This window comes from Methyloterricola oryzae, from assembly GCF_000934725.1.
Taxonomy (GTDB): domain Bacteria; phylum Pseudomonadota; class Gammaproteobacteria; order Methylococcales; family Methylococcaceae; genus Methyloterricola; species Methyloterricola oryzae.
This window is the reverse complement of sequence record NZ_JYNS01000004.1, coordinates 112,879-228,221: the sequence shown is the minus strand read 5'-3', so window position 1 is coordinate 228,221 and position 115,343 is coordinate 112,879. Positions and strand designations below refer to the sequence as shown.

General features: G+C 62.4%; 91 protein-coding genes (2 of these 91 only partly in view). 56 read left to right on the top strand and 35 right to left on the bottom strand.

Going from position 1 to position 115,343, the window contains the following annotated elements; genetic code table 11:
• From EK23_RS08365 to EK23_RS08355, 3 genes are all read right to left on the bottom strand, one after another.
• A protein-coding gene (locus EK23_RS08365) for an efflux RND transporter permease subunit (protein ID WP_045224876.1) crosses the window boundary here: on the bottom strand, window positions 1–2,489 show its 5' portion. The gene continues 646 nt to the left of window position 1, outside the view; the window shows 2,489 of its 3,135 coding nt (coding positions 1–2,489); it begins with the start codon at window positions 2,487–2,489; its stop codon lies off the left edge, out of view.
• The gene (locus tag EK23_RS08360) at window positions 2,489–3,520 is read right to left on the bottom strand and encodes an efflux RND transporter periplasmic adaptor subunit (protein ID WP_235281962.1); all 1,032 of its coding nucleotides are present in this window, start codon (window positions 3,518–3,520) and stop codon (window positions 2,489–2,491) included. Before EK23_RS08360 ends, EK23_RS08365 begins: the two co-directional genes overlap by 1 nt.
• Before the next feature lie 83 nt (window positions 3,521–3,603).
• Entirely contained in the window at window positions 3,604–3,975 is a 372-nt protein-coding gene (locus tag EK23_RS08355) for a cupin domain-containing protein (RefSeq protein ID WP_045224935.1), read from the bottom strand.
• A gap of 266 nt (window positions 3,976–4,241) precedes the next feature.
• Here EK23_RS08355 and rimP point away from each other — a divergent pair, with 266 nt between their 5' ends.
• The 7 genes from rimP (at window position 4,242) to pnp (ending at window position 12,701) form a co-directional block, all read left to right on the top strand.
• Window positions 4,242–4,709: a ribosome maturation factor RimP gene (gene rimP, locus EK23_RS08350; protein ID WP_045224875.1), complete on the top strand. Its 468-nt coding sequence runs from the start codon at window positions 4,242–4,244 to the stop codon at window positions 4,707–4,709.
• A 6-nt stretch (window positions 4,710–4,715) separates the two neighbouring features.
• Window positions 4,716–6,221: a transcription termination factor NusA gene (nusA, locus tag EK23_RS08345; RefSeq protein WP_045224874.1), complete on the top strand. Its 1,506-nt coding sequence runs from the start codon at window positions 4,716–4,718 to the stop codon at window positions 6,219–6,221.
• 28 nt (window positions 6,222–6,249) lie between these two features.
• The gene (gene infB / locus EK23_RS08340; RefSeq protein WP_045224873.1) at window positions 6,250–8,859 is read left to right on the top strand and encodes a translation initiation factor IF-2; all 2,610 of its coding nucleotides are present in this window, start codon (window positions 6,250–6,252) and stop codon (window positions 8,857–8,859) included.
• 28 nt (window positions 8,860–8,887) lie between these two features.
• The gene (rbfA, locus tag EK23_RS08335) at window positions 8,888–9,283 is read left to right on the top strand and encodes a 30S ribosome-binding factor RbfA (protein WP_045224872.1); all 396 of its coding nucleotides are present in this window, start codon (window positions 8,888–8,890) and stop codon (window positions 9,281–9,283) included.
• Window positions 9,280–10,215, top strand: a complete 936-nt coding sequence (truB, locus tag EK23_RS08330) for a tRNA pseudouridine(55) synthase TruB (protein ID WP_045224871.1) — start codon at window positions 9,280–9,282, stop codon at window positions 10,213–10,215. Before rbfA ends, truB begins: the two co-directional genes overlap by 4 nt.
• Before the next feature lie 83 nt (window positions 10,216–10,298).
• Window positions 10,299–10,568 (top strand): 30S ribosomal protein S15, encoded by a 270-nt coding sequence (rpsO, locus tag EK23_RS08325; protein ID WP_045224870.1) that lies wholly within the window; start codon window positions 10,299–10,301, stop codon window positions 10,566–10,568.
• Between the two features lie 45 nt (window positions 10,569–10,613).
• Entirely contained in the window at window positions 10,614–12,701 is a 2,088-nt protein-coding gene (gene pnp, locus EK23_RS08320) for a polyribonucleotide nucleotidyltransferase (RefSeq protein ID WP_045224869.1), read from the top strand.
• Between the two features lie 91 nt (window positions 12,702–12,792).
• Here the strand turns inward: pnp and EK23_RS08315 are convergent, their stop codons facing one another.
• Together EK23_RS08315 and EK23_RS08310 are read right to left on the bottom strand one after the other, a co-directional pair.
• Window positions 12,793–13,554, bottom strand: coding sequence for an MgtC/SapB family protein (locus tag EK23_RS08315; protein WP_045224868.1), 762 nt, complete (start codon window positions 13,552–13,554; stop codon window positions 12,793–12,795).
• Between the two features lie 201 nt (window positions 13,555–13,755).
• Complete coding sequence (locus EK23_RS08310) at window positions 13,756–14,427, bottom strand: Bax inhibitor-1/YccA family protein (protein ID WP_045224867.1); 672 nt, start codon at window positions 14,425–14,427, stop codon at window positions 13,756–13,758.
• A gap of 66 nt (window positions 14,428–14,493) precedes the next feature.
• Here EK23_RS08310 and EK23_RS08305 point away from each other — a divergent pair, with 66 nt between their 5' ends.
• From EK23_RS08305 to EK23_RS08280, 6 genes are all read left to right on the top strand, one after another.
• A complete protein-coding gene (locus EK23_RS08305) occupies window positions 14,494–15,561 on the top strand; it encodes a M42 family metallopeptidase (RefSeq protein ID WP_200892122.1) in 1,068 nt (355 codons plus the stop codon).
• Window positions 15,562–15,598: 37 nt separating this feature from the next.
• Window positions 15,599–16,063, top strand: coding sequence for a peptide-methionine (R)-S-oxide reductase MsrB (msrB, locus tag EK23_RS08300; RefSeq protein WP_045224866.1), 465 nt, complete (start codon window positions 15,599–15,601; stop codon window positions 16,061–16,063).
• A 64-nt stretch (window positions 16,064–16,127) separates the two neighbouring features.
• A complete protein-coding gene (ppk1, locus tag EK23_RS08295) occupies window positions 16,128–18,476 on the top strand; it encodes a polyphosphate kinase 1 (protein ID WP_158002469.1) in 2,349 nt (782 codons plus the stop codon).
• Between the two features lie 328 nt (window positions 18,477–18,804).
• Window positions 18,805–19,446 carry a hypothetical protein gene (locus tag EK23_RS08290; RefSeq protein WP_045224865.1) on the top strand — a complete coding sequence of 214 codons (642 nt, stop codon included), beginning with the start codon at window positions 18,805–18,807 and terminating at the stop codon, window positions 19,444–19,446.
• A gap of 15 nt (window positions 19,447–19,461) precedes the next feature.
• Window positions 19,462–20,136, top strand: a complete 675-nt coding sequence (locus EK23_RS08285) for a hypothetical protein (RefSeq protein ID WP_045224864.1) — start codon at window positions 19,462–19,464, stop codon at window positions 20,134–20,136.
• Window positions 20,137–20,386: 250 nt separating this feature from the next.
• Window positions 20,387–20,683: a DUF6316 family protein gene (locus EK23_RS08280; protein ID WP_145998605.1), complete on the top strand. Its 297-nt coding sequence runs from the start codon at window positions 20,387–20,389 to the stop codon at window positions 20,681–20,683.
• Window positions 20,684–20,695: 12 nt separating this feature from the next.
• Here EK23_RS08280 and EK23_RS08275 read toward each other — a convergent pair whose 3' ends face one another.
• The 10 genes from EK23_RS08275 to EK23_RS08230 form a co-directional block, all read right to left on the bottom strand.
• Window positions 20,696–23,602 carry a bifunctional diguanylate cyclase/phosphodiesterase gene (locus EK23_RS08275; RefSeq protein ID WP_045224862.1) on the bottom strand — a complete coding sequence of 969 codons (2,907 nt, stop codon included), beginning with the start codon at window positions 23,600–23,602 and terminating at the stop codon, window positions 20,696–20,698.
• Window positions 23,603–24,080: 478 nt separating this feature from the next.
• Complete coding sequence (locus EK23_RS08270) at window positions 24,081–24,833, bottom strand: PEP-CTERM/exosortase system-associated acyltransferase (RefSeq protein WP_158002468.1); 753 nt, start codon at window positions 24,831–24,833, stop codon at window positions 24,081–24,083.
• A 467-nt stretch (window positions 24,834–25,300) separates the two neighbouring features.
• Window positions 25,301–26,539 carry an MFS transporter gene (locus EK23_RS08265; RefSeq protein ID WP_045224860.1) on the bottom strand — a complete coding sequence of 413 codons (1,239 nt, stop codon included), beginning with the start codon at window positions 26,537–26,539 and terminating at the stop codon, window positions 25,301–25,303.
• A gap of 75 nt (window positions 26,540–26,614) precedes the next feature.
• The gene (locus EK23_RS08260) at window positions 26,615–27,853 is read right to left on the bottom strand and encodes a phenylacetate--CoA ligase family protein (RefSeq protein ID WP_045224859.1); all 1,239 of its coding nucleotides are present in this window, start codon (window positions 27,851–27,853) and stop codon (window positions 26,615–26,617) included.
• Between the two features lie 66 nt (window positions 27,854–27,919).
• Window positions 27,920–29,209, bottom strand: coding sequence for a hypothetical protein (locus EK23_RS08255; protein ID WP_052808042.1), 1,290 nt, complete (start codon window positions 29,207–29,209; stop codon window positions 27,920–27,922).
• Entirely contained in the window at window positions 29,206–29,691 is a 486-nt protein-coding gene (locus EK23_RS24155; protein ID WP_235281958.1) for a type 2 periplasmic-binding domain-containing protein, read from the bottom strand. The genes EK23_RS08255 and EK23_RS24155 overlap by 4 nt, the downstream gene beginning before the upstream one ends.
• Window positions 29,692–30,213: 522 nt before the next feature.
• Window positions 30,214–31,836, bottom strand: coding sequence for a bifunctional metallophosphatase/5'-nucleotidase (locus EK23_RS08245; protein ID WP_158002467.1), 1,623 nt, complete (start codon window positions 31,834–31,836; stop codon window positions 30,214–30,216).
• 96 nt (window positions 31,837–31,932) lie between these two features.
• Window positions 31,933–33,318, bottom strand: a complete 1,386-nt coding sequence (gene hemN / locus EK23_RS08240) for an oxygen-independent coproporphyrinogen III oxidase (RefSeq protein WP_045224856.1) — start codon at window positions 33,316–33,318, stop codon at window positions 31,933–31,935.
• A gap of 21 nt (window positions 33,319–33,339) precedes the next feature.
• Window positions 33,340–34,053, bottom strand: a complete 714-nt coding sequence (locus EK23_RS08235; protein ID WP_052808041.1) for a DUF2490 domain-containing protein — start codon at window positions 34,051–34,053, stop codon at window positions 33,340–33,342.
• Between the two features lie 91 nt (window positions 34,054–34,144).
• The gene (locus EK23_RS08230; RefSeq protein ID WP_045224855.1) at window positions 34,145–34,927 is read right to left on the bottom strand and encodes a ParA family protein; all 783 of its coding nucleotides are present in this window, start codon (window positions 34,925–34,927) and stop codon (window positions 34,145–34,147) included.
• Between the two features lie 225 nt (window positions 34,928–35,152).
• Between EK23_RS08230 and leuS the strand changes: the two genes are divergently transcribed.
• The 5 genes from leuS (at window position 35,153) to nadD (ending at window position 41,327) form a co-directional block, all read left to right on the top strand.
• Window positions 35,153–37,747 (top strand): leucine--tRNA ligase, encoded by a 2,595-nt coding sequence (leuS, locus tag EK23_RS08225; RefSeq protein WP_045224854.1) that lies wholly within the window; start codon window positions 35,153–35,155, stop codon window positions 37,745–37,747.
• 11 nt (window positions 37,748–37,758) lie between these two features.
• A complete protein-coding gene (locus tag EK23_RS08220; protein WP_158002466.1) occupies window positions 37,759–38,277 on the top strand; it encodes an LPS-assembly lipoprotein LptE in 519 nt (172 codons plus the stop codon).
• Window positions 38,274–39,314 carry a DNA polymerase III subunit delta gene (gene holA, locus EK23_RS08215; RefSeq protein WP_045224852.1) on the top strand — a complete coding sequence of 347 codons (1,041 nt, stop codon included), beginning with the start codon at window positions 38,274–38,276 and terminating at the stop codon, window positions 39,312–39,314. Before EK23_RS08220 ends, holA begins: the two co-directional genes overlap by 4 nt.
• A gap of 66 nt (window positions 39,315–39,380) precedes the next feature.
• Window positions 39,381–40,667, top strand: coding sequence for a glutamate-5-semialdehyde dehydrogenase (locus tag EK23_RS08210; protein ID WP_097990915.1), 1,287 nt, complete (start codon window positions 39,381–39,383; stop codon window positions 40,665–40,667).
• A gap of 18 nt (window positions 40,668–40,685) precedes the next feature.
• On the top strand, window positions 40,686–41,327 hold the full coding sequence (gene nadD / locus EK23_RS08205; protein WP_045224930.1) for a nicotinate-nucleotide adenylyltransferase: 642 nt from the start codon (window positions 40,686–40,688) through the stop codon (window positions 41,325–41,327).
• A 44-nt stretch (window positions 41,328–41,371) separates the two neighbouring features.
• Here nadD and EK23_RS08200 read toward each other — a convergent pair whose 3' ends face one another.
• A complete protein-coding gene (locus EK23_RS08200) occupies window positions 41,372–41,827 on the bottom strand; it encodes a hypothetical protein (RefSeq protein WP_045224850.1) in 456 nt (151 codons plus the stop codon).
• Window positions 41,828–43,024: 1,197 nt separating this feature from the next.
• Here EK23_RS08200 and EK23_RS08195 point away from each other — a divergent pair.
• Together EK23_RS08195 and EK23_RS08190 are read left to right on the top strand one after the other, a co-directional pair.
• On the top strand, window positions 43,025–44,371 hold the full coding sequence (locus EK23_RS08195) for a hypothetical protein (RefSeq protein ID WP_145998604.1): 1,347 nt from the start codon (window positions 43,025–43,027) through the stop codon (window positions 44,369–44,371).
• 113 nt (window positions 44,372–44,484) lie between these two features.
• A complete protein-coding gene (locus tag EK23_RS08190) occupies window positions 44,485–50,367 on the top strand; it encodes a cupredoxin domain-containing protein (RefSeq protein WP_235281956.1) in 5,883 nt (1,960 codons plus the stop codon).
• 703 nt (window positions 50,368–51,070) lie between these two features.
• On the opposite strand, the gene EK23_RS08185 is transcribed toward EK23_RS08190, so the two are convergent.
• Window positions 51,071–51,910, bottom strand: a complete 840-nt coding sequence (locus EK23_RS08185; RefSeq protein ID WP_145998603.1) for a hypothetical protein — start codon at window positions 51,908–51,910, stop codon at window positions 51,071–51,073.
• A 539-nt stretch (window positions 51,911–52,449) separates the two neighbouring features.
• Entirely contained in the window at window positions 52,450–53,259 is an 810-nt protein-coding gene (locus EK23_RS08180) for a hypothetical protein (protein WP_045224847.1), read from the bottom strand.
• 284 nt (window positions 53,260–53,543) lie between these two features.
• Here EK23_RS08180 and hldE point away from each other — a divergent pair, with 284 nt between their 5' ends.
• From hldE to EK23_RS08110, 14 genes are all read left to right on the top strand, one after another.
• Complete coding sequence (gene hldE, locus EK23_RS08175; protein WP_045224846.1) at window positions 53,544–54,965, top strand: bifunctional D-glycero-beta-D-manno-heptose-7-phosphate kinase/D-glycero-beta-D-manno-heptose 1-phosphate adenylyltransferase HldE; 1,422 nt, start codon at window positions 53,544–53,546, stop codon at window positions 54,963–54,965.
• A gap of 7 nt (window positions 54,966–54,972) precedes the next feature.
• On the top strand, window positions 54,973–56,361 hold the full coding sequence (dnaB, locus tag EK23_RS08170; RefSeq protein WP_045224845.1) for a replicative DNA helicase: 1,389 nt from the start codon (window positions 54,973–54,975) through the stop codon (window positions 56,359–56,361).
• A 453-nt stretch (window positions 56,362–56,814) separates the two neighbouring features.
• Window positions 56,815–57,642, top strand: coding sequence for a tRNA pseudouridine(38-40) synthase TruA (gene truA / locus EK23_RS08165; protein WP_045224844.1), 828 nt, complete (start codon window positions 56,815–56,817; stop codon window positions 57,640–57,642).
• Window positions 57,643–57,771: 129 nt separating this feature from the next.
• A complete protein-coding gene (locus tag EK23_RS08160; protein ID WP_082054038.1) occupies window positions 57,772–58,851 on the top strand; it encodes a BLUF domain-containing protein in 1,080 nt (359 codons plus the stop codon).
• Window positions 58,852–58,958: 107 nt separating this feature from the next.
• Window positions 58,959–59,591 carry a phosphoribosylanthranilate isomerase gene (locus EK23_RS08155; RefSeq protein WP_045224843.1) on the top strand — a complete coding sequence of 211 codons (633 nt, stop codon included), beginning with the start codon at window positions 58,959–58,961 and terminating at the stop codon, window positions 59,589–59,591.
• Window positions 59,578–60,795, top strand: coding sequence for a tryptophan synthase subunit beta (trpB, locus tag EK23_RS08150; protein ID WP_045224842.1), 1,218 nt, complete (start codon window positions 59,578–59,580; stop codon window positions 60,793–60,795). Before EK23_RS08155 ends, trpB begins: the two co-directional genes overlap by 14 nt.
• Window positions 60,792–61,595: a tryptophan synthase subunit alpha gene (gene trpA / locus EK23_RS08145; protein ID WP_045224841.1), complete on the top strand. Its 804-nt coding sequence runs from the start codon at window positions 60,792–60,794 to the stop codon at window positions 61,593–61,595. Before trpB ends, trpA begins: the two co-directional genes overlap by 4 nt.
• Before the next feature lie 12 nt (window positions 61,596–61,607).
• Window positions 61,608–62,528, top strand: coding sequence for an acetyl-CoA carboxylase, carboxyltransferase subunit beta (gene accD, locus EK23_RS08140; RefSeq protein ID WP_082054037.1), 921 nt, complete (start codon window positions 61,608–61,610; stop codon window positions 62,526–62,528).
• 4 nt (window positions 62,529–62,532) lie between these two features.
• A complete protein-coding gene (gene folC / locus EK23_RS08135) occupies window positions 62,533–63,792 on the top strand; it encodes a bifunctional tetrahydrofolate synthase/dihydrofolate synthase (RefSeq protein ID WP_045224840.1) in 1,260 nt (419 codons plus the stop codon).
• Between the two features lie 17 nt (window positions 63,793–63,809).
• Window positions 63,810–64,604, top strand: a complete 795-nt coding sequence (locus tag EK23_RS08130; protein ID WP_045224839.1) for an SPOR domain-containing protein — start codon at window positions 63,810–63,812, stop codon at window positions 64,602–64,604.
• A gap of 13 nt (window positions 64,605–64,617) precedes the next feature.
• Window positions 64,618–65,160, top strand: coding sequence for a CvpA family protein (locus EK23_RS08125; protein ID WP_052808039.1), 543 nt, complete (start codon window positions 64,618–64,620; stop codon window positions 65,158–65,160).
• A gap of 107 nt (window positions 65,161–65,267) precedes the next feature.
• The gene (gene purF / locus EK23_RS08120; protein ID WP_045224838.1) at window positions 65,268–66,776 is read left to right on the top strand and encodes an amidophosphoribosyltransferase; all 1,509 of its coding nucleotides are present in this window, start codon (window positions 65,268–65,270) and stop codon (window positions 66,774–66,776) included.
• 130 nt (window positions 66,777–66,906) lie between these two features.
• A complete protein-coding gene (locus EK23_RS08115; RefSeq protein ID WP_045224837.1) occupies window positions 66,907–68,091 on the top strand; it encodes an O-succinylhomoserine sulfhydrylase in 1,185 nt (394 codons plus the stop codon).
• Window positions 68,092–68,180: 89 nt separating this feature from the next.
• Window positions 68,181–69,506, top strand: a complete 1,326-nt coding sequence (locus EK23_RS08110; protein WP_045224836.1) for a UDP-glucose dehydrogenase family protein — start codon at window positions 68,181–68,183, stop codon at window positions 69,504–69,506.
• A gap of 57 nt (window positions 69,507–69,563) precedes the next feature.
• On the opposite strand, the gene EK23_RS08105 is transcribed toward EK23_RS08110, so the two are convergent.
• Genes EK23_RS08105 through EK23_RS08095 form a run of 3 tightly spaced genes read right to left on the bottom strand, consistent with a single transcriptional unit; the run spans window position 69,564 to window position 76,665 of the window.
• Entirely contained in the window at window positions 69,564–73,172 is a 3,609-nt protein-coding gene (locus EK23_RS08105; RefSeq protein ID WP_052808038.1) for a PAS domain-containing protein, read from the bottom strand.
• A 15-nt stretch (window positions 73,173–73,187) separates the two neighbouring features.
• Window positions 73,188–74,840: a GTPase gene (locus EK23_RS08100; RefSeq protein WP_052808037.1), complete on the bottom strand. Its 1,653-nt coding sequence runs from the start codon at window positions 74,838–74,840 to the stop codon at window positions 73,188–73,190.
• Entirely contained in the window at window positions 74,833–76,665 is a 1,833-nt protein-coding gene (locus tag EK23_RS08095; RefSeq protein ID WP_052808036.1) for a GTPase domain-containing protein, read from the bottom strand. The genes EK23_RS08100 and EK23_RS08095 overlap by 8 nt, the downstream gene beginning before the upstream one ends.
• A gap of 262 nt (window positions 76,666–76,927) precedes the next feature.
• On the opposite strand from EK23_RS08095, the gene rnr reads away from it, so the two are divergent.
• A complete protein-coding gene (rnr, locus tag EK23_RS08090) occupies window positions 76,928–79,180 on the top strand; it encodes a ribonuclease R (protein WP_045224835.1) in 2,253 nt (750 codons plus the stop codon).
• On the top strand, window positions 79,177–79,971 hold the full coding sequence (gene rlmB, locus EK23_RS08085) for a 23S rRNA (guanosine(2251)-2'-O)-methyltransferase RlmB (RefSeq protein ID WP_045224834.1): 795 nt from the start codon (window positions 79,177–79,179) through the stop codon (window positions 79,969–79,971). The genes rnr and rlmB overlap by 4 nt, the downstream gene beginning before the upstream one ends.
• Here the strand turns inward: rlmB and EK23_RS08080 are convergent.
• The gene (locus tag EK23_RS08080) at window positions 79,935–80,171 is read right to left on the bottom strand and encodes a hypothetical protein (RefSeq protein WP_045224833.1); all 237 of its coding nucleotides are present in this window, start codon (window positions 80,169–80,171) and stop codon (window positions 79,935–79,937) included. The genes rlmB and EK23_RS08080 overlap by 37 nt on opposite strands.
• 179 nt (window positions 80,172–80,350) lie before the next feature.
• Here EK23_RS08080 and mtnA point away from each other — a divergent pair, with 179 nt between their 5' ends.
• The 5 genes from mtnA to EK23_RS08055 all read left to right on the top strand — a co-directional run bounded on the left by mtnA (window position 80,351) and on the right by EK23_RS08055 (window position 85,080).
• Window positions 80,351–81,394: an S-methyl-5-thioribose-1-phosphate isomerase gene (mtnA, locus tag EK23_RS08075; protein WP_045224832.1), complete on the top strand. Its 1,044-nt coding sequence runs from the start codon at window positions 80,351–80,353 to the stop codon at window positions 81,392–81,394.
• A 46-nt stretch (window positions 81,395–81,440) separates the two neighbouring features.
• The gene (locus EK23_RS08070) at window positions 81,441–81,755 is read left to right on the top strand and encodes a DUF190 domain-containing protein (protein WP_045224831.1); all 315 of its coding nucleotides are present in this window, start codon (window positions 81,441–81,443) and stop codon (window positions 81,753–81,755) included.
• Window positions 81,756–81,832: 77 nt separating this feature from the next.
• Window positions 81,833–83,104, top strand: coding sequence for a serine--tRNA ligase (gene serS / locus EK23_RS08065; RefSeq protein ID WP_045224830.1), 1,272 nt, complete (start codon window positions 81,833–81,835; stop codon window positions 83,102–83,104).
• Window positions 83,105–83,111: 7 nt separating this feature from the next.
• A complete protein-coding gene (locus EK23_RS08060) occupies window positions 83,112–83,558 on the top strand; it encodes a YaiI/YqxD family protein (protein WP_045224829.1) in 447 nt (148 codons plus the stop codon).
• 436 nt (window positions 83,559–83,994) lie between these two features.
• The gene (locus EK23_RS08055) at window positions 83,995–85,080 is read left to right on the top strand and encodes a YeiH family protein (RefSeq protein WP_082054035.1); all 1,086 of its coding nucleotides are present in this window, start codon (window positions 83,995–83,997) and stop codon (window positions 85,078–85,080) included.
• 144 nt (window positions 85,081–85,224) lie between these two features.
• On the opposite strand, the gene EK23_RS24580 is transcribed toward EK23_RS08055, so the two are convergent.
• From EK23_RS24580 to EK23_RS08020, 7 genes are all read right to left on the bottom strand, one after another.
• The gene (locus EK23_RS24580; protein WP_045224828.1) at window positions 85,225–85,761 is read right to left on the bottom strand and encodes a type II secretion system protein; all 537 of its coding nucleotides are present in this window, start codon (window positions 85,759–85,761) and stop codon (window positions 85,225–85,227) included.
• Between the two features lie 51 nt (window positions 85,762–85,812).
• Complete coding sequence (locus EK23_RS23255) at window positions 85,813–86,226, bottom strand: hypothetical protein (protein ID WP_145998602.1); 414 nt, start codon at window positions 86,224–86,226, stop codon at window positions 85,813–85,815.
• Between the two features lie 287 nt (window positions 86,227–86,513).
• Window positions 86,514–87,149 carry a hypothetical protein gene (locus EK23_RS08040; RefSeq protein WP_045224826.1) on the bottom strand — a complete coding sequence of 212 codons (636 nt, stop codon included), beginning with the start codon at window positions 87,147–87,149 and terminating at the stop codon, window positions 86,514–86,516.
• Between the two features lie 82 nt (window positions 87,150–87,231).
• On the bottom strand, window positions 87,232–88,920 hold the full coding sequence (ilvD, locus tag EK23_RS08035) for a dihydroxy-acid dehydratase (RefSeq protein ID WP_045224825.1): 1,689 nt from the start codon (window positions 88,918–88,920) through the stop codon (window positions 87,232–87,234).
• A gap of 119 nt (window positions 88,921–89,039) precedes the next feature.
• Window positions 89,040–89,699: a TIGR04211 family SH3 domain-containing protein gene (locus EK23_RS08030; protein ID WP_045224824.1), complete on the bottom strand. Its 660-nt coding sequence runs from the start codon at window positions 89,697–89,699 to the stop codon at window positions 89,040–89,042.
• A 97-nt stretch (window positions 89,700–89,796) separates the two neighbouring features.
• Entirely contained in the window at window positions 89,797–90,693 is an 897-nt protein-coding gene (gene argF, locus EK23_RS08025) for an ornithine carbamoyltransferase (RefSeq protein ID WP_045224823.1), read from the bottom strand.
• Complete coding sequence (locus tag EK23_RS08020; RefSeq protein ID WP_045224822.1) at window positions 90,690–91,889, bottom strand: aspartate aminotransferase family protein; 1,200 nt, start codon at window positions 91,887–91,889, stop codon at window positions 90,690–90,692. The genes argF and EK23_RS08020 overlap by 4 nt, the downstream gene beginning before the upstream one ends.
• Window positions 91,890–92,092: 203 nt before the next feature.
• Between EK23_RS08020 and grxD the strand changes: the two genes are divergently transcribed.
• Window positions 92,093–92,419, top strand: a complete 327-nt coding sequence (gene grxD, locus EK23_RS08015) for a Grx4 family monothiol glutaredoxin (RefSeq protein WP_045224921.1) — start codon at window positions 92,093–92,095, stop codon at window positions 92,417–92,419.
• On the opposite strand, the gene rnt is transcribed toward grxD, so the two are convergent.
• A complete protein-coding gene (gene rnt / locus EK23_RS08010) occupies window positions 92,398–93,057 on the bottom strand; it encodes a ribonuclease T (RefSeq protein ID WP_045224821.1) in 660 nt (219 codons plus the stop codon). The genes grxD and rnt overlap by 22 nt on opposite strands.
• 164 nt (window positions 93,058–93,221) lie before the next feature.
• On the opposite strand from rnt, the gene EK23_RS08005 reads away from it, so the two are divergent.
• Entirely contained in the window at window positions 93,222–94,004 is a 783-nt protein-coding gene (locus EK23_RS08005) for an MlaA family lipoprotein (RefSeq protein ID WP_327037037.1), read from the top strand.
• Between the two features lie 83 nt (window positions 94,005–94,087).
• Here the strand turns inward: EK23_RS08005 and pyrC are convergent, their stop codons facing one another.
• Window positions 94,088–95,116, bottom strand: a complete 1,029-nt coding sequence (gene pyrC / locus EK23_RS08000) for a dihydroorotase (protein ID WP_045224820.1) — start codon at window positions 95,114–95,116, stop codon at window positions 94,088–94,090.
• Window positions 95,117–95,244: 128 nt separating this feature from the next.
• Between pyrC and EK23_RS07995 the strand changes: the two genes are divergently transcribed.
• The 10 genes from EK23_RS07995 to EK23_RS07950 all read left to right on the top strand — a co-directional run bounded on the left by EK23_RS07995 (window position 95,245) and on the right by EK23_RS07950 (window position 108,316).
• The gene (locus tag EK23_RS07995) at window positions 95,245–95,544 is read left to right on the top strand and encodes an FmdB family zinc ribbon protein (protein ID WP_045224819.1); all 300 of its coding nucleotides are present in this window, start codon (window positions 95,245–95,247) and stop codon (window positions 95,542–95,544) included.
• 82 nt (window positions 95,545–95,626) lie between these two features.
• Window positions 95,627–97,417, top strand: coding sequence for an aspartate--tRNA ligase (gene aspS / locus EK23_RS07990; RefSeq protein ID WP_045224818.1), 1,791 nt, complete (start codon window positions 95,627–95,629; stop codon window positions 97,415–97,417).
• Between the two features lie 132 nt (window positions 97,418–97,549).
• The gene (gene nadA, locus EK23_RS07985; protein WP_045224817.1) at window positions 97,550–98,647 is read left to right on the top strand and encodes a quinolinate synthase NadA; all 1,098 of its coding nucleotides are present in this window, start codon (window positions 97,550–97,552) and stop codon (window positions 98,645–98,647) included.
• Between the two features lie 19 nt (window positions 98,648–98,666).
• The gene (gene rlmH, locus EK23_RS07980) at window positions 98,667–99,134 is read left to right on the top strand and encodes a 23S rRNA (pseudouridine(1915)-N(3))-methyltransferase RlmH (protein ID WP_045224816.1); all 468 of its coding nucleotides are present in this window, start codon (window positions 98,667–98,669) and stop codon (window positions 99,132–99,134) included.
• Entirely contained in the window at window positions 99,131–99,742 is a 612-nt protein-coding gene (locus EK23_RS07975; protein ID WP_438941136.1) for a Maf family protein, read from the top strand. The genes rlmH and EK23_RS07975 overlap by 4 nt, the downstream gene beginning before the upstream one ends.
• A complete protein-coding gene (gene rng, locus EK23_RS07970; RefSeq protein WP_045224814.1) occupies window positions 99,732–101,186 on the top strand; it encodes a ribonuclease G in 1,455 nt (484 codons plus the stop codon). Before EK23_RS07975 ends, rng begins: the two co-directional genes overlap by 11 nt.
• Window positions 101,187–101,196: 10 nt before the next feature.
• Window positions 101,197–105,078 carry a YhdP family protein gene (locus tag EK23_RS07965; RefSeq protein ID WP_045224813.1) on the top strand — a complete coding sequence of 1,294 codons (3,882 nt, stop codon included), beginning with the start codon at window positions 101,197–101,199 and terminating at the stop codon, window positions 105,076–105,078.
• Window positions 105,071–105,892 carry a carbon-nitrogen hydrolase family protein gene (locus EK23_RS07960; RefSeq protein ID WP_045224812.1) on the top strand — a complete coding sequence of 274 codons (822 nt, stop codon included), beginning with the start codon at window positions 105,071–105,073 and terminating at the stop codon, window positions 105,890–105,892. Before EK23_RS07965 ends, EK23_RS07960 begins: the two co-directional genes overlap by 8 nt.
• A gap of 24 nt (window positions 105,893–105,916) precedes the next feature.
• On the top strand, window positions 105,917–107,362 hold the full coding sequence (gene tldD, locus EK23_RS07955; RefSeq protein ID WP_045224811.1) for a metalloprotease TldD: 1,446 nt from the start codon (window positions 105,917–105,919) through the stop codon (window positions 107,360–107,362).
• Between the two features lie 93 nt (window positions 107,363–107,455).
• Window positions 107,456–108,316 carry a GGDEF domain-containing protein gene (locus tag EK23_RS07950; protein WP_052808034.1) on the top strand — a complete coding sequence of 287 codons (861 nt, stop codon included), beginning with the start codon at window positions 107,456–107,458 and terminating at the stop codon, window positions 108,314–108,316.
• Window positions 108,317–108,351: 35 nt separating this feature from the next.
• On the opposite strand, the gene EK23_RS07945 is transcribed toward EK23_RS07950, so the two are convergent.
• On the bottom strand, window positions 108,352–108,600 hold the full coding sequence (locus EK23_RS07945) for a hypothetical protein (protein WP_045224810.1): 249 nt from the start codon (window positions 108,598–108,600) through the stop codon (window positions 108,352–108,354).
• Between the two features lie 202 nt (window positions 108,601–108,802).
• Here EK23_RS07945 and EK23_RS07940 point away from each other — a divergent pair, with 202 nt between their 5' ends.
• Window positions 108,803–109,462 carry a uracil-DNA glycosylase gene (locus EK23_RS07940; RefSeq protein ID WP_052808033.1) on the top strand — a complete coding sequence of 220 codons (660 nt, stop codon included), beginning with the start codon at window positions 108,803–108,805 and terminating at the stop codon, window positions 109,460–109,462.
• Here the strand turns inward: EK23_RS07940 and EK23_RS07935 are convergent.
• Window positions 109,459–111,141, bottom strand: coding sequence for a hypothetical protein (locus EK23_RS07935; protein WP_045224809.1), 1,683 nt, complete (start codon window positions 111,139–111,141; stop codon window positions 109,459–109,461). The two genes, EK23_RS07940 and EK23_RS07935, sit on opposite strands and share 4 nt — an antisense overlap.
• A 192-nt stretch (window positions 111,142–111,333) precedes the next feature.
• On the opposite strand from EK23_RS07935, the gene EK23_RS07930 reads away from it, so the two are divergent.
• A complete protein-coding gene (locus EK23_RS07930; RefSeq protein ID WP_045224808.1) occupies window positions 111,334–111,720 on the top strand; it encodes a hypothetical protein in 387 nt (128 codons plus the stop codon).
• Between the two features lie 153 nt (window positions 111,721–111,873).
• Window positions 111,874–112,710 carry an inositol monophosphatase family protein gene (locus tag EK23_RS07925; protein WP_045224807.1) on the top strand — a complete coding sequence of 279 codons (837 nt, stop codon included), beginning with the start codon at window positions 111,874–111,876 and terminating at the stop codon, window positions 112,708–112,710.
• Between the two features lie 9 nt (window positions 112,711–112,719).
• Here EK23_RS07925 and EK23_RS07920 read toward each other — a convergent pair whose 3' ends face one another.
• Together EK23_RS07920 and nifJ are read right to left on the bottom strand one after the other, a co-directional pair.
• Window positions 112,720–113,724: a dihydroorotate dehydrogenase-like protein gene (locus tag EK23_RS07920; RefSeq protein ID WP_045224806.1), complete on the bottom strand. Its 1,005-nt coding sequence runs from the start codon at window positions 113,722–113,724 to the stop codon at window positions 112,720–112,722.
• Window positions 113,725–113,743: 19 nt separating this feature from the next.
• Window positions 113,744–115,343 carry the end of a pyruvate:ferredoxin (flavodoxin) oxidoreductase gene (nifJ, locus tag EK23_RS07915; protein WP_045224805.1) on the bottom strand. The gene runs 1,991 nt beyond the window's last position, so the window shows 1,600 of its 3,591 coding nt (coding positions 1,992–3,591); the start codon falls outside the window, past its right edge; the stop codon is at window positions 113,744–113,746.

Sequence of the window (115,343 nt, the reverse complement as noted above, 5' to 3'; positions counted from 1 at the left end):
TCGCGGATGAAGCCGTCCATGTCACGCCCCTGCACCTGACAGGTGATGGTCTGCACCCGCTGAGCGCCCAGGTGCAGGATGTTGTAGCGGTCGCCGATCTGCTGAATGTCGGCTACATCGCCCAGGCTGAGCATGACGCCGTCGGGCGTTTTCAAGGGAAGCCGGGCGACGCTTTCCACTTGCTGGCGGTGAGTGGGCGCCAGGATCACGCTCACGTCGTGGGTGCGGCTATTCTCGAAGTACCGGCCCACGACGCGGCCGTCGTAGGCGATCTGGACGGCCTCGGCGGCTTCCAGGGGGCGGAGGCCGACCGCCGCCAGCCGTTCCGGACGCAGCCTCACCTGCAGCAAGGGCGCGCCGGTGGGTGAACGCAACTGGGCGTCCGCCGCGCCGCGCACGGCTTGCATGAGTTTGAGCACTTCACGTGCCTTGGCATCCAGTTCCCCCAAATCGTCGCCATAGAGGTTGATCACCACGGGCGAGGTGTATCCGGAGATGGTTTCGTCGATGCGTTCGGTCAGAAAGGTGTTGGCCTCGTACAGTAGGCCGGGGAAGCTATTCAAGAGGGCACGCAGCCGGTCCAGCACGGCCTGCTGCCCAGCTCCGGATAGGGGGGCGAGGCGCACCTCATATTCGCTGTAGTGACTGCCGTAGGTGTCGGCGCCACGCTCGGCGCGCCCTGCCCATTGCGAAACGGACTCGACGCCGGGAATCTTCAGGAACGTCTCGGTCAACCGGCCACCCGTGCGCAAGGACTCCGCGAGGGACGTGCCTGTGATGCTGCTGGTGTGGACGATGTAATGGCCCTCACGCAGCTCCGGCAGAAAGCTTCCGCCCAGGGTAGGAGCCAGGACCAGGCCGGCGCAGCAGACGATGGCTCCCAGGACCAGGGTTTCCTGCGGGCGCGCGGTGGCGGCGAGCAGAAGCCGCTGGTAGCCCGGTTGCATCCGGCGTATCAGCGGCGGCGCCTCCAGGGCGCCGGGATATTGGCCGAGGATCAGGTAACACAGGGCCGGGGTGACGCTGAGAGCCACGGCGAGTGAGGCCAGGATCGCCAGGATATAGGCTTCGCCCAAAGGCGCGAACAGGCGACCGGCCACGCCGTTCAGGCTCAACAAGGGCACGAAGGCCAGGGACACGATAAAGCTGGCGTAGACCACCGAGCCACGCACTTCCATGGAAGCCGCGTAGACCACGCGCATAACGCTCCTGGGATGGGAGGCGCTGCGGTTTTCGCGCAGCCTGCGGAAGATGTTCTCGGTATCGATGATGGCGTCGTCCACCACCTCGCCCAGGGCGATGGCTAATCCTCCGAGGACCATGATGTTCAGGTTCACGCCGAACTGCAGCAGCACCAGGGTTGCGCCGAGCAGGGAGAGGGGGATGGCCAGCGCCGAAATGAAGGCCGCGCGCCAGTCGAATAGAAACAGGTAGAGGATCACCAGCACTAGCACCCCGCCAATGAGCAGATGGCCTGCCAGGTTGCTCAGAGAGCGTTCGATGTAGTCGGCGGGGCGAAAAAGGTGAGGATGCAGGCGGATGCCCTGCTTCGCGAGCAAGGGCTCGTAGGTCTTGAGCACCGCCTCTACGTCGCGGGAGACGCGCAGGGTGTTGGCCTGGTACTGGCCGATGACCATCATCACGATGCCGGGCCGCCCGCCGATGGCGGCGGCGCTGATGGGAACCCGCGGCGCCGCCTTAACTTCGGCCACATCGCCCAGGGTCACGTTCACGCCGTCCTTGCGCGCCAGCACCACGTCCCGCAACGACTCCGCGGCATCGGGCAGGCCCGTCACCTGCAGGCTGATGCGCTGGTTGTCATTTTCCACGAACCCGGCGCCGCGCATGCCGGTGGCCTGCTGGGCCGCAAGCAGGACCTCATTCAGGCCCAGGCCCAGTCGTCGGAGGCGGTTGGGGTCGATCTGCACTTGCAACTGGCGGACGTCACCGCCGAAGACATTGACGTCGGCCACGCCCGGCACCGACAGCAGTCTCGGCACCAGGTTCCAGTCCACCAGACTGCGCAGGTCCATGAGGCTCAGGCTTTCCGATTCCAGGCCCAAGGTCAGCACCGTGGCCGATGAGGAAGACAGCGGCACCGTGACCGGCGGCCCGATGCCTGGCGGCAGCAGACCCTGCAACGGGGTCAGGCGCTCGTTGACCATCTGACGGTTGCGGTAGACGTCGGTGTCCTCGTCGAACACCAGCGTTACCACCGATAGACCTTGCAGCGATTCGGAGCGTATCGTCAAAAGGCCCAGCAGGCCAGCCAGGCTGCGCTCCAGCGGCAGGGTCACCAGTTTCTCCACCTGTTCCGGCGAGAGACCTGGCGCCTCCGTCTGAATCACTACCCGCTTGGCGGCGAATTCCGGGAAGATGTCCAGACTCGCTTCCTTGATGCGGTAGCCGCCGTAAGCCAGGAGCAATAGCGCCACGGCCATCACTACGCCGCTGCGGCGGATGGCGAGGCGCACGACGGTGGACAGCATCAGTCGTCGTCCCCGTCTTTGGCGTGTGTCTGCGGTCGGAGTTCCTCGGACAGCAAGGTCTGTCCGCCGACGACGACCACGGATTCGCCGGCCTCGAACCCCTGCTGGACAAACCAGGCGCCGCCGAGATCGCGGTGGGGCCCGATGGGGCGGCGTACGAACTGGGTAGCACCCGCCTGGATGTAAGCCCAGGGACGGCCTACATGCCATACGATGGCACTCAGGGCGATGAGCACGCCGCTTTGACGCGCGCCCGCGTCGGGAAGCCATATGTCCACGCGCATCCCTGAGCGCAGGCCGGCAGCAGGCGCGGCGTAGAACCAGGTTTCGCCTTGGGTGGTTTCGTCGGTACGGGGGGCCGGGGAAACCAGTTCGGCTTCCCGCGCCTGCTGGCGCTCTCCCGATAGCGCGACCTTGATTCGACGGTACGTCTCGGGCCTGGCATGGCCCGGAGGCAGGCTTACCAGCAGCAGCACGCGTGAGCGCTCCAGCAGGCTGTGAAACAGGGGCGATTCGCGCTCGACGGCCTGGCGGAAGAGTTCTCCACCCCAGGATTGCAGCGCCTCTTCGCGCACCTCCTGCAGATTGCGGCGAAAACCTTCGCAGCGCGCCTGTTCCGATGCCAGTTGCGCCTCGGCCTGGATCAGATCGCGGGTGGGTATGATGGACTCCCGATGCAGATGAGAAATCCGTTCGTAGCTGCTCCGCGCCACCTTGAACTGGGCCTCGGCGATGGTGAGTTCCGACAGGGCGGCGCGGTAGCGCGCGCGCAGGCTCAGCAATTCCTGCATGTCCAGCACCTTGCCGTAAGCACGGGACTCATCCTCCAGTTCCAGCGCCTGCAGGGGGGCGGTCTGTATGCCGGCCAGGGCCTGGCCGTCATCGCTCAGGCTTACGGTGGCCGCTCCGGCGCTCGACGCTGGTGCGGCCAAGGCGCTGGTGGCCGGCTCATCTGCGTCCCGTTCGGCGGCGGCTGTCCAGGCAGGGGCGAGTTGCAGCGCGATGAGCAGGGGCAGCAGAATCTGGATCATCCTCGAGGGCAGCAGGGTCGAAACCCGGGCACTATAGCGAAAAGCGCGAGGTCTCGCATGCGGGTGCACAGGCTGCGGGCCTTTCAGGCTAAATCCTGGACCAGGATTTCGGTATCGTCGTGGGCATAAGGCGGCGAGCAGGCACACAGTATGTGCAGGGGGTTATGTCCCGTATTCTCGATTCGGTGCGGCGTGCCTGGGAGAATGGCCACTGTATCGCCCGGCTTTACCTCGAAACGTGCATCGCCCAAGGTCATCAGTCCGTGCCCGTGGGTGATGTGATACAGTTCCTCGGTTTCGTGATGGCGATGCAGCAAGGTGGTGGCGCCCGGCGCGACGACGGCCTCCGCCAGGCTCTGCCGGCGGTTGCCATGCAGGGCAGGGTGCATGAGTTCGCGGATTTCTGAACCATCCTTGGTTTGATAAGGCTGCACTTTCTCATACTCTGTTTTCATGATCTGCATTGCTCCCGCCGTGAATTTCAATGCCACCGTCGATTGCAGGTTCCGCCCTGGCGCCGTAGCCGGCAACTTGGACTTTAATTCGTCCGGGCACTCTGGTATAGTAGGCCATCTTTAGCGTAAGCCGGGCTGCCCGCTGGCGTTGCTGGTGGAGTGCCGAGTCCGGAAGTGGCCCTTATGGGCTTTTTTCGTTTTTAACGGGAAAAATAACAACAATGGGCCTTGCGCCCATTTTTTGTGGCTGCAATTCAGGTGTCTTGATGAAAATGCCGGAACGTTTGACCCGGCTGGTGGAACCGGTGGTGACAGGCCTGGGCTATGAGCTGGTGGGCGTGGAATTCGATTCGCACCAGCGCATCCTCAGGGTCTACATCGACCGTGAAGCCGGGATCGGCGTGGATGATTGCTCACGTGTGAGCCACCAACTCAGCGGTGTGCTCGACGTGGAGGATCCGATCCCAGGCAACTATCAGCTGGAGATTTCCTCCCCGGGCATGGACCGGCCGCTGTTCACCCCGGAACACTTTGAGCGCTTCGTGGGTGCATTGGTGCGCATTCAGGTGCTGCGTCCCGTCGAGGGGCGGCGGCGCTTCAAGGGCCGGCTGCTGGCGATTGAAGGCGGGACCGTGCACCTGGAAGAGGATGGAGCCCGCTACGCGATACCGTTTGAATCCATAGAGAAGGCCCGGATAGTGCCCGAGTTTGAGCAGAAAACCAGGAAAGGATGAGAGTCGATGGCGAATAAAGAAATTTTGCTGGTGGTGGATGTCGTCTCCAACGAAAAAGACATCGAAAAGGACGTCATCTTCAGCGCCATAGAGGACGCCCTGCGTACCGCAACCATGAAGCGGCACGATAACCGAATCGACGTGCGTGTCGCCATCGACCGCAAGTCCGGCGACTATGAAACCTTCCGCCGCTGGCTGGTGGTCGAGCCCAACGATGATTATGACTATGGCATCGAGGACCCCGATACCCAGATGTTCCTCGAAGACGCGCGCAAGCTGGACGCGGCAGCGGAACTGGGTGGCTACGTGGAACAGCCCATCGAATCCATCGATTTCGGCCGCATTGCCGCGCAGACCGCCAAGCAGGTCATCGTGCAGAAAGTGCGGGAGGCCGAGCGCAAAAAGATCGTTGATGCCTACAAGGACCGCGTCGGCGAACTGGTGACCGGCGTGGTCAAGCGCGTGGAACGCGGCAACGTCTATCTGGACCTGGGCGGCAATGTCGAGGCGCTGATTCCAAAGGAAGAGATGATCCCGCGCGAAGCGGTGCGCAACGGCGACCGCATGCGCGGTTACCTCCGCGCGGTGCGCCCCGAGGCACGCGGGCCGCAGTTGTTCGTCACACGTACCGCCCCGGAGTTGCTGGTGGCGCTTTTCCGCCTGGAAGTACCGGAAGTCAGCGAGAACGTGATCGAGATCATGGGCGCCGCGCGTGACCCGGGCGTGCGCGCCAAGGTGGCGGTGAAGAGCAATGACCCGCGCCTGGACCCGGTAGGCGCTTGCGTGGGCATGCGAGGCTCGCGGGTACAGGCGGTTTCCAACGAACTGGCCGGCGAGCGCGTGGACATCATCCTGTGGAACGAAAACGAAGCCCAGTTTGTGATCAACGCCATGTCTCCCGCTGAAATCGTTTCCATCGTGGTGGATGAGGACAAGCACAGCATGGATGTGGCGGTGGCCGATGAGAATCTGTCCCAGGCCATAGGCCGCGGCGGTCAGAATGTGCGCCTGGCCTCGGAGCTCACCGGCTGGGAGCTGAACGTGATGAGCGCCACCCAGGCGGAAGAGAAGAACGAAGCCGAGGCCTTGAACCTGCTCAACGATTTCGTGGAGCAGTTGGGGGTGGATGAGGATGTCGCGGAAATACTGGTGCGGGAAGGTTTTTCCAGCGTCGAGGAACTGGCCTACGTGCCCGCAAAGGAATTGCTGGAAATCGAGGAATTCGATGAGGACATCGTCGAGGAGCTGCGCAACCGCGCTCGGGATGCCCTGCTGATTCGGGCCATCGCCAGCGAGGAGAAGCTCGAGTCCGTGGAGCCGACCCAGGAACTCCTGGAAATGGAGGGCATGGACCGCGAGTTGGCCTTTTTGCTCGCCAGTCACGGCGTGCGGACGGTGGATGACCTGGCCGAGCAGTCCGTTGATGAGTTGATGGAGGTGCCGGGCATGGACGAGGAGCGGGCCGGCAGTCTGATCATGAAGGCCCGGGCGTCTTGGTTTGCGGAAGGCTAGGGAATTGAATGAGAGCGGGGCGAGAAGTATGAGTGACGTGACGGTAAGGCAATTGGCGGAAGTGGTGGGCATCCCGCTGGAGCGGCTCCTGACGCAGCTCGGGGATGCGGGGCTGCAGGTGGCGAGCGCGGACGACATGCTCAGCGATGCGGAAAAGCTCAAACTGCTGAGCCATCTGCGGCAGAGCCATGGTAAGGAGCAGGGCGACGGCGCCGAGCCGCGCAAGGTGACCTTGCAGCGGCGCACGGTCAGTGAGCTGAAGCAGGGCAAGGTGCCTGGAAAAGGCGTCAAGACGGTGAGTGTGGAGGTGCGCAAGAAGCGAACCTACATCAAGCGCAGCGAACTGCCCGAGTCCAGCGAGCGCCGGCAGGAGGCGGAAAAGGCGCGCCAGGCTCTGGAAGACCAGCAGCGCGAGTTGGAGGCGCAGGAAACCTTGCGCCTGCAGCGCGAGGAGGCGCAACGTCAGCAGGCCCTGGAGGAAGAGCGCAAGGCCCGCGAGGCCAGCGAGCTTCTGGAGCGTCAGCGCGCTGAAGAAAAAGCGGCCAAAGAGGCGGAACCCATGCCCGTACCGCAGCCTCCCGTGGTCGAGAGGGCCGCGCCGGAGCCCGTGGCGCCCCCGCCTCCCCCGCCTGTCCCAATACCTGCCGTCGCGCCCCCGGTCCGGCCAGCCGCGCCGCCACCTGCCAAGGCGGCGGAGGATCTCAAGCGTGGTAAGAAGAAGGCTCCCTCATTTGGCGACAAGTCGGTCAGGCGGGAGGAAGGTCGCGAAGGACCGGATCTGGATGATCGCCGGGGCAAGCTCAAGAAGGGCAAGTCGCGGGGTCCTGTGGTCATGCCGGAGCAGCGGCATGGTTTCGAGAAGCCCACCGCTCCGGTGGTGCGTGACGTGCAAGTGCCGGAGTCCATCAGCGTTTCCGACCTGGCCCTGCGCATGTCGGTCAAGGCGACGGAAGTCATCAAGACCTTGATCACCAAGATGGGGGTCATGGCCACCATCAACCAGACCCTGGACCAGGACACCGCGATCCTGGTGGTTGAGGAGATGGGGCACAAGGCCATCGCCCAGGCGGAGGACAACCTGGAGGCTGAGATCATGGCCAGCATGGCGGACGAGGAAACCGCCGAGTTGTTGCCCCGGGCGCCTGTGGTCACCATCATGGGCCATGTGGACCACGGCAAGACCTCGCTGCTCGACCATATCCGCAAAAGCCGCGTGGCGGCCAGCGAGGCGGGCGGCATCACCCAGCACATCGGCGCCTATCAGGTGAAGACCGACCACGGCTCGGTCACCTTCCTGGACACGCCCGGTCATGCTGCGTTCACCGCCATGCGCGCCCGTGGCGCCCGCGTTACCGATATCGTGGTGCTGGTGGTGGCGGCCGATGACGGCGTGATGCCCCAGACCCGGGAGGCCGTGGAGCACTCCCGCGCCGCCGGAGTGCCCATCGTGGTGGCCATCAACAAGATCGACAAGCAGGATGCCGATCCGGATCGCGTCAAGCAGGAACTGGTGGGCCTTAACGTAGTGCCGGAGGAGTGGGGCGGCGACACCCAGTTCGTGGCGGTGTCCGCCAAGACCGGTGTGGGCATCGATGAGCTGCTGGACGCCATCCTGCTTCAGGCCGAAGTGCTGGAGCTGAAGTCGCCGCAGAAGGTGGCCGCCACCGGCGTGGTGATCGAGTCCAAGCTGGACAAGGGGCGGGGCCCCGTGGCCGACATCCTGGTGCAGAAGGGTGTCCTGCGCAAGGGCGACTTCATCCTCTGCGGGCAGGAATTCGGGCGTATCCGCGCCATGTTCAACGAGAACGGCAAGCCTTTGAAAGAGGCCGGGCCCTCCACGCCGGTGGAGATCCTGGGCCTGTCTGCCACGCCCAACGCCGGTGACGACTTCGTCGTCGTCGCGGACGAGCGCAAGGCCCGCGAGATCGCCCTGCACCGCGAGGAGAAGTCCCGCACCACCAAGCTGGCCGCTCAGCAGGCCGCCAAGCTGGAAGACGTGTTCTCGCGCATGGAATCCGCCGAGTCCATCGACCTGAACCTCATCATCAAGGCCGATGTGCAGGGCAGTTTGGAGGCGCTGCGCGGGTCGCTGGTAGATCTTTCCACCGACAAGGTGAAGGTGAAGGTGGTGGCCGGCGGCGTGGGTGGCATCACCGAGTCCGACGCCAACCTGGCCTTGGCCTCCAGCGCCATCATCATCGGCTTCAACGTGCGTGCCGACGCCACCTCGCGCAAGCTCATCGAGGAGCGCGGCGTGGATCTGCACTATTACAGCGTGATCTACGACGTCATCGACGAGGTCAAGAAGTCCATCAGCGGCCTTCTGGCTCCGGAGTACAAGGAGCAGATCGTGGGTATCGCCGAGGTGCGCGACGTGTTCCGCTCGCCCAAGTTCGGCGCCATTGCCGGCTGCATGGTGACCGAGGGCTTCGTCAAGCGCAACCTGCCGATCCGCGTGTTGCGGGAGAACGTGGTGATCTACGAGGGCCAGTTGGAGTCGCTGCGCCGCTTCAAGGACGACGTCGGCGAGGTGAAGATGGGCATGGAGTGCGGCATCGGCGTAAAGAACTACAACGACGTCAAGACCGGCGACCAGATCGAGGTATTCGAAAAGGTCCTGGTGCAGCGCGCCTCATGAAGTCGTTCCTGATGGTAGGGGCTGCCTGATGCCGCGTGAGTTTACCCGTAGCGACCGTGTCGCGGCGCAAATGCAGCGCGAATTGGCGGAGTTGCTGAGGACCCGGGTCCGCGATCCCGCTTTGGGCATGGTGACCTTGAACGCGGTGGAACTTACGCGCGATCTGGCGGTGGCAAAGGCCTACGTCAGTTTTCTCGGAGCCCGCGAGGAGGCCAAGGCCTGCATCAAGATCCTCAATCAGTCGGTTCCGTCCCTGCGGCATGAACTGGGCAGGCGCATCCGCATGCGGGTCATGCCCGAGCTGCGCTTCGTGCACGATGATTCCATCGAGCGCGGGCTGCGCATCCAGTCCCTGTTGGCCGGAAACCCGCCGGAGGGCGACGGCGCTGCCAGCGACGCGGATCGTCAGGCCGAGGACTCATGAGTCGTGTCCGCAAGGGCCGCCCCATCGACGGCGTCCTGCTGCTGGACAAGCCGGCCGGAATAACCTCCAACGGCGCGGTGCAGCGGGTCAAGCGCCTGTTTCAAGCGCAGAAGGTCGGACATACTGGCAGCCTCGACCCCATCGCCACCGGCCTGTTGCCCATCTGCCTGGGCGAGGCGACGAAGTTCTCGGCCTTCCTGCTGGATACGGACAAGCGCTACCGGGTGTTGGCCCGCCTTGGCCGCACCACCACAACGGGCGACTGCGAGGGCGAGACGGTCGAGGAGCGGGCGGTGCCGGGACTCACGGATGCCCTGATCGAGTCGGTCCTGCCTCGTTTTCGTGGAGCGATCGAGCAGGTGCCGCCCATGTATTCCGCACTCAAGCACCAGGGACGGCGTCTCTACGAACTGGCGCGGCAGGGCCTCGACGTGGAGCGGCCGGCGCGCAGCATCGTCATACATGAACTAAATTTGCTTGACCGTGGGTCCGACTGGCTGGACCTGGACGTGCATTGTTCCAAGGGAACCTACATCCGCAGCCTGGTCGAGGACATCGGCGAGGCCCTGGGCTGTGGCGGTTATGTGGAGCGCCTGCGCCGCACGGCCGTCGGCGAATTCAGCCTGGAACATGCACTGTCCCTGGAACAATTGGAAAACCTGGACGATGCGGAACGCGTGCGGGCGCTGCGGCCACCGGATGCCACCGTCACCGGTTTTCCAATGGTTTCCCTGACGCCCGACCTGGCCTTCCACATGCGCCGCGGCCAGGCGGTGCTGGTGCCGAAGCTCAACGCGCGGGGGCCCTTGCGCCTGTACGCAGGCGAGCGATTCCTGGGTATCGGCGAGATGACCGAGGACGGTCTGGTGGCGCCACGGCGATTGGTGGTGCAAGGGAACGGCGGCGCCGAATCGGCACTATCCGGGACCTAGAAGCGCATTCCGCCTTGTTCGAAGGTGAGTTAGGGCGGTAAAATACTTTGTTTGATTTTGACTGACATCTTTGGAGTTTAGAAATGGCTTTTACCTCAGTTGAAAAACAGGCGGTGCTCAAGCAGTACCAGCTGTCGGCGAACGACACCGGCTCGCCGGAAGTTCAGGTGGCGCTGCTGACCGCGCGCATCAACCACCTGACCCCGCATTTCAGCCAGCACAAGAAAGACCACCATTCCCGCCAGGGTCTGCTGCGCCTGGTCAATCAGCGCCGCAAGCTGCTGGACTACCTGAAGAGCAAGGATTCCGACCGGTACCGCTCCCTGATCGAGCGCCTTGGTCTGCGCAAATAAGCTCTGGCTGACCTTCGAACCTGTGCCGCTGACAAGGAAATAATCGTGAACCCTCCGACTCGGAAACAATTTCGCTACGGTGACCACGTCGTAACCCTCGAAACGGGCGAGATCGCCCGCCAAGCTGACGCCGCCGTCATGGTGGACATGGACGGAACCGTGGTGCTCGTGACCGCAGTCGGGTTGAAGGAGATCACCCGGGAAGGCGATTTTTTCCCCCTCACGGTGAATTACCAGGAGAAGACCTATGCCGCGGGACGCATCCCCGGCGGATTCTTCAAGCGCGAGGGGCGTCCCAGCGAGAAGGAAACCCTCACCGCGCGCCTGATCGACCGTCCCGTGCGCCCGCTGTTTCCTGAGGGGTTCACCAACGAAGTGCAGGTGGTGGCGACGGTGATGTCGCTGAACCCCGAGATCGATCCGGATATCCCCTCCATGTTGGGCGCTTCTGCGGCGCTCACCCTCTCCGGCATGCCCTTCAAGGGGCCGATCGGCGCCGCGCGGGTGGGTTACGCTGAGGGTCAGTATCTGCTCAATCCGAGCAAGAGCCAATTGGGAACCTCCGATTTGGATCTGGTGGTTGCCGGTACAGAGAAGGCGGTGCTGATGGTGGAGTCCGAGGCGAAGATGCTGCCCGAGGACATCATGCTGGGCGCTGTACTGTTCGGCCATGAGCAGATGCAGATCGCCATCAAGGCGATCCTTGAACTGGCCGCCGAAGTCGGTGTGAAGCCGTGGGACTGGAAGGCGCCCGAAGCGGACGCTGCCCTGATCGCCGCCGTTTCCGCGCAGGCCCGCGAGAGCATCGCCAAGGCCTACCTCATGCCCGAGAAGCAGTTGCGTCAGCAGACCCTCAAGGAAATCCGTTCCGCTGCCGTTGCCGCCCTCACGGCGGACGAGCAGTTTCCCGAGAAGGCGGTGCGTGGCGCCCTGGAGAACCTGGAGTACGAGGTGGTGCGCAGCAACATCCTGAACGAGGGCAAGCGCATCGACGGCCGCGACATGAAGACCGTCCGCCCCATCAGTATCCGCACCGGCGTGCTGCCCAGAACCCACGGTTCCGCCCTGTTCACTCGCGGCGAGACCCAGGCTCTGGTGGTTGCGACCCTGGGCACGGGCCGCGATGCACAGCTCATCGATGCCATCGACGGTGAATACAAAGAGAACTTCATGCTGCACTACAATTTCCCGCCGTACTGCGTGGGTGAGGTGGGCATGATCGGCTCTCCAAAACGCCGTGAAATCGGCCACGGCCGCCTGGCCAAGCGCGGCGTGCAGGCCGTGATGCCGACCCAGGAGGAGTTCCCCTACGTGGTGCGCGTGGTTTCGGAAATCACGGAATCCAACGGCTCCAGTTCCATGGCTTCAGTGTGCGGTTCCAGCCTGGCCCTGATGGACGCGGGCGTGCCGACCAAGGCGCCGGTGGCGGGCATCGCCATGGGCCTGATCAAGGAAGGCGAGAAGTTCGCGGTTCTGTCCGACATCATGGGTGACGAAGACCACCTGGGCGACATGGATTTCAAGGTGGCCGGCAGCCGCACCGGCGTCACCGCCCTGCAGATGGACATCAAGATTGATGGCATCACCCCGGAGATCATGAAAGTCGCTCTGGCTCAGGCCAAGGACGGGCGCATGCACATCCTGGAGAAGATGGAGGCCGAATTGGCCGCGCCGCGCCAGGAGATGTCCGATTATGCGCCCAGGATCATGAGCTTCAGCATCGATCCCAGCAAGATCCGCGAGGTCATCGGCAAGGGCGGGGCTACCATCCGCAGTATCACCGAGGAGACCGGCGCCAGCATCGACATCACCGACGATGGCGTGATTCGCGTGGCATCCGTGGACAAGCAGGCTGGCGCGGAAGCGCGCCGCCGCATCGAGGCCATCACCGCGGAAGTGGAGGTGGGCAAGATCTACGAGGGCAAGGTGGCCCGCCTTATGGATTTCGGCGCGTTCGTCACCATCCTGCCCGGCAAGGACGGCCTGGTGCACATTTCGCAGATCTCCGACGAACACGTGGAGAAGGTCAGCGACAAACTGTCCGAAGGTGACATGGTGCGGGTGAAGGTCTTGGAAATTGACCGTCAGGGCCGTGTGCGGCTGAGTATGAAGGCCGTGGAGGCCGCTACCTGAGCGGTTTACGCAACGTTCTCCGCGACTCAGCAAAACCCCGGGCGATCCCCGGGGTTTTGCGTTTGTTCGGGGCAAACCGCCGTCTCGGTGTTCAGTTCCGCGCGTGGGAAACGTGGAAGCGCTCGACACCCGTCAGGGCGGACATTTCATGGGAAAGTTGGGAAAGCGGCATGCCCCGGCCCCGGCCCAGGGCGACGGCGACGAAGCGCCACTCCATTTTGTCGTGCTCGAAGTTGATGGAGAATGATCCGGGCGCGATTTCGTAGCCCCGCTCCAGCGTCGCCTGGGCGAGGTCTTTTTCCTGTGGCGCAAATCCCGGCTGAAAGCGCAGGCTGATCGCAATGGCGTGGCGCGAGGGCAGCCAATTCTCCACCTTCGAGGCCCACATCATGCAGCCGGCGGAAATCAGCGATAGCAGGATCGCGGCGCCATAGAACCCGATGCCCACCAGCACGCCGATGGCCGATGCGGTCCAGATTGAGGCGGCGGTGGTCAGCCCGCTGATGTTGAGTCCTTCCTTCATGATTACACCGGCGCCGAGGAACCCGACTCCCGTTACGATGCCCTGGATGACCCGTGTCGGGTCCGGTGGCACGGTAAAGGCGCTATGGGCGGCGGGATGGCCGCCGTACCAGAAACTGGGGTAGCCGACGATAACGGTGAGGGCGCAGGAGGCGATGCAGACCAGGCCATAGGTGCGCATGCCGGCGGCGCGGCCGTGGTAGGAACGCTCATAGCCTACCAGGAAGCCTAGGAGCAGCGAGCCCGCCAGATTCATGAAGACGATGAGGTTGACGCCCATTTCAGGTCCTGACCAGTATGCGGCCAGCGCCTCCTTGGAGAACAGGTCCATGGCTGTGATCTCGCGGCAAGGTGTCGGTCACTCACGGCTCACGCGCCGTGGCTTTCAACGAGCCTCGGCGTAGGACGACAGACAAGCGCCGGGCTATCGGAAGTATAGGCGTTTGGGGGAGAACTCAGACGTGCCCCGCGCAGCGGGGCGAGAGAGTGAAGGATGGGAGGGAGCTTAGCCTCCCTCCCGATGGAGAGCGTGTCAGTCGTCGCTGCTGAAGATACCCAGCAACTGCAGGAGGCTGGTGAACAGGTTGAAGATGGAAACGTAGAGCGAAACCGTGGCCAGAACGTAATTGGTCTCGCCGCCGTGGATGATCTCGCTGGTCTGCCACAGGATCATGCCCGACATCAGCAGGACGAACATGGCGGAGACGGCCACATGCAGGCCCGGCATGGCGGGAACGAACAGGGAAACCAGGCCAGCCAGGAAGGCCACCAGGATGCCCACCATCAGCATGCCGCCCATGAAGCTGAAGTCCTTGCGCGTGACCAGGGCATAGCCTGACAGGCCCAGGAAGATGGCGCCGGTGCCGCCGAGGGCAGTCATCACCAGCTGGCCGCCGTTGGCTATCTGGGTCACGTAGAAGTTCAGGATCGGGCCCAGGGTCATGCCCATGAAGCCAGTCAAGGCGAATACCCAGACGATGCCCCAGGCGCTGTTGCTGAACTTGTTGGTGAGGAACAGCAGGCCGAAGTAACCGACCAGGGTGATGATCGGGCCCGGGTAGGGCATGCCCATCACCATCGATACGCCGGCGGTGAAGGCGCTGAACAGCAGCGTCATGGCCAGCAGACCGTAGGTATTGCGCAGGACTTTGTTGGTTTCCAGAACGCCCACGCGGGCGCGCTGGGCGATATCATACTGGTTCATTTACGGTTCTCCTTCTCGGTGTAAAATTCATAACATTCGACTGTGAAATGGTACCGTAGTTTCCCAATGATGCAATCCAGCGGTGACTGCCCCGACTCCTGGCAGCGGCTTTGCCAGCGTATCGAGTCGCTGGTGCTGTGTCACTCCCCCAGCGGTGCCGAGGACGAAATCGATGCCTTGATCCTGTCGCAACTGCGGCGGCTGCGCGTCGAGTGCCGGCAGGATGCGGCCGGCAATATCATCGCCAGCATTCCGGGCCGCGACCGGTCGCGCAATCTGGCCATCACAGCCCACAAGGACGAAATCGCCGCCATCGTCAAGCGCGTGGCACCGGACGGGCGGGTGGAGGTGCGCAAGCTTGGGGGGGCCTTCCCGTGGGTTTACGGAGAGGGAGTGGTCGATCTCCTGGGCGACCATGGCCTGGTTTCGGGCATTCTCAGCTTCGGGTCACGCCATGTGTCCCACGAGTCGCCGCAAAAATGCCATCAGGAGGAGCGGGCGCTCAAGTGGGAAAATGTCTGGATCGAGACCAAGCTCAGCGCCGGACAACTGGAGGCGGCAGGGGTACGGGCAGGAACCCGGATGGTGGTGGGCCGCCACCGCAAGGCGCCTTTCAGGATGGGCGATTACCTGGCCAGTTATACCTTGGACAACAAGGCCTCGGTGGCCCTCCTGCTGGACCTGGCGGAGACCTTGGGCGAGCCGTGCTGCAATCTTCATTTGGCATTCACCGCCCGCGAGGAAGTTGGCGCCATCGGCGCCATGTTTTTTACGCGCAGCCTTGCCATCGATGAACTGATTGCCCTGGAGATCTGTCCTAAGTCGGCGGAGTATCCTCTGGCTTCGGATGAGACGCCGGTCCTGGTCTCCCAGGACGGCTACGGTCTCTACGACGAGGCGCTCAACCTGAAACTGGCGCGGGCCGCGGTTTCCGCTGGTTTATCCGTTCAACACGTGGTGCTCAATGGCTTTGGAAGCGATGCCTCCATTGTGATGAAGAACGGCCACGTGCCCAGGGCCGCCTGCCTGGGGTTCCCCACGGACAACACCCATGGCTACGAAATCGCGCACCTGGGCGCCATCGAAGGTTGCCGGCAGGTGCTCGCAGCTTACTGTGGGAATCCCGGCGCGTAGTGGCGGCCCGCCCGATATTTTGATTGGAGACGAGTTCATGAACTGGCGCAAAGGCGAGTATCGAAAGCCGGATCCGGAGACGCTTAAGGGCAGTCTGGACGAGGAACAGTTTTACGTGACCCAGGCCTGTGGCACCGAGCCGCCCTTCAATAACGCCTACTGGGATAATCACCGGGCCGGGATCTACGTGGATGTGGTTTCGGGAGAACCCTTGTTCAGTTCGCTGGATAAGTTTGATTCCGGCACCGGCTGGCCCAGCTTCAGCCGGCCGCTGATCCAGGACAATATTCAGGAGCACCGCGATGTGTCCTGGATGATGGTGCGCACGGAGGTGCGCAGCACCCACGCCGATTCACACCTCGGCCACGTCTTCGACGACGGCCCTGCACCCACGGGACTGCGCTATTGCATCAATTCCGCGGCCCTGCGCTTCATTCCCAAGGAAGACCTGGAGCAGGAGGGCTATGGCGAGTACCTGGCCCTGTTCGGGGGACAGGAGTGAGTCTTTGGCGCAGCACGCCTGCGCGGTCGCGCGTTTGACGGATTCATGACGATTGGAGACTGATTTGATCATCAACAGTATCAGGGGCATCAGCAAGTCGAGCCGAGCCATGCTCGCCGAGCATGGGATTTTCTCGGTGGAGGAGCTGGCGACGGCCAACGTCGACCAGTTGCTCAAGATACCGGGGTTCAACCGGCACAAGGCGGAGCGCATGGTCCGGGCCGCCAGGCACCTGGTGGGCGACATGGAGAAGCACGACAGCGCCATGCGCCTGCAGGTCCATCATGCGACGGCGCGGGCGGGAACCCGCAAGGATGAGGCGGTCGCGTCGGATGAGACGGTAGACCTGAACGACCCGAAACTCTACATCAACCGCGAACTGAGCCTGCTGGAGTTCAACCAGCGGGTGCTGGAGCAGGCCAAGGATGAAAATACGCCGTTGCTGGAGCGGCTCAATTTCCTGAGCATCTCCTGCTCGAATCTGGACGAATTCTTCGAGGTGCGGGTCGCTGGCTTGATCCAGAAGGCGGAACTGAGCGCAGGCCGCACCGAGCCCGACAGTCTGTCGCCCCATGAATCCCTGGCGGCCATCTGTCAGCGCGCCCACGAGCTGGTGGCGGAACAGTACCGGGTTCTCAACGAGGTGCTGTTCCCTTTGCTGGAGGAACAGGGTATCCGGTTCATTCGCCGTGGCGACTGGAACGACTCCCAGCAGCAGTGGCTGCGCCGCTACTTCGAGGAGGAACTGCTGCCGATTCTGAGCCCCATGGGGCTGGATCCGGCACATCCGTTCCCGCGCATCCTCAATAAGAGCCTCAATTTCATCGTTTCCCTTTCCGGTAAGGACGCCTTCGGACGGGATATCCATATGGCGATCCTGCAGGCCCCCCGGGCCTTGCCCCGGATCATACAACTGCCCCAGGGAGACACCGAGAGCGGGCCGCACGATTTCGTCTTTCTCTCGTCTATCATCCACGCCTTCGTCGACGACTTGTTTCATGGCATGAAGGTACGCGGCTGCTACCAGTTCCGCGTTACGCGCAACAGCGAGATGTTCCTGGACAAGGAAGAAGTGGACGATCTGCTGCGCGCCATCGAGGGTGAGCTGACCAGCCGCAATTACGGCGACGAGGTGCGCCTGGAAGTGGCCGAGAACTGTCCGGATGGCGTCGTGCAGTTCCTCCTGACCCAGTTCGGCCTGACCGAGGACCGCTTGTACAAGGTCGACGGGCCGGTCAACCTGAGCCGCACCCGCGAGGTCTACGACCGCATCGAGCGCCCGGACCTGAAGTACCCGTTCTTTGCCTCCAGCGTCCCGCGGCAGCTCGCCGTCAACAAGGACGATATCTTCGAGGCCATTCGCAAGCAGGATATCCTGCTGCACCACCCGTACGAATCCTTTGCGCCGGTGATCGATCTGATCCGGCAGGCGGCGGATGACCCGCAGGTAGTGGCGATCAAGCAGACCCTGTACCGCACCGGCTCCAATTCTCCCATCGTGGAGGCCTTGATTCGCGCGGCCCGGGCCGGCAAGGAAGTGACGGTGGTCGTTGAACTGCTGGCGCGCTTCGATGAGAAGGCCAACATATCCCTGGCGACCCGTTTGCAGGAGGCCGGGGTGCAGGTGGTGTACGGTATCGTCGGCTACAAGACCCACGCCAAGATGCTGCTGATACTGCGCCGCGAAGGCCGGGACCTGCGCTACTACACCCATCTGGGCACGGGCAATTATCACTCCACCACCTCGCGCATCTATACCGACTATGGCTTGTTCACCAGCGACAAGGAATTGGGCGAGGACGTCCGGCGGGTTTTCCTGCAGCTCACCAGCCTGGGCAAGGTGAGCAGGCTCAACAAGTTGTTGCAATCGCCGTTCACACTGCACGGTGCCTTACTGCGCAAGATCGACCGGGAAATCGAACATGCCAGGCGCGGGACCCCTGCGCGTATCGTGATCAAGGTCAATTCCGTCGAGGAGCCGCAGCTGATTCAGGCTTTGTATCGCGCCTCCATGGCCGGTGTGAAGATCGTCCTCATCGTGCGCGGCGTCTGCTCACTGCGCCCGGGGGTGCCCGGCATTTCCGAGCATATCGAGGTTCGCTCCATCATCGGTCGTTTTCTGGAGCACAGCCGCATCTATTGGTTCGAAAACAATGGCGAGCACGAGATCTATGCTGCCAGCGCCGATTTCATGAAGCGCAACATGTTCCGCCGCGTCGAGACTTGTTTTCCCATCGAGAACAAGAAGCTGGCGGAACGCATCCGCCAGGATCTGGAACTGTACCTGAAGGACAACAGCCAGGCCTGGGTGCTTCAGTCCGACGGCACTTATCGGCGACTGACTCCCGAACCTGAATCGCAGTTAGTCCACGTTCAGTCTTGTCTGCTGGAACAGTTGGCCGAGCAAGGCTAAGCCTAAGCTACCAAACTCCCACTCCGCTCGCGGAAGCCCTCGGTGCACCCAAATGGACCATGGGCTTCCCTTTTCGACCTCTCCTGAAGCGCCAGCTAGCAAGCCCCTTGGCATCCTGTCAGAGATTTTGTCATATTTATGACATTGGTCTGTTGACAGGTGGCTGACCAGCGTCCCTATTGTTATCTCAATAGACTGATATTTATATGCATTCTACGCACGCTTGACGGATTGGTACGTCTTGTGCTGAATAAATATCAGGAAGAATCCCGACAGGGACTCGTCGCGGTGCCGTCATCGACTTTGCTCCTTCGGGGAGGACTTGTTCATGTCTTATTTGCCTGAGTTCGGCTCGCAAGAGTCCAATGTCCCACTGGTTGCCCATGATGTCCGGGAGTATTTCAAGCACTCCGTTTCCGCGGCCATGGAGCATCAGAACGTCTTCGCCGCCGACGACACCATTCACTACGTGGTGAATGTGCTGACCCAGTTCACCCGGTCGGATGCGCTGTTCGAGTGCACGCCGGATGGTTACGCGATCCGCCCCTTGGCGCTCTTCTACGCGGAAGCGGCGGAGGCCGGAAGCCGCACCGCCCGTGACCTGGCGCTCAAGCGCCTAGGTGATGTTGCCCTGCTCATCGCTGGCATGTTTTCCGCCAGCCTGGACCGCAAACTGGTGAACATCGACTATTACATCGCCATGGGCGGAGGCGCTTATGGCTTCCTGTCCAACAGCAGCGTATCCAGTCGCCACAGCAGCGGCCGCATGTTCGCGGAACTGGCCGCCAAGTTTCAAGCGTTCGTCGATGTGCTGGCCGAAGTCAGCGACAATTCAGGCCTGCGCGCGCCCACCGACGTCATGCGTCTATACGAGACCTGGGCGCGCACCGGCAGCCAGCGTGCGGCGGATAAGTTACGCAAGCTGGGCATCGAGCCTTCGGCGGGGTCCGTAAGCCTGCGTCACAGTTGAACGGGGGCATAGGCCATGAACCTGAATGCCTTGCAGCGTTTTATTGAGCAGGTGTACGGGCTTTACCTCGAGCACAGCGTCGAAGACTTTCTAGTCACCGACCCCGAGGTCGCGCGAGAACTGGACAGCAGCGCGAATCCGCGCGAGATCAAGGAAAAACTGTTGGTGGACCAGTCCGGTGATGAAGTCGCCCTGGCGCTCTACTTGGACCCCTCGGTGGTGGCGTCCATGGCCACCGGTATTCTGGAAGGGAAGTTGGAAGAGGATACGCTGCCCGATTTTCTTCTGGCCCTGGAGGGGGTGAGCCACTTTGTCTGTCTCGCCTGGAATGCGGCCCGGGAGCGCGGGGTATCATTGCTGGAACTGGAGATGCAAGCGGAAATCGACAAGTTCGTCGTGGTTTCCCTGCTGCTTCAACAACTGGGCGATGGCATTCACTTGCGCGACCTTCGGCAATGGTTGTTTGAAGAGCCGCAGTACCACCACGCCCTGGATGCCGATGAGCGGCGCCGTTATGCCCAGGCGAACCATTTTGCGGGGAAATATTGCCTGCAGTTAGAGCAAAGGCACTGGCGGCGCAGCGGGCGACCGCAGGGGCATGGCTTGTTCGGGGAATTGAGGCGCTTCTACCGATTGTCCCAGTCCGACAAGATCAGTCATATTCATCGGCAATACGCGCCGGCTGTTTGATCGGCATAAATAGGCAAAAAGGAAGGTGGTCGGGGCAATCGTTGTATGACCGTTCCGGGCGAACCATGGTTGCATGGCGCGGTTCGCGTTTACCCGTCGAATAACTTAATGAAAGTTAAAGTAAAGGTAAATTTTCACAAATAACGCGTGTGTCAGGAGTAACTGCGTCGGGTAACGTGGTACAGTAAGATACTTGCAGTTTTCTTAAGCTTGATTGCACGGTCATTTGAGGCCGTCTGTCCAGGAACTGTTGAGAGCCTATGCCATGTTTAAAGTGACTCGCATATTCTGTCAGACCAACAGCGAAACTCAGTTGCCCGAGTGGTTCTTCCAGGCCCGGGAGGGCATTATTGGCCCCTATGAAAGTCGTGATGAGGCTGAACAAGTGCTCCAGGGTTTCATAGTCCATTGCCAGTCACGCGGTGCAGACGGAGGACGGGGCGGTCGCCAGAAGCAGGGTCTGGCGCTTGAGCCTATGGAACCCTTCCGGGTGGCCTGGCAGTTTGATCCGGTGAAGCGCAAGAAAGGCATTGACTCGATCAACTGAAGCCGCCACACGTCACTGATTGATCACATTCGGCAGAGCTGCGGTCTTGTCGGGGAACAGTGTGGCGATATCCTGGGGCAGGCCGGTAAAGTAGCCTTGGGCAAAGTCGATCCCAAATTCTTCCAGTAGCGCCAGTGTCGGAGCATCTTCCACTTGTTCGGCGATCGTGTACTTGTGGAAAGCAGTAGCAATTTCCGCCATGGCCTTTACCAGCACTTGGTCGTCCGGCCGCTCCCCCAGGTTGCGTATGAATGAACCGTCGATTTTGATGAATTCAAAAGGCAGCTGCTTGAGATAGTAAAAGGATGAAAAGCCTGTGCCGAAATCATCAAGGGCGAAGAGGCAACCGATGCTGTTGATGGCCTCCATCAGCCGCCGTGCGGCTGTCAGGTCTGCCAAGGCCGCTGTTTCAGTCATTTCGAAAATCAGCTGCCTTGGATCGAGGTAGTTTTCTTGCAGGAGCCGCTCCAGATGCCCCAACAGGTCGGGATCCCGAAAGGCGTGGGCCGAGAGGTTTACGGTCAGGGTGACAATCTGCCCGCGATCACGGGCACTGGCGAGGAACAGGATCGACTCGGAGAGCACCATGCGATCCACCACGTGGATCAAGCCGGAGCGCTCCGCTACTTCGATGAACTGGGACGGGCTGATGATGGTTTCATCGTCGCCGCGCATCCGCAGCAGGACCTCGTAGTGTCCCACGGTCATGGTCTTGATGCGCAGGATGGGTTGCACGTACAGCATGAATAGCTGCTGGGAGAGAGCCCTTTCCACCCGCTGTTTCCACAAAACGTGGTCATACATCAACTGCTGGCTCTGGTCATCGTTGGAGAGCAGGTGCCAGCCACCACGGCCACTTTCCTTCACTTGGTACATGGCCAGGTCGGCGCGGGCAAGAAGATCCTGAGCATCGTTGCTGTGTTCCGGGAACATGGCGATGCCGATGCTGGCCGATACTTTGTGAATGCGCTCTCCCTCGGGGAACTCCATGCCCTGAATGTGAGAGAGGATCTTCTTAGCCACCGATATGGCTTCCTCGGGACAAGAGCGGCTCAGGATCACGCCGAACTCGTCGCCGCCCAGCCGACCCAACAGGTCGACCTCGCGAAGAAGTCCCGGCAGCGATTCGCCCAGGCGTTTCAATAGACGATCACCGGCGCTGTGTCCGCTGGTGTCGTTGACGTATTTGAACTGATCAAGGTCGAAGAACAGCAGGGCGCCGCTGTGTTGGTAGCGCTTGGCCGATGCGATGGCCTGCTCCAGTTCCTGCTCGAAACGTCGGCGATTGAACAAGGCGGTCAGCGGGTCATGATCCGCGAGCCAGGCCAGGCGCAATTCCGCTTTCTTGCGCGCGGTGATGTCCATTCCCACGGACAGGATGACGGGAGACGATTCATCGTCGCCACGCAACCTGGAATGATGCCAGAAGACATTGATCACGCTACCGTCCCGCGCAAGCAGATCACACTCCGCTTCCAGATGCTCGCGTTCTCCGTCGACCAGTTCCACCAAGCGCTCCATGATTCCGATGCTGCCGGCTGGTGCTAACATCGAAAGGAAAGGCCGGCCGTCCAGGTCTTCCATATCGTACCCGGTGAGAGCCTGGCCATAGGTATTGACCATAATGATGCGATTTTTCCGGTCCTGGGTCAGGATGATGGCTTGAGCGGTATCCAGAACATGCGTAACGAAATTTCGCTCGCGCACAATCTCGCGCATACGTTGCGAGAGATCACGCGTTCGTTCCGCCACCTCCTCGTTTAATTCTTCCAGTTGATGGGCCAAGGCGATGGCCGTGTCGTTGAGCACGTCCACCTCGTCGCGGAAAACTTGCGAAGGCTTTGTGGAAGAGATGGCGGTGCGCACTTTGGAAAACGCCCCTTCCGCTAAGCTTGGCAGGGTTACGGCAGCCCGGCGCAGGCGCGACATGGGGCGCCACAAGGTAAGCAGTAAGATGATCTCCGACACCATCAGTCCACCGACGCCAAGCAGGATGCTGCGCTGGGTAGCGACGCGAATCTGCGCCACTGAATCGGAAATGTCCGAAATGGTTGCTAGGTGGGCCTTTTCCCGGCTGCCGAAACCCGCCAAGGAAAACAGCCGGATTTCAAATTGCCTGTCGTCGTACTTGAAGTGGCGCGGCGAATAGAGTTCACCTAGGGAGGGTGCCTTGCTCGCGAGCATACGCAGCAGGGGCAGGTTGCGCGGGGCGTTGCTCAGGACCATCACCTGGGCGTGCCACCCGCCGAGCCATCGATCGCTGTCGATCTGCGTTCGCGCTTCTGGCCCCTCCTGCTGGACGATAAGGCCGAGATCAGTGCCTGATACGCGCCGGAAATCCAGAATGACATCGGTCAAGGACATGCCAAGCACCAGGGCGCCCACTTCGCCGGCTGCGCCCAGGACGGGGGCTACAGCGTACTGCAGGCAAATTTCGCTGCAGTCGATGAAACTCTTCGGGGTTTCAGAATTGATTGCTTGCCGCACCGACTCGGCGAGCGAAGTTGAAGCATGAAGATCGACGGCTGTGCCATTGGATATCAACTGGTCGCCCTCGGAAGAAATCAAGGCGACCTTTTCGACCCCGAAGTTCATCTCCAGTACTGCCATCAGGCGGTCGACGACGGCACGCATGTCGGAGTCACTGATAGGCTGATTCACGGCCGCCTCGATGCCAGGCAGGGAGGCCACCATCGCCGTCAATTGCTCCAGGCGATTGTTGTATTGATCAAGGAGGCCCTGAACCTGCACCGCGTACTGGCTTTGCAACTCTTCCCGGCGTTGCGCGAATTGCTGGCGCATTTCGAGATAGTTAAGAGTCGCGTAAGACGCTGTTACCGCCGCCAAAACCAAGCTAGTCAGGATCAGCGCTTTCCACTTGATGCTGAGGAAGCGGGTCAGCGCGCGAGGCTGACTCATCTTGGTTGGGTGTGATCCCGGTTCGCTTCCTGGCAGCACTTGGAACCTCTGTACCGGCTGAAAGCCCGGTTGCTCGAATCGAGATGGTTCAATAAGGACTCGCAGGTGCTGGGTCGGACGTCCGGGTAGGGATGGCAGCGCCTTCCGGCAATTAAGTGGCTAACCCGACTGAACGCGCGATCGACCTGAAGTTTCCATTGGGGCATTTCTCGAGGAGCCGAATGGATAGTTGTTTTTGTGATCAAAAACCTTATGCGGGTCGGCCGGCAAGCGATTCTAGGGCGCCTTCACCCACATCCTCATCGCACTGCTCTAACAGTGTGATCTGCTTGTCTTGTATGCGCTTTGCCAGCGTGTGTCAAGTTTATGAGGCATAAGCAAAAATGTTAGAGCGAGACGTCACGGAGCGGACAGATGGCATGCCCGTCATGGCCGTTGGGCATCCCTTGGACGTCGTCACTCGCTGCATAAACCGGGATTAAGCGACATCCCGATTCTCTCCCCAGAAGTTGCCGCGGTCGGTCAGCATCTCCCAGACATGGACGTTTTTGGCCTTGACCTTCTCCAGGTAGTCAGGAACTTTGATGAGACACGGTTGGCGCAGCCCATGATAATTTGTCAGGGGCCCTATGGGCAGAAAGGCGATACCCATTGCGTTAAGCAGGCGGATCAGCGAAGGCTCCATCAAGGCGTAGAGGTGGGTCGTGCCGTGGCTGAGGTTGATGCGATTGAGGCAGGCAATCAAGGCCAGAGTGATGTGCGGCCAGGTTCTGCGTTCGTCTTCGCTGGCGTGGTAATACTGATTTTTCTGGGGGCCGATGCCGGCAATGGTGCCTTGTTCACCTGAGCGGCGCTTGAAGTATCCGGACACACAAAAGCGGGAAACTTCACCCAGGCACTCCCGTGGCACCGATTCCAACAGGTCCGTCCGCGTGAGGCGGCAGTGCCTTTCGATGGGAAACGTGGCATCGGGATCGTCTTTGTCCGCCATGATCAGTCGCGTGGTGGCGGCATATACACCGGTACGGCGGTGCTTGATCAGGTAGTGCTCAGAACGTTCGTCGTATTCGTCGAATTCCAGCCCGGTGGGATGCTCTTCCGTGTCTTCAAAGCCGGTTTCAAGGCAGAACACCTGATATCTGAGCCGATAAACAGACTCCTTGAGGGCCGCGGAATCAGCCGGAACCATGTCGAAGTACTCGTCAAACGAGTCAGCGATATTTCTTGGCATACTTGAGCCCAAGGGGAAGTTGCATTGCATCGAATTCGCATCAGCCGCGCCGTGGGCATGTTCTTCATGCCCATCACGCTCCCCGTGGACGCGGCAGCGATAGTCCGGCTTATCCCCTTTGCACAAGGTTGTCCTGGACCTACCTAGTATGGCACACGAAGCGCCTTGAGATACTGATTCCATATCCGAACCGTTAAAGCCAGCCGACCCGCTGTCAGTTTAACTATTGAGCAATGATGTGTCACTCGACTCATGCGCCGCTTGGAAAGGCAAGCGAAATAAGTCAACGGTCGTTCCGATAGTTAGTGGTTGGACCATTTCCGGTTTATCCCGGATTTAAGGCCTTAGGTTCAAAATCAAAGATTAAAATATACATTCCAGCTTCGCTTTGGACGGTAGGTTACTTAGGCTAGAAATCATTCCAATAGGATGACTGATGTTTTGCCAAGTCTGACTATCGATTAGCATTAAAGGCTGTGGACCTTACCCTGACTTTCATCAGGGACGGCGAGAAAAGCGAGAGCGATAACGGTAATGCAGGCTGCGTTCCCATACATTAATTCCTGTAGCGAAAACTTCGTACTTAGGGCCCCGACGCAGGCAAAACTCAAGGGCAATGAAAGGGTACATAGGCTGTTGAATAGAGCAAAAAACCGGCCCTTGTACTCGTCAGGAATTGATATCTGAAAGCTGGTAATCGCAAGATAGGTGACGAAAGCAATGCTGCCGCCCCAGATGCTTAGTACTGCGAGCATCGTCGAAGAGTCCTCGGTTTGCGCCAGGAAGTATAAAAATGGCCCTGAAATCCCCACCAACAAAAAACGGAGCCAGCGCACCCGACGATAGATTTTGGGGCGGGCGAACAACCAGGCCAAGATGACTAGATTGCCTCCAGCGAACGCCAATTCCAGTTGCGCAAGGCCTGACGCATCGGCTTTCAGAACATCACGTACCAAAAGCGGCAAATAGAAAAACAAAGGGGCAACAAAAAAATTCGCCAAGCCAAAACAAGCCATGAGTCGCGCGGCGGGGCGATGCGCTTTTAGGAATCCATAGCCGTAGGCTCGCGCTGCGTCCCCTGAGGTTTGGCCCGGGGACCGCACGGTGGGGAGCGTCATCACGAGCAATAGTGAGATCAGAAAACTGGCGGCGTTGAACCAGAACGCCGTTTCGGTCGCCCATGCGGCCAGCAGCATGCTGCCAACCAGGGCCCCCATGACAGCTCCAAGGTTGGGTATGGCGCTTTCGAGTGCTACCAGTTGCGAGAGCGATTCCGTGTCGCGGGATAGCGGCGAGAGCGATGCGCTAACTGCCGTATCGAAAAGCGGTTCAAATGAAAATATCAGAATGCAGAAGGCAAACAGCAACGGCAAATCAAGGGACTGGTGGTGAAGCAGGTAAGCCAGTCCGGCCATCAGTGTCAATCTGAGGAAATCGGCCGCCACCATGCAGGCGCGCTTGCTGTACTTGTCGATCAGCGCACCCAAAAATGGACCTGCCAGGGCAGCAGGTAGGGTGCTTGCGGCAAGGAGCAGGCCGAGGATAAGCTCACGGTCCTGCAGTTCGCTCTGGTCCACAACCCACCAGGATACTGCGATTGAGAAGAGACGGTCGCCGCTGACCGAGATGAATTGCGCCAGAAACATGACCACGATCGCATACCTTACCTGGCGAGGGTTGAGTTTCATGGCGAGGTCAGTGACCATGCGGATAGGAAGCCTTTCTCAAGCGCGACGGCCCTTTATTGTCTGGGAGAACCAAGGAATCTGGTCAGTCTGGGGTCACATTCTGGAGTCGATGACCGGGATCACTTTCCCTGTACGCTGATTTCTTCGCAGTGAGCCGGGTGCTGTCAACTGAATGGTCATCAAAGGCCGAAGCCGGTCCATGGGAAAGGTTTGATTGAGGTCGGCGCTCAATTCGTAAATCCTTTCCCTAAGGGTTTCGAGCCTAGCGGGGTCAATGTCCGATGCGGATGACTCAAACCGAATGTTCATCACGTGCTCGCCCCCCTTGGCACTCAATTCAACTTGCAGTGCGGTGAAATCGATTTGAAGTGAATGAAAAGCCGTGACGATGTCTTCGTGCCGCATCCAACAACCCCATAAGATCATGGCCGTATCCAGGCGCCCGAGGAGCTTGAACATCGGCGCGCCGTTGCCGCAGTGGCAATTTGGATCGCACCAGACGCCGCGGTCTCCCGTGCGGTAGCGAATCAGTGGCATGCGCGTGCGTGACAAGGAAGTGACGACCAACTCGTTGTCGACGACTTCGACGATGTTGTCGTGAAAGGCGAAGTGCTCGCCCGGCTCACAATGCAGGCATTGCCAGCCTATGGTCCCCGCCTCTGTGGATGCGTATCCGGCCGAGCGTATCTGCTTTGACTTCCAGATGGACCGCAAGACGGCTTCCGCCCCTGCGGTCATTATTTCCCCGCCGTAATAGACTTTCTCGATTCTGGTGGCGTGACCGAGGGTCTCGCTGTGTCGTGCCAAATGCACGAGCAAGGTGGGAATGCCGACGATGACATTGGGGTGAAAGCGATCAATCACCTCCAGGGCAAAAGCCAGGTTGGGGGTGAAACTGAGCGGCAGAATGGTCACGGGAAGGTGCGCCAGGGCGCGGTCGACCATCGAAAACGCACCGCACATGTCTCCTGCGCCAAAATAATTGACCACGCTATCGCCTGTCTGCATTCCATTCTGCTGGAAGTGGGAGGCGAGATTTCGGGTGATTATCTCCACTTCGGGTTGCGAATACGACACGTAAACCGGCGTAGCTGTGCTGCCGCCGGATGCGACTACGTAGCTCGCATTCCCTGAACTGGCGGGATGGAGTTCATTGAGGAACGCTTGAAATGAAACCTCGAGGTCACTCTTGCTGACCAGGGGCCAGTTGCTCAGTTCTCGATAGTCCCGCGGCGCGCGCTCCCGATAGAAGGGTACGTTGAACCTTGCAATTTCGAGAACGCGATGGAGATTATTGTCCAAGGTGTTGGGTATACGTGGGTCAGTCGACATCGGAACTATTGATTGCAAATGACGCTTCTTGGGTGGCTACAGCGCAGATTACCACCCGCTGCGGTTTCAAAACCTGACGGCGGCCGCCACACCGAACATATCCCAGTGCTGCGAATTATTCTCCCCACTGTTCTCAAGGGTCGAGGTCCAGCCCGTTCCATTTATCCGATGATATTCGGCACGAAGCATCAGCCAATCGGTCACATCCCAGCGGGCACCTACCGTAAAATCTTTGGCGAAGGTTTCGTAAGGCTGGATTCGATCTTCTGGTGCAGCATACATGTTTACTAATTCAGCGTACTTTTTGCCGTTTCGATCCGACTGCAATAGGTAATAAACATCGTAGCGCATGTAACCCTCTATGTTGTCGGTAAATTTATAACTCCCTTGGATATAATAGCTTTCACCATTTAAGTCAGAATCTGGTCTTAATGGGCCGAAGCCTCGGAACTCGGTTCCGCGAAGCGCGTACTCAGAAGTGATGCTCCAATACTCTTCATTGTATTGTGCTGAGAATATTATTGGTATGAAACTGAATCGACCGCTTTCATAGTTTTGACCGCCGCCTTTCGGTTCATACTTTGCGTTGACTTCCGCGCTGGTGACGCCAAGGCGAAACCTCCCGGAGTCCCACTCGTACATAAGTCGCCCAACCCAGGATAGTTCACCTTCTACATTGCCAGAATAGGGGTCAGAAATTACCGCTTTGAAAGTTGGGTCGCTTGTGCGTGAGTAGCCACCATTGAACTGCAGGATGAAGTCGCCAAAATCGGTTCGTCGCTCACCGTAGAGTTGAATCCCATCGCTGGATAAAGAAAGATTTCGGTCGACATCAAAGTATATCGACTGCGGAAGCAGGATACTTGGTCGGGTGAACGGCATGTCGCGCGTGTCGTTATAGAGGCCGTAAGGGTTTATGACGCGACCAAAGCGTAGCCCCCACAGGTTGTCCGCATCAGAAATGAAGCTGTAATCAAGAAAACCAAAATCGATACGTAAATCCTGATCGTCCGTTCGGCCGGCTCGGCGATATACGACTTGCAGAGAGGCCTGCAATTGAGATATCGGACGCCAGGATCCGTTAATACCCATTTCGGTGAAATCCAGCGAACCCATATTGGTGCTGTGTCCAAAAAACTCATTGCCTGTGGTATGCAGGTAGCTTTGCGATGCGAATCCATGAATCTGCACCGAGTCGGGAAGTTTCCATCCAGAAAATGCTGACAACCAGTTGCTATCCTTCACGTCAGCGAGCGCGGGTTTATCTAAATGTCCGTCTGCCGGATAAACCCAAGGCGCTGACATGCCGAGACAGAAGGTCAACACGATGTTTAGGCCTTTACCCTTGCCTGTCATTGCTCGCTCACTTTCACGATATTGATTCGACTGTCGATCAAGGTTGCTGGCAGATAACCTATAGCACCAGGCGTCGTTGCCACATGCTCGTACACCTGCCTTTCGTTATCCAACTCGACAGGAGCCTGACCTGTTCCTGAAAATACTAGCTTGTCCCAGTAACGCCGTAGCTGATACGGAAACATATCCATTACTTTCTTCGCGAACTCGATATGCATCGGGGAACTGTCATGCAGCACGAATACCTTGACGGGCAGGCCATTGGGCCAAGCGCGCAGACGCATGGTGAAGATCGCGTGAAGTTCCCGCATGCTCAGGCGGGACACCGGGACATCGGGGTTGCTAACAATTTCCAGAGCGGAAGCCGTTTCCACGCTCAATAGCAGAAGCAACACGAGGATGCGAAACAGCCGGAGTCTTCCTTCTGGGGAATAGGGCGTATTGCTTTCCGAAATTCCTGTTTTTCGGAGTTGCATTGTCACGCTGTAAGTTTTTCCACCTGCAACCTGAGTCCTGGCCAGGCGGCAGTTGCAATGTGAGTCGGTTGTAGGCGGTGAGAAAAGATAGGGAAGACGGATTCCACGCGCCGACAGCCGCGCATTGGATTCTTTGAAGCTTGGATGGAGAGCCGTGTTCCTTTTCGATCCATGACTAGGTAAATAACGTGTTCTAACGGCCTTTTTGACTGCCTTGAAAAGGGTAATGATCGTTTATCGTTTGTGCGCAATCGAGGGTTTCAACTAGGTTATCATCGTAAGGAAAATCACCTGTCGCCAATTGCATACATACCGATTCAGCTACAAGAATAACCAAGGATGTGCAAAACAGGCAAATAGATAAAATCCTTATGAGCGGAATTGGCCTAAACCGCCATGGCGGAGGTATGTCGATGGGAAGGTTTTTGGTGCTAAGCCGTTGACCTGCGGTCCTCGGAGGGCGCACGTGAGCGATTGTGGACCGGAGCGGCCGTTGAGTCCGCATCCGCGAGCGGGATCGAGGCCGCGCTAAGGCGGCATGATCTCCGCCTTGATGCGACCGTCAATGCGTGTGGTGATGGTGCGGTAGGTTAGGAGGGCCAGTGCTTCCTCGATGACGCTGCGGAAACTTGGCGGCGAACCATGGTCGAGTCGGGGAGGGCTGGAACCTCCGGCGCCCTGTCGAAACAGCGGGTATCCGTCTGCGAAGCCCCTGTTCCAGAGGAAATCCGTTGCGGCGGCGCTGTAGCGTCGCTTCAGGTCCAAGGGCTCGAGCCTGGCATCCCCGAATCGCTGCACCCAAACGTCGCTTGGGTCGATATGGGTGAGTGGGTTCTCAGCAGGCCCGCTGATCCGATAGCGAAAGCGGATGCCGGAGACCTGCAGGAACCCGCCGTAGCCCAGGTGGGCTTTCGCGATGGAGTGGCGTAATAGGTCGAGGAGTTCCACCCCCGTGATCTGAAAGCTCACCACGGTGTCGTCAAAGTAATAGAGGCCTTCCAGGTCCGCAGCGGTCACGGGACCCGGCGGAATGTTGTCGTTGATGCGAATACCGCCCGCGTTGAGGAGGGCGACATCGGTGCGCATGCGCGCGCGCAGGGTGTCAGCGAGGAAATTGCCCAGTGCCGTCTCGCGGCGGCGGACGGCGGCTTCCAGGCCCTCCAACGGATGAATTGTGCTGGCGACGACCGTCGCGCCATCGCGGCCCGTGGTCTTTTTGATGGCGGTGGCCAGGCGTTCCAGGGAACGGTCCACCTCGGCCTGCACCAGTCGATCTTGAGGGATGGTTGTATCGAGGACGACCCGATGCGGCGTGACGGCGGGGGGTTGGCCGGTCTTCAGGGTGACGTGGTGGATGATTGCGCTCAGGTTATCCGCATCGGCCTTGGTGATCCAGGTTTTGCCCACCCGCTCCTGGATATGGAAATGCTCGTGCCCACCCGCGATCAGATCGATTTCGGGGAACTCACGCGCCAGCCATTGGTCCTGCTCCAGATCCTGATGGGTCAGAGCCACGATGACTTCGGCACCTTCCCGTTGCAGTGCGGAGATGACGGTTCGGACCAAGTGGCAGCGCTCGTCCTCCGTGTAGCGATAGCCCACGTAGTCCTGCTCGGTGGAATTCAGGGTAAGGGCAAACAATCCAATTCTGACGCCATTCACGTCGCGCAGCAGGTGGTGCGGCACGGGGACCCGCCGATCCCAGTCCTGAAGGGGCGCGCCCTGGCTTGGACGGTAACGCACGTTCGAGGATATCCAGGCAAAGTCCGACTGGGCAATGCGACCGAGCAGGATCCCTGGGTCCGGGTTGTCGAATTCGTGATTCCCGAAAGTGACGACCATGTTGGGATCGAAGGCGTCACCGTCGCCATCCAGCAAATTCATGACACGCACCATGGGTTCGGCCGCCAGGTACTTGCTCATCACGGACGGGTAGAGGAAATCGCCGGCGTGCAGCAACAGCACGGGGCCGCCGCCGTCGCTTTCAAGCTGTCGGCGCAGTGATCTGAGGCGCGCAAAACCGCCCACGGTGCCGTTTTCCAGCCCTTCGACCTTGTAGGTGTCATTGACCTGCAGAATGCGCAGATGCCGGACGCCGGAATTCTCCCCAGGCGCTTGCCTGATCGGTGCGGCGCAGGCGAAAAGCCCCAAGGCGACCAATCCAAAAACCGTAAGCCGGAGCTTGCGGTACAGAGGGCGTGGGGAATGCCGCAGAATCAATGGCGCATCTCCCTGTGCTTGCCAGGATCAGATGACTTTGGAAAAGCGCCTGCCGGCCTCCGTTGCCTCGTTCAGGTAGCGGTCGAACACCATGCAAATGTTGCGTATGAGCAATCGGCCCGCTGGACGCACGCGCAGCCATCGGCCGTCGATTTCCAGCAGGCCATCGGCAGCCATACCGGACAGCGCCTCGATTTCGTCGGCGAAGTAGCGGTCGAAATCGACGCCGAAGCGGTCTCGTTCAAGCTGGAAGTGACAGATGAGTTCATTGATGACCCTTCGGCGCAGCTGATCGTCGGCATTCAGGGTGATGCCACGGAACACCGCCAAGCCTTCGTCATCGACCCGTTGGCAATAGCGCTCCAGATCCCGCTCGTTCTGGCTGTAGCTGTTGCCGATGCGCCCGATAGAACTGACGCCCAGCCCCACGATGTCGCATTCCCCGTGGGTGGCGTAACCCTGGAAATTGCGCGACAGCGTGCCTTCGCGCTGGGCGATGGCCAACTCGTCATCCGGCTTGGCGAAGTGGTCCATTCCGATATAGACGTAACCGGCGTCGATCAGCTTGGTGATGGCGTGGCGCAGGATGTTCAGCTTTACCTGGGGCGCAGGCAGTTCATGCTCGTTGATCTGCCGCTGCGTCTTGAACATGCTGGGCAGATGGGCGTAATTGAATACCGAGATGCGGTCCGGGTTGGCGGCCACGATCTTATCGAGGGTGCGGTCGAAGCTTTCGACGCTCTGTAGCGGGAGACCATAAATGAGATCGACGCTGATGGACGTGAACCTGCAGTCGCGTGCGGCTTGCATGACCGCCAAGGTCTGTTCCTCGCTCTGCAGGCGGTTGACGGCCCGCTGCACCGCAGGCTCGAAATCTTGCACGCCGAGGCTGAGCCGGTTGAATCCCAGGCGGCGCAGGAATGTCACTTTGGCCGGGTCCACGGTACGCGGGTCGATTTCAATCGAATATTCGCCGGCATCGTGGTCAAGCAGGCTGAAATGGCGACGGGTGTGGTCCATCAAGGCCTGCATCTGGTCCTCGGCCAGGAAGGTCGGTGTACCGCCGCCCCAGTGCAGCTGCGCGACAGGTCGCGCGCGATCGAACAACTGACCCTGGTGCTCGACTTCCCGGTGCAGACTCTCCAGGTAGGCGATGGTGTGGGCTCGGTTCTTGGTGACGATCTTGTTGCAGCCGCAGTAATAGCAGACGGTTGCGCAGAACGGTATGTGGAAATACAGGGAAAGCGGAACTGGTTCGGCGACCGCATGGCTGGCGCGGGCGTGCTCGAGGTACTGCGCATTGCCGAAGGTTTCGGTGAACTGGACAGCGGTGGGATAAGAAGTGTAGCGAGGTCCTTGGCGGTCGTAGCGGCGGATGAGTTCCTCGTCGAAAATGGGCAGTTGCTCGGTCATGGGCGCGCGTGGGGCTCGGCCTCAGTAATTCAGGAACAGGCTGAGCGAGAGGATATGGGAAATGCGGTCCGCGGCTTCCGACTTCTGGATGTACTGGTTCATGTACCCCAGTTCGGTCCGGATGTGTTCATCAAAGTTGTAGCCCAGCCCCGCGAACAAGCGGTTCTGGTCGAGGCCTGCATGCACGGTGCCGGTATTGTTGAGGTTTACGAATACTTCGTCCCAACCGACCAGGCTGAAATCCTGCGCGAACGGCAACGGGTAGGCGAGCTTGAACATCTGCCGGAAGCGGTAGGCGGTGTCCGGCTGGCCGATGAAACGCTCTTCGAAACGGGTGCGGCTGCTGTAATTCCCCAGCGCACTTTTGTCCGTCCACAGGAATTGCTGCCACAGGCGCTGCTCGTTGAAGGAATCGGTGGTGAAAGGCTCCATGGTGGGGGCATAGGCGTAACCCAGCCACAGACTGGCGTTGGAATTCAGGGCATAGCCCAGGCCTGGGCGCACCATGCCTTGCGAGAGGGACGAGGTGTCGTTGCCAAAACGGCCTTGGCCTTCCATCCAGTACCGGAACGACTGCAACGCCGGACTGAGCACGCCGAGCGTGCCGGTAGCAGTGATGGCTGCCCAGGTTTGAAAATCTTCCGCCGTCGGGTCGGCTCTGGCTGCGGCCGGTATCAGTGCCAGAGCCAACGCGATTGCCCGGCTGCGGTGGAATTGCATGGGGTTGCTGTGCATGGATCGAATAAGCCCTGTGGATCGTCTTGAATGCAGATTGCTGCTTCGCGCCACGTGTCAACAGCCGCGACGAGGCTGGCGCGCAAAATCTTCAGGCGTGGCCGTGCAGTTCTTGGTGCAAGGCCATGAATTCTTCGGTAAGCCGATGATCTGGCACATAATGGATCAGCGGCTTGGATTCGCTGTGGGATTCGCGCACCTTCACCGAGGGCGATATCTTGCTGTCCAGAACTCGATGGCCTTCCTCAACCAGTTGGCTGACCATCTGCTGCGGCAGGTTGGCGCGTCCCTGGAACTGATTGACGACGATACCCTCCATTTGCAGGTCGGCGTTGTGGTCCGCCTTGATTTCCGCGATGGTGGAAAGCAAGTTGTACAAGGCCTCGCGCGAAAAGGCGTCGCAGTCGAAGGGGACCAGGCAGCGGTGCGCGGCGATCAGGCCCGAACGGCTGTAGAAGTTCAGCACCGGCGGCGTGTCGATGTAGATCTCGTCGAATCCTTGCAGCCCCTCCAGCGCCTCGCGCAGCTTGTAGATTTTGTAGCGGGTTTCCAGGCGGCTGTGCAGCGGCTCCAGTTCCGGGTGCGAGGGGATGACGTAGAGGTTCTCGAACGGCGTGCTGTGGATGCAATTCTCCAGGCCCGTCAGACCGTTCTTGCCGAACAGGTTGATGCTCAGCGTCTCCTTGAAGAAGTGTGCGATGGTCTTGTCCGGGTCGGTGATCTTGCGGCCCAGTAGGTAGTGACTGGAGTTGCCCTGGACATCCAGGTCGACCACCAGTGTCTTCTTCTCGTCGATCGCACTGATCGCTGCCAGGTTGCACGCGATGGTGGATTTTCCGACGCCGCCTTTCTGATTGAAGATTACCCTGCGCATGATGTCCTCGTATGCATACGTTCTGGTCGATGAATAGCCCTGACTTCGCCCGCTCCGGACGAGAATCCGGCGCGCTTTCCCGGGCCGGATTGTCCACCTTGGGATTATACGACCGTAATCCCTCAACCGGTACCGGGTTATGGCGCCGCGCGCCGTCCTCCGGCTTTAGCTTTACGCAGGCCTCCTGTATTCTAACGCCTTTTTCTCGTACCGATCGAACGACGAATGGAAGAACATTACCAGCCTCGCGAGGTTGAAGAAGAGGCGCAAAAGGCCTGGGAAGACGCGCGCGCGTTCAAGGCTTTCGAAGACCCGGCCCGGGACAAGTTCTACTGCCTGTCCATGTTCCCCTATCCCAGTGGACGCCTGCACATGGGGCATGTGCGCAACTACACCATCGGCGATGTCATCAGCCGCTTCCAGCGCATGCGCGGCAAGAACGTGCTGCAGCCCATGGGCTGGGACGCTTTCGGCCTGCCCGCGGAGAATGCCGCCATGCAGAACAAGGTGGCGCCGGCGGCCTGGACCTATGCCAATGCCGACGCCATGCGCGCGCAGCTCAAGTCCCTGGGGCTAGCTATCGACTGGGACCGCGAGCTGGCGACCTGCAAGCCGGATTATTATCGCTGGGAGCAATGGCTGTTCACCAAGCTGTTCGAGAAGGGACTGATCTACAAGAAGACCGCCCCGGTCAACTGGGATCCGGTCGACCACACCGTGCTTGCCAACGAGCAGGTGATCGATGGGCGCGGCTGGCGTTCCGGCGCGCTGGTGGAAAAGCGCGACATTCCCATGTACTTCATGCGCATCACCGATTACGCCGACGAATTGCTGGCGGAACTGGACAATCTGCCCGGCTGGCCGGAGCAGGTGAAGACCATGCAACGCAACTGGATCGGCAAGAGTTACGGTTGCGAGGTGCACTTCCCCTATGCGGACGGGGAGGGTGTAGTCAAGGTCTACACCACCCGGCCCGACACCCTGATGGGCGCGACCTATGTGGCCGTGGCCGCCGAGCACCCCCTGGCCCTGGAAGCGGCCGAAGGCAATCCGTCTCTGGCGGCTTTCATCGAGGAATGCAAGCAGGGCGGTACCGCGGAGGCGGAACTGGCCACCATGGAAAAGAAGGGCATGGATACTGGCCGCTTCGTCATCCATCCCCTCAACGGCGAGCAACTGCCGGTGTGGGTCGCCAATTACGTGCTCTGGGGTTACGGCGAAGGCGCCGTGATGGCGGTGCCGGCCCACGACGAGCGCGATTTCGAGTTTGCCTGCAAGCTGGGCTTGCCCATTCGCCAGGTGATCGATGCCAGGCCAGCCGACGCGCCGGCATTCAGCCTGGAAGCCTGGCAGGACTGGTACGCCAGCAAGGAGGGCGTGTGCGTCAACTCAGGCCGCTACGACGACATGAATTTCACCCAGGCGTCCGACGCCATCGCCGCCGACTTGCAAGCCAAAGGCCTGGGCCAGAAGCGCACCCAGTTCCGCCTGCGCGACTGGGGCATCTCGCGCCAGCGTTACTGGGGCTGTCCGATTCCGATCATTCATTGTCCGACGTGCGGCGACGTGCCGGTGCCCGAGGACCAACTGCCCGTGGTGCTGCCCGAGGATGTGGTCATCGATGTGGGTTCGCCCCTGAAAAAGATGCCGCAGTGGTTCCAGACCGGCTGCCCGACTTGTGGCGGGGCTGCGGAGCGGGAAACCGACACCATGGACACCTTCTTCGAGTCGTCCTGGTACTACGCCCGCTATGCCTGCCCTGATGCGGCGACCGGCATGCTGGACGAGCGCGCCAATTACTGGCTGCCCGTGGACCAGTACATTGGCGGCATCGAGCACGCCATCCTGCACCTGCTCTATGCGCGTTTCTTCCACAAGCTCATGCGCGACGCCGGTTTGGTTGCCTGCGACGAGCCCTTCACCAATCTGCTGACCCAGGGCATGGTGGTGGCGCCCACCTTCTACCGGGAGGCCGATGGCAAGAAACACTACTTCGGTCCGACCGAGGTGGACGTGCAAAGCGATGACAAGGGCCGGCCCTTAGGCGCCACCCTCCGCGCGGACAGCCAGGCGGTGACGGTGGGCAGCATCGAGAAGATGTCCAAGTCCAAGAACAATGGCGTCGACCCGGAAATCCTGGTCAATAAGTACGGGGCGGATACGGTGCGCCTGTTCACCATGTTTGCGGCGCCGCCGGACCAGTCCCTGGAATGGTCGGACAGCGGCGTGGAGGGGGCCTTCCGGTTTCTGAAGCGCCTATGGCGGCAGGTGGCGCAGCATGCGCGGGGCGAGAAGCCCGGCCCGCTGGACACCTCCAGCCTGAATGACGCGCAGAAGGCCATGCGCCGCCAGGTGCACGAGACGCTACGCAAGGTGACGGACGATTATGCGCGCCGCTACACGTTCAATACGGCCATCGCCGCCAACATGGAACTGCTCAATGCCCTGTCGCGCTTCGAAGACGAGAGCGAGGCGGGCCGGGCGATCCGGCAGGAGGCGCTGGAATCGGTGGTCTTGATGCTGTCACCCATCGTGCCCCATGCATCGCATCGGCTGTGGCGGGAACTGGGTCACCCGGAAATGGCGGTCAATACGCCGTGGCCGGCGGTGGATGAGGCGGCCCTGGTTCAGGACACCATCGAGCTGGTCCTGCAGGTCAACGGCAAGCTGCGCAGCAAGATCAGCGTGGCGGCGGATGCTTCGCGCGAACTCGTTGAGGGCGTGGCCCTGGCGGACGAGACCGCCCAGCGTTTCATGGAGGGCAAGCCGCCGAAGAAGGTCATCGTGGTTCCCGGCAAGCTGGTCAACATCGTGGTATGAGGCTCATGTCCATGCGCGCGCGTATCCCCCGCCTTCTGTTGCTCGCTGCGGTCTTGGCTGTGACGGCGGGCTGCGGATTCCATTTGCGCGGCTCGGGTGGCCCGACCTTCGCCAAGGGCATCCTGCTGCAGGGGATCGGCTCCAGCAATGCGCTGTACGGCGATTTCAGCACTGCGCTGGGCCTGGTGGGCGGGCGCCTGGTGAAATCGCCCGCCGAAGCTGCGGGGATCGTGCACGTCTACCGCGCCTATCATTCCCGGCGCTCCCTCACCTTGAGCCGTTTCGGCCGCAGTACCGAGTTCGACCTGTTCTATCGCATCGTATACGACGTGCGAACCCCGGAAGGGGAAGTGCTGTTGCCGCGCCAGGACATCGAAGTGCGGCGCGACTACTTCAACGACCAGACCCTGCCGCTGGCGCAGGTCGCCGAGGAAGGCGTGATGCGCACGGAGATGCAGCAGGAGGCTGCGCAGACCCTGTTGCGCCGGGCCATCTCGGCGTTGAACAAGCCGCCGCCGGGGAAGTCGTGAAGCTCAAGCTGGATCAGTTGCCGGATGCCCTTCGCAAAGGCATCGCGCCGGTCTACCTGGTTTCCGGCGACGAACCCTTGCAACTGGGCGAGGCCGTGGATGCCATCCGCGAGGCCGCGCGCGCCAAAGGCTACGCCAGCCGGGAACTGTTCTATGTCGACAGCGGTTTCGAGTGGGGCCAGTTGCTGGAGGCGGCGGAATCCTATTCCCTGTTCGGTGATCTGCGCATTCTCGACCTGCGCCTGCCGGGCAAGCCGGACAAGGCCGGCGCCGATGCGCTGGTGCGCTATGCCGAGCGGATTCCCGAAGATGCCGTGCTCATCGTCAGCCTGCCGAAGCTGACGGGCGACGAGCAGAAGAAAAGCCGCTGGTTCCAGGCGCTGGAGCCCAAGGGCGTTTTCATCCAGGTCTGGCCACTGGAAGGTCCCCAGCTCATCGCTTGGCTGGATCGGCGCATGGGCGCCCGCAACATGCTGGCCGACCGGTCCGGGCTGGCCCTGCTGGCGGCGCGGGTGGAAGGCAATCTGCTGGCCGCGGCCCAGGAAGTGGAGAAGCTGCACATCCTCTGCGGTTCGGGACGGATCGAGGACGAGATGATTCGCAAGGCGGTGGCGGACAGCGCCCGCTACGATGTGTATGACCTGTCCGAGGCAGCCCTGCAGGGCCAGTTGGTGCGCTCCAACCGGATACTGGCCGCGCTGCGCGCTGAAGGGATTGCCGCCGCCGTGGCCTTGTGGGCGCTGGCCCGCGACCTGCGCGTGGTGGCCTCCGTGCAGGCCGCGGTGGCGGACGGCTCCACCCCGGATGCCGCGTTCAGCCGGCTGCGAATCTGGGACAGCCGCAAGGCCGGGATGGTTAAAGCACTGCAGCGGCTGGACCGCGAGCAGGTGCGGCAGTCCTTGCTGGCGTGTTCAAGATCCGATCGCATCATCAAGGGGCAGGACACCGGGGAAGCCTGGGACGCGCTGTTGGATGTGTGCATGACCATGGCGGGCCGGGGACCCGCGTCGCGACGTCTACGGGAGGACATCGCCTGAACGGCTCCGCACGCCGGCCTTTCATTGTTTAACCCCCTATTCAACGCCAGAACCTGTCCGTGACCCATGAATATGCCCGCTCGATTTTCCGATTCTGACGACATCAACAGTTATATTCTTGCCGTGGGCGAACGCGCCCGCACCGCGTCGCGGCTGATTGGCCGTGCCGAGACTGCGGCCAAGAATCGTGCCTTGGCGGCCATCGCGGCGGAACTGGAAGCGCGCGCCGATTTTCTGATTGAGGAAAACGGGCGCGATCTGGAGGCCGGCCGCCAGAAGGGACTGGAAGCGGCCATGCTGGAGCGTCTGGTGATCGACGCCAAGCGGGTTGCGGCCATGGCGGAAGGCCTGCGCCAGGTGGCGGCCCTGGCCGACCCCGTGGGCGAGATTTCCGGGCTGACCTTTCGGCCCACCGGGATTCAGGTCGGCCGCATGCGCGTGCCTCTGGGGGTGGTGGGCATCATCTACGAGTCGCGTCCCAACGTGACGGCGGATGCTGCGGCCCTGTGCCTGAAATCGGGCAATGCCTGCATCCTGCGCGGCGGTTCCGAGGCCATCCATTCCAACAAGGCGATTGCGGCTTGCATCCGCACCGGACTGGAACAGGCCGGACTGCCCCAGGACGCCGTGCAATTGATCGAAACCACCAACCGTGCCGCCGTCGGGGCGCTGCTGAATCTGGACAAGCACGTGGATGTCATCGTCCCGCGCGGAGGCAAGGGATTGATCGAGCGCATCATGGCAGAGTCGCGCATCCCCATCATCAAGCATTTGGACGGCATCTGCCATGTCTACATCGATGAGGGCGCCGACCGCGACAAGGCCCTGCGCATCGCGCTCAACGCCAAGACCCACCGTTATGGGGTCTGCAACGCCATGGAAACCCTGCTGGTCGCGGCGAGCTGCGCCAACGACCTGCTTCCGGAAATGGCCCTGAAACTGCGCGAAAAAGGCGTGGAGATTCGAGGCTGCGAAGTGACCCGCACCTACATCCCCGACTGTGTTGCGGCGACAGAGGCGGATTGGGATACGGAATACCTGGCGCCCATCCTGTCGATCCGGGTGGTTTCCGGACTCGACGAGGCGTTGGAGCACATTCAGCGCCATGGTTCCCAACACACCGAAGCCATCGTCACCGAGGATTACACGCGGGCGCGGCGCTTCCTGCGGGAAGTGGATTCCAGTTCGGTGATGGTGAACGCCTCCACGCGCTTTGCCGATGGCTTCGAGTATGGCTTGGGTGCGGAGATCGGCATCAGCACCGACAAGCTGCACGCGCGCGGTCCGGTCGGCCTGGAAGGCCTGACCACGCAAAAGTTCATCGTCCTAGGCGATGGTCACGTGCGCGGCTAAGACCGCTCAGAGCCGATGCTGATCGGCATCTTTGGCGGCACCTTCGATCCGGTGCATTTCGGGCATTTGCGCACGGCCCTGGAGGTGTGTGAAGCCCTGGAACTGGATGAAATGCGCTGGGTGCCTTGCCGCCAGCCGCCCCACCGGCGCCAGCCGGTGGCGTCGCCGGACGACCGATTGCAGATGCTGGAACTCGCTCTTCAAGGAGCGCCCGACTGTTTCGTGCTGGACCGGCGCGAAATGGAGCGGGAAGGTCCTTCCTACATGGTCGATACGCTGGCGTCCATGCGTGAGCAGTGGCCGAAAGCGTCCTTGTGCCTGGTGCTGGGGCAGGATGCGTTTCTGGGGCTGGACCTCTGGCACCGCTGGCGTGAATTGCTGGACCTGTCGCATATCGTGGTGATGCGCCGGCCCGGCGCGTTTCCCCTGGACTCCAACCCGGCAGTTGCGGAATGGGCTGGCTTGCGCATGACCGCGCAGGGCGCGCGTCTGCGTGGCGAGCCCTTTGGGCTGGTGCATGCCGTGGAGGTGACGCAGTTGCCGATATCCGCGACCGCAATCAGAGCTATCCTGGCAGGCCGTCGCCGTGCGGACTATCTGCTGCCGTCGCAGGTGATGGCGTACATCCGCGCCAAAGGCCTCTATTCGACGGCGGTATGAGGCGCGCGCCTTTCAGAAGGCGGGACCATGTCCCGCTCCGTGGTCTACTCGGACGCGGGTTCGTTGAAATCGATGCCTAGAATTGACCAGTTTTCGGCGTTGCCCACGTCACCGCCGGCAAACTGAATCTTGCACGCATATTTCCGCGTAGCCATGCCTTGGCCTTCGACGGGCACGGTCACCTGGGAACGGATCACATAGGTCCTGCCACCCAGGGCCCAGGCCTCGTAGATCGAGTCATCGAACTGGGCCGTTTCCGGAATCTGGTTCTCGTCCTTCATCGCCGCCTTGCATTGCAGCAAGGCAAAGTCGGTGCGCTGGTTGCTGATCTTGCCCAGTTCCTCGTGTTCCTCATCCGGAACCAAAAACAGTTCCGAGTCCATCACCTTCATCACCAACGGCACGACCACCTTATTGGTCACGACATAAAGCAGGACGATGAAGACCGCCAGCAAAGGCATGGAATACCTGGCGGGAAGGGATTTCAGCTTGTCAAACATGATGTCCTCTCTGGATGGTGTGGTAGCCGGCCGGTTTCCGCATCGGCTCTCTTTGTTCTAGTACAAAACCCGTGATACGGCCGCTCGTGGCAACTGGGCCAGGCGGTATTGCTGAACTGCTGGCAGATTTCTTGCTGTCCCGCGTCATTTTGAGGCAGAGCCGTGCAAATGTATAGCTCTCATCGCGTGCCTTTCGTGCCTGGTCTTGGACCTACTGCTGTGCTTCGTGGCACTGCGGATGCCGTCCCATTTAAGAATCCCTTACGAATGCATCGGAATCGGGCGCCTGGCCATTCGTCCGCAGGCTCGGCTTTAAAATAATAAAAATCCGCATAAGGACCTTTGCTTTGGTCATACGATCAGTCGCTTATCGGGCACGCGGAACTGATCGGCCCGGGATCGCTTCCCGTCGCCAAGTCGCTTTGCTCCCCGCAGCGCGGCCGGCTTTTCACTCATGTCACACGCATGTGACAGCCATGGAAAGAGGCTGGTTGGACGTTAACTTCCCCCCGCCTGGTATCCCATGGCGCTCCTAGCCGCTTGATCTTTCTCGATGATGTCGTTACGTGGCGACAAGTCTCCGCACCCATCCTGGACAAGAAAATAAGGAGGTTTACCCATATGAAAAAATTTACATTTCTCATCTCCATGTTGCGATGGATGAGCTTAACAGATTGATAAAACAATAAAAAAATTTAATGGCACGATATTGGAATATGTCTGTGAAAACTGGCGATGTCCGAATCAACTCTGTCCTCTGAGTGGATGACGAGAAGGCAAGTTTCTCAGAAAAAAATTTTCTGTCTCGGTTCTGCGACAGTCTTGCCCAGAAAATTGAGAAAAGGACTTAGAAGGTCAGGGTTGGCCTGAATGGATGGGTGGTTCGGTTATGTGTCACAAATTTGAGAATTTTGCCTGGGTTTGGTGCGTTATTTCAGGCGGTTATAGACCGGGCTGGAAGACGGAGTAAGGGTTATAAGTACGCGTGAACCTGCCGCAGGGAAGGCGGAATTAAGTTTGTGTAAGAGGAAGACTGATTCCTGTCAGGCCAATGAGGCCAAGACCCTGTGATGACGGTTGTGGTGGTGAATGATTTCAAGATTTTGAAGTTAGTTTGTGGTTGTAAGGCTTGGTATTAATCAAACGGTTACAGGCGGTTTGCCTGAACCAAAAAACCAAATAATGAGGTATTTCGACATGCGACATTTCACTAGAGCCCTCGTATCGACTGTCTTGCTCGGATTCGGGGCTGGCCAGGCTGCGCATGCCGAACTGGCCATGAACGGCCTGCCCCACCCGGTCAACAAGTTCCCGTTGTGGATCAAGGATTCCAAAAATGTCACGCTGCAACTGTGTTTGGATGGTCCGGGGACGGCAACCGGCGCCCCTGGCGACTACTGCTTCTTTGATCCGGTGGAAGAGGGCAATACCTTTTCCGAGCAGATCGGCTTTGGCCCGGAAGCATTCTGGTGGATGGCGGAAGCCTCGGTGCCCGTGAACGACGGCAGCGCCGATCTGACCCTGGCCCTGGAAGCGGCGTGGGCAGCAGAAATTCCTGAAGACGGCCAGCAGTTCGCCTTTGGACGGGTGCGTATCCGTATCGATGCGCCGGTGGCCGGAACCTACAAGGTCTGGCACCCCTATGCCTGCGAGCCTGAGATCTACCAGGTGACTACCCCCGGTCGCCGGGCTATCAACGTGACCCGCGACCTTGGTGGCGGCGCGCCTTTCGCCGACATGCTGACCGGCGAAGTGGGCCCGTTTCTGGTGTGGGATGAAACCTTGCCGGCGCCTCCGGCGGGCTATGTGGGCGACGGTGCGACCCCGCATGGCGTGACCGGCAGTCCCTGCGGCGCAAATGGCAACGTCTTCCGCGTAGAAGGGCCCGCTGGCGCCAACCTGGGTGGGCCGGTCGGCAGCGAAAACGTGGTCGAAACCTGGGATTTCACTGTCATGGGCAAGATCTTCGACAGTGCAACTACGCCCTATCCGGTGGTCATTGACGGCGCCACCTTCTACCGCAACCAGGCTGGAACTTCGGCCCGCATGAACGTATGGGCGCAGTCCGATCCGACGGCCCTGCTGACCCGTTCCGGGCAGCCGGGCTCCGCGCAGACCATGGAGAGCGATGGCGAGGGACGCTTCTTCAACCGCCGATCTTATTCCAACAGCAACTGCACAAATTTCAAATCCACGGTGACGGTGAGTACCGAGAATGCGATGGGCAAAACCACCGAGACCGCACCGCTGACCGACAGTGTGAAGATCACCAGCGCGGTGTATACGCCCGCCAAGCACGAGTTGAAGGTAGTTGCGACCACCAGCGACGAGTTCAAGCCGGCCAGCCCTAACGAAAGTGATCCCCTGAACGGCATGGCCCGCACCCTGACCGCACGGGCTGGCTCCAGGTCCGAAGTGATGATTCCCGATCCGGTTACCGCGGGGAAATACAGCTTCATCTTCACCAACATGTATGCGCCGCCGGCGAAGGTCGTGGTGACCTCCGACCTGCAAGGCCGCGACGAGGAAGTGGTCACCCCTTGACCCCGGGGCGGAGGCGCTTCGCCGCCTCCGCCGCTCGAAAGAATTCAATCACTTGATGCTGCCGCGCCGTTGCGGTGAGCCCCGGCTTTGCCAAGAATAAAGAGGAATGCCCAATGAGAAGTCGTAAAGACAGTTCGGAACTTGCGGTCGCAGGGCGCGAAAGCGAGTCCAATCCGGCGACCCAGCTTGCATTTTCGACCCTGGTGCTGATGCTGGCTGCCTCTTTGGTGAATGAGGCGGAAGCCGCGGTAAGCTGCGCCCGCACGATCACTGCCGACGTGGTCGCCATCGACCAACCCCTGATGTTCAACCGCCTTGGTGCCACCAATGTCAACGGGATGATGTATGCCCTGAAGCGCGACGTGGTGTCTTCCAGTTCGGGGATGCCGGGGCCGGGCAGCGCCATGCTGCGTCCGGACAAGCGTCCCCGTCCGTTGGTGCTGCGCGTCGCGGAAGGCGACTGCCTCACGGTGAATTTCGAGAACTGGCTGTCGCCGGTGGCCAATTCGAAAAACGCGGCCAACCCCTTGATGAAGGTGGACGATCAGGTCGCCGACCGCATGGCCGGCTTTCATTCCCAGGGCCTGCAATTGGCGGGCAGCATTCAGGACGATGGCAGTTTCGTCGGCAAGAACGCCAACAGCCTGGTGCCGCCCGGCGGCTCCGCCGTGTACCGCCTTTACGCCGAGCATGAGGGCACTTTCCTGGTGACCAGCCACGGCGCCACGTTCGGCGGCGACGGCTCGGCAGGCAACAGCGCCAACGGCCTGTTCGCGGCCGTCAACGTGGAGCCCAGGAATGCCAAATTCTATCGGAGCCAGCTGACGGAAGAGGAGATGCGCCTGGCCACCACAGGCACTACCACCAACGGACAGCCCATCCTGAACTACGAGGCGCGCTATCCGAATGCAGAGCCCTGGAACCAGGAAGGCAAGGCCGGGCTGCCCATTCTCAACATGCTGGACGGCACCACGCTGGTTCATTCCGACATCAATGCCATCATCGCGGGCCCCAAGCCGGACGGCGGTTTCCCGGTGGGCACCTACCCGCTGGAGAAGGCTGGCAAGCGCAATCCCAGCCTGCCTAATCGTCTGGAAGCTTTCCGCGAGTTCACCGTCATTTTCCACGACGAAATGTCGACGGCCAACGCGTTTCCGAAATTCTATGAGCTCAAGCCAGGGAACCCTCTCGGATACACCCTGCATGCCCTGGGTGATGTCTTCATGATCAATTATGGGTCGGCGGGTGTAGGCAGCGAGGTGATCGCCAACCGCCTGGGCGTGGGTCCCATGCACGACTGTCTTAGCTGCGTGGGCGAGGAATTCTTTCTCACCTCGCACGCGGTCGGTGACCCGGCCATGGTGGTGGACGTGCCTGCCAACGCTGGTCTAGAAGGGCTCGCGCCAGGAGAGGTTCCGCCGCCTGGCACCACGGGTCCCAAAGCCAGCATGGCCTACTACCCGGATGATCCCTCCAACGTCCATCACAGCTACATCAGCGATTTCGTGAAGTTCCGCAATCTGCACACGGGCGGCGAACATCACGTATTCCATCTGCACAATCACCAGTGGCTTTACAACCCCAACGACGACAATTCCAACTACCTGGACGCTCAGGCGGTCGGCCCGGGCTCGGGTTATACCTACGAGATCAACTTCGGCGGCTCTGGCAACCGCAACAAGAGCGCTGGCGACGCCATCTTCCACTGCCATCTGTACCCCCATTTTGCCCAGGGTATGTGGGAACTGTGGCGCAACCACGATGTGCTGGAAACCGGCACCAAGCTGGAGGTGAGCGGTGCGGGCTTCCACAGTCAGCCCTATGACTTGCTCAAGGGCAAGCCCGCGCTGAGCGGGAACGGTGACGCTCACGTCCGTGCGCTGCCGGACGGCGAAATCCTCGCCGGCACGCCGATTCCGGCGATTGTGCCGCTGCCCGGCAAGGCCATGGCGCCGATGCCCGGAAAAGTCGAGGTGGTCGCCAACAAGAACACGACGACGGTCAAGCGCCCCAATCCTGCCAACCCGTCGGAACTGGTTGACCAGGTGATCCCGGTAGGCAGCGTGGCGCGCATCGACAGCAGCGACACCGACACCGCCCTGGTGAACAACACCTTGACGCCCCTGAAAACCCCTATTAACCCCACCGGATTGAAGAACCCGGGTTTCCCGTTTTGGGTGGGCGGCGTGGAAGACACCGTCGGCCAGCGTCCGCCCACGCCCCCTCTGGACATGGCGCCCTTTGACGCCAATGGCGATGGTCATGCGGACCCGTCGGAAGGTGGTTGGGACGGCGGTCTGCCGCGTCACAGTCTGGACGGGATTGCCGCCACCGGCGACCCGGCGCCTTTCATTTCCCATGTGAACCGTCTCGACCTGACCAAGGACATCCTGAAAGCCCGCGCCGTCTGGTATCCGGAGGATGGCACAGCCGCCGAGCGGGCAGCCATGGCTTACCATGCAGTGCGCGAGCATCCCAGCTTCAAGCTGCGGATGGACGGAACACCTGTTGCGGCTCCGTTTGTTACCAACGGTTCCGGCCGGCCGGTGCCTGGCGCGCCTTTCCATGAGCCTTGCATCGATGACCGCGGCAATGTGATGAATGCGGGCACGACCGGGCAGTTCTTCGATGGTTCTGGCGGCACCAGCATCACCGGTAGTTCACCCTTTACAGCGCAAAAGCCGCGCGTCTATAAGGGCGCCAACATTCAGTTCGACGCCGTGCTGAACAAGGCGGGCTGGCACTATCCGCAGGAGCGTATCATCGCCCTGTGGGAAGACGCCCTCCCCATCATCAACAAGCAGAAGGCACCGGAACCTCTGGTGATGCGCAACAACACCTTCGATTGCACCATGTATGTCCATACCAACCTGGTGCCGAAGGTCTTCGAACTGGACGACTTCCAGGTGCGGACCACCACCGACATCATCGGTCAGCACATTCATCTGCCCAAGTGGGATCTGTCTACCACCGACGGATCCGGCAATGGCTGGAACTACGAGGATGGCACCCTGGCGCCCGACGCGGTGATGGAGCGCATCCACGCCATCAATGCCCTGAATCCCAGCGGTGCCGGCAATCCGTCGGATAGCGCCGGACGCGCGGCGAACACCCCGCTAGCCGGCGAGGTGCATCCCTATTTCAGCCAGAACCCGGAGTGGCTGGGCGCCCGCTCCACCCTGCAGCGCTGGTTCTTTGATCCCGTGGTGAACGCGGAAGGCGTGCACCGTGGCTTGGGCATCATCTTCACCCATGACCACTTTGGCCCCTCCACCCATCAGCAGGCGGGCCTCTACGGCACAGTGCTGGTGGAGCCGGCGGGTTCCACCTGGGTGCATAACGAAACCGGCGAGACTCTTTACAACGGCACCCGTACCGATGGTGGTCCAACCAGTTGGCAGGCGGCCATTCTTACCGGCGACATCGACCGCGATGGCCAGGACGACAGCTACCGCGAGTTCTATCTGGAATACAGCGATTTCCAGCCGGCCTACCTGGCGGGCACCTATGTGGGCCGCAAGCAGGATGGAAGCCTGGGACCGGTGCCGACGGCAAACACCTACGAGAAGGCCATCAATCCGCCGCATGTGGGCGATGTGGCCGCGACCGACCCGCTCAACATCGTGACCTACGATTCCAAGTGCCCGGATGGCTCGCCGCGTCCCTGCCCGGAAGGTATTTCCGCTGCTGACCCCGGCACCATGGTGGTGAATTACCGCAACGAGCCTTTGGCCCTGCGTATCTACGATCCGAACAAGATCGGGCCGGACGGCAAGCCGGGCGCCCAGGCCGATGGTCTGGCGGGCGACTTGGCCTATGCTCTGCAGAGCCGCACTGACCGCAAGGTCGCCACGATGAACGCGCAGCCGAAGAAGGGCCTCAACGATGGCGTAAGCGGCACCCGCTTCCCGGCTCCGCTGCATGCGCGTCCCGCTGCGATCCAGGCGGGCGACCCGTTCACCCCCATGCTGCGGACCTACTACGGCGACCGCGTGCGTGTGAAGATTCAGGCGGGTGGCGACGAGGAAATGCATAACGCCAGCATCCACGGCATGAAGTGGCTGCAGGGCGGTTCCGGCTATGGCTTCGATCCGGTCTCCGGCTGGCGCAACAGCCAGCAGGCAGCTATTTCGGAGCAGTTCAGCTTTGCCGCGCCGACCCTGCCGCTGCTCGGAAAGAACCTGGAAGTGGAGCGCCGCTCCGACTACCTGTACAGCATCGATGCCAGCGCGGAAGGTTATTGGAACGGCACCTGGGGTCTGATGCGCACCTATGGAAACGGCGCGCGCAACGACCTGTTCCAGATGCCCAACAACCCGCAGACCGCTGGCCCGCTAGCCATTACCAACAAGACGGAGTTCAGTGGCGTGTGCCCGGTGACGGCGCCCTCGCGCAACTATGACGTCAGCGTGGTGTTGGCCAACGATGTGCTTAACAACGCAGTGGGCGCCACCATCCCGGAGTCCAGTCCGGGCAGCGGTACGCTCAACCCCAACGGCGGCACCCTGGTCTACAACCCGCGCAGTTCCGCGCATAAGGGCGGCGTGCTGCACGACCCCACGGCCATGCTCTACGTGCAGACCGGCGATCTGGAACTGAAGCCGGGCGTAACGGCGCTGACCCAGCCGGGTTGCTTCAACGCCAACGGCAAGTTCGCCGCTACTCTGATGGGCTGCCCGGCATCCGCCATGAAGCTCAAGGACACGGCGCCGGTGGAGCCGATCGTGATGCGAGCTGCGGCGGGAGATTGCGTCAACGTCACCCTGCGTAACCGCATCGGCCAGGCCAATGCGCCGGACCTGAACGGCTACAAGCACTGGTACCGTATTGTGCCTCGGGAAGTCACCAGCAGCGGTGTGACCACCTTCAACGCCAATCTGGTCCGCCCTTCCTCAACGGTGGGTCTGCATGCCGCCCTGGTGGCCTATGACCTGACCAACTCGGACGGTTCCGTGGTAGGCGTCAATGGCGCCAACAAGACCCTGGCGAATCCGTTGGACGATCCGGCCACGGTGGCGGACGACCGCATCGAGCGCTACAAATGGTATGCGGGTGATCTCAGTCTGCAGCCGGTGGCCGCGGGCCAGTACAAGCTGATGGCCACCCCGGTGGAGTTCGGCGGCATCAACCTGATGCCCACGGACAAGATGGAGCAGGGCCAGAAGTCCCTGGTGGGAGCCCTGGTCATCGAGCCTCAGGGTTCGGTGTGGGCAGAGAACGAAACGGTGCGCGACCGCCAGAGCACGGACCCGAACGCCCAGCGCAGCACCCGCGCTTCGGTGACGGTGACCCGTAGCAATGGCACCAAGTTCAAGGACTTCGTCTCCGTCTTCCAGAAGGGCCTGACCCAGCGTTACAAGGACGGCTCACCGGTGGAGGACACCAAGGTGGAGCACATCGTTACCGAGGACTCCCAGGACTCCGGTCAAATGGCCATCAACTACGGTTCCGAGCCCATGTGGTTCCGTTTTGATCTGCCTCCGACGGCGCCGTTCATCGGGGGTGACCCGACCCATGTGGGGGGCGTCGCCCTGGGTGATGTGCCGGATGCCCATACCGCGTATAGCAACCAGCGCGGTGGCTCGGCCGATCCGGTCACCCCGGTGTTCAAGGTGAGGGCAGGTCAGGAGTTCCGCATGCACGTGCTGAATCCGGCGGGTACTGCGCGTCCCACGGTGTTCAACCTGCATGGTCACGACTGGCAGCGGGCGCCCTACATGTGCCCGGGTTCCAGCCATCTGGGTATCGCCGGTAACTGCAAGCCCAGCGGGTTCTTCCCGACCGTGGCGGGCTTCGAGGTGGGCTCGCGTGCCATCGGTGAAAACCCGCTAGGCAACTACCTGGGCGGTCAGGACTCCGTCCTGCCCGGATCGCATTTCGATATCCGGGTTCCCAAGGCAGGCGGCCAGGGCGGGGTCACCGGCGACTACTTGTTCCGCGACCAGCAGGGCAACGGCAACCTTGGCGGCCTGTGGGGTATCGTCCGGGTGGAGTAAATCCAGAAAGGATGCGGCGGCGCCGTGCCGCCGCACTCCGCTGAATGCGGCGTTCAAAAAAGGGGGCTTCAAGCCCCCTTTTTCATTCAGGGCCATCCTACGGGACGGCTCTTTCCTTTCATCGTTCCGTCAGCGCGTGAGTCCAGGATCGGTTTCTCGGTAGGCACTAAGGGGGGATGCGGAGGCTGTGCTGCCGGTTCCTATCTGCGCTGTCGGGTTCGAAGCTTCGCTCCGTGCGGTCACAGGCGCCTTCTGTCAGGTTTTGCCATCGACACCGCAGTTCCGGAGTCACTCGGCTGGAAGCTGCGCGGGTGACAGCGGGATACGCGTCGCGGCGTGTCACAGAACTGGTGACGCGCTCGGGGTGGGTGTCCAGTCGAACTGACACGGGCCTGGCGCGTTATCCACGCCGCGGCGCACGGGCCATGTGTCAATCAGGTCGTTCGATCCGACAGCGGTTTTTTGCGGGCGGCCGCAGTGGAGCAAGATGCCTGGCTTGCTGGATCTTTTTCCCGACGCTCGGCAGGTGCATTCGTCAGGACTGATCCAAGGGGCGTGAATCGCGGCTAGCGGTTCGCGCGCTGTGGCGGGGTGGGGTAGTCGAGCAGTTCAGCGTGCGGGATCGGGGGAGGCTCCAATCAGCTGATGCAAGTGCGGGCGCTGGGAACTCCTGCCCGGAGGTGGAGTTCCCGGCAGTGGTAGATCAGGCCGCCAAGGTCGTGCGGCGGCGGCCCAGGACACCCAGGGCGGCGATGGCAGAGGCCATCAGGTACGCCGCGGGCGGCAGCGGAACGGGTGCCGGCAGCGCCGCCACTTCGGCGGTGCCTTCGATCCGGATATTGTCCAGGCCGACGGCGGAGTTGAAGGCCTGGCTATTGGAGTCGATGACCTGTTCGTTGTCCTCGAACAGGCTGAAGGTCAGACGATAAAGGGCATTGATCTCGAGTGTCAGGGGAATGGACGTGTGACCATCGAATTGAGAAAGGTCGTTGATGCCCAGTTCCCGGCTGAAAACCGTGGTGATCGGGCCGTTGTTGACCGGGTTGGCGCGAATTCGCTGCAGGGTCACGGTGAACTGGTCGGGCAACACATCGCCATCGGCCAGATCGTTGGTGACGCCGTCAAAGGCATAATCAAAGCTCAGGTTCAGGCTCAGATCGATTACGTCACGGTCCTGAACCGCACCGGGAGTTCTGAAGTGCTGAATAATGCTGTGCGTGCCGGATTGATTGTCGCCGCCGATGGCGCCGCCGACGTCGCCCAGCACGAGAAACCGACCCGTGGTGAAGAAGCCATCGTAAGTATTCCGTTCGTCAACGAGTGGACTTGAATCAGCATTGATGGCGGTTGCAACGCCTCGCTGGTTCACCGTGCCACTGTTGGTGACCCAACCGAGCAGGGGGTCTCCCACGTTCGTGACATCCGTCGCAAAACCTGAGTTGTTCAGCCGATTGCCCACGTCCAGTGTGTCAGCAAAGCTTGGACCCGCATCAAGCAGCGCAGCCGAGACCACCAATCCGATAGCAGTAAGAGATTTCTTCATCGTCACGTTTCTCCTCACGTTTAAGTGCGCCACCGGTTTCCGGCGGACGCGGCACATCAATTTCCACAAATAGAAATGCAAAAATGTTGCCGTGTCGGAAAAACGTTGTGATATCAGATTGGTAGCTGGTACTCCAGATTTGCTGCTGTTCGCTGTGTAAAGTATTTTGATGTAGGAAAGCTCTTATTCCTGAGCTTTTCTAGAACGGGGGGTGTGGCTTATAGGACTAAGATTTTGCAGGATACTTTAGAATAATCAGTTATATGTGGTTATTTTCCGTTACGAGCGCCGGGTTGGCCTGGTTCGATTGCGAGGGAATGACGCGGTAGTCAGGCCTGTCACAGTTTTGATGCACTAAGTATTACTACGGTTGTATTTGGACTCCAGTCGCTCGTTTTGCGGGTAAGGTGAGAAGAGTCCTTATTCCTGAGGTACGTGATTTGTAGGGCGTTCTTCGATCCACGGAGCAATTGCGGTGCCCGGATGTCCGGAAATCTTGGACTTTACAGCCCGATTCCCAGGACATTCGCGCGAACCGTTCACGCGGCCAACGCGGCGCGGCGGCGGCCGAGCAGGGTCATGGCGGCCACTGCCGAGGCGAACAGATAGGCTGCGGGGGGCAGGGGTACCACGCTGGCCGTACCCTGTACGCGCACGTTGTCCAGGCCTACGGCGGAATTGAAGGCCTGAAGGGATACGCCAGCGACTTCCTCATCATCCTCGAACAGGCTGAAGGTCAGGCGATATTTGAACCCGGGCAGCAGGGACAGGGTCTGTTCGAAGTGTCCAGCGAGCTGTCCAAGATTGGAAACCCCGAGTTCTTCGCTGAGCAGGGTGACGACGGGGTCGCTCTGGCTGGGCCGAATGCGCTGCAGGGTCACGATGAACTGGTCGGCCGGGGTTGTAGGAAGGGCGTCGGGGTCGGCGAGGCCGTCGAAGGCATAGTCGAAGCTCAGGCTCAGGTTCAAGGACTCAACTCCCTTGCCGCCCAAGACGGCCGGAGTGCGGAAATCCTGGATGATGCTGGAGGGACCGAAACCGTTATCGCCGCCAATCTTGCCGGAGGGATCGCCCAGGACCAGAAAATTGCCCGTGGTGAAACTGTTGTCGAAGGTTTCGCCCTCGTCCTCCCCGGGCAGGTTGTCGCGGTCGATGGTGTAGTTGGCAGGGCGCAGGACGGCGCTGCCGCTGGTGATGATCCAGTTGTCCAGCGGATCGCCGGTGCTGAAGATGTCCGTTCCGAACCCGGCATTGTTTAACCGGTTGCTCACGTTGACCGTATCCGCCTGGGCTCCCAGGCTGGCGCTTAGTAAAGCCGCGATGGTGGCCAGTAATCTGAATTTGCTCATGGTCTGCTCTCCACATAGGCCCCGAGGGGACTGTCGAATACCAAGAAAACTTTTGTCTGTGGTTGGAAAGCAATCCGTGTGCCTGATAGTAATGTAAAGACTTTCAAGGTCTTATAAAGCTAAGATAAATTGTCGTAAAAGCGGCTGACAGCAAAGTTCGTATTTGATGCCTTCGGTTGCCCGGCGGCTGGATGAGACACGCTGGGGCTTTGGCCTGCCGTCTCGCGCGGGTCAATTCCAGTCTCTGTGATATCCTTTCCGGTCCGCATCCCTTATTTCGGTCCATGCAACTCCCCCCGTTTCAGTCCGCCAAAGTCCTGGTCGCCGGCGATCTCATGCTGGATCGCTACTGGCATGGCCCGGCCGCACGCATCTCCCCGGAGGCGCCGGTGCCGGTGGTTCGGGTCAGCGGTTCCGACGAGCGTCTGGGCGGGGCGGGCAATGTTGCGCTGAACCTGGCGGCCCTGGGGGTGGGGGTATGCCTGCTCGGTTACTGCGGCGCGGACGAGGCGGGTGATGCGGTCGCGCGGCTGGCGGCGGCTGCCGGCGTGGAGTGCCGGCTGTTGAGGCAACCTAGGCTGCCGACGATCACCAAGCTGCGCGTTATCAGTCGTCAGCAGCAGCTGATACGCTTGGATTTCGAAGAATCCTTCCGGGAGGTGGACCCGGCGCCCTTGGTCGGGGAGTTGCGGGCCCGCCTCGCCGGCGTGCAGGTGGTGGTGCTCTCCGACTATGGCAAGGGCACGCTCAGTGAGGTCGCGGCCCTGATCGAGGCCTGCCGCGCTGCGGATCGCCCGGTGCTGGTGGATCCTAAAGGCGCGGATTTTTCCAGGTACCGCCACGCGACTCTCTTGACACCCAATTTATCCGAGTTCGAGGCTATAGTCGGGGCCTGCGCCGATCAGGGGCAGATTGAGGAAAAGGGACGCCGATTGATGGAGGACCTGTGCCTGGAGGCGCTCCTGATTACCCGCGGGGAGCACGGGATGAGCCTGCTGCGCTCGGAGGCGCCCGCCCTGCACCTGCCGGCCCATGCCCGCGAGGTGTTCGATGTTACCGGCGCGGGCGATACGGTGATCTCCGTGCTGGCCGCCGGCCTGGCGGCGGGCGCCGCCCTGCCGGATGCCGTGGCGCTGGCCAACCTGGCGGCCGGGGTGGTAGTGGGCAAGCTTGGCACCGCGGCGGTGAGCGTGGAAGAACTGGAATACGCGGTGAGCGGGACCAAGGCCCACCGACGCGGTGCCGTGGATATGGAGTCCCTGCTCCGGCTACGCGACCTGGCTCGCCGTGAGGGCGAGAGAATCGTGCTGACCAACGGCTGTTTCGACATCCTGCATCCAGGCCACATCCATTATCTGCAGCAGGCCAGGGCGCTCGGCGATCGACTGGTGGTCCTGGTCAACGACGATGCCTCGGTCAGGCGGTTGAAAGGGCAGGGCAGGCCCATCAATCCATTGTCGCACCGCATGGCCATGCTGGCGGCGCTGGAATGCGTGGACTGGGTGGTGCCGTTTGCCGAGGATACCCCGCGCGAAGCCATTTGCCGCATTTTGCCCGACATCCTGGTAAAAGGCGGCGACTACCGCAGCATTGAGGCTATCGCCGGTCATGACTGCGTGCAGGCTCATGGCGGCGAAGTCCGGCTGCTGGATTTCGTCGAGGGCCATTCCACCACGCAATTGATCGAAAGCATTCGGAACACCTGAGCGATATATGAGCGAACTGGCCCGATTCAGCGACCGCAGCGTGGACGCGGTGAAGCTTCCTCCCTATTCGGTACAGGCCGAGCAATCGGTGCTGGGCGGCCTGATGCTGGACAACGCCACCTGGGACACGGTGGCGGACCGGGTCGGCGAGGAGGATTTCTACCGGCGGGATCATCAGTTGATCTTTCGCGCCATTAAGCAATTGGCGGACAAGCAGTCGCCTTTCGACGTCGTGACCTTGTCCGAGACGCTGGAGCAGGCAGGGCAACTGGAGGAGGCCGGCGGAATGGCCTATCTGGGCAGCATCGCCCGCGACACGCCCAGCGCGGCCAATATCGCCGCCTATGCCGATATCGTGCGCGAGCGCTCGGTGCTGCGGCAGCTCATCCATGTGGGCGTGGAGATCGCCGATTCCGCCTATCACCCCGATGGCAGCGAGCTGGCCCATTTGCTGGAGGCCGCCGAGCAGCGGGTCTTCCGCATCGCCGATCAGCGGCGCAAGGGCGGCAGCGGCTTCAAGCCCATACGCGCCCTGCTGGCCACGGCCGTGGACCGTATCGAGGAGTTGTTCCACAAGGAAGGCCACATCACCGGCATGAGCACCGGTTTTGCCGATTTCGACGAGATGACCTCGGGGCTGCAAGCCTCCGACCTGATCATCGTGGCCGGGCGTCCATCCATGGGCAAGACCACCTTCGCCATGAACCTGGCGGAGAACGTGGCCATCAAGGAAAAGTTGCCGGTGGCGGTGTTCAGCATGGAAATGCCTGGCGAGCAGCTGGCCATGCGCATGATGTCGTCCCTGGGGCGCATCGACCAGCACCGAGTGCGCACCGGCAAGCTGGAGGACGATGAATGGCCGCGCATGACCTCGGCCATCAATATCCTGGCGGAAACCCAGATGTTCATCGACGATACGCCGGCGCTCTCGCCCACGGAAGTGCGCGCCCGCTGCCGACGCCTGGCGCGCGAGCACGGCCAGTTGGGCCTGGTGGTGCTGGATTATCTCCAGCTCATGCAATCCGGCAGCAGTGCCGAGAATCGCGTCAACGAGGTGTCCGAAATTTCAAGGTCCTTGAAGGCCTTGGCCAAGGAACTGAACGTGCCGGTGATCGCTCTGTCCCAGCTCAACCGCAATTTGGAGCAGCGGCCCAACAAGCGGCCGGTGCCCTCGGACCTGCGCGAGTCCGGCGCCATCGAGCAGGACGCCGATCTGATCATCTTCATCTACCGCGACGAGGTCTATAACCCCGACAGCGCCGACAAAGGCACGGCGGAGATCATCATCGCCAAGCAACGTAACGGTCCCATCGGTACCTGCCGTTTGACCTTCCTGGGCCAGTACACCCGCTTCGAGAACTTCATTTCCGACCCTTATGGGGATGATGGGTATTGATCGGTATTGGCCGGCTTGTCAGGCGCACTGCGCGTACCCGACTGACACCCACCCTGGTGGGAGCGGCCTCCAGTCCGCGATCATCGGGAGTTGTGGCCTGAACTTCGTTTACCAGTGGTTCGTGTCGCTGCGCGACGATTATTTTGAATCGGGTTCCCGCACCCGAGGGCGGGTCCCTTTCTTTTGTTCAGCCAAAAGAAAGGGACGAAAGAAAAGGCTGCCCGGTTGCCGCTTTTTTCCTCGCTTCTCGCTTGCCCGGCGGGGTCGGCGAAAGGGCGATCCATCGCCCTTCGCCGCCGCACCGCGTCCGTGCGGTGCCCCTTCGGGCTTTTCCTTGGGCACGCTGCGAGGCTCGGCGCGGCAAACGGGTCCCGCAGCGCGCTTGGAGCTTTGCCGAACCACTACATGGTTTATCGGATCGGGAAGGGCCGCGCGTTATCGGAGTGCTCTCTGATGCCACGTATAGCCCTGGGCCTAGAGTACGACGGCGCCGAGTTTGCCGGCTGGCAGTGGCAGCGCGACCGGCGCACGGTGCAGGCTTGCGTGGAAGCGGCGGTGGCGCGCGTGGCCGACGAAAATGTGGACGTGGTTTGCGCCGGGCGCACCGACGCGGGGGTGCATGCCCTGGAGCAGGTCGTGCATTTCGACACCTCGGCGATTCGCGCGACGCGTTCCTGGCTGTTGGGGGTCAACACCCAGCTTCCCGACGATGTCCGCGTCACCTGGGTGCGCGAGGTGGAGCCAGGCTTCCATGCCCGCACCAGCGCCATCGCCCGCTACTACCGCTATGTCATCCTCAACCGGCCCATGCGCTCGGCCCTGCGGCGGCGGCAGGTCACCTGGGTGTACCAGGCGTTGGACGCGGAAGCCATGCATGCCGCGGCGCAGTATCTGGTTGGCGAGCACGATTTCTCCTCCTTTCGCGCCCAGGGCTGCCAGTCCAACAGTCCGCGCCGCATCATGCATTTCATCCGTGTCCACCGTGAAGCCGAGCGGGTGTTTGTCGAGCTTTCCGCCAATGCCTTTCTGCACCATATGGTGCGCAACATCGTTGGCGTGCTGTTGGAGGTGGGGGCCGGCAAGCGCGAACCGGGTTGGGCCAAAGAGGTGCTTGAGGCGCGCGACCGCAACCTCGCTGGTGTCACCGCGCCGGCCGACGGGCTCTATCTCGGCGGCGTGTTCTACCCGCCAGAATTCGGGATGCCCAAGGACCCGATCTTTGATCTGCTGCCAACCGATGCCCGCCGCTTCATGCCAGGGCAGGCAGGCGCCGGAGGATAGGCCGACGCTGGTGCGATTCCGTCAAACTGGTTACCATCTGTAAAACTTGTTTCCTGGAAACAGTCTTTTTAGCAGACGCGGACCAATCACCGCGCGGTTTCGTTTGATCGACGGGTTTGGGATCCGACCATGAAGCGCATCATGTATGTCAGCACGGCGACGGCTCCCATGTCGGGGAATGAGGTCGAGGAGATCGGCCGGGTCTCGAGCCGTAACAACCTCAAGGTCGGCATAACCGGAGTGCTCTTCTCCGCGCACGAGTTTTTCTTTCAGATCCTGGAAGGCGACGCTCACCAAGTGGACCGGCTGTTGGAGCGCATCCGCCGCGACCGTCGGCATCGTGATGTGCTGGTTCTCAAGGCGGAGTTGGACGTTACCGAGCGGCTGTTCTCCAAGTGGTCGATGCGCATGATCCGCCTGGATTCGTCCAGCGATTTCATCCTGCAGGCGCTGCGGACCATGTTGGAGAACATCACCGAGTCCTATCGCATCATCGAACGCTACACCCAGCCCAGCGTGCTGAAACTGCTGACCGAGGGCGTCAATCCTCTTGGGGTGCCGGTGCACAAGGCGGAGCAGATTGTGCTGTTCGGGGACATCGTGGCTTTCTCCTATCTGTCTGAGCGGTTTCCCATCGAGGAAGTCGCGGACCTGGTGAGCCAGTTCCTCGAAGTCTGTTCCCGGCGGGTGGTGGAGAACGGCGGGGAAGTGACCAAGTACGTCGGCGACTGCGTGATGGCCCATTTCAACGGCGACAACGCCGACGGCGCGCTCGAGGCTTGCCTGGGCACCCTGAGCGATATCAAGAACATGCGCGAGGGTGCGGACAGCTGTCGCCTGATGCGATTTCTTTACAGCGGTTTCGGCCTGACCAAAGGCTCCGTCATCGAGGGCAACATTGGTTCGTCCATCAAACTCGATTACACAGTGCTGGGGGACACGGTCAATCTGGCCGCGCGGCTGGAGGGACTGACCCGTAACATCGGCCGGGCCATCGCCTTGACTCGCGCCGTGTGCGATGCCTGCACGCAGACCTGGCAGTTCGTGCCGGTGGGCGATTTTCATCTGAAAGGTCAGAGTCAGTCCTGCCCGGTGTATTCCCTTGCCGACGAGATCGTCGGCGAGATGCGTACCCATGACCAACTGGTAGACGATATGCTGTTGCTCGGTCAGGCCTGCCGCTTCGGTCCCGTTTCCCAATCGATGTAGGCACCCGCCATGCAAGTAAGCCTGCGTATGCCGGCTGTCCTCAGGTAGAATACCGATCCTCCGGCTCGGATCAGCGCGCTTTTCTTTCAGTTTAAACGTATCGTTGAATGCGAACTCGCGTTAAAATTTGCGGCTTTACGAGGGCTACTGACGCGCTGGCGGCCGTTCAACTGGGCGCCGACGCGATCGGCCTGGTTTTCTATGCGCCCAGTCCGAGGGCCGTCAGCATCGAGCAGGCGCAGGACGTGGTGGCCGCATTGCTGCCATTCGTGACCGTCGTCGGCTTGTTCGTGGACGAAGCGCCGCAGACCGTGAGGTCGGTGCTCCAGGCAGTGCGCATCGACTGCCTGCAGTTTCACGGCGATGAAGCCCCGGACTATTGCGCTGGCTTCGGAAAGCCCTATATCAAGGCGGTGCGCATGGGCGCGGCGACGGACCTGTGCGACGTGGCGGGCCGCTATGCGAGTGCCGACGCCCTGCTGTTGGATGTGGACGACCCCGCGGCGAAGGGCGGCACCGGTCATGGTTTCGACTGGAACAGGATTACGCCCGGGTGCCCTTTGCCGCTGATCCTGGCGGGGGGGTTGCATCCCGGCAATGCCCGGGCCGCGCTGGCGCAGGTGCGTCCCTACGCGCTGGATGTGAGCAGCGGCGTGGAAGCGGCGAAGGGTGTCAAGGACCCGGACAAGATGGCAGCGTTTCTGAAAGAGGTATACCAATTTGACCATGCAGACCGATAACTCCCAGGGGCCCTACAACCTGCCCGACGCCCGCGGCCACTTCGGCCCTTACGGCGGCGTGTTCGTGGCGGAAACGCTGATGCTGCCCATCCACGAGCTGACCGAGGCCTACTACCGCTACATGAAGGATCCGGACTTCGTGGCGGAGCTGGATTATGACCTGAAGCATTATGTCGGCCGACCGAGCCCGGTCTATCATGCCGAGCGCTTGAGCCGCGAGATGGGCGGCGCGCAGATATTCCTCAAGCGCGAAGACCTGAATCACACCGGAGCCCACAAGGTGAACAACACCGTCGGCCAGGCGCTTCTGGCCAAGCGCATGGGCAAGCGCCGCATCATCGCCGAGACCGGCGCCGGCCAGCACGGCGTGGCCACCGCCACGGTGGCGGCGCGCCTGGGGCTGGAATGCGTGGTGTACATGGGGGCGGTGGACGTGGCCCGGCAGGCGCCCAACGTGCTGCGCATGAAGCTGCTGGGAGCCACCGTGGTGCCGGTGGAGTCCGGCTCCAAGACCTTGAAGGACGCCTTGAACGAGGCCATGCGCGACTGGGTCACCAATGTGGACGACACCTTCTACATCATCGGCACGGTGGCTGGCCCGCACCCCTATCCGGCTATGGTGCGCGATTTCCAGGCCATCATCGGGCGTGAATCCAAGGAGCAGATGCAGGCCATGACCGGCCGCCTGCCCGATGCCCTGATCGCTTGCGTGGGTGGCGGTTCCAACGCCATCGGCTTGTTCTACCCCTATATCGATGACCGCGAAGTGGCCATGTACGGCGTGGAAGCCGCCGGCGACGGCATCGAGACCGGCCGCCACTCGGCGCCCCTGAGCGCCGGCCGCCCCGGCGTGCTGCACGGCAACCGCACCTATCTGATGGAGGATGAGGACGGCGAGATCATCGAGACCCACTCCATTTCCGCGGGCCTGGATTACCCCGGCGTGGGTCCGGAACATGCCTGGCTGAAGGATTCCGGCCGCGCTCAGTACGTGAGCATCACCGACAGCGAGGCGATGGAAGGTTTCCATGCCCTGACCCGGCTGGAGGGCATCATCCCGGCGCTGGAGTCCAGCCACGCCATCGCCTACGCCATGAAACTGGCGCCGACCCTGAAGCCGGACCAGCAGGTCCTGGTGAACCTCTCGGGCCGCGGCGACAAAGACATCAACACCATTGCCGCGCGCGAAGGAATTTCTCTGTGAGCCGATTGTCCGCTACCCTGCAAGCCCTGAAAGACCAAGGACGCAAGGGCCTGATTCCCTTTATCACGGCGGGCGACCCGGTGCCGGAGTTCACCGTGGGCGCCATGCATGCCCTGGTGGAGGCGGGCGCCGACATCATCGAACTGGGAGTGCCGTTTTCCGATCCCATGGCCGATGGCCCCGTGATCCAGAAAGCAAGCGAGCGTGCCTTGGAACATAAGGTCAGCCTGCGCAAGGTACTGGCCATGGTGAAGGAGTTCCGCCAGAAGGACAGCGCGACGCCAGTGGTCCTCATGGGGTACCTCAATCCGGTGGAGTGCATGGGCTATCGCGCCTTCGTCGAAGGCGCCTGCGCGGCGGGCGTGGACGGCGTCCTGACCGTGGACATGCCGCCCGAGGAATCGTCGGAGCTTCTGGCCCTGATGGCCGAGGCGGGCCTGGACCCCATTTTCCTGCTGGCGCCCAACAGCACCCCGGAGCGTATCCGCCAGATGGGCGAACTGGGACGGGGTTACCTGTATTATGTCTCCCTGAAGGGCGTGACCGGCGCTTCTCACCTCGACCTGGGCGACGTGGAGCGCAAGCTCACGGAAATCCGCTCCCTCACCGATCTCCCGGTGGGCGTCGGCTTCGGGGTTAAGAATCCGGAGACCGCCGCCGCCATTTCGCGACTGGGTGACGCGGTGGTGGTGGGTAGTGCCCTGGTGGGCAGGATCGAGGCGGCGGGCGCCGATACCGCCCTGGCCCTGCGCGAGATGACAGACCTGGTTCGCGGCATGCGCGCCGCGATGGACGCCTGACGAGGTAGACCCGTGAGCAGCTGGTTCAACAAACTGGTCACATCCAAGATACGCACCGAGGCCTCATCCAAGAGCGCGGTGCCCGAAGGCCTTTGGTGCAAATGCACGGCCTGCAACGCCATCCTCTACAAGGTGGAGTTGGAGCGCAATCTGGATGTCTGCCCCAAGTGCGGCCATCACATGCGCATTCACGGGCGCAAGCGCCTGCTCTCGTTTCTGGACCAAGGGACCTTCGAGGAAGTGGGCGCTGGGCTCAGCCCCATCGACCCGCTGAAGTTCAAGGACAGTAAGAAGTACAAGGACCGCCTGACCCAGGCACAGAAGTCCACGGGCGAGAAGGATGCCATGGTAGTCGGACGCGGCAGCCTGAAGGGGCGCCCGCTGGTGGCCGCGGCCTTCAACTTCGAGTTCATGGGCGGCTCCATGGGCTCGGTGGTGGGCGAGCGCTTCGTGCGTGGCGCCGACATTTGCCTGGACGAGCGCCTGCCTTTTGTCTGCTTCTCGGCCAGCGGCGGCGCCCGCATGCAGGAATCCCTCATGTCCCTGTTTCAGATGGCCAAGACCAGCGCGGTGCTGGCGGCCATGGCGGACGAGGGACTGCCCTTCATATCGGTCATGACAGATCCCACCATGGGCGGGGTTTCTGCCAGCCTGGCCATGCTGGGCGATGTGAATATCGCCGAGCCGGGCGCCCTGATCGGTTTCGCCGGTCCCCGCGTGATCGAGCAGACGGTCCGCGAAAAACTGCCCGAGGGTTTTCAGCGCAGCGAGTTCCTGCTGGAGCACGGCGCCGTCGACATGATCGTCGACCGCCGCGAGATGCGCGACAGGGTTGCGAGCCTGCTGGACATCTTCATGCACGGTGACGGTCTGCGGCGTCAGGCCCTGAACGGCGCCGCCGAGAAAAACACGAAAGCGAACGGCAAAGCCTGAATTAATGCGTTTTTCCACGCTGGACGACTGGCTGGTCTGGCAGGAATCGTTGCATCCCAAGGCTATCGATCTGGGCCTGGCGCGGGTGCGTCAGGTATTCCAGCGCCTGGATTTGCCGAAGCTGCCTTTTACCCTCACGGTGGGGGGCACCAACGGCAAGGGTTCCTGCGTGGCCTTGTTGAATGCCATTTTGCGGGCCGAGGGCTATCGAGTCGGCACCTATACCTCGCCGCACCTGTTGCGCTATAACGAACGTATCCGTATCGACGGCGTGAGTGCCGATGATGACGTCCTATGCGCGGCCTTCCAGCGCATCGATCAGGCGCGGGGTGATACCAGCCTGAGTTTTTTCGAATTCGGTACCCTAGCGGCCCTGGACATCTTTTCCAAGGCCGGCCTGGATGTGCAAATTCTGGAAGTGGGACTGGGCGGACGGTTGGATGCCGTGAACCTGTTGGATGCCGATGGCGCGCTCATCGCCAGCATCGACATCGATCATCAGGACTGGTTGGGAGACACGCGGGCCGCCATTGCCCTGGAGAAAGTAGGCATATTCCGTGCCGGTCGGCCTGCGATCGTGGGCGATCCGCAGCCGCCGGCCGAACTGCTGGCGCATGCCGAAGCTGCCGGGATCGCCTTGGCCTGCCAAGGCCGCGACTTTCACTTCACAGTGGAGGGCGCCTGCTGGTCCTGGCAGGGCGCGGGATGGCGCCTTAATGATCTGCCACGACCCGCGGTCAAGGGCGATCATCAATTGCTCAACGCCAGCGCGGTGCTGCAGTTGCTGGCGGCGGTGGCGCCGCGTTTACCGGTGAGCGAGACGGCGGTGCGCCGCGGCCTTACCGAGGTCAGCCTGCCCGGGCGCTTTCAGTACCTGGGCGGTACGGTCCCGGTGCTGTTGGACGTCGCGCACAATTCGCAGTCGGTCAGGATTCTGGCGGACTATCTGGCCCGCGAGTTTCCCGGCCGTGTTGTGCGGGCGGTGTTCGCCATCATGCGCGACAAGGATATCGATGCCGTGATCGCACATATCCGGCCCCAGGTCCGACACTGGTATCTCGCGCCCTTGAAAATGCCTCGGGCGGCGGACGAAGCCCTGCTGCGCGAGGCCCTGGGCCGGGCCGGGGTTGAATCGGCCCGGGGTGGGTTTCCCGATGCGGCGGCCGCATTTGCGGCGGCATCGCGCGATGCGGCGGAAGGCGACCTGATCGTGGTGTTCGGGTCGTTCTTCCTGGTGTCGGAATATTTGACTTTTGCTAGCTGAACTTTCGAGGATAGGTCATGGACCAGCAACTCAAGCAGCGATTGATCGGGGTGACGGTGCTCGTCGCTCTCGTCGTGATTTTTGTTCCCATGTTGTTCGACAAGGCGGGAGAGCACAGCACCGGGGCGCCGGAGGGGATTCCACCCATACCGGAGGAAGTGGTGGAGACCAAGCCGATCGAATTGCCCAAGTCGGCGGAGGACATGGAAGAGAAGGATAAGGACGCGATCCCGGAATCCGGCTACAAGATCATTCCGCTCACCGATGAACCGCAGCCCGCGGCAAAAGCCAAGGGCGCCGCGCCCCCCGCCGAGGGCGAGGGGGAGGAAGCGGCCGTGGGCGAAGATGACGGTGCGGGCGAGGAGGCGGCAGCCTCGGCCGAGCCGCCGGATGGTGATGAGGCTGTCCCGACCCCGCGCCCGGTCAGACTGGAGAAACTGGATACGCCGGCGGTGAAGGACGCAAAAAAGGCCAAGCCTGCCGCGACGCCAGCACCGCAGAAGAGCACCACCGCCAAGGAGAAGACTGCGGCGGTCAAGCCGCCCGCCAAGCCCGCCGGCGAGAAGAGCGCCCCGGCGCCCGCCTGGGTGGTGCAGACCGGCAGCTTCGCCGTGGAAGCCAAGGCCAGCGCCCTGGTGGAGAAGCTGCGCCAGTCCAAGTATCCGGCTTATATGGAGAAGGTGCAGGGAGCCAGCGGCACCCTGTTCCGGGTGAAGGTGGGGCCTGAACTGGACCGCGGCCGCGCCGAGCAGATGCAGAAGCAGATCGAGGGCAGCACCGGCCTGAAGGGGATCATCGTCCCACACCGCTGATGGGCCCTGAGCCTTGCCCGAACTCATCAAGAACAGCCCCGCCTGGGCTGGCTTTGCCCAGGGCTTGAACTGGGCTGACTGGTGCTTGCTCGGGCTGGTCGGCCTTTCGGCCCTGATCGGTCTGTTTCGCGGCCTGGTGCGCGAGGTGTTTTCCCTGTTCTTGTGGGCCGCGGCGGTCTGGCTGGGATTGAACTACAGCCGGCATTTCGCGGTGCATCTGGAGCCCATCGTACCCTTACCGTCGGCACGCCAGGCGATTGCCTTCGTCGCCGTCTTCTTTACCGTCCTGGTGGCCGGTGGCCTGGTGGGCTTCATCCTCGGCAAGCTGGTTTCGGGCACCGGGCTGTCCGGAACCGACCGCCTCGCCGGATTGGTGTTTGGCGTCGGGCGGGGTATAGTGATCGCCGCCCTGCTGGTGCTCCTGGCGGGGGTGACACCGTTGCCGCACGATCCCTGGTGGCGGGAGTCGCGACTGATACCGCCGTTCGAGCAGTTGGCCCTTTGGCTGCGCGATCAGCTTCCGGCTGGGCTCGCGGGGTATGTGAAGTACCGCTAGGGCGCGCGACAGGGCCTGGCGTTGCCGGCCATTTCGCCTATGCTGGAGCGGGTTGGCGGCCAGCATGGCGCAGTGGCGCATTTTCGTTTCAAGCGTGGGTAAGCTATATGTGTGGTATTGCCGGAATCGTTTCCAGCGAAGAAGTGAATCAGGAACTGTACGAGGCCCTGACGGTTCTTCAGCACCGCGGTCAGGATGCGGCCGGGATAGTCACTTGCGAGGGAGACCGCTTCCATATGCGCAAGGACAGCGGCCTGGTGCGCGATGTGTTCCATACGCGGCACATGCGCAGCCTCAACGGCAAGATGGGCATCGGCCATGTGCGCTACCCCACGGCGGGCTGCACCACGTCCGCGGAAGCGCAGCCCTTCTATGTGAACTCGCCGTACGGCATCACCCTGGCCCACAACGGCAACCTGACCAACACCCAGACGCTCAAGCGCGAAGTGTTCGTGCAGGATCAGCGTCACATCAACACCGATTCGGATTCGGAAGTGCTGCTCAACGTGTTTGCCCACGAGTTGCAGGAACTGGGCAAGCTGAAGATCAACGCGGACGACGTGTTTCAGGCCGTGTCCGGCGTGCACCGCCGCTGCCGTGGCGCCTACGGCGTGGTGGCCATGGTGACCGGTTTCGGCATCATCGGCTTCCGCGATCCCTACGGCATCCGCCCCCTGGTCTACGGCGAGCGGCGCACGGAACATGGCACCGACTACATGATCGCGTCGGAGAGCGTGGCCCTGGACGTTCTGGGTTTCAAGCTGATCCGCGATCTGAAACCGGGCGAGGCCATCGTCATCGAGAAGAACGGCAAGCCGCATCTGCGCCAGTGCGCCGAAAAGACACTGCATTCGCCTTGTATCTTCGAATTCGTGTATTTCGCCCGGCCCGATTCCATCATCGACGACATCTCCGTCTACAAGGCCCGCATGCGCATGGGCACCAAACTGGCGGCCAAGATCATGCGGGAGCGGCCCAACCACGACATTGACGTGGTCATCCCTATACCCGACACCAGCCGCACCGCCGCGCTGCAACTGGCCAACCGCCTGGGCGTTAAGTACCGCGAGGGCTTCATCAAGAACCGCTACATCGGCCGTACCTTCATCATGCCGGGGCAGCAGTTGCGCAAGAAGTCGGTGCGCCAGAAGCTCAATGCCATCGACCTGGAGTTCCGCGGCAAGACCGTGCTGCTGGTGGATGACTCCATCGTGCGCGGCACCACTTCCATGCAGATCATCCAGATGGCCCGTGACGCCGGCGCGCGCAAGGTGTATTTCGCCTCCGCCTCGCCGCCGGTGCGCTTTCCCAACGTCTATGGCATCGACATGCCGGCGGCCGAGGAACTCATCGCCCACGGCCGCAGCGACGCCGAGGTGCAGCAGGAACTGGGAGCGGACTGGCTCATCTACCAGGACCTGCCGGATCTCATTGCCGCGGTTCAGAAGGGCAACCCGGCGATTCGGCGCTTCGACACGTCCTGCTTCAACAACGAGTACGTGACTGGCGACATCAACCAGGACTACCTGGACCTCTTGGGCGTCAATCGTTCGGATCAGGCCAAATCGCGCCGCGACGCGGAGAATTCCGTCATCGAGATGCACAACACCGCCTGAGGCGCTGGCTCCATTGGGCCGTGGCGGGTGGGCCGTTCAGGTCCCGGCCATTGCCCGACGGATCGCGCAAGGCCCGATTTCAGCGGGTTGGTGGGCGCCGCACATCAGTATGCAATAGGAGATTCAATAGGTGACAGATTTCGACTGGTCCCGGTTCGGGCCGGAAACTCAGGCCGTGCGCGCCGGGCAGCACAGGACGGCCGAGCAGGAACACAGCGATCCCATCTTTGCCACGTCCAGCTACGTCTTTGGCAGCGCCGCCGAGGCGGCGGCCCGCTTCTCCGGCAAGACCGCAGGCAACATCTATTCGCGCTTTACCAATCCCACGGTGCGTGCTTTCGAGGAGCGGCTGGCGGCTCTCGAAGGGGGCGAGCGCTGCATCGCCATGGCGTCCGGCATGGCGGCCATCGCGGCGGTGGGCTTCGGCCTGCTCAAGGCGGGGGACCATGTGGTGTGCTCCCGGGGCGTGTTCGGCAATACCGTGCTGCTGTTCCAGAACTATTTCGGCAAGTTCGGCGTAGCCACCGACTTCGTGGGGCTCACCGACTACGCCGCCTGGGAAGCCGCCATCCGCCCCAATACCCGCTTTCTGTTTCTGGAGACGCCCTCCAATCCGCTCACCGAGATCGCCGACATCCGCCGCCTGGCCGATCTGGCTCACGGGAAGGGCTGTCTGTTGGTGGTCGACAACTGTTTCTGTACGCCCGCCTTGCAGAAGCCTCTGGCGCTTGGCGCCGACATCGTGGTGCACTCGGCCACCAAGTACCTGGACGGGCAGGGGCGCTGCGTAGGCGGCGCCGTGGTCGGCCCCAAGGAACTGCTGGACAAAGAAATCTACCCGTTCCTGCGCACTGGCGGTCCCAGCATGAGTCCCTTCAACGCCTGGGTGTTCCTCAAGGGTCTGGAAACCCTTGGGCTGCGCATGCGCGCGCATAGCGAGAATGCCGCACAGTTGGCGCAATGGCTCAAGGAACAGGGTTGGGTGGCGCGGGTGCACTATCCCGGCCTGCCCGACCACCCGCAGCATCATCTGACCAAGACCCAGCAGTGCGGCGGTGGCGGGATCATCAGTTTCGAGGTGCGCGGTGGCCAGGAAGCGGCCTGGCGCCTCATCGACGCCACCCGGCTGATCTCGATTACCGCCAACCTGGGCGATACCAAGACCACCATCACCCATCCCGCCAGCACCACCCACGGCCGCTTGAGCCCTGAGGACCGGGCGGCGGCGGGCATCAGCGACGGCCTGGTGCGCGTCGCCGTGGGCCTGGAAAGCCAACAGGACCTGCGCGAGGACCTAGCGCGCGGTCTGGGCTAGACTTTGCCCGTCCTGGAATGTGACTGCGCTCCCAGCGGCTTGAGCCCTGGCGGTCTCGCCAATGAATTTTCAACACTAGGGGAAGAAGCATGAAAGTAACCGTATTTGGGTCCGGCTATGTGGGCCTGGTGACCGGGGCCTGCCTGGCCGAGGTCGGCAACGACGTGGTGTGCATCGACATCGACGCCGGCAAGATCGAACGCCTCAACCGGGGCGAAGTGCCCATCTACGAGCCGGGCCTGGACGCCATCATCAAGCGCAACATGGCGTCCAACCGCCTGCGTTTCACCACGGACGTGGACATGGCGGTGGAGCACGGCCTGTTCCAGTTCATCGCCGTGGGTACGCCGCCGGACGAGGACGGCTCCGCGGACCTGCAATATGTGCTGGCCGTGGCCCGCAGCATCGGCGAGCGCATGACCGATTACCGGGTGGTGGTGAACAAGTCCACCGTACCGGTGGGCACCGCCGACAAGGTGCGCGACGCGGTGAACGCCGTGCAGAAGGAACTGGGCAAGGCGGTCGAATTCGACGTGGTGTCCAATCCTGAGTTCCTCAAGGAAGGCGCCGCCATCGAGGATTTCATGAAGCCGGACCGCATCGTGGTGGGCACCGACAATCCGCGTACCACCGAGTTGCTGCGGGCCTTGTACTCGCCCTTCAACCGCAACCACGACCGCCTGGTGTGCATGGACATCCGTTCCGCCGAGCTGACCAAGTACGCCGCCAATGCGATGCTGGCTACCAAGATCAGCTTCATGAACGAGCTGGCCAATCTGGCGGAGCGCCTCGGCGCCGATATCGAGAAGGTGCGCGTGGGCATCGGTTCCGACCCGCGCATCGGCTACCACTTCATCTATCCGGGCTGCGGTTACGGCGGTTCCTGCTTCCCCAAGGACGTCAAGGCGCTGGAGCGCACCGCCCGCGACGTGAACTACCCGGCGGAGCTGCTGCAGGCGGTGGAATCGGTCAATGACCGCCAGAAGCTCAAGGTGTTCGAGAAGCTCAAGACCTATTTCCAGGGCGATCTGAAAGGCAAGACCATCGCCGTCTGGGGCCTGGCCTTCAAACCCAATACCGACGACATGCGCGAGGCGCCGAGCCGGGTGCTGATGGAATCGCTGTGGGCTGAGGGCGCCAAGGTTCAGGCCTTCGATCCGGTGGCCATGGAGGAAACCGGCCGGATCTATGGCGAGCGCGACGACCTGGTGCTGAGCGAAAGCGCCGACGCGGCGCTCAAGGGCGCCGACGCCTTGGCCATCGTCACTGAATGGAATGTGTTCAGAAGTCCTGACTTCGATTTCATCAAGTCTGCGCTCACCCGTCCCGCCGTCTTCGACGGGCGCAATCTGTACGATCCGGCGCGCATGCGCAGCCTGGGCTTCGACTACTTCGGCATTGGCCGCGGCGCATGACGGGCGACCCTCCACCTGCCAGCCGGGGCGCCGCGGGCGCGGTGGCCCCGGCTCGGCCTAGCCCTTCTCGCTGGCCAGCGTCTCCAGCACCGACAGTAACTCGGCGGGCGGCGCCGGCTTGGTGAGATAGCGGTCAAAACCAGCAACTTCGCCGCTGGTGAGATCCACGTCGCGACCGTAGCCGGTCAAGGCCACCAGTCTGACGGAACGCAGGGCGGGGTCCTGGCGAAAAGCCCGGGACAGGGACAAGCCGTCCATTCCGGGCAGTCCGATGTCCAGAATCGCCACCTGCGGGAGCAGTTCCCGCGCCATCTTCAACGCGGTTTCCCCATCGTGGGCGGTGCGCGTGCGATGCCCGTGCATGCCCAGCATCAGTGCCGTGCTGTGGGCAACATCGGTATTATCGTCCACGATCAGTATGTCAAGGGCTTTCCGGGTCTGCGCTTCGGGCGGGGGCGCAGGTTCGCCATCCGGCGGCGGTGCCGATGCCCGCGGCAGGCTCAGCACGAATTCGGTGCCCTGTCCCCGGCCGGCGCTGTAAGCCTGGATGTCGCCCCCGTGCATGCGCGCCAGACTGTGGGCCAGCCACAGGCCGATGCCCAGCCCTTCCTCGGAGCTGTCCAGGGTGCGGTCCGCCTGGAAGAACAGGTCAAACAGGTTGGCCAGCGCGGAGGGATCGATACCGCGGCCATTGTCCCGGATGCTGATGCGAATCCGGTCCTGCCCGGTGTCCACGGCGAGTTCGATGCGGCCGCCGGGGTCGGTGTATTTGGCTGCGTTGTTGAGCAGGTTGGACACCACCTGCGTCAGGCGAACACGGTCGCCTTTCAGGTGCACGAGTTCCTGCGGCAGCCGCGTGCTCAGGCTGTGCTGACGCGCCTCGATCAGGGGACGGCAGGTTTCAATGGCCCAATGAAGCACGTCCGCCAGGTCCAGCAATTCCTCCTTCAGTACGATTACGCCACGGCTGATTCTGGAGACATCCAGCAAATCGTCCACCAGCAATTTCAGGTGGGCGACCTGACGGCCGATGACTTCGTGGCACCATTTCGCCTGGGACGGGTCCAGTCCTGGGTTCTCCAGTACTTGCACGGCGTTGCTGATTGGGGCGAGGGGGTTGCGCAGTTCGTGAGCGAGCAGGGCGAGGAATTCGTCCTTGCGCCGGTCTGCCTCCAGCAAGGCCTCCTCCATCTGCTTGTGCTGGGTGATGTCCGTGGCTAAACCCAGCACCTTGTTGCAACTGCCATCCTCTTCCAGCAATGGCACCTTGATGGTGCTGAACCAGCGCGGGTTGCCATCGAGCCCGCCCGCAGGCTCCTCCGGTATGTGCGTGACCGAGCGCTTGTCCATGGTCTTCAGATCGTCTTTGCGGAAGCGGGCGACCTGCTCGGCGCTGGCATTGAGGTCCGCGTCGGTCTTGCCGACTACGCTTTCGCTGTCAGTCCCGTAGACCTCCGCCAGCGCCCGGTTCGCCAGGAGGAAGCGACCCAGGCGGTCTTTGACGAAGATCAAACTGGGGCTGGCATCGATCACTTGGCGCAGGAAGGCGCGCTCGCGCTGCAGGGCCAGGTCGACCTCCTTGGCGTCGGACACATCGGCGCAGGCGCCGATAAAGCCCAGGAAGGCGCCGTCCTCGGCATGGCGCGGCACGCCGCGGTCCACGATCCAGCGGTAAACGCCATCGGCGCGCCGTAAGCGGTAGGCGATTTCGAAAGGCGCATCGCGCTCGAACGCCCCGTGGAAAACGGCGCGGACCTTGGGCTGGTCCTCCGGGTGGATGCTCTCGGCCCAGCCGTCGCCGACTTCCTGCTCCAGGCTGCGCCCGGTGAAGTCCAGCCATTGCTGGTTGACCCAGGTACACCGGCGGCCGGTATCGGCAATCCATATGAAGACCGGGGCGGTGTCGGCCATGGCCCGAAAGCGCTCCTCGCTCTCACGCAGGCTGTGCTCGGCCTTTTTGCGCGCCGTGATATCCAGCACGTGCACCACGAAGCCGCGGACCTGTCCGGAGGCGTCCCGATCCGGCGAATAGGTGGCGTGCATCCAACGCGGACCTTCCAGAGAGTCATCGACCTCCACTTCAAAGTCCTGGGGCTCGCCGGCCTGGGCTCGTGCCACGTGAGGGGACAGCAGCGGCCATATCCGTTCGCCTACGACCTCGCGCATGGTGCGGCCCACCAGTTCCTCCGGCTTGAGTCCGAACCACTGCCCATAGACCTGGTTCACGCGCCGATAACGCGTCTCCTGATCCACATAGGACATCAGCGCGGGGGCATTGTCCATGGTGGTGCGCAGCAGATCGTTGATGCGTTCGGCCTCCTGCCGCGCCTGTTCCAACGCGGCGGTGCGCTCCGCCACCCGCTGTTCCAGCAGCTGGTTGGCTTCCCACAAGGCCTGCTTGGCGCGGTTGGCCTCGGTGACATCGATGCCCACTTCGAGAATCATGGGTGAGCCATCGCTGTCGGTAAACGGGAAGTCGTGGATTTCGTAATCCCGCCTGTCAGGGCCCGTCCAGGCCCAACTCACCGGCTCGCGCGTCTTTAGCACGTCGAAGGTCCGGCAGATATCGCAGGGCTTGTCGCGCTTGAATAGATAGTCGTGGCAACTGCGTCCACGTGCCGTGCCGTAGCGGCTCTCGAAGAAGCGGTTGGCGAAGGGCACCTGATGGTCCGGCGTCAGCAGCACCACGTAAACCGGCAGGGCCTGAAGCAGATCGTACAGGCGTTGCCGCTCCAACTGCAGGGCTCCGGCAGATCGCGCCAGTTCGTCGGTCCGCAGGGCGACCTTGCGCTGCAGTTGCCGATTCCAGAGGGCCATGAAGGCCAGCAGGCATGCACCGAGGCCCGCGCCCCAGATCACGTAGCGGATAGGGAAACGAACCGGCTCGTTGATTTCCAGCCACTTGCGGTAGAGCCGGTCGTACTCACCGCTGGCTTTGACTATGGCCAGGCCCTGGTCGAGGCGGTCCCGCAGGGCGGTATCGCCCTTGCGTGTGGCAAAGCAGAATTCCCGGCGGTATTCCATGAGCAGGGGACCGGGCTTGATGATTTCGCCCAGGCCGATTTGCCGGATGAGGTAATTCCCCTGCAGGAGGGGAGCGAGCACGGCATCATGGTGCCCCGAGGCCAGCAGGCGGAATCCGTCGGCCAGATCGTCCACCAGCACCAGTTTCGGGCCGAAGCCGCGGCGCAGGAGCTGTTGGTGGGAGGCGTCCGAGCGCAGCAGGATGACATTGAGTTCGCGGGCGTCCTCGAGCTGCTCGATGGCGGGCTGGTCCGCGCGGACAAAAAAGGCGTCATAGCCAAAGGTATGGGGACGGGTGAATTCCACCAGGCCTTCCCGCTCCGGCAGGCGCGCTACCAGGGGCAGAGCATCCACCGCGCCGGACTGGAGACCCTGCCAGACCTGGTTCCATGGGCCAGGATGGAACTGCGTGGGGATGGCCATTACCCGCGCTGCTGCGTCCAGCAGTTCTACGGCAAAACCAGTGGAGCGCCCTTCCGCGTCCCTGCCGGCGTAAGGCAGGAAGGCGGTCTCGGAACCCACCACGATCCCGCGTTCATCCGCGCCGGCTGTGCCTAGGACCAGAATCAGGCCGTGCAGCAGACCCATGAGCCGCATGCGGCCGCAACGCAGCTGATGCACATTGGCCTTGCCGGTGGGCATGGGGGGGCGGCCTCCTCAGCCGGTGCGGCGGCGGGGCAGCATACGGTCCAGCAAGGCGTGGGCGGCTGCCTGAGGCAAGGATTCCGGTGGTGTAGCGGTGTTCAGCAGTTTATGGCCCTGTTCACGGTAAGCTTGGCAGCTTGCCTCCACGGCTTCGACCGCGCTGGCGACCTGCACGTCCACGCTCGCCAGGGCGGCTTCGACCCCCTGGCGCAGTCCTTTCAGGGCGGTGCGCTCGGCCGAGGGCTTCAGCATCCGGTGCAGCGCGAACGGAAGCAGCCAGGCGATGGCGATCAACAGGCCGCCGTGTATGGCAAAATCCGTTCCCAAATAGCCGCTGTGGGTCAGGGCGCTCTGGTAGTAGGTGGTGACCACGTCGTAGGACACCCAGCCGATGGCGGACAACGGCAGCAGGATGGCGCAGATCCCGGTGGTCTTGAGCAGTAGGCGCTGCAGTGTGTTGCCGGGATTGGCCAGGGCCAGCCGCAGGCTCTTTTGCGCTTCATTCAGCACCCGCGCACGGGCCTTGCGCGCCGGCTCCTGCAGGGCCGCCCGCAGCGGCGAGCGCGGCACGCCGGCATCCCCGGCTTCCAGCAGGAGACGATCGAGGGCATCCTGCAGCTGCATCTGCGCCCAGTCGTCCCACAACAGCGAAGGCGCAGCCGGCTTGTCCGGTCGGGTTTCGGAGTCTCCGTCGCCGTCGAGCTTGAGCCGCTTCAACAATGGGCTTGCCTCGTGACGCACGAAGGCCCTGGCGGCTTCCTGAAGGGGCCAGGCCAAACCGCGCAGCAGTGTCCGGCGCGCTTCGTCCCAGGTATCCGACCAGAACGCACGCAGGTTCTCGAAGGCCCGCTCGGCGCCCAGGTCCTCCAGGCATGAGGCCACCTGGTGGCGCAGGTCCTCCAGGCGCTGTTGCAGGGCTCGCGCCTCCAACTGTTGGATCACGTGCTCGTCGGCCAGGGACTGGATGGTCTCCTGCAGGCGTTCGAAATCATCGGCAGCGCCCAGACGGCGGCAGTCCGTGCACAGGATCAGCGGGTCGGCGAAGCCGCCTTGCGACAGCAGCTTGAGAAAGTCCTGCTGTTGCAGCGGATCTCCCAGGTCCCACTGGTTCATGACGAACAGCCAGGCATGGTCGCGGCAATGCCGCTGCAGCAGGCGCCATCCCTTGTCATCGCGGTAGCGTTCCGGGCTGACCACATAGACCAGCACGTCGATGTGGGGCAGCCAGTCCATGACCAGATCGCGGTTGCCGATTTCGGTGCTGTCGATGTCGGGCATGTCGATCCACAGCACCTGCCGCCTCTGCTCGTCGCGGTGGTAGGCGCTGCGCACCCGGTCCAGGGGAAACCCGGCGGGAAGCTGGCGTATGCGCATGGATTCGTGCAGGTAGATCGACACCTCGCGCGAAGTGGGGCGCTCGATGCCGGTGCGGGCGATGTCCTCTCCCGCCAGGCGATTGAGCAGGGTGCTCTTGCCCACGCCGGTGCCGCCGAAGAACGCGACCACCAGGGGGCGGTGCAGGTCGGCGTCGAACAGGGTGGCCGGGGAACGGGTCTCCAGGGTTTCCAGCCGCGCGACATGCTCCGCGTCCAGCCAGCCTTGGGCCTGCCCGTCCAGGGCCCAGCGCCGCACCTCGCCGGTCAGTTGCTCGAGGAACTCACGCATGGGAGAAAATTTCCGACTCGACGGACTGCAAGGCGGGTTCCGGCAATTGGAAGCGGCCTTCGGAACGCAGCCGCTCGGGCAGACGCGCGAGAGCCAAGCCCGGCTCGCGGCCCAGGAGTTCGGTGACCTGCTGGCGCTGGCGCTGCTTCAGCTCGGCTTCCGCCCGGCTGAGGTAATGCCCCAGCGCGCTTTCCGCGAGCAGGGAAGTGAGCGAGAGGATGGCGGGCGCCAGCACGAAATCCTGCACGCCGATGCCGCCCGTATGCAGGGCCACCGCCAGGGCCGCCGCATCGGTGGTGAGGCGCGTGGCTCGCAAACTGTTGAGGATGGCCGGGTGTTCACGCAGGCGGTCGTACAACTGGCGGGCCGTGTGCTCGATCTCGGGCTGAAAGGCGCGGTGGTACGCGGCGATGGCGGCGTAGCTGCGGTCGGCCTGCAGCCGCTGCTCGCGCCGCAGCAGTTGCGCGACTTCCTGCCACCAGTCGCGCATGGCGCCGGCTTCTTCGGACCGCTCCAGGGCGGTCTCGCCCAACTGCAGCAGCAGGTGATCCACCGCCTGGCGCAGCACGGCGATTTCCTGGCCGGCCTCGCCCTTGTGGCCGCTCAGGGAGCGGCCCAGGCGGCTCAGTTGGCGCACCGGCCAGGTGACGATGCTGCGCGCGGTCAGCAGGGCCCTGGCTACGCCGGGAATTTCCAGCAGGGTCAGGAGTTCCGCCAGGGCGCGCTGAAAGGTTTCGTAATGCTGCGGGTGGTCGAGAAAATCCCGCTGATAGACCGCAAGCCCCGCCTCCGTGGCTTCCTCCACATGACGGCGCCATTCCGCCAGGGCGGCATGCTCGACCCGGGCGGGGGCGGTCCACGCGCTCCAGTGGCGGCGCAGCAGTTCCTGGCAATGTGCCCCTTGGGATTCCCGGTGTACGCGGGCGATGCAGCGGCGTAGCACGCCGTCCAGCGCGTTCCGGGCAGCGACCAACGCCCCAGGGCCTTTCTCCAGATACGGCAGCACCACCACCGGCGCCGGCACGTCCTTGCGCACGCTGCGCCACTTCTCTTCCAATGAACGTGAAAGCGCCGCGGCCGATTCGTCCGGCACCTTGTTCAGGCAGATGGCGGTGGGTTGTCCCAGGGGTTCGAGCAGTCGCATGGTGTCCCAGACGGTCTGGTCGGCGTACTTGTCCTTGCTGACCACCAGCAGCACCACGTCGGCCAGCGCGACGGTGCGCAGGACTCCGGCGCGGTAGTCATCGGCGTCGACCGAGTCGAAATCCGGGGTGTCCCACACCACCGCCGGGGCGAGTTCATGTCCGGCACCGCCCGCATCGGTCAGGGCATAAGCGTCGTAGCGGTCGGCGCTGAGCTGGTCCAGGGGCGTGGCTGATTGGCCGAAATAGGCTGCCGCCCAAGCGGTATCGCCCGTGCCCAGCGCGAAACCTTGGGGATGCACGGTGAAGCCCGCCAGGGGGCTGACCCTTGCCATGTCGGTTCCCAGCAGGACGTTGGTGACCGAACTCTTGCCCACCTGGGTGGGCCCGATGACCGCAATCTGGATGGGATGGTCGGGGTGGCGGGCCAGCAGTTCGCCCTTTTGCAGGGCATTCTCCGCCAGCCGAAGGGAAACCAGGCTGCGCGCCAGCGACTCGCTGTTCGACGGACTGCGCGTTGCCTGCAGCACGGATTCATGGCGCTGCCGGATCAGGCGGATGACGGATAGGAGGTCTGGGTTCACGGGGCGGCCGCTGACGGCAAAGTCGGTATTGTACACGATCGCATTGCGGGCTGAGTTCGCGCCCGTGGGGCTTGCAGGTGTTGTCTTGGCGCGGTTCATTCCTTCCATTCCCGTGAGGCAGCTTCGATCCGGCAAAAGCAGTTTTTCCAAATTCCTTTAGGGTTTATGGCCCCAAGATGGCTCATCTGCATTATCATTGCGACATTCGCGCGGGAATTCCGCAAGCCCCATTCCGGGCATTCGCGATACCGAGCAGACACTGCGCGCAGACCGCTCCCCGTGCCCCGGACCGCGCACGGCAGGGGACATCGACCGTTGCGCCGCGGCCGTCGCCTCAAGGATAAAACAGGACGAATCATCAATGACATCACCTTCTACAAAGAAGGCCCGAAACTTCAAACTCAACGATCCCTACGCGCAACGCGAAGCGGAAAAATACGAACGCCCCATTCCCAGCCGCGAACTGATCCTTGAACAGATCAAGGAGAAGGCGGTGCCCTTGTGCCTGGAGGAACTGGCGGACCTTCTGGGCGTGGACGACGAGCAGGACATCGAGTCCCTGCGCCGCCGGCTGAATGCCATGGAACGGGACGGCCAGTTGCTGCGCAACCGACGCGAGCGTTATTGCTATGTCAATCACAAGGATCTGATCGCGGGCCGCGTGCTCGGCCATCCCGACGGCTTCGGCTTCCTGCGCCCCGACGACGGCAGCGAGGACTTGTTCATCTCGCCCAAGGAAATGCGGGTGCTGATGCACGAGGACCGGGCCCTGGCCAGCGTGCGCGGTGTCGACCGGCGCGGGCGGCGCGAGGCGGCCATCATCGAGGTGCTGGAGCACAATACCTGGCATCTCGTGGGCCGGCTCTACAGTGAGCGCGGCATCTACAGCGTGGTGCCGGACAGCAAGCACATCGTGCACGAGTTCATCGTCGCGCCGGAGGATCTCTCGGGTGCTCGCGAGGGGCAGATCGTGGTGGTCGAGATCATCGCCCAGCCCACCCGCCACCGCCAGCCCACCGGCCGCATCATCGAGGTGCTGGGTGACCATATGGCCCCCGGCCTGGAAATCGAGGTGGCGATCCGCTCCCACGACCTGCCCAATGTCTGGCCGGAGGAAGTGGAAAAAGAGATCTCCGGGCTCGGCCGGGAGGTGCCGGAAGAGGCCAAGGCCGGGCGCATCGACCTGCGCAAGCTGCCCCTGGTGACCATCGACGGCGAGGACGCCCGCGACTTTGATGACGCGGTCTACTGCGAGCCCACCCCCAAGGGCTGGAAGCTCTATGTGGCCATCGCCGACGTGTCCCATTACGTCAGGCCCAGCACCGCCCTGGACCGGGAGGCGCAGCGGCGCGGCACCTCGGTGTATTTCCCCGAGCGCGTCATTCCCATGCTCCCGGAAGTACTCTCCAACGGATTGTGCTCCATCAACCCGGAGGAAGACCGGCTGTGCATGGTCTGCGAGATGCTGCTCAACAGCGCCGGCAAGATCACCCGCTCCAAGTTCTACCCGGCGGTGATGCGCTCGCACGCGCGGCTCACTTATAACGAGGTGGCCAAGATCTTGGTGGACAAGGACAAAGCGGCGCGCAAGAAGCGCAGCGCACTGCTGCCCCATCTGGAAGAACTCTACAAGGTCTACCAACTCCTGCACGAGGCGCGCGAGGAGCGCGGCGCCATGGATTTCGACACCCAGGAGTCGAAGATCGTGTTCGGCGAGGATCGCAAGATCGAGAACATCGTGCCGGTCAGCCGCAACGACGCCCACCGTCTGATCGAGGAGTGCATGCTGGCCGCCAACACCTGCGCGGCACGCTTCCTGGCCAAGTCCAAAGTTCCGCACTTGTTGCGCATACATGACGGGCCGTCCCTTGAGAAGCTGACGGACCTGCGCAGCTTTCTGGGGGAGGTCGGGCTCAGCCTGGCCGGCGGCGACAAGCCCGAGCCCAAGCACTATTTCCAACTACTGGAGAAGATCGCCGGGCGTCCCGACGAGCACCTGATCCAGACGGTGCTGCTGCGCTCTTTGTCCCAGGCAGTCTACAGCCCCGAGAAGAAAGGCCATTTCGGCCTGGCGTTGGAGTCCTATACCCATTTCACGTCCCCCATTCGCCGCTATCCGGACCTGCTGGTGCACCGGGGCATCAAGTACGCCCTGGAGGGGCGCGCGCCGGAGGCCTTCGGCTATTCCGGCAGCGACATGGTGCTGTTCGGCGAGCACTGTTCCGCCGCCGAGCGCCGCGCCGACGAGGCCACCCGCGATGTGGTGAGCTGGCTCAAGTGCGAGTACATGCAGTCCAAGCTGGGCGAGGAGTTCGACGGGGTGATTTCCGCCGTCACCTCTTTCGGCTTCTTCGTGGAGCTCACCGATATCTTCGTGGAAGGCCTGGTGCACATCTCCAACCTGGACAAGGACTACTTCCACTATGATCCCATCGGCCATCGCCTGGTGGGCGAACGCAGCGGCGTCACCTACCGGCTGGGCGACAAGGTGCGCGTGTTGGTGGCGCGGGTGGATCTGGATGAGCGCAAGATGGACTTCGAATTGCTGAAGGCGGTGCCGAAGGCCAAGGAAGGAACCGCGCGCAAGCGTCGCCGCCGCCCACGCAAGGGATGAGCGCGCGCCGCCGTATCTTCGGCCTGCACGCCGCGCAGTCGGCTCTCGCGAACACGCCCGACAAGCTCGTAACCGCCTGGTTGGACGAACAGCGCGCCGATCAGCGCCTGAGCGCCTTGCGGCGCGATCTGGAGCGCCTGGGTATCAGCGTGCAGCCGGCCAACCGCAAGACCCTGGATCGGATGGTGGAGGGCCAGAACCATCAAGGCGTGGTGCTGGAGGTGGAACTGCCGCAGGAACGCGGCGAAAACGAGTTGCGCGATGCCCTTGAGGGGCTGCAAAGTCACGCATTTTTCCTGGTGCTCGACCATGTGCAGGACCCGCACAACCTGGGCGCCTGCCTGCGCACGGCGGACGCCGCGGGCGTGCACGGGGTCATCGTTACCAAGGATCAGGCCGCGGGCATCACCCCCGTGGTGAGCAAGGTCGCCTCGGGCGCCGCCGAAACCATGCCCTTGTACAAGGTGACCAACCTGGTTCGCGCCCTGGGCTGGCTGAAGGAGAGCGGTATCTGGATCGCCGGCGCGGCCGGGGAGGCCGAGCGCAGTGTGTACCAGACGGACCTGAACCTGCCCCTGGCCCTGGTGGTGGGCGCCGAAGGCAAGGGATTGCGGCGGCTCACCCGTGACAGCTGCGATTTCCTGCTGCGCATCCCCATGGCCGGGCAGGTGGAAAGCCTTAATCTCTCCGTGGCCACCGGCGTGCTGTTGTTCGAAGCGGTTCGTCAGCGCGCGACCGCTGCCGGGGCAGTGGCTCATTCGGGGGTGTCGTCTTCCTCCTCATCGAGATAGACCACCCCGGTGGTTTCCGCCAGTTCGACGTTGAGGCCGGCCTCGGACGGCTTGAAGCCCATGCGGATCAGGCTGAAATTGGCGTAGAGCAACGGCAACAGGACCAGCGCCGCGAATAGCAGGCGCTCGCGCAGGTTGGCGACGGGTTTCCTGCGGTCAGGTTGCGAATGGCGTCTAAACAGGCTTTTGGGTCCTCGCATGCTGATCTCCCAGAGTTAGGCTGGTTTCGGGGCTTACGCTCTCTGACCCGCCAGGCCTGGCGAAGTTTCCGGTGTCCTTAGCGTCGCCGGGTTTGGTGGATGCGCGCCCGCCCAGTAAACTATGGCTTTTACGGTGGCCTTTCGCCACTGCGTGACAGACCATTTCCCAAGATTGAAGCATGAGTGAACCGAAGGACGGCGTCGACAGCGTGCGCCCGCTGCAGTGGCAGGATGGCGCGCTGCGCGTGCTGGACCAGCGCAAGCTGCCCGATCAGGTCGTGTATGAGGAATTCGCCGGCGCCTCCGGCGTCGCCGAAGCGATTGCCAGCATGCGGGTGCGCGGAGCGCCGGCCATCGGCATCGCCGCCGCCTATGGCGTGGTGCTGGCGGCCCGCGACCGTTATGCGGCGAACCCTGATGCTTGGAAAGACGACATCGCCGAAGACTTCGGCATCCTGGCGGCTTCGCGCCCCACGGCGGTCAACCTGTTCTGGGCGCTGGACCGGATGCGCGAGGCCATTGCGTCCATCGCGGGCGATCCCACGCCGGCCCTGCTGGCGGTGGCGCGCGCCATCCATGAGGATGACATTCGCGCCAACCGCCGCATGGGGGAACTGGGCGCGGAACTGTTGGCCGGTTCCACCGGCCTGCTTACCCATTGCAACACGGGTTCGCTGGCGACCGGTGGATACGGGACCGCCCTGGGCGTGATCAGGACCGCCTGGGCCATGGAGCGGCCTGCGGTGTTTGCCGGCGAGACCCGGCCCTGGTTGCAGGGCGCGCGCCTGACTGTGTGGGAGCTGGAGCAGGATGGCATTCCGGCCACCCTGATCGCCGACTCCGCCGCCGCTTGGCTGATGAAGGCGGGCAAGGTGCAATGGGTGCTGGTGGGCGCCGACCGCATCGCGGCCAATGGCGATACCGCCAACAAGATCGGCACCTATTCCCTGGCGGTGAATGCGCGGCACCATGGCGTGAAATTCATGGTGGTGGCGCCCACCTCCACCATCGACTGGAAAACGCCTTCGGGGGATTCCATCGAGATCGAGCAGCGCAGCAAGACAGAACTTTTGGGCAGCCATTTCCTGCGCGAAGGCTCGGTGATCGATGCCTGGAATCCGGTCTTCGATGTCACGCCCGCCGGGCTGATCGATGCCATCGTCACGGAAGCCGGCGTGGTGCGCAATCCCTCTCAAGGCGGCATGCAGGCATTGCGCCGATAACGCCCCGCGGCCTGCGTGCGGGAGCACAACCGAAAGGAAACAAGTCATGAAGACAGAAGCAGCGATAGTGGTCAGGATCTATGTGCGCGAAAGCGAGCACCTCATGGAAAAAGTCTTGCGTTATCTGCAGGACGATGCCGAGGTGGCGGGCGCCACGGTGCTGCGCGGCATCGAAGGATTTACCGGCGGCGGCGAATTGCGGACCTCTGCGCTGATGGACCTGTCCCTGGATCTGCCCCTGGTGATCGAGTTCTTCGACGCGCCGGAGCGGGCGGAGGCGGTGATAAAGTCCTTGATCCGCCGCTTTCCGCTGCCCCATATCGTCAGTTGGCCAGCGCAGCGCCATTTCGTCAAGGAATAGGAGCGGCTCGAAGGCCGCGGCTATAGCGGGCAAAAGCCCGCTCCCTCGATAGAACTTCACGGAGTCATGTACAACCCATGCTAGATCCCCGCTTATTCCGCACCAGCCTGGACGAAGTCGCGGCACAGTTGCAAAGGCGCGGCCTCACGATCGATAGCGAGGCGTTCCGCGAATTGGAAGCACGCCGCAAAGAGATCCAGGTGCAGACCCAGAACCTGCAGAACGAGCGCAATACCCGCTCGAAGAGCATCGGCCAGGCCAAGGCCCGCGGCGAGGATATCCAGCCGCTGCTGGACGAGGTGGCCCACCTGGGTGACGACCTCAAGCGCAACGAGCAGGCGCTGGAGGACATCCAGCAACAGTTGGAAGATAGGCTGCTGGGTATACCCAATATCCTGGACGCCGATGTGCCCGACGGCCAGAGCGATGCCGACAACCGGGAGATGCACCGCTGGGGCGAACCGGCCGCTTTTGCCTTCACGCCCAAGGATCACACCGATCTGGGCGCGGCCTTGGGCATGGACTTCGAGGCGGCGGCCAAGCTCACCGGCGCGCGCTTCGTCACCCTGCAAGGTCCATTGGCCAGGCTGCAGCGTGCCCTGACCCAGTTCATGCTGGACACCCACACCCAGGCGCATGGCTACACGGAAACTTATGTGCCGTTCATGGTGAACGCGGAGAGCCTGCGTGGGACGGGGCAGTTGCCCAAGTTCGAGGAAGATCTGTTCAAGATCGTCCGCGATCCGCCTTATTATCTGATTCCCACCGCCGAAGTGCCGGTGACTAACCTGGTGCGGGACGAAATCGTGGAGGCCGAGCGCCTGCCCCTGAAATACGTCTGCCACACGCCCTGCTTCCGTAGCGAGGCGGGGTCGGCGGGCCGCGACACCCGGGGCATGATCCGCCAGCACCAGTTCGAGAAGGGGGAACTGGTGCAGATCGTCAGGCCCGAGGCGTCCGCCCAGGCCCATGAGGAACTGACCCGGAATGCCGAAACCATCCTGGAGAAACTGGGCCTGCCTTACCGGCGGATCGTCCTGTGCAGTGGCGACACCGGCTTTTCTTCGGCCAAGACCTACGATCTGGAAGTATGGCTGCCGGGCCAGCAGGCCTACCGGGAGATTTCCTCCTGCAGCAACTTCCGCGACTTTCAGGCCCGGCGCCTGCGCGCCCGCTGGCGCAACCCGGAAACCGGCAAGCCGGAACTGGTGCATACCCTCAACGGCTCAGGCCTGGCGGTGGGACGCACCCTGATCGCGGTCATGGAGAACTATCAGGACGAGCAGGGGCGCATCCATATCCCCGAGGTTCTGCTGCCTTACATGGGCGGAATGACGGTCATCGGCTGACGCCCGCATGCCCATCTGGGTCGACGCCGACGCCTGTCCCGCCGTCATTCGGGACATCCTGTTCCGGGCTGCGGTGCGCAAGCAGATGGCGCTGACCCTGGTGGCGAATCAGTCCATCAGCACCCCGCCTTCGCCCTTCATCAAGGCGGTTCGGGTGCAGGCCGGCTTCGACGTGGCGGACCATTACATCGTCCAGCACCTGTGCGCCGGCGATCTGGTGGTCACCCAGGACATTCCCCTAGCAGCCCTGGTGATCGACCAGGGCGGCGTCGCCCTCAATCCGCGCGGCGAACTCTACACCGCCGACAACATCCGCCAACGCCTGAGCATGCGCAATTTCATGGAGGAATTGCGCAGCAGCGGCGTGATGACCGGCGGGCCCTCCGCTTTCAACCAGCGCGACCGGCAGGAATTCGCCAATCAATTGGATCGGTATCTGCAGCGCGCTCGTTGAAGCGCGCCCGCGCCTTTGACCGGGCAGTGACTGCGGCCCCCCGGTGACGATGGCCGAACAGCAGGCGGATTGACGTAAGAAGATTTAAGTCATTTGCCTGATTGTCTGCGGCAGATCGCCTTATATTCGGGGATTTCTCGTCGCCTGTCTCGATTGGCTTGCTAAGTTGACTGCTTATTTCGCCCCTTGGGCTGCATTCCTGGAGTGCAGGAACGTGCGCGCCAGTGGCGCTTATCGCCTGATTTTTCAGTCCCTCCGATAGGCCATGAGGCAAACCTCAAGGTCAGCCGATGCCTTGCCTGGTGTGAGGCGCACCCAATTTGCCCATCGTTGGAGCGGTTATTGCTGTTGAACTGTCACTCCAGCAGGGTTTGCCTGGTTCCAGTGTTAAAAGGACCGGGCGCCCGACGAAAACAAGAGCGACAGAGGCAGGGCGATGGCAGCGACCATAAATCGAGGTTCGGATCGGCGGCGGCTGACGCAAAAGGCGGCGCCGAAGGCAAAGCTCGGCAGGGCAAAGGGTCTCGGACTCAGACGAAAGCTGCCGGGTGTGGCCTTGGCGCTCGCCCTGGCGCTTTTGGCGCTGGCCGCGCAGTTCTATCAATCTTGGGTGTTGGGCCGGGTCGTGCTGGAAGGCTTGGTGGCTGCTCTGCTGCTGGGCATCGTCTGGCGCAACTGTTTGGGCATTTGCGGCAGCGATGTCGCGGGGATTGGGTACGCCGGAAAGCAGTTATTGGAATTGGCCATCGTCCTGTTGGGCGCCACGGTGGATTTCCACGGCTTGGCAACAGCCGGCGCGAGCCTGGTGGCGTTGACGGTGCTGGTCGTTGCCTTAGGTCTTGCCGCCAGCCTCTTGATTGGCCGCCTGACCGGCCTGAACCCTCGGCTGGCGGTGCTCATCGCCGTGGGCAACTCCATTTGCGGCAATTCCGCCATCGCCGCCGTGGCACCGGTGATACGCGCCGAACCCGAAGAGATTGCCAGCGCCATCGCCCTGACCGCCCTCATTGGCGCGGCGCTGGTGCTGGCTTTGCCGGCGGCGGAACGCGTGTTGGGCTTTGGGGAGTATCAATATGGCGTGCTGGCCGGCTTGACGGTCTACGCCGTGCCCCAGGTTCTGGCGGCAACGTTTCCAGTGGGCGCGCTCAGCGTGCAGATCGGGACCCTTGTCAAACTGACCCGCGTCCTGCTGTTGGGTCCGGTGGTGCTGCTCTTCGCCGTTTCCCGCCACCGGGCCTTCACGCCGGGGCGCACCCGACTGATCCGGCTGGTGCCCTGGTTCATCATCGGCTTCCTGGGTCTGGCTACCCTGCGTACCGAGGGTCTCTTGCCGGAGATTTGCGTCCCCTGTCTGTCACAAGCCAGTCATTTCCTGACCATCCTGGCGATGGCGGCCCTGGGGCTCTCGGTGGACGCCCGCTCGATCCGGCGGGTCGGCCTTGCCGTTTCGGTGACGGTGGTCCTGTCTTTGGTCGTTCTGATCGCGGTCAGTGTATTGACCGTCAGGGCTTGGGGAGTCTGATGAATTCTGGCTTTGATGCGCCTCCAATGGCAAACGGTTGCTAAGGCGCAACGCTTCCTGCCTCGGCAAATCGTATGCTGCCTGCATGGGGTTTTTGCGCTTCGTCGTCGCTCTCATCTGGCTTCGCTGATACGTCAGCAGAACCTAGCATCCCGAAGTATCAGTCGCCACGATCGGTTCGGCACCAGAAGTGAGTGCTTCCGTGTATTGCACATAGCAGGTCAATGGGTCTCGGGCAGAGGTTAAACGCCAGATGGTTCTTTGGCCTGCCTCGATGGAAACCGTGAATCCGCCGGTTTGGACGGCAGTATCGATTTCGTTGTAACCGATGTTGTCTCCGGCGTCCGGCCAGCCGTTCCAAATCTGGATCGATTGTCCATTGTTGCTGATGGTATACACACCGGATGTGGAGTTGCAGCTCGATGTGCCTTGAACGACACAGAGCATACGCCAATTGGCAGCAGCTTCGCGGACGGAACCTGCCAGGCTGCTGACGGTAGCGACCGAGGCTGAACTGGAGAGGTCAACGAATCGCGGCAATGCGGTGGCGGCGAGAATCCCGAGGATGATGATGACCACCACCAGTTCGATCAACGAGAATCCTTTGATCGCATTGTGATTCGGGATTGTCGCGAGGGACTTGCAGTGTCCGGATATTCTAAATGCTGAAACCGTCTTCATTTTTGTGACTGCGTTTTTGTAGTCAACCGCACGATAAATCGCAAAACCCTTTCATGGCTGCTTATAAATCCAATCAAGCAACGCATCCTGCGCCGGCCCTTGCCGATCCGGCAGAAACCCGTCCATGGCGCATAAGCTGTCCAGCGAGCCGGCTTTGAGGCGAGCTTGCCGGGCGAGGTCGGTGCTTTTCTGGCGTTTTTGCAGCGTGCCGGATACCTCCGTGATTTGCATAGAGGATATCAGACCCATGGGATGTGCCGACGTCAGGAGGTGCATCGGTGGAGGCGGGATTTGTTGTGTCGCTTCGCGACGGCTTTGATACGCGGGGTTTGGCCCTCGCACCACGAGTTCCTTTTCTTTGCGCGGCCAAAGAAAAGGAACCAATAGAAAAGCCGCGCGGTTGCCGTTTACTTGCGACGCTGCGCAATCCTGCTTCGCTTGCAAGCCCAGGGATAATCCGTCCATGGATTACCCGTTCGCCGGGCCTGGGGTCCATTGGACTTTCGGCACTGTCCGGCTCACCCTCCGCTCTCGCTTTCTTCGGGAGCCGGCAGAAGATCCGTCCCTGTCCCTCTGCCGTCGTGCGGAATTCATTCCGCACCCCTGCGGGTAATCCCCTCGAAAGCTACGGTGCTCGGCGCGGCAAACGGGCTCGAAAACTCGAACTCTCCGCTGGTTCCCATGCTCCGCGTGGGAACCGGCTCTTTTACCTCGATCGATGCGCCTCCTGACGTCGGCACATCCTATTTAGACTAGTTGCGCAAATCCCCAAGCATCGCGCGCAATTCGGCTTCTAATGCTTTACGCGCAACGGGCGCTGCTGTCTCGAAGTACTTTGCCGCTCGAATCCACGCATCATGCATTTTTTCAGCTGTCGCATTTGTCATAACGTCTACGTCGATGGTTGTGTAAATTCCAAAATCAATGACTTCATGCCGTAGATCATTGTGATACGACTCGAGTTGGCTGCAGAGAGAATCTGGTAAGTAGATTCTGCTTTTTTCGAATTGCTTATAGAACTCTGCCGCCTTTCTCATGGCACTGACGTACTTTTCGCGCTTGGAAGGTTCGTCTGACCACTGCGTTGGTGAAACTAAACTGCTTGCGGCCCATTCCGCCTCAACCAACAACTCATAAAGATTCGCTACTACTTCCGCACGGCGCTCGTGCAACCTGGAAAACCGTATCTGATGTTCCAATGTTGCGAGAGCAAGCTCATGTTTAAGCTTCTCAGAGGTTCCAGCAAGTTGAGCTTGCGAGTCTGACCTGAATCTTTCCAGATCTTTTGCCAAAATTTGTGTTCCAAATGATCGGGCAAGCCAACCCAGCACCATGATAAGGATCGCATTTCCACCCAAGGAAATCAGAAGGGACTGCAACACATCCATATGAACAATTTAGAAGTAAGTTATGAGCCTATAACGGGGCGGGCAGGTCGCCCTATTCTGCGAAAACCTGCCCAGAGGCAAATCAGAGGTTCTTATCCGTCACCGCCCCCTCCGACGCCGAACTCACCAGCTTGGCGAATTTCGCCAAAACGCCTTTGGTGTAGCGGGGTGCCGGTTGCGTCCAGGCGGCCAAACGGGACTGAATCTCCGCGTCCGGAAGGTGGAGGGTCAACTCGCGGCTGACGGCGTCGATGGTGATCTCATCGCCATTCTGCACTATGGCAAGTGGCCCTCCGACATAGGCCTCGGGCGTGATGTGTCCGACCACGAAGCCGTGGGTGCCGCCTGAGAAACGGCCGTCGGTGATGAGGGCGACATCCTTGGCCAGGCCCTTGCCCATGACGGCGGCGGTGGGGGAAAGCATCTCGCGCATGCCGGGGCCGCCCTTGGGGCCTTCGAAGCGGACGACGATGACATCGCCCTTGACCACGGTGCCGTCCAGAATGGCCTTTAGCGCCAGTTCCTCGCACTCGAACACCCGCGCCTTGCCGGTGAACTGCAGGCCCTCCTTGCCGGTGATCTTGGCGACCGCGCCCTCGGGGGCCAGGTTGCCTCGTAGAATGACCAGATGGCTGTCTTTCTTGATGGGCTTGTCCAGGGGCTGGATGATGGCCTGGTCTGCGGGGTAATCCGGAGCCTCGGCCAGGTTTTCCGCCAGGGTCTTGCCGGTGACGGTCATGGCGTCTCCGTGCAAAAGGCCCGCCTTCAACAGTTCTTTCATCAAGGGCTGGATGCCACCAATTTCAACCAGTTCGGCCATGGAGTATTTGCCGCTGGGCTTGAGGTCCGCCAGCATGGGCACGTGCTCGCCGATTCGGGTGAAGTCGTCCAGTTGCAGGTCCACGCCGCAGGCATCGGCCATGGCCAGCAGGTGCAGCACGGCATTGGTGGAACCGCCCAGGGCAATGACCACGGTGATGGCGTTCTCGAAGGCCTGCTTGGTCATGATGTCGCGGGGCTTGAGGTCCAGTTCCAGCAGTTTGAGCACCTGGGCGCCGGCGCGCACGCAGTCCAGTTGCTTGTCCGTGGAAATGGCCGCCTGGGCGGAACTGCCCGGCAGGCTCATGCCCAGCGCTTCGATGGCCGAGGCCATGGTATTGGCGGTGTACATGCCGCCGCAGGAACCGGGGCCCGGGATGGCCTTGGACTCGATGGCCTTGAGTTCCGCGTCGTCGATCTTGTCGTTGGCGCGTGCACCGACGGCCTCGAACACCGACACCACGTCCAGCTTCTTTTCGCCGTGGCAGCCCGGCAGGATGGTTCCGCCGTAGACGAACACCGCCGGACGGTTGAGGCGGGCCAGGGCGATCATGCAGCCCGGCATGTTCTTGTCGCAGCCGCCGATCGCCACCACGCCGTCGAAGCCCTGGCAGCCCACCACCGTCTCGATGGAGTCGGCAATGACTTCGCGGGAAACCAGGGAGTACTTCATGCCCTCGGTGCCCATGGAGATGCCGTCGGAGATGGTGATGGTGTTGAAGATCACCGCCTTGCCGCCATTGCCATCCGCGCCGCGGGCGGCGTCTTCAGCCAACTTGTTGATGTGCATGTTGCAGGGCGTGACCATGCTCCAGGTGGAGGCGATGCCGACCTGGGGCTTGGCGAAGTCGGCATCGGTGAAGCCGACCGGATAGAGCATGGCGCGGCTGGGCGCGCGTTCCATGCCGTCGACGACCTGGGATGAATACGTGCGGGTTTTCTTGTCGGTCATGATGGGCTCGCTTAACGGACTACGTGAGGTTTTCCCTCGAGAGAGGGTGTATCGGAAAATCAGAGCGGAAGCGCGGCGGCGCCTTTGTCGGCACCGCCCGTGAGTCTGCGGAGACCGGCTTAGAAGGAATCCCAGCTGCTGCGCTTGCGCCAGCTCAAACGGGGCAGGATGACACCCAGGGCGATGCCGCCGAACAGGACGCCAGCGCCGATCAGGAACCAGTCCTGCTTGTTGCTGTCATCCAGCGCCTTCATTTCGCGGCGATTCGTCTCCAGTTCGCGCTCCAGGTTGATGACCTTCTGCTGCAACTGGTCGCGTTCTTCCTGGATCTGCAGGGCATTGGCCGAGGCCTGGCGGATGGAGATGATCTCGCTGTTCAGGCGTTCGGTCTCGCTGGACAGATCCTGATTGCTTCTGTCCGCCGCGTCCTTTCCCGCCGTCAGCCCCGCGATCTGGGTCTTCAGGTTGCGGTTCTCGGCTTCAAGCACTTCCGCTTTGCGGATGCTGTCCTCCGCTTGGATGCGCGCCGGCGGCGTCGTGGTCAGGTAGCGCGACAGGATCCAGCCGCGTTCGCCGGTTTCCAGGGCCACCAGGCTGTAGCCTTGGGGCGTCTCGCCTTGCAGCAGGTTCACCGGGGAGCCTGAGGGCACCATCTTCACGATCTTGTGCTGCAGGCTCTGGCCCGTTCGCAGTTGGACCTCGAGCTGATCGGTGACGTAAATCTTCTCGGCCGCCATCGCATCGAAGCCCGACAACAGCAAAACCGCCAGTATGCGCATGTTCACCTTTGGACCCGCCCTGTTCCGTTGAGAGGTAACACGAGATTTTAGCAACACTTGGCACCCTTGGGCTCCTTGCTCCGGGTCGAGGTGCGGGTCAGGGCACCAGCAGCAGTTCCAGCAAGGCCTTCTGCGCATGCAGGCGGTTCTCCGCCTCATCCCAGACCACGCTCTGTTCCCCTTCCAGGACCTCGGCGGAGACTTCCTCGCCCCGGTGGGCCGGCAGGCAATGCATAAAGACCGCGTCGGGCGCGGCCAAGGCCATGAGGGCTACATCCACGGTGTAGGCGGCGAAGGCCTGCGCCCGCTCGTTCTGTTCCTGTTCCTGGCCCATGCTGGCCCAGACATCGGTGACCACCAGGTCGGCGTCCCGGGCGGCCTGGCTGGGGTCGCGCAGCAGTTCGACCCGGTCGCCGGCCGCGGCCAGCAACGCGGGCTCGGGATCGTATCCCTCGGGGCAGGCGATCTTCAGCTGGAAGTCCAGCATTTCCGCGGCATGTATATAGGTTTGCGCCATGTTGTTGCCATCGCCGATCCAGGCCACGGTCTTGCCGGCGATGTCGCCGCGATGCTCGAAATAGGTCTGCATGTCCGCAAGGAGCTGACAGGGGTGGAAACGGTCGGTGAGGCCGTTGATCACCGGCACCCGGGAGTATTCGGCGAAGATCTCCACGGTACGGTGCAGATGGGTCCTGAGCATGATGCAGTCCACCATGCGCGACAGCACGCGCGCGCTGTCTTCCACCGGTTCGCCGCGGCCGAGCTGGGTATCGCGCGGGGAGAGGAAGATGGCGCTGCCGCCGAACTGTGCCATGCCCGTCTCGAAAGACACCCGCGTGCGCGTGGATGATTTCTCGAACACCATGCCGAGGACCTTGTTCTTGAGGGGCTCGTAGGCGGGGTCCTGGTATTTCAGTTCGGTGGCGCGGCGGATCAGGGCGTGGAATTCGTCGCTGCTGAGGTCTTTCAGGGTGATGAGGTGACGCGGTTTCATGATGTTGCTGCGGTTTCCGGCGCTCCGGCGCGCTGTGTGAAGGAGGCGATGAGGGCGGCCAGTTCCTGCACCAGGAGTTGGGCTTGCTCGTCCGTCATGATGAGGGGCGGCAGCAGGCGGATGGTCCGCTCCGCCGTGACGTTCACCAGCAGGCCGGCGTCGAGGGCCAGGGCGACGAGTTCGCCGCAGGGCTGGTCCAACTCGACGCCGATCATCAGGCCCTTGTTGCGCACGTCCAGCACATGGGCGTTGCCACCGAGGGTGCGGCGGAAGTCCGCGGCGATGCGGTTACCGAGTTCTTTCGCGCGGGCGGCAAGGTTCTCTGAAGCGATGGTTTTCAGCACCGCGAGGGCTGCGCTGCAGGCCAGGGGGTTGCCGCCGAAGGTGGAGCCGTGCTTGCCGGCGGAGAGGACTTCCGCGGCCTTGCCGCGGGCCAGGCAGGCGCCGATGGGGACGCCATTGCCCAGGGCCTTGGCCAGGGTCATGACATCGGGCAGGATGTCCTCCTGCTGGAAAGCGAACAGGCTGCCGGTGCGGCCGATGCCGGTCTGCACTTCGTCCAGCATCAACAGCCAGCCACGCTGGTCGCACAACTGCCGAAGCGCCTTCAAATAGCCGGCATGGGGAATGCGCACGCCGCCTTCGCCTTGAACCGGCTCCACCAGCATCGCCACCACGCGCGGGTCATCCACGGCGCTGACGGCGTCCAGATCGTCATAGGGCAGGCGGATGAAGCCGCTTACCAGCGGTTCGAAGCCCTCGCGGACCTTGGCGTTGCCGGTGGCGCTGAGGGTGGCCATGGTGCGGCCGTGGAAGCTGCCCTCCATGACCAGCACGCAGGGATCGTCGATGCCGCGCTCGTGGCCCAGCTTGCGCGCGATCTTGATGGCGGCCTCGTTGGCTTCGGCGCCGGAATTGCAGAAGAACGCCTTCTCCAGCCCGCTGGCTGCGATCAGGGCGTCGGCGAGATTCTCCTGCAGCTTGATCTGGTAGAGGTTGGAGGTGTGCAGCAACTTGCCCGCCTGGGCGCAGATGGCATCGCGCACCGCCGGGTGGGCATGGCCCAGGCCGCACACGGCGACCCCCGAGACTGCGTCCAGGTAGCGCCTGCCGGCCTCGTCCCATAGCCAGGCGCCGTCACCTTTCTCGAAGACCACCGGAAGCCGTGCGTAAGTCGCCATCACATGACTCGTCATCGTCGAAATCCCTCGAAAAAACAAAAGGCAGTCAGCCGACTGCCCCCCGCGAAAAAAGGCATTATATGCAAACTGGCTTTTCTAACAAGCAATTTCTTTAGACGGATGCGGGATATGGCCGCCCGCGGCTGCGCTTAAATTTCGAGGTGGCTTCTGATAGATTTACTAGGTTTAAGACACTCAACTTTAAAGCGAGGTGAATGATGGACGTAATGGATCGAATCAAGCAGCAGTTGGCCGACAACCACGTGGTGCTGTACATGAAGGGCACGCCGTCGTTTCCGCAGTGCGGTTTTTCCGGGCGGGCGGTGCAGATCCTGGAGCAGTGTGGCGTCCGCTACGCCTACGTGAACGTGTTCGAGGAGCCGGAGATCCGCGAAAACCTGAAGCTGTATTCCCAGTGGCCGACCTTTCCGCAACTGTTCGTGGACGGTGAGTTGGTAGGCGGCAGCGACATCATGATGGACATGTTCCAGAGCGGTGAACTGCAGAAGCTGCTGAGCAAGACTCAGGAAGCGGCGGCCGACTGACGTGCCGGACCGGGCTCGGGCCAGGCGCCGGTAAGCTCGGCCCAGCGGTTGACGATGGTGCAGAACAGGCGCGCCGTCTGCTCCGCATCGTATACCGCCGAGTGCGCCTCGCGGTTGTTCCATTCCATGCCGGCGGCCTGAGCGGCCTTGGCCAGCACCGTCTGGCCATAGGCCAGGCCCGCCAAGGTGGCGGTGTCGAAGGTGCTGAACGGGTGGAATGGGTTCTTCTTGATGCCCGCCCTATTCACCGCCGCGTTCAGAAATCCGATGTCGAACGCCGGGTTGTGGCCTACCAGGATGGCGCGGGTACAGCCGTTGCGCTTGATAGCGCTGCGGATGGGGGTAAAGAGCTTGTGCAGCGCATCCTTTTCGTCCAGGGCGATGCGAAAGGGATGAAAGGGATCGATCTTGTTGAAGGCCAGGGCCGATTCCTCAAGACGCGCTCCGGGGAAGGGATTGACGTGGGCGTGATGGGTCTCGAGGATACTCAGGCGGCCTGAGGCGTCCATCTCGGGAATCACGGCGGCGATTTCCAGCAGGGCGTTGCGCTGGGGATCGAAGCCGGAAGTCTCGATGTCCACCACCACCGGCAGGTAGCCGCGGAAGCGCTGGGCCATCGGGAGTTTTTCATTGTTCATGGGGCAAGATGATTTTTACTCGACGTAAAGCGGCCGGCCCATTATATTTAGCGGGCTTTGATTTGTCGTGGGCGGGCTACAAGGTCTTGCGCCCCTGACAGCTATGCTATGTTTAGCGCACGCGGATTTCCATGTCCCGAGGAAAACAGGCTGGATAAACAAACATGAAGAAGATGACACCTAACTTCCGCTGGTACCGTTGTTCGGCAGTGGCCTTGTCGCTGACGATGGGTCTGGCAGGTTGCGCAAGCAACGCGACGCACGACCCCCGCGACCCGTGGGAGGGATGGAATCGCAATGTGCAGAGCTTCAACGATAGTCTCGACGATTATTTCATGAAGCCCATCGCCAAGGGTTACCAGGTGATCACGCCGTCCTTCGTGGATCGCGGCATCACCAACTTCTTCAACAATGTGGACGACATCGGCGTCATCGCCAATGACCTGCTGCAGCTCAAGTTTGCCCAGACCGGCAAGGACACCGGGCGATTCTTGATCAACACCACGGCGGGCCTGGTCGGATTCGTCGATGTGGCCAGCGCCGTCGATTTGCACAAGAACAACGAGGATCTGGACCAGACCCTCGGCGCCTGGGGCATTCCCTCCGGTCCCTATCTGGTGCTGCCCCTGGTGGGTCCGAGCACGCCACGCGGCGCGGTGGGCCTGGCGGGTGACACCATGTCCAACCCGATCAACTGGGTCAATCCGGCGGCCTATGCGTTTGGCAGCGGCACCTTGAAGACCATCGACACCCGCGCCGACCTGCTGAGCGCCACCAAGATTGCCGACGAGGCCTCGGTGGACCGCTATGAGTTCATTCGCAATGCCTACTTCCAGGATCGCAACTACAAGATCCATGACGGCAATCCGCCGGCGGAAGACGACATGGAGCAGGAACTGGACGAATTCGAGAAGCTGGACGTACCGTTTCCGACCAAAACCGACTGAGGTTCACGCCTCCCTGACGGAGGCTCAAGGGCCCGCGACCGGGGGACCGGTTGCGGGCTTTTGCATTCTGCGGGAGGCCCTGGCTAGGCCAGTTTCCAGGCGATGCTCTCGCCGGCCCGCAGCGGCACCAATGACTCGGAACCCAAGGGGTAAGTCTCGGGTGCCGTCCAGGCCTGCCGGGTCAGGGTGACGGTGCCCCGGTTCGGTTCCAGCCCATAGAATCTCGGGCCGTTGAGGCTGGCGAAGGATTCGAGACGATGCAGGCGCCCCACGCTGTCGAAAGCTTCCGCGTACAACTCCATGGCGGCGTGGGCCGTGTAGCAGCCGGCGCAGCCGCAGGCGGTCTCCTTGCGGGATTGGGCATGGGGCGCGCTGTCGGTGCCCAGGAAGAACTGCGGATTCCCGCTGGTGGCGGCTTCCAGCAGGGCCTGGCGGTGTGTTTCGCGCTTGAGTACCGGCAGGCAGAAATAATGAGGTCGAACACCGCCCGCCAAGAGAGCGTTGCGGTTGTAGAGCAGATGGTGGGCGGTGAGGGTGCCTGCCAGTTGGGGGCGGGAGCGGACGAAATCGATACCCTCCCGGGTGGTCACATGCTCCAGCACCAGGCGCAGGCCCGGAAAACGTTCGGCCATGGGCGCTAGTTCGCGCTCGATGAACAGCCGCTCGCGATCGAAGATGTCGGTGCCGGGGTCGGTCACTTCGCCGTGCACCAGCAGCGGAACTCGTAAATGCTCCATTGCTTCCAGCACCGGGTAGATTCCTTTGAGGTCGCCGACGCCTGCCTCAGAATGGGTGGTGGCACCGGCCGGGTAGAGTTTGAAGGCGTGAACATGAGGGCATTCGGCGGCGCGGGCCACTTCATCCCGAGTGGTCGCCGGCGTGAGATACAGGCTCGTCAGCGGCTCGAAGTTTAGGTCGGCCGGTACCGCGGCCAGGATACGCTGGCGATAGGCGAGGGCGGCCTCCACTGTGGTGACCGGCGGTGTCAAATTGGGCATGACGATGGCGCGCGCGAACTGGCGTGCGGTGTGAGGCACGGTGGTGCTCAGCGCGTCGCCGTCGCGCAGGTGCAGGTGCCAATCGTCGGGACGGATCAGGGTGATGTGCTGCATGGCGGCCGGGTCAAGGTGGCGGTCGAGGGCGGCATCTTAGCATCTGGCGTGTCCTTGCGGGTCTTGAAAAAGCAGTGAAGCGGCCACAGTAAGAATCAACGAGTCAAAATCTTCGGGAGTATCGAGCAATGCCAATTTACGAGTACCAGTGCAAGGCCTGCGGACACGAACTGGAAGTCATCCAGAAGATCAGCGAGGAGCCTTTGCGGTTCTGCCCCGAGTGCGGCAAGGAGGAACTGAGCAAACTGGTTTCCGCTGCGGGATTCCGGCTCAAGGGTGGCGGCTGGTATGAAACCGACTTCAAGGGCAGCAAGGACAAAAAAAAGAACCTGGCCGGAGACGGCAAGTCGGAGAAAAAATCGGATAGCAAGTCCGAAAGCAAGCCGGCGGCGTCCAGCGAAGGCAGCAAGTCCACGACCGCCGATTGAGGATTTCGATCCTTCGCCTTGCACGGAAGCTGCAGTAGACGGTATATTTTTCGGTTTTTCACCCTCAGATCAGAGACCGACTATGCGCAGCCACAAGTGCGGGGAACTCAACGAAGCCCATCTGGACCAGGAAGTCGATCTGTGCGGCTGGGCGCACCGGCGGCGCGATCATGGCGGCGTGATCTTCATCGACCTGAGGGACCGGGAAGGCCTGGTGCAGGTGGTGTTCGACCCGGACCAGCCTGAGGCTTTCCACACCGCCGAGTCGGTGCGCAGCGAGTATGTGCTGAGGGTGCACGGCAAGGTGCGCCGCCGCCCCGCCGGCACCGAGAACGCCAACATGCCCACCGGCGCCATCGAGGTGTTCGGCACCGCCCTGGAGATTCTCAACAAGGCGGAGACCCCGCCGTTTCCGGTGGAGAGTGAGATCGAGGTCAACGAGGAGACGCGGTTGCGCTTCCGCTACATCGACCTGCGCCGCCCCTTGATGCAGCAGCGCATGAAGATGCGCCGCGACATCATCCGCTTCCTGCGCAATTTCCTGGATCATCACGGTTTCTACGAGATCGAGACCCCGTTCCTGACCAAGGCCACCCCGGAAGGCGCGCGCGACTACTTGGTGCCCAGCCGCACCCACGAGAACGCTTTCTTCGCGCTGCCGCAGTCGCCGCAGTTGTACAAGCAGCTGCTGATGATCTCCGGCATGGACCGCTATTACCAGGTGGTGCGTTGTTTCCGCGACGAGGACCTGCGCGCAGACCGCCAGCCGGAATTCACCCAGTTGGATATCGAGACCTCGTTCATGAACGAGGAGCAGATCACGTACTTGATGGAGGACATGATCCGCGACTTGTTCGGCGAGGTGCTGGACGTGGCCCTGCCGCAGCCCTTCATCCGCATGACCTACGCGGAGGCCATGCGCCGCTACGGGTCCGACAAGCCGGACCTGCGCATTCCGCTGGAACTGGTGGATGTGGCGGACCTGATGGCTGGGGTGGAATTCAAGGTATTCGCCGGCCCCGCCGCCGATCCGCAAGGCCGGGTGGCGGCGCTCAAGCTGCCCAAGGGCTGCGATCTTTCGCGCAAGGAACTGGATGATCTGGCCCAGTTCGTCGCCATCTATGGCGCCAAGGGCCTGGCCTACATCAAGGTCAATGACCGCAGCCAGGGCATGGACGGCCTGCAGTCGCCCATCCTCAAGTTCCTGCCCGAGGACGTGGTGCGCGCCATTCTCGACCGCACCGAGGCCGAGACCGGCGACCTGGTCTTCTTCGGGGCGGACAAGGCGCGGGTGGTCAACGAGGCCATGGGCGCCCTGCGCATCAAGTTGGGCCAGGACCGCGGCCTGGTGCAGCCGGGCTGGCAGCCGCTGTGGGTGACGGACTTTCCCATGTTCGAATGGGACGAAAAGCAGCAGCGCTGGTCGGCCTTGCACCACCCCTTCACGGCGCCCAAGTGCAGCCAGGAGGAGTTGGTGGCCAATCCCGGCCAGGCCCTGTCCCGCGCCTACGATATGGTGCTGAACGGCACCGAGATTGGAGGCGGCTCCGTCCGTATCTTCCGTACCGACATGCAAAGCGCGGTGTTCGACCTGTTGGGCATCGGCGAGGAGGAAGCGCAGCAGAAGTTCGGCTTCCTGCTCACCGCCCTGAAGTACGGCGCACCTCCCCACGGGGGGCTGGCCTTCGGCCTGGACCGCTTGGTGATGCTCATGAGCGGCGCGAACTCCATCCGCGAAGTCATGGCATTTCCCAAGACCCAGTCGGCTTGGTGCCCGCTCATCGACGCGCCGGCTCAGGTCACCGACGCGCAGTTGCGCGAACTGGGCATCCGCCTGCGCAAGCCCAACCCGGAGACGGCGGAAAAGGCTTGAGTTGGCCTTCTGTTCCTGGAACGCCCTCCGGGCGGCACTTACCCTTGATCTTCCTGTCCAACGGGCAGCCGTGACGACGACGCGGCTGCCCATGCTATCCTCCCAACCTATCCCAATCGAGTGGCTGTATCGATGAACGCCGTTGCCTTAGACATTCAGGATTTCGCCCTGCTGGATGATGCAGACTGCGACGCCAGGATCCGCGCCGCGAAGAAAGCGCTGGGTTCCCGTTGCGTGATCCTGGGACACCACTATCAGCGCGACGAAGTGTTCCAGCACGCCGATTTCACCGGCGACTCCCTCAAGCTGTCGCGCATGGCGGCCCAGTCCGACGCGGAATACATCGTGTTCTGTGGCGTGCACTTCATGGCCGAGGTGGCGGATATCCTCTCGCGCCCCGAGCAGATCGCCATCCTGCCGGACATGGCCGCCGGCTGTTCCATGGCGGACATGGCCAATCTGCAGAACGTGGAGCGCTGCTGGAAGGAATTGGCCGAGGTGCTGGACCCTGACGCCAAGGTGACGCCAGTCACCTACATCAATTCCGCGGCGGACCTCAAGGCCTTCTGCGGCCGTCACGGCGGCATCGTCTGCACCTCCAGCAACGCCAAGGCCATCCTCGATTGGAGTTTCTCGAGGCGCGAGAAAGTGCTGTTCTTCCCCGACCAGCACCTGGGCCGCAACACTGGCTACCGTATGGGTATCCCCCTGGAAGAAATGGTGGTGTGGGATTTCGGCAAACCCATGGGCGGCCTGAGCCGCGAAGAAATCGAGAAGGCTCGCATCATCCTCTGGAAGGGCTTCTGTTCGGTGCACCAGATGTTCCAGCCGCAGCACATCGACCGCTTCAAGGAGACCTACCCGGACACCCTGGTGATTTCCCACCCGGAGGCCTGCTTCGAGGTATGCCAGAAGTCTGATTACATCGGTTCCACCGAGTACATTTTGAAGACCGTGCGCGAGGCGCCGCCGCAGACCCGCTGGCTGGTGGCGACCGAGCTGAATCTGGTAAACCGCCTGCGCGACGAGGTGAAGGGGCAGGGCAAGAGCGTGCATTTCATGTCGCCGACGGTGTGCATGTGCTCCACCATGTTCCGCACCGATCCGCAGCACTTGGCCTGGGTTCTGGAGAACCTGGTGGCGGGGCGCGTGGTCAACCCCATTCGCGTGCCCGAGGCGGACAAACTGGAGGCGCGCAAGGCGCTGGAGAATATGCTTTCGCTGGCCTGATCCCGTCGGGCATTAACGAATGCAGATCCAACTGGTTTGCGTGGGTAATCGCATGCCGGACTGGGTCGAGACCGGGTACGGCGAATTCGCCAAACGCCTGCCCCGCGAGTGCGAACTCAAGCTGCGTGAAATCGCCCCCGGGGTGCGCGGCAAGAATGCTGATCTGGCGCGGGCCATGGAAGATGAGGGCAAGCGCATGCTGGAGGCGATCCCGCCCGGCCATCACGCCGTGGCCCTGGACCTGAGCGGCGAGGAGTGGAGTACGCCGGAGCTGTCTCAAGTGCTGGCTCGCTGGCTGCGCGAGGGTCAGAATGTGTCGCTGATGGTCGGCGGCCCCGAGGGCTTGTCGCCCGGCTGCCTGCAGCGGGCGCGGCAGCGCTGGCGGCTTTCGGCCCTGACGCTGCCACATCCCCTGGTGCGCGTCGTGGTGGCTGAGCAGTTGTACCGCGCCTGGAGCATTCTCAACAATCACCCCTACCACCGCTGATGTCACCGTCTCCCCGCATCATCCTGGCTTCCACCTCGCCTCGGCGGCGCGAACTGTTGGCGCAGCTCGCCATTCCTTTCGAGGCTGTCGACGTGGAAGTGGACGAGACGCCGAGGTTGGGCGAGCCGGCAGAGGTCTACGTGGCGCGCGTGGCGGCGGAGAAGTCCTTGCAGGGCCAGTGCGAGGGCGCTGCGGCGCTCCCGGTGCTGGGAGCGGATACCGAGGTGGTGCTCGATGGCGAGGTGCTGGGCAAACCGCGGGATCGCGAGCATGGCGAGGCCATGCTCAAACGCCTCGCGGGCCGCGAGCACCGCGTCCTCAGCGGGGTGTCCCTGCGTTTCGGGGAGCAGCACTGGCAGGCCATGAGCGAAAGCAGGGTGTATTTCCGTGCGTTGCGCGATGCGGAGATCAGCGCCTACTGGAATACAGGGGAGCCCGCGGACAAGGCGGGGGCCTACGCCATTCAGGGTCTGGGGGCCGTTTTCATCGCCCGCCTGGAAGGCAGCTTTTCCGGCGTGATGGGACTGCCGGTTTACGAGACCGCGGAATTGCTGAGCCGGGTGGGAATCGATGTGTTCGGGGAGAGTCAGTGCCGCGATGAGCGATGAGATCCTGATCAATGTAACGCCGCCCGAGATCCGCGTCGCCATCGTCGAAAACGGCGTCTTGCAGGAGGTGCTGATCGAGCGGCTGCGCCGCCGTGGCCTAGTGGGCAACATCTACAAGGGCCGCATTTGCCGCGTGCTGCCCGGAATGCAGGCGGTGTTCGTGGATATCGGCCTCGAGCGCGCCGCATTCCTGCATGTGTCGGACCTCAACGCCGCAGACCGCGAGAAGGCGGTCAACGAGGAGATCGAACTGGCCTTTCGGGAGGGCCAGGACGTGGTGGTGCAGGTGGTGAAGGATCCCATCGGCACCAAGGGGGCGCGGCTGACCACGGAAATCTCCATACCCTCCGTGTACCAGGTATACATGCCCTATGCCAAGGTCAGCGGCGTGTCCCAGCGCATCGAGTGCGAGTCCGAGCGCATGCGGCTTCGGGCCTGCGTGGAAGCCTTTCAACGCGACCATGCAACGGGCGGCTTCATCGCGCGTACCGCTGCGGAAGGCGTCGACGAAGCTGCACTGCGCTCGGACATGCTGTTCCTGCAGAAGCTGTGGAATTCGGTGGCCCAGCGCATCAAGACGGTGCGGGTGAAGACCCTGCTGCACGAGGACCTGCCTTTGCCCATGCGGGTGCTGCGCGATCTGCACCGTTCCAAGGTGGAGAAGATCCGGGTTGACTCACGGGAAACCTATACGCGAATGCACAAGTTCGCCAAGGAGTTCGTGCCCGAGACCGTGCCCTTGATCGAGCATTACTCCGGCGAACGTCCGCTGTTCGACCTGTACGCCGTGGAAGAGGAGATCCAGCGCGCCTTGGAGCGCCGGGTGGTGCTGAAATCCGGCGGCTACATGATCTTCGACCAGACCGAAGCCATGACCACGGTGGATGTGAACACCGGCGCCTTCGTCGGCGGGCGCAATCTGGAAGAGACCATCTTCAAGACCAACCTGGAAGCGGCCCAGGCCATCGCCCGGCAGCTGCGCCTGCGCAATCTGGGTGGAATCATCATCATCGATTTCATCGACATGCAGGACGAGGAGCACAAGCAGCAGGTGCTCCAGGCCCTGGAAAAGAGTCTGGAAAAGGACCACGCCAAGAACACCATCAGCGAGGTGTCCAGCCTGGGCCTGGTGGAGATGACCCGCAAGCGCACCCGCGAGAGCCTGGAGCACATACTCTGCGAGCCATGCCCCTGCTGCGGCGGGCGCGGGGTGCTGAAAACCCCCGAGACCACCTGCCTTGAGATTTTCCGCGAAATCATCCGCGAAGTGAGGCAATATAACGTCCAGGAACTCCTGGTGCTGGCCTCCAATGAAGTGGTGGAACGTCTGCTCGACGAGGAGGCAGACATGCTTTCCGAACTGGAGCAGTTCCTCGGCGTGAACGTCAAGTTCCGCGCCGAATCCCAGTATTCCCAGGAGCAGTACGACGTAGTCCTCTTGTAGACCCGGCTCCTTGAAAATTGTCCGCCATGTCAGTCGTGCTGCGCGGTATGCCTTGTTTGCGACCTTGGTGGGGAGTGCGCTGGCGCTGAGCGTGCTGCGCTTCTGGCTGCTGCCGGAAGTCTCGCGTTTTCGGGAACAGTTGCAATCCCAGGCAAGCGAACGGCTGGGTGCCACCGTGCGCATCGGAACCCTGTCCGCGCGCATGCTGGGGCTGGAGCCGCAACTCGTTTTACGCGATCTTTCCGTGGTTTCCCGTTCCACCGGCCTGGAAGTGCTGCGCCTCAACAAGGTGGGCCTGGGCGTGAGCCTGGTGCAAAGCCTGCTGCAACGCAGCCCCGTTCTCACCAGCCTGCGTCTCGAGGAAGCGAAAGTCCTGCTGGAGCGGGGCGCGGACGGTTCATTCGGCATCGCCGGTCTGGGTTCGGGCGACGAGAGTCCCCTCTGGCTTTATCCCCTGGAGCGTCTGGCGCTGCGCGACATCGATCTGGCCTGGCGCGCGCCCCATGTCCCGGCGCCCCTGCCGCTGGGGCGCCTGAATCTCAGTTGGCGCAGCCGCGAGGCCCATCACCGCGTGAGCGCACTCCTGCGGCTGGCGCCGGATCTCGGCAGCCGTATCGCGCTGGCGGCCGATCTGAGTGGACCGGCCATTGAGCCATCGAACTGGCGGGGGGCGGTCTACCTGAAGGCTTCCGACCTCCAATTCGGCACGCCCCTCGCCGGCTTGTTCCCGGAGCAGGTTGCCCTTCACGCTGGCATCGGCGATCTGGAACTCTGGGGGCAGTGGGCGTCGGGAGCACTGGCCAGTGCGCGCGGCCGGATGGAACTGGCGAGGCCCGTGTTCGGCTTTGCCGGCGGCAGCGAGCTTCCTGGGTCGCAGGTTTCCCTGGATGGCTTTGCCAGCCGCTTCGTCTGGGAGCGCAGCGGTCGGGGATGGGAACTGGCCTTCAGCGGGCTGAGCCTCGAGCAGGGAGGACAGCGCGGTCCTCCCGTCGACCTGGCCGTGGCCCTGGATGTGGACGCTGCCGGTGCTTCCGTCCTGCGCGCCGCGGCTTCGGATCTGAGGCTGGAGGACGTGCTTCTTTTCGGCAAAGCCCTGCCGCCTGGTGCGTTGCGCAAGGCCCTCGACGATATGCAGCCTGCCGGCGTCATCACCCAGCCTGAGCTCGTGGTCGGCCTGAATGGCGGCGGACGCTTCGGATTTTGCGGCGGCTTCCGGGATCTGATGGTTCACCCCCGGGGGGCGTTGCCCGGTGCTGGCCCCCTGCGGGGTCGGGTCTGCGGCAGCGATCGGCGCGGTCTGGGCAGCATCGCCCTGGCTTTCGGAGAGGTCGGTGCGCCCCGCCTATGGCCGCATCCTGTCGCCCTGGAGACACTGGAAGCCCGCTGGCGGTGGGAGCGCGAGGAAGATGGCCTGCGCCTGGACCTCCCCGTGTTTGGGCTGAAGGCGCCAGGGCTGCATGGGACCGCATCGGGTCAGGTGCAAATACCGTCAGTAGGCGGACCGCCTTTCGTGGATTTGCAGGCGCGGCTTTACGACGTGGATGCCCGTCGCTTGCGCGACTATCTGCCCTTGTCCGCCATGCCGGATAATACCGCGCGCTGGCTGCGGGGCGCTTTCTCCAGCGGCCGTATCGAAACGGCGGACGTGCTGCTGCGGGGGCCCCTCGCGGCTTTTCCGTTTCGAGGCGGGGAAGGTGTGTTTCAGGCCCGGGCCCAGTTGGAGAACGTTGAGCTGATGTTCCACCCAGACTGGCCGCCGGCGCAAGGACTGAGCGGCCAGCTTGATTTCCAGCGAGCCGGAATGGATATCACCGCCCGCGCTGTCGAGGTCGGCGGCGTCCAGGTGCAAAACGCCCGAGCCCATGCCGGGGATTTCGACCTGGACCCCTGGCTGCTCATCTCCGGTGACATCCAGACCGATGTGCGCAAGTCCTTGGAGTTCCTGGAAAAGACCCCATTGCGGCAGATTCCGCATCGGGTATTCAAGTACACGGAGCCGAGTGGCCCGACCGACATCGATCTGAAACTGAGCGTCTATCTGCCCAGCGACCGGGACGAGGTCCGGGTGGACGGCAAGGCGGCATTCAAAAATGCCTTGATGGAATTCCCGGATCTGAACATCGGCATACGCCAGATGAGCGGTGCTCTAAAGTTCAGCGAAACGGGATTGTCTGCGGATGGGGTAAAGGGCGCGCTACTCGGGAGTCCGGTCAGCCTGGGGGTCGGTGAGGCGGGTGATGCCATCCGCGTGGAATTAAAGGGGAAAGCCGGGGTCGAAGAACTCGACCGGCTGGCACCTGCCGCTCATGTCGAGGACTACCTGAAGGGTGCGAGCGCCTACAGGCTGGTGGCGGATATTCCCAAGGAACTGGCGCCTGCCGGCGAGCCCATGCGGATAGCGCTGGAATCTGGGTTGGACGGCCTGGCGGTGTTGTTGCCGGCACCCATCGGCAAGCCTGGCGCATTGCAGCGCAGCCTGCGGCTGGAACTGGCTTTTCCCAGCGGCGAAGATCTGCCGATGCGGATCGTTTATGGCGCCGAGGGCCTGGCGGATCTGTGGTTCGACGAACATGACGGCCGTTATGACTTCGGCGGGGGCGACATCCTGGTAGGTCGGGTCACGGGTAAGCCTTCCCGTTCCGCCGGCCTTCGGCTGCGTGCCCGCTTGGGGGAGTTGGACGCTGCGGCCTGGAAGGATGCCTTGGCTCGAATCAGCCGCCGCGGCCCTCCCACCGGTTTGCTCAAGAGCGTCAGCGTGCAGACCGATGACCTGCGCTGGGACGGCAGGCGGCTGGGCCCCTTGAGCCTGGAGATGACGCAAGAGGGCAGCGACTGGAAAGGCTCGGTCGACGGCGCCATGGCGCAGGGCGATATCCTGCTGAAGGCGCCACAATTCGGCTACCCCTTGCTCAAGTTGGACCTGAAGCAGCTCAGCTTGCCGGATACCGATACGACCGGGGCGCCCAGGCCGACTGCCGCGGAGAGCTTGGCGGCGGATTCGATGCCGGCCTTGCAGGTACGGTCCGGGCGCACCCAGTGGCGGGGCTCGAATCTCGGGGCGCTCAACCTGCTGGCGGAGCGCTGGGCCCAGGGCCTTAATGTCAAGGAGCTGAGCCTGGTGCACGAGAACCACCGCCTGCAACTCAAGGGCAGTTGGTTGGGGCTGGCCGGAGCCGGTGAAACGCGGCTGGAGGGCAAGCTGGACATCCGGGATATGGGTGTGTTCCTGACCGGGCTGGGGTTTGGTAAGGAGATTCGCGATACGCCGACCCAGGCCCAGTTCGCCCTGGCGTGGCCAGGGGCACCTCAGGAGCTGAGTGCCGCCGGGGTGCGCGGGAGTGTCGAGCTGAAACTGGGGCGTGGCAGCGTGTTGAAGATGGAGCCGGGTCTGGGACGGGCATTGGCCGTGTTAAACTTGGACTCTTTGAAACGGTTGCTGCTTCTGGATTTCAGCGACATGTTCGGCAAGGGGCTGAGCTACGACAGCATGCGCGGCCATTTTGAACTGGGTGGTGGGCAGGCACGTAACAGCGGTTTTCTCATCGACGCGGTGGCTGGCACGATCCTGATCAGCGGCCGCGTCGGGTTGGTGGCCAGGGACCTGGACGAAACCGTGACGGTGATTCCCCATACCCTGGCCAGCCTGCCCATGAGCGGAGTGATGCTGGGCAGCGCCGCGGTGGGGGCTGCGCTTTCCGTGGCAGGCAAGCTGGTGGGGCAGGATAGCGTAAGCATCGCCAGCAACCGCTATGCGATCAAGGGCAGTTGGGATAACCCTCAAGTCAGCCGCAGCGAGGGCAACATGCCTTTGGACGTGCTGAATCGGGCGTGGTCGGGGCTGAAGAATTTTTCGGGTTTTGGCAGCAAAGGTGAGGAAGGCGTTAATGAATAAACCGGTTTTTGCGGCAGTGCAGATGGCGTCCAGCCCCAATGTCAGCGCCAATCTGATCGAAGCCGAACGGCTCGTGGCGCAGGCCGCTGCCCGGGGAGCCCGCTTGGTGGTGCTGCCGGAGAACTTCGCCATCATGGGCATGGGCGAGGCCGACAAGCTGGAAGTCGCCGAGGACGAGGGCAAAGGCCCCATCCAGGAGGCCTTGGCGCGCATGGCGGACAAGCATAAGGTCTGGATCGTCGGCGGCACCATGCCCATCCGCGCCAGCGCCGGCCGGGTGCGGGCGGCCTGCCTGCTTTACGACGCCGGCGGGCGTCGCGTCGGCCGTTACGACAAGATCCATCTGTTCGATGTCAACGTGCCGGGCACCGAGGAACGTTACCAGGAGTCCAACACCATCGAGGCCGGCGTTTCCCCCCTGGTCATGGATACGCCCTTCGGGCGGCTGGGCGTGGCCATCTGCTACGACCTGCGTTTTCCGGAGCTGTTCCGACAGATGGCGGAATCGGGCATGGATTTCCTCGCCGTGCCCTCCGCTTTCACCGCCCAGACCGGCGCGGCCCATTGGGAACTCCTGGTTCGGGCGCGCAGTGTGGAAAATCTGTGCTTCACCGTGGCCGCCAACCAGGGCGGGTTTCATGTGAACGGACGCGAAACCTTCGGCCATAGCATGATCGTCGATCCCTGGGGCAAGATCATGGACAGCCTGGCGTCGGGATCGGGGGTGGTGTGCGCGGAAATGGACCGCGAACGCCTGGAGCGGGTTAGAGTAGCGTTTCCGGCCTTGGAACACCGCCGGTTGCGTTGTATTTGAACGAGCGAGAACAACGAGATTCCCATGGCAAGTGATTCTTTGGCGATTGCCCGGCAATCCTTACTGGAGCCGGCGGGCCTCGGCAACAACGAGATCGACCACGTGATGGGGCAGCTGCTGGGCGCGTCCGTGGATGCGGCCGACATATACATGCAGACCAGCCGCTACGAGTCCTGGGCCCTGGAAGACGGCATCGTCAAGGAGGCCAGCCATAACATCGAGCAGGGCGTCGGCGTGCGCGCCGTGTCTGGTGAAAAGACCGGGTTTGCCTACAGCGACGAAGTGGCGCTCCCGGCCCTGCTGGATGCCGCACGAAATGCCCGCGCCATCGCCAGCGGCGGACAGTCGGGCAGCGTGGCGATACAGGGCAGGAACGCGCTATCGCAGCTGTATCCGCCCATCGACCCGCTGCAGTCCCTGGCTGAGGAAGAGAAAATCGAGCTGCTGCGGCGTCTGGACGAGGAAGCGCGCAGCCTGGACCCCCGGGTGGAGCAGGTGATGGTGAGCCTGATCGGCGCCCACGATGTGGTCCTGGTACTGGGTCAGGACGGCGTGATGCACGGCGATGTCCGCCCCTTGGTGCGACTGAATGTCTCGGTGATCGTGCAGCAGGGCGGTCGCCGCGAGCAGGGCAGCAGCGGCGGGGGCGGGCGTGCCGATTACCGCTATTTCCTGGAAGGCGGACGGGCTTCCGGCTACGCCCGCGAGGCGGTGCGCCAGGCCCTGGTGAACCTGGAGGCCGTGGCGGCGCCCGCCGGAAACATGACCGTCGTGCTCGGCCCCGGCTGGCCGGGCGTGCTGCTGCATGAGGCCGTGGGCCATGGCCTGGAGGGGGATTTCAATCGCAAGGGCACCTCGGCTTTCAGCGGCCGTCTGGGCGAGCGGGTGGCTTCGCCCTTGTGCACCGTGGTGGACGACGGCACCCTGCCGGGCCGGCGCGGCTCGCTCAACATCGATGACGAAGGCACGCCGACCCAGTGCACCACGCTGATCGAGAACGGCATCCTCAAGGGTTACATGCAGGACAAGCTCAACGCGCGCCTCATGGGCGTTGCTCCCACCGGCAACGGCCGCCGCGAGTCCTATTCCCACCTGCCCATGCCGCGCATGACCAATACCTACATGCTGGCGGGCCCCCACGATCCGCAGGAGATCATCGGCTCGGTGCAGTCGGGCCTGTACGCCAAGAATTTCGGCGGCGGGCAGGTGGACATCACCTCCGGCAAGTTCGTGTTTTCCGCCAGCGAGGCCTATCTGATCGAGAACGGCCGCATCACCCGTCCAGTCAAGGGCGCCACCCTCATCGGCAACGGTCCCGACGTCCTGACGCGCGTTTCCATGGTGGGAAACGATCTGGAACTGGATTCGGGCGTGGGCAGTTGCGGCAAGGAGGGCCAGAGCGTCCCCGTGGGCGTGGGGCAGCCCACCTTGCGGGTCGATGGCCTGACGGTGGGCGGAACCAGCGTCTAGTTCCGCGGCCCGTATGCCGGAGCGGCTTTCGAGTCCGCGGGGGCCGGGTCGGGACGCTGCCATGTCGCGGTACCGCACACGGAGACCGCCGTGATGGCGTGGGTCGCCGGTATCCTCATCGCGTCCATCGCACTGCAGATTGCGGCCGCTGTGGCCGCCATGCTGCAGGTCGGCCACGCGAGCCGTTTCCGCTTCGCCTGGGTGTGCGTGTCCCTGGCGCTGCTGCTGATGGTCGAACGGCGGGTGGAGCCGCTCCTGATGCTGCGGGCGGATCCGGATCCGCGTTGGGTCAATAATGTCACCGGCCTGTTGATTTCCACCTTGATGGCCGCCGGCGTGTTTGGCCTGCGCAGCCTGTTCCGGACCTTGCGGCAGCAGGATGAACTGCTCAAGCAACTGGCCGCCACCGATCCCCTGACCGGGCTGGCCAATCGTCGTGCCCTCAACGACTGTGCGCAGCGCGAAATGCGATTGAGCCAACGTACCGGGAAGACCTTGTCGGTCCTCATGATCGATCTCGACTATTTCAAGCAGGTCAACGATCGTTACGGGCATTCCGCCGGCGATGCGGTGCTAGTGCGGGTGGCCGAAAAGTTAAGGAACAGCCTGCGCAATGTGGATCATATCGGACGCTGGGGCGGCGAGGAATTCGTGGCGCTGTTGCCGGATGTGGATGCGGAAGGCGCCATGCGCGTGGCCGAGCGTGTGCGGCGGGATATTGGCGACGAAATGAAGGACGAGGTCAAGATCACCGTGAGCATAGGCGTTACCGCGTATCGTCCGGAGCGGCAGAGCCATGGTGACATGTGGCCCGTCCTCGTCGACCAGGCGGACTGCGCTCTTTACCTCGCCAAGCAGGAAGGGCGCAACCGCACACGCCTGTACGCCCCGCAGAGTGCGGCCGAGGCCCATGTGGCCGCGGCGGGCGGGCTCAGAGGCTTTGAAAAATCGTAGCGATCGGGCCGCGCAGTCAATTTTCTCACAACCGCTCAGTGCAGGTATGAGGCCTGTGACTCCGGATTGAGCTGATTGATGGTCGAGACGGGCGATATCATCTCTGGCCAGACCCAGGTCTTGGTACCCTCGGGTATGGTGCCGCGCTCGGTGACGCAGGGGGACAGCAGGACCACATCGTAGAAAGGCTCGCCCCATTTCATGCCTTCATCGATGATCCGGGCGTAACAATGGCAGCCGTTGAAAATGGCGTTGACGATGGTGCCGGGCTTGTAAGGCCGCATCGGGTTCACTCCCCTCATGACAAGGAAAATCAGCGCAATCGCGTCGTGCCTTCGGTACCCTGGAGCCGCATGCCCCGGGTCCGGATTCAAGCAATGGTGATCCAGACATTTGCATGCAGCGCCCGTTCTTGTCAAGCGGGCTTGGGGCCGCGACCGGACACAATACCCGATCCCAACCACGCGAAAAGACGGAGATGGCCTCATGCCCGCTGAAAGGGCGTTGCAACTTGCAGAGAAATTGACGGCAAAGCTGCCGGTAGGCGGGGCAGGACTGTTTCATCCCTGGCGGGAGCAGTGCCCCTTTGATGCCGAAGGCTCAGGGCCCGATGGACGTATTGCGCGGCTGGCGAGTCACCTGGACTGCGAACCGCGATTGATCCTGGTAGGCGAGGCCTGCGGCTATCAAGGCTGCCGCTACAGTGGCATCCCTTTTACCAGCGAGCGCTTGTTGCTGGAAGGCGCCATCCCGCGCATGGCGCCGGTGAAGGCGCGGCTTTCCCTGCGTGCGAAGCCTTTCTCAGAGCCCTCGGCCACCATCGTCTGGAAATCACTCTATAGGCTGGGTCTGGCTGGCGATACCATCCTCTGGAATGCGCTGCCGCTGCACCCTCACCGTGTCGAAACACCCTGGAGCAATCGCACGCCGACCGATGTCGAACTGGCTGTGGGTGCCGAGGCTCTCAAGCTGCTGCGCCAGGCCTTTGCCGAAGCGGTGATCGTGGCGGTGGGCAGGAAGGCCGAAGCATCGCTGCAACGCCTCGGCTTGCAATGCGACGGAGCGGTGCGCCATCCCGCTAACGGTGGCGCGACAGCTTTTTTTCAGGGGCTCTCGCAGCTTGCGGGCGCCGGGTTGCGCAGCTAAACGGCGGCGCCTGTCGCGCTCGGGTCCGTTGGGATCGCCGCGGAAGGCTGATTTCGGGACGGACTGGTGGTGTCCCGCCCGGGAATTTCTCTCGCCAGAGCATCCAGATGTTCCCGCCGCTGGCTTAATGCGGTGGCAACTTCCACCTGCCACAGACGGTGGCGCGCGCCGCTGGGGTCATCGAGCAGGCCTGCCGCTTCGCGCTGGTGCTGCAGCCAGCTATCGTAAGGCGGGAGGGTTTCGGCTTGGAAATATTCGGGCTTTTTTCCGTGCAATGCCTGTCCTCCCGCACTAATGCTGCAGGACGGCCGGCTGGCGTCGAGCCGATTGGGCGCCAGGGGTTCGCGCTGCAGCACCAGTTCGGCCACCTCCTGTATGAACCAGTAGTCCGGCGGCGCCGGGCCTTTTGCCTTGCGCGATTGCTGCAGCATGACTTCCGCTGCGACCTGCGGAAACTTCTTCTCCACCGCGGAGTGGGAAGCGAGGTGGGCCTGGCCGGATACCGTGATGCGCCGTAACGTGTCATGGTCGTCGGAAAGGATGACGCTGCCATAGGGATTGGACCACAACTTGGCCGCATGTCCGTGCACCGCATTGCCGGGGTGATAGGGAATCAGCAGCAAGAGACGGCCGGAACTGCGCACCGCGAAGGCGGCATGTCCGAGATCGCCGTTGCGAGGCGAGGCCCCCGGAAGCCCGCTACTGGAAACCGTGATTTGAATCGCTTCAAACTGGCGGCTGACGAAATCTTCGAAATCCAGTTCGGTCAGGTCGGGTGGGTGCCGGTTGGTCAAGGGCGTGGGACGCTTGATGAACAGGTTCTGTGAACACTGGGTGAAAGCCTCCTCTGTCGCGCCGACACAGAACGCGAGCGAGCAATCCGTGTTCCGGGCGAAATCGCGGTAGGGATCCATGAGGCTCTCGGACAGCCCGAAACGGTGGGCCAGTTCGGCCGGCCACATGGCTTCGATGCCGAACAGGGTGATATGCAGGCCCATGGCATCTGGATCATGGGGGTGCAGGGCAAGCACCGCCAAGTGGCGCTGCGAGAGCGCCGCGTCTAGGGTTTCCAGAACCTGTCCCGCTGCTGGGCTCTGGCGCGCGCTGACTCGAGCTGATGGGCCGCTCGTACTCTCGCCGTCGATCACTTCCCTGAAATAGTCGGGCATCGGCGCGAGCCCATACAGCCAGCGTGCCGCCTGCTCGGCTTCGCCGCGGCGCTTCAAACGAGGCAGGCACAATGCCACCGCCACCGTGCCCGGATTCAATACGATCAGGGGGGGTGGTCCTTGCGGATTCTCCAGCACAGCGGCGCAGGTCTTGCGCCGGCGTCCCCAGAAGTGGCCACGCGGCTCGCCTCCCGCGGCCAACACGGCCTGGGGCGCGGTGGCTGCAAAGGCCCCCATGGTCGGGTTCAAAAACTGACGATACTGCTTTTCGTAGAAGGTATCGGCTCCCATGGCCACTTTGGCCTCAGGGAGGTGCCCGTTGCTACGTTTGGCTTTGTGCACGCTGAGAATGTACTGGAAGGCGTGCTCGGCGGCGGGGCCGGGGGAGCCGCGCCGGCGCAAGAGCTTCTCGGCCGCCGGTTCGCGCCACGCGGGGGGCAGAAGCCCGATCATGCGGTAAGTCAGGGTGCGCAGAGCGGAGATGCGGTACTTGTTCGTATGCCTTTCCATAGGGTGTGGCTCCCTCGAGAAATGAATGTACACGCCTGCGCCGGGGTTGGGAGTTCCCTTACCCCAAGTGAGGAATACTGTCTACGCGCAAGGTGGTCAAATGTCAAGCGGCTGGAGCGCCATTCGCACTCGCGTCAAGAAAGGATGCTTTCCCTTGGCTGTCTCAGGCCGGTTTTGTGATCCGGCCGAATTTTGCTGACTAAAGAGTGGGGCAAAAGCGCCGATCTCATCCGCAGAGTGCTTGAAGAGGCTTGGATCCAAATAAGAAATTACGAACGTCATAAGTTTGAAATTATTTTTTATACGGCAACAATCAATTTAGGTGTATTTTTCTCAGGATTCGTTATGATTGTTTCCGAAACGAAGCTTATGGAGGCTGAAATGCATATTTTGTTGCTTATTGTGGTCGTTCCCTTTGCGGTTCTGTTTGCGGGGCTGAGCCTATTCGGTCTGACCGTGATCATGTCGTTCTTCATCCAGTTCCCGCTGGCCCTGCTGGCTGTGCTGGGTATCGGTGTCCTCCGCCACTACCTTGTCAATCTGGGTACGAAGCGGGGCGTTCCATGCGAGCAGGTCTGAGCAGAACGATAACCGCACTTTCCCCCTGAGTCCCGGCCTCGAGCCGGGACGCTTTTTTCAAGTTCTCAGTTCTCATCGGCAGTGGCCGATGCCTTCCCCCGCTTCCCGCGTTAAAATGCCGGCCCGCCCTTGATGCCTGCGAGCCGAGCCCCGATGCCAACGGACACCCAAACTCTCAAGACCATTCTCGAAGACGCCATCGCCATCGCCCGTGGCGCCGGGGAGATCCTGCTGGAAGGCTGGACCGCCCTGGAGGCCTCCCGAGCCATGGCAGTGGAATTCAAGAGCACGGACATCGACCCGGTGACGGAATACGATCTTCGCAGCGAACAGTTCATCGTCGGCGAATTGCGCCGGCTTTATCCGGGGCACCGGATCGTGGGCGAGGAAGGCGGAGCCTATGAGCAACCGGCGCAGCCCGATGGAGCCGGCCATGTCTGGCATGTGGACCCGCTGGACGGCACGGTGAATTTCGCCCATGGCTTTCCCCTGTTCTGCGTCTCCCTGGGGCTTTACATCGAGGGTCAACCGGCTGTGGCGGTGGTCTACAACCCGGCATTGGGCCAGATGTACGCGGCGGCGCGGGGCTTGGGCGCCACCTGCAACGGCAGGCCGATGCGTGTATCGGCTACGCCCGACCTGCGGCGAGCCTTGCTCATCACCGGATTCGCCTATGACACCCATGTGAGCGACAGCAACTTGGGCAATTTCCTCGCATTCCAGCACACCGCCCAGGCCACAAGGCGCATCGGGTCCGCCGCCCTTAATCTGTGCTTCACGGCGGCGGGACAGATGGACGGCCATTGGGAAATGAAGGTGAAGCCCTATGACATTGCCGCCGGCGTCCTGCTGGTGCGGGAAGCGGGCGGGACGGTGACGGATTTCGACGGCGGCGACGCGATGCTCGCCTCGGGACGCATTGTCGCCAGCAACGGCCTGATCCATCAGGCCATGCTGGACGTGCTCAGGTCGACCGGGGACCGGGACTGAAGCTCCCGGTTATTGCCGGTAGTTGGGCTGGTAGCTCTCCAGCATCTTGATGTAGTTGGCGCGCTCGAAGGCCTTGGGGTTGGCCACGCGGCTGTGGCTCATGACGCCGCGCAGGCGCGCGACGGATTCGAACTGCCGGCTTTCCATCCAGCGGGTCAGGCCCGCCAGCAACTCGCCCAGGTAGGCGGGGCCGTTGCGCAGCAGGGCCGAGGCGGTCATCACCGTGTCGGCCCCCGCCAGCAGGTATTTGACGATCTCGTCCGCCGTCTGCACGCCGCGGGTGGCGCCGATGGAGGCCTTGATCTGGCCGTGCAGCAGGGCGATCCACAGCAGGGGCAGGCGGATTTCGTCGGCGTTGCTGAGGTGCAGGGTGGAATTCACCTCCAAGTGCTCGGTGTCGATATCCGGCTGGTAGAAGCGGTTGAACAGCACCAGCGCGTCGGCTCCGGCGTCGTCCAACTGCTTGGCCATGTGGCCGAAGGCGCTGAAGAAGGGGCTCAGCTTGAGGGCGACGGGAATGCCCACGGCGGATTTCACGGTCTTGAGGATGTCCAGATACCGCTGTTCCACCTCCAGGCTGGAAATCTCCAGATTCGGCTCCACCGCGTAGATGTTCAGCTCCAGCCCCTTGGCGCCCGCCTGCTCCATCTGCTTGGCGTATTCCACCCAGCCATGGGCGGTGGCGCAGTTGAGGCTGGCGATCAGCGGGATCTCGATGGTTTCGCTGGCGGTCCGGATCAGTTCCAGGTAATTGTCGGGCCCGGCGGGGAAGGCGTCCACCGCCGGAAAATAGCTCAGCGACTCGGCAAAGCTCTGCGTCCCCGCCTCCATGAAATGGCTGAAGGCCTCGTTCTCGTGGTGTATCTGCTCCTCGAACAGGGAGAACATCACGATGGCGGCGGCGCCGGAGTCCTCCAGGCGGCGGATGCCGTCCACGGATTCGGACAGCGGCGAGGCCGAGGCGATGATCGGGTGTTTGAGCTCAAGGCCCATGTAGGTGGTGGTCAAATCCATCACGGTTTCCTCCGAAGGCTCAGGCGACGGTCATGCCGGCGTCGGGATGGAAGCGGTCGCCGCCACGCGTCGCCATTTCCTCGTAGATCTCCCATTTCTGGTTGACCACCTTTTGGGCCAGGCCCAGAAGACGCTCGTATTCCACCGGATTGGTGCGGCTGAGCATCTTGTAGCGCAGTTCGTTGGCCGTGTAGTCCTTGAGCGCGATGCGCGGCCGGGGCGAATCCAGCACGAAGGGATTGCGCTCGGAATCGCGCAGGGCCGGATTGTAGCGCAGCAAGGGCCAGTAACCGCTGGCTACCGCCAGATCCTGCTGCTTCAGGCCCTGCTGCATGTTGATGCCGTGGGCGATGCAATGGCTGTAGGCGAGGATCAGGGAGGGCCCGGGGTAGGCCTCGGCTTCGCGCAGGGCCAACAGGGTTTGCTGCGGATTGGCGCCCATGGCGATGCGCGCCACGTAGACATTGCCGTAGGAGATCGCCTGCAGGGCGATGTCCTTCTTGGCCACCGGCTTGCCAGCGGCGGCGAATTTGGCCACGGCGCCCAGCGGCGTCGCCTTGGACATCTGGCCGCCGGTGTTCGAGTAGACCTCGGTGTCCATCACCAGCACATTGACGTTGCGCCCGCTGGCCAGCACATGGTCCAGGCCCGCCGAGCCGATGTCATAGGCCCAGCCGTCGCCGCCGACGATCCAGATGCTGCGGCGCACCAGATGGTCCACCACCGACAGCAGGTCACGCGCCGTTTCGTTGTCCATGCCCTTGAGCGAAGCCTTCAGCTCCGCAACTCTTAGGCGTTGCAGGCATATCTGCGATTCGGTCACCTGCGGCGCCTGCAGAATCTCGTCCACCCGCTCCGCCCCCAGTTGCGGCTTCAGGGCCTCGCACAACTGGCGGGCGAGCCCCAGGTGCTTGTCGGCGCTGAGCCTGAAGCCCAGGCCGAATTCGGCGTTGTCCTCGAACAGGGAATTGGACCAGGCGGGGCCGCGGCCTTCCGCATTGGTGGTCCAGGGTGTGGTGGGCAGGTTGCCGCCGTAAATTGAGGAGCAGCCGGTGGCATTGGCCACCACCATGCGGTCGCCGAACAATTGCGAAAGCAGGCGCACATACGGTGTCTCGCCGCAGCCGGCGCAGGCGCCGCAGAATTCGAACAGCGGCTGCAGGAACTGCGCGCCGCGCACCGAGGAGAAATCCACCCGGGCGCGGTCGTTGACCGGGATGGATTCGAAGAAGCCGATGTTGCCCCTCTCCGCCTCCAGCACCGGCTCCTTGGGCCGCATATTGATCGCCTTCACCCCGCTTTCCTTCAGGCTCTTGGCCGGGCAGGCCTCCACGCACAGGCCGCAGCCGGTGCAGTCTTCCAGATAGACCTGCAGGGTATAGCGGGTTTCCGGGAAGCCTCGGGCGCTGATGGGCGCGGACTTGAAGGCGTCCGGCGCTTCCTTGAGCTTGGACTCGTGGTAGAACTTGCTGCGGATCACGCTGTGAGGGCAGACGAAGCTGCAATTGCCGCACTGGATGCAGATATCCGGCTCCCAGACCGGCACGAAGGGTGAGATGTTGCGCTTTTCCCATTGGGTGGTGCCCGTCGGGTAGGTCCCGTCCAGCGGCAACGCGCTC

Coding starts and splice junctions, on each gene's coding strand:
- rnr (WP_045224835.1), top strand. CDS start 76,928: ATGACATCACCTTCTACAAAGAAGGCCCGAAACTTCAAACTCAACGAT.
- truA (WP_045224844.1), top strand. CDS start 56,815: ATGCCACGTATAGCCCTGGGCCTAGAGTACGACGGCGCCGAGTTTGCC.
- hldE (WP_045224846.1), top strand. CDS start 53,544: ATGCAACTCCCCCCGTTTCAGTCCGCCAAAGTCCTGGTCGCCGGCGAT.
- EK23_RS08130 (WP_045224839.1), top strand. CDS start 63,810: ATGGACCAGCAACTCAAGCAGCGATTGATCGGGGTGACGGTGCTCGTC.
- leuS (WP_045224854.1), top strand. CDS start 35,153: ATGGAAGAACATTACCAGCCTCGCGAGGTTGAAGAAGAGGCGCAAAAG.
- EK23_RS07935 (WP_045224809.1), bottom strand. CDS start 111,141: ATGGAAAGGCATACGAACAAGTACCGCATCTCCGCTCTGCGCACCCTG.
- infB (WP_045224873.1), top strand. CDS start 6,250: ATGAGTGACGTGACGGTAAGGCAATTGGCGGAAGTGGTGGGCATCCCG.
- rlmB (WP_045224834.1), top strand. CDS start 79,177: ATGAGCGCGCGCCGCCGTATCTTCGGCCTGCACGCCGCGCAGTCGGCT.
- EK23_RS07925 (WP_045224807.1), top strand. CDS start 111,874: ATGCCAACGGACACCCAAACTCTCAAGACCATTCTCGAAGACGCCATC.
- EK23_RS08040 (WP_045224826.1), bottom strand. CDS start 87,149: ATGGATGTGTTGCAGTCCCTTCTGATTTCCTTGGGTGGAAATGCGATC.
- EK23_RS08110 (WP_045224836.1), top strand. CDS start 68,181: ATGAAAGTAACCGTATTTGGGTCCGGCTATGTGGGCCTGGTGACCGGG.
- EK23_RS07950 (WP_052808034.1), top strand. CDS start 107,456: ATGGCGTGGGTCGCCGGTATCCTCATCGCGTCCATCGCACTGCAGATT.
- EK23_RS08155 (WP_045224843.1), top strand. CDS start 58,959: ATGCGAACTCGCGTTAAAATTTGCGGCTTTACGAGGGCTACTGACGCG.
- EK23_RS08160 (WP_082054038.1), top strand. CDS start 57,772: ATGAAGCGCATCATGTATGTCAGCACGGCGACGGCTCCCATGTCGGGG.
- EK23_RS08020 (WP_045224822.1), bottom strand. CDS start 91,889: ATGACGAGTCATGTGATGGCGACTTACGCACGGCTTCCGGTGGTCTTC.
- EK23_RS08100 (WP_052808037.1), bottom strand. CDS start 74,840: ATGCGTGAGTTCCTCGAGCAACTGACCGGCGAGGTGCGGCGCTGGGCC.
- tldD (WP_045224811.1), top strand. CDS start 105,917: ATGGCAAGTGATTCTTTGGCGATTGCCCGGCAATCCTTACTGGAGCCG.
- EK23_RS08105 (WP_052808038.1), bottom strand. CDS start 73,172: ATGCCCACCGGCAAGGCCAATGTGCATCAGCTGCGTTGCGGCCGCATG.
- msrB (WP_045224866.1), top strand. CDS start 15,599: ATGAACTGGCGCAAAGGCGAGTATCGAAAGCCGGATCCGGAGACGCTT.
- mtnA (WP_045224832.1), top strand. CDS start 80,351: ATGAGTGAACCGAAGGACGGCGTCGACAGCGTGCGCCCGCTGCAGTGG.
- rlmH (WP_045224816.1), top strand. CDS start 98,667: ATGCAGATCCAACTGGTTTGCGTGGGTAATCGCATGCCGGACTGGGTC.
- EK23_RS08180 (WP_045224847.1), bottom strand. CDS start 53,259: ATGAGCAAATTCAGATTACTGGCCACCATCGCGGCTTTACTAAGCGCC.
- serS (WP_045224830.1), top strand. CDS start 81,833: ATGCTAGATCCCCGCTTATTCCGCACCAGCCTGGACGAAGTCGCGGCA.
- EK23_RS08185 (WP_145998603.1), bottom strand. CDS start 51,910: ATGAAGAAATCTCTTACTGCTATCGGATTGGTGGTCTCGGCTGCGCTG.
- EK23_RS07920 (WP_045224806.1), bottom strand. CDS start 113,724: ATGGATTTGACCACCACCTACATGGGCCTTGAGCTCAAACACCCGATC.
- grxD (WP_045224921.1), top strand. CDS start 92,093: ATGGACGTAATGGATCGAATCAAGCAGCAGTTGGCCGACAACCACGTG.
- EK23_RS08355 (WP_045224935.1), bottom strand. CDS start 3,975: ATGAAAACAGAGTATGAGAAAGTGCAGCCTTATCAAACCAAGGATGGT.
- pyrC (WP_045224820.1), bottom strand. CDS start 95,116: ATGCAGCACATCACCCTGATCCGTCCCGACGATTGGCACCTGCACCTG.
- aspS (WP_045224818.1), top strand. CDS start 95,627: ATGCGCAGCCACAAGTGCGGGGAACTCAACGAAGCCCATCTGGACCAG.
- truB (WP_045224871.1), top strand. CDS start 9,280: ATGAGTCGTGTCCGCAAGGGCCGCCCCATCGACGGCGTCCTGCTGCTG.
- EK23_RS07960 (WP_045224812.1), top strand. CDS start 105,071: ATGAATAAACCGGTTTTTGCGGCAGTGCAGATGGCGTCCAGCCCCAAT.
- EK23_RS08270 (WP_158002468.1), bottom strand. CDS start 24,833: ATGCCAAGAAATATCGCTGACTCGTTTGACGAGTACTTCGACATGGTT.
- nadA (WP_045224817.1), top strand. CDS start 97,550: ATGAACGCCGTTGCCTTAGACATTCAGGATTTCGCCCTGCTGGATGAT.
- EK23_RS08310 (WP_045224867.1), bottom strand. CDS start 14,427: ATGAACCAGTATGATATCGCCCAGCGCGCCCGCGTGGGCGTTCTGGAA.
- argF (WP_045224823.1), bottom strand. CDS start 90,693: ATGAAACCGCGTCACCTCATCACCCTGAAAGACCTCAGCAGCGACGAA.
- EK23_RS08315 (WP_045224868.1), bottom strand. CDS start 13,554: ATGGACCTGTTCTCCAAGGAGGCGCTGGCCGCATACTGGTCAGGACCT.
- rimP (WP_045224875.1), top strand. CDS start 4,242: ATGAAAATGCCGGAACGTTTGACCCGGCTGGTGGAACCGGTGGTGACA.
- EK23_RS08060 (WP_045224829.1), top strand. CDS start 83,112: ATGCCCATCTGGGTCGACGCCGACGCCTGTCCCGCCGTCATTCGGGAC.
- EK23_RS08305 (WP_200892122.1), top strand. CDS start 14,494: ATGATGCAATCCAGCGGTGACTGCCCCGACTCCTGGCAGCGGCTTTGC.
- dnaB (WP_045224845.1), top strand. CDS start 54,973: ATGAGCGAACTGGCCCGATTCAGCGACCGCAGCGTGGACGCGGTGAAG.
- EK23_RS08255 (WP_052808042.1), bottom strand. CDS start 29,209: ATGACAGGCAAGGGTAAAGGCCTAAACATCGTGTTGACCTTCTGTCTC.
- nusA (WP_045224874.1), top strand. CDS start 4,716: ATGGCGAATAAAGAAATTTTGCTGGTGGTGGATGTCGTCTCCAACGAA.
- hemN (WP_045224856.1), bottom strand. CDS start 33,318: ATGACCGAGCAACTGCCCATTTTCGACGAGGAACTCATCCGCCGCTAC.
- purF (WP_045224838.1), top strand. CDS start 65,268: ATGTGTGGTATTGCCGGAATCGTTTCCAGCGAAGAAGTGAATCAGGAA.
- EK23_RS07945 (WP_045224810.1), bottom strand. CDS start 108,600: ATGCGGCCTTACAAGCCCGGCACCATCGTCAACGCCATTTTCAACGGC.
- EK23_RS08230 (WP_045224855.1), bottom strand. CDS start 34,927: ATGCGCAGGGTAATCTTCAATCAGAAAGGCGGCGTCGGAAAATCCACC.
- EK23_RS08030 (WP_045224824.1), bottom strand. CDS start 89,699: ATGCGCATACTGGCGGTTTTGCTGTTGTCGGGCTTCGATGCGATGGCG.
- EK23_RS08200 (WP_045224850.1), bottom strand. CDS start 41,827: ATGTTTGACAAGCTGAAATCCCTTCCCGCCAGGTATTCCATGCCTTTG.
- rpsO (WP_045224870.1), top strand. CDS start 10,299: ATGGCTTTTACCTCAGTTGAAAAACAGGCGGTGCTCAAGCAGTACCAG.
- EK23_RS08095 (WP_052808036.1), bottom strand. CDS start 76,665: ATGAACCGCGCCAAGACAACACCTGCAAGCCCCACGGGCGCGAACTCA.
- EK23_RS08080 (WP_045224833.1), bottom strand. CDS start 80,171: ATGCGAGGACCCAAAAGCCTGTTTAGACGCCATTCGCAACCTGACCGC.
- EK23_RS08265 (WP_045224860.1), bottom strand. CDS start 26,539: ATGGTCACTGACCTCGCCATGAAACTCAACCCTCGCCAGGTAAGGTAT.
- EK23_RS08190 (WP_235281956.1), top strand. CDS start 44,485: ATGAGAAGTCGTAAAGACAGTTCGGAACTTGCGGTCGCAGGGCGCGAA.
- rng (WP_045224814.1), top strand. CDS start 99,732: ATGAGCGATGAGATCCTGATCAATGTAACGCCGCCCGAGATCCGCGTC.
- EK23_RS08285 (WP_045224864.1), top strand. CDS start 19,462: ATGAACCTGAATGCCTTGCAGCGTTTTATTGAGCAGGTGTACGGGCTT.
- EK23_RS08260 (WP_045224859.1), bottom strand. CDS start 27,853: ATGTCGACTGACCCACGTATACCCAACACCTTGGACAATAATCTCCAT.
- EK23_RS07995 (WP_045224819.1), top strand. CDS start 95,245: ATGCCAATTTACGAGTACCAGTGCAAGGCCTGCGGACACGAACTGGAA.
- rnt (WP_045224821.1), bottom strand. CDS start 93,057: ATGAACAATGAAAAACTCCCGATGGCCCAGCGCTTCCGCGGCTACCTG.
- EK23_RS24580 (WP_045224828.1), bottom strand. CDS start 85,761: ATGAAGACGGTTTCAGCATTTAGAATATCCGGACACTGCAAGTCCCTC.
- EK23_RS07940 (WP_052808033.1), top strand. CDS start 108,803: ATGCCCGCTGAAAGGGCGTTGCAACTTGCAGAGAAATTGACGGCAAAG.
- EK23_RS08210 (WP_097990915.1), top strand. CDS start 39,381: ATGAATATGCCCGCTCGATTTTCCGATTCTGACGACATCAACAGTTAT.
- EK23_RS08275 (WP_045224862.1), bottom strand. CDS start 23,602: ATGAGTCAGCCTCGCGCGCTGACCCGCTTCCTCAGCATCAAGTGGAAA.
- ilvD (WP_045224825.1), bottom strand. CDS start 88,920: ATGACCGACAAGAAAACCCGCACGTATTCATCCCAGGTCGTCGACGGC.
- EK23_RS08290 (WP_045224865.1), top strand. CDS start 18,805: ATGTCTTATTTGCCTGAGTTCGGCTCGCAAGAGTCCAATGTCCCACTG.
- folC (WP_045224840.1), top strand. CDS start 62,533: ATGCGTTTTTCCACGCTGGACGACTGGCTGGTCTGGCAGGAATCGTTG.
- EK23_RS23255 (WP_145998602.1), bottom strand. CDS start 86,226: ATGGACGGATTATCCCTGGGCTTGCAAGCGAAGCAGGATTGCGCAGCG.
- trpB (WP_045224842.1), top strand. CDS start 59,578: ATGCAGACCGATAACTCCCAGGGGCCCTACAACCTGCCCGACGCCCGC.
- EK23_RS08195 (WP_145998604.1), top strand. CDS start 43,025: ATGCGACATTTCACTAGAGCCCTCGTATCGACTGTCTTGCTCGGATTC.
- EK23_RS08360 (WP_235281962.1), bottom strand. CDS start 3,520: ATGATCCAGATTCTGCTGCCCCTGCTCATCGCGCTGCAACTCGCCCCT.
- rbfA (WP_045224872.1), top strand. CDS start 8,888: ATGCCGCGTGAGTTTACCCGTAGCGACCGTGTCGCGGCGCAAATGCAG.
- EK23_RS08055 (WP_082054035.1), top strand. CDS start 83,995: ATGGCAGCGACCATAAATCGAGGTTCGGATCGGCGGCGGCTGACGCAA.
- EK23_RS08235 (WP_052808041.1), bottom strand. CDS start 34,053: ATGCACAGCAACCCCATGCAATTCCACCGCAGCCGGGCAATCGCGTTG.
- EK23_RS08070 (WP_045224831.1), top strand. CDS start 81,441: ATGAAGACAGAAGCAGCGATAGTGGTCAGGATCTATGTGCGCGAAAGC.
- EK23_RS08220 (WP_158002466.1), top strand. CDS start 37,759: ATGCGCGCGCGTATCCCCCGCCTTCTGTTGCTCGCTGCGGTCTTGGCT.
- EK23_RS08005 (WP_327037037.1), top strand. CDS start 93,222: ATGAAGAAGATGACACCTAACTTCCGCTGGTACCGTTGTTCGGCAGTG.